Below are 113,224 nucleotides of genomic sequence, written 5' to 3' on the forward strand. Positions count from 1 at the left end.
CAACTAATTTCCACATGCCTTTTATCAGCTAGAGCTAGACTTAGAAATTGTACCAATTTCATTTTATTAAGTTGTGTGTGAGTTGAGGAATAAAAAAGCCCCTAGTAAATAAATACTAGGGGCTTTTAAGTAACTATAAAGTTAATTAAAAAATATTAATTAAGCTTTAACTACTACGTCAACTAATTTCCAGTTCTTAGACTTAGAAATTGGTGCAACTTCAGTAATAGTTACTAAGTCACCTTCGTTACATACGTTAGCTTCATCGTGCGCTTTCAACTTAGTTGAACGCGTGATGTACTTACCATATATAGGGTGCTTAACACGACGTTCGATCATTACAACGATAGACTTATCCATCTTGTTACTGATAACAACGCCTTGTAGTGTGCGGATTTTAGCTTCGCTCATTACTTACCTGCCTTTTCAGTGATGATAGTCTTAACACGTGCAATATTGCGACGTACAGTTCTTAGCAAATGAGTTTGTGCTAATTGACCAGTGCTTGCTTGCATGCGGTAGTTAAACTGCTCACGTAGAAGCTCTAGTAATTCAGCATTAAGCTCTTCAATGCTTTTTGCTTTTAGTTCACTAGCTTTCATTACATTACCGTCCTAGTTACGAAGGTAGTTTTAAACGGAAGTTTAGCAGCAGCTAAAGCAAATGCTTCGCGCGCTACTTCTTCAGGAACACCTTCCATTTCATAAAGAACACGGCCAGGAAGAATTTGGCAAACCCAATATTCTACTGAACCCTTACCTTTACCCATACGAACCTCAAGAGGTTTTTTGGTAATTGGCTTATCAGGGAAAACGCGTATCCAGATTTTACCTTGACGCTTAACATGACGAGTCATGGCACGACGAGCGGCTTCAATTTGGCGTGCAGTCATACGACCGCGCTCAACCGATTTCAAACCGAAAGTACCGAAGCTAACTGAACTACCAACCTGTGCAAGACCACGGTTACGTAATTTAAATTGCTTACGGAATTTAGTACGTTTTGGTTGTAACATTACTTATTCCTCTTACTTCGCTTTGCGGTTGTTCTTTCTTTTAGGTTTAGCCGCTGGTTGTTCTGCCACAAGTGGCATTTTACCAATGATTTCGCCTTTAAAGATCCAAACTTTAATACCAATTACACCATAAGTCGTGTCGCCACGCGCAATTGCGTAGTCGATATCAGCACGTAATGTATGTAAAGGTACACGACCTTCACGATACCATTCAGCACGTGCAATATCAGCGCCGCCTAAACGACCGCTAACTTGAACTTTGATACCCTTAGCACCTAAACGCATAGCGTTTTGCACGGCACGCTTCATAGCGCGACGGAACATAACACGACGTTCTAATTGACTAGCAATACTGTCAGCAACAAGCTGCGCATCCATTTCTGGCTTACGTACTTCAGCAATGTTGATTTGAGCAGGAACGCCGGCAATTTTAGACACAGCTAAACGTAACTTCTCAACATCTTCGCCTTTCTTACCAATAACAACACCTGGACGAGCCGTGTGAATTGTTACGCGGATAGATTTAGCTGGACGTTCAATAACTACTTTAGATAGTGAAGCGCGTTTAAGCTTTTCTTTTAAAAATTCGCGAACCTTATGGTCGCCGTCTAAGTTGCTAGCAAAATCTTTGCTGTTAGCAAACCAAGTAGACGCGAAAGGTTTCGTGATCCCTAGGCGAATACCGGTAGGATTAACTTTTTGACCCATACTAATATACTCCTAAGAATCAGACACAATCACAGTAATGTGACTAGTGCGCTTGATGATGCGATCGGCTCGGCCTTTCGCTCGTGGCATAATACGTTTCATTGTTGGACCATCGTCAATCATAATTGTTTTAACGAATAATTCATCAATATCTGCACCTTCATTGTGCTCTGCATTAGCAATCGCTGAATTAAGAACTTTTTTAACTAAGTCAGCAGCAGATTTGTTGCTAAACGTTAGTATTTCAAGAGCTTTTTCAACGTGTACGCCGCGGATTTGATCCGCAACTAAACGTGCTTTTTGCGCAGAACCACGGGCAAATTTATGTATAGCAATTGCTTCCATCTAACTTCCCCTTACTTCTTCGCTTTCTTATCAGCGACATGACCGCGATAAGTACGAGTTGGTGCAAATTCTCCTAATTTGTGACCGATCATTTCTTCGGTTACAAATACAGGAACGTGTTGACGGCCATTATGGACAGCTATGGTCAATCCGATCATCGTAGGGATGATCATTGAACGACGGGACCAAGTTTTAATTGGCTTTTTATTCCCGCTTTCCACCGCTTTCTCTACCTTCGTCAACAAGTGTAGGTCAATAAAAGGACCTTTCTTGAGGGAACGTGGCATGGTGATTCCTTAATTATCATTACTCTAATTACCGAAATTAATCGATAATTATGAGTATTTAGTTTAATGCACTAATTACTTAGTACGACGACGTACGATAAATTTATCAGTACGCTTATTCGAACGAGTCTTGTAACCCTTAGTTGGTACACCCCAAGGTGATACCGGATGACGACCGCCAGATGTTTTACCTTCACCACCACCGTGTGGATGGTCAACTGGGTTCATGGCAACACCACGAACAGTTGGGCGAACACCGCGCCAGCGTGAAGCACCAGCTTTACCCAGAGAGCGAAGCATGTGTTCAGCATTGCCGATTTCACCTAAAGTAGCACGACAATCTGCTTCGATTTTACGCATTTCGCCAGAGCGAAGACGTAAAGTAACGTAAGCACCATCTTTCGCAACTAATTGTGCGTAAGTACCAGCAGCACGAGCAATTTGCGCGCCCTTACCTGGTTTAAGTTCGATTGCATGCACAACACTACCTAATGGCGTGTTGCGTAAAGGCATAGTATTACCCGCTTTAATAGGAGCATCAACACCAGACTGGATAGAATCACCAGCTTTTAAGCCTTTAGGGGCTAAGATGTAACGACGTTCACCATCTGCATATAATACTAAAGCGATGTTAGCACTACGATTTGGATCGTATTCTAAACGTTCAACTTTCGCAGGGATACCATCTTTATTACGTTTAAAGTCAACGATACGATAATGATGCTTATGACCACCGCCAATATGACGAACGGTAATACGACCATTATTGTTACGACCACCAGACTTAGACTTAGTGTCTAATAATGGTGCGTAAGGCTTACCTTTATGAAGCTCTTTGTTTACCACTTTAACTAGGTGACGACGACCCGGAGAAGTAGGTTTACATTTTACAATAGCCATTTTAACTACTCCTATGATTCAGCGCCAACGAAGTCGATGTCACTACCTTCTGCAAGAGTTACGTAAGCTTTTTTCCAGTCGTTACGACGACCAAAACGAGCTCCAGTACGTTTTACTTTACCCTTAACATTAAGTGTATTAACACCTACAACAGAAACTTCAAAAAGCTTCTCAACGGCCGCTTTAATTTCAGCTTTAGTTGCATCAGTAGTAACTTTGAAAACAACAGTGTTGTTTGCTTCAGCTGCTACAGTTGCTTTTTCAGAAATATTTGGTGCTAAAAGCACTTTCAACAAACGTTCTTCGTTTATCATGCTAGTATCCCCTCGATTTCTTTAACTGCATCAGCAGTAATTAAAACTTTTTCGAAACCAACTAAGCTTACAGGATCAATTGCTGCAACATCACGAACGTCAACTTTATATAAGTTGCGTGCTGATAAGAACAAGTTCTCGTCAACTTCTTTAGTTACAATCAATACATCTTTAAGCTCTAAGCCTTTCAACTTAGCAACTAATTCTTTAGTTTTAGGTGTTTCTACCGAAAAATCGTTTACTACAACTAAACGTTCTTGACGAACTAATTCAGATAAGATGCTAGCAATAGCACCACGATACATTTTACGGTTAACTTTTAAACTGTGATCTTGAGGTTTAGCAGCGAATGTTACGCCACCAGAACGCCAGATTGGACCACGAGTAGTACCGGCACGAGCTCGGCCTGTACCTTTTTGACGCCATGGTTTTGCACCACCGCCGCTAACTTCTGAACGAGTTTTCTGAGCACGAGTACCTTGACGAGCACCAGCTGCATATGCAACTACTACTTGGTGTACTAAAGCTTCATTAAACTCACGTCCAAAAGTTGCTTCAGAAACTTCAAGAGCACCTGATGCGTCTTTTAATGATAATTCCATCACAAAATCTCCTGGACTAAGCTTTAACAGCTGGTTTGATGATTACGTTACCGTTGATAGCACCCGGAACTGCGCCTTTAACAAGCAACAAGTTACGTTCTGCGTCAACGCGAACCAATTCAAGGTTTTGTGTAGTAACGCGCACAGCACCCATGTGACCAGACATTTTTTTGCCTTTGAAAACGCGACCTGGTGTTTGACACTGACCTAACGAACCGTTAGATCTGTGAGAAATCGAGTTACCATGAGTTGCATCTTGCATGCTGAAATTCCAGCGCTTGATACCACCTTGGAAACCTTTACCTTTAGAGGTACCAGTTACATCTACTAATTTAGTTTCATTGAAAATCTCAACAGTGATTTCACTGCCAGCTTCAATATCGCTACCTTCATTTGCATTTAAGCGGAATTCCCACAGGCCACGACCTGCTTCAACGCCTGCTTTAGCGAAATGACCAGCTGCTGGTTTGTTAACACGGCTTGCTTTACGCTTGCCCGTAGTAACTTGAAGCGCTGAATAACCATCGTTGTCTACAGTTTTAACCTGAGAAACACGGTTCGCTTCAACTTCTAGAACTGTAACAGGAGTAGAAACGCCATCTTCTGTGAAGACACGAGTCATACCCACTTTACGTCCAACTAGACCTATAGTCATTGTTAAAACTCCTCTTAGCCCAAGCTGATTTGAACATCAACACCAGCTGCAAGATCTAAACGCATTAATGCGTCTACAGTCTTTTCAGTTGGCTCAACGATATCAATCATGCGTTTGTGAGTACGAATTTCGTACTGGTCACGCGCATCTTTGTTAACGTGTGGAGAAGTTAATATTGTAAAACGTTCTTTGCGAGTTGGAAGTGGAATAGGACCACGAACCTGTGCGCCAGTACGCTTAGCAGTATCAACGATCTCTGCTGTAGATTGATCAATCAAACGATGATCGAACGCTTTCAAACGAATGCGAATTCTTTGATTTGACATTTATCAAATCCCCTTTTAAAAGAACAAAAAAATACATCCCTCTGCTTCCTTATGTACTGGAAGGGGGTGTATTACTAAATAAACATTCAACGCAAAATTAGCGTTGCTGTATAAGGAAATAACTAATACGTTAATACCTTAGTTTGTTTACGTTTGAATGATTATCTTTATAAAACAGACAAAACTGTATAAACAAAACTACACCCAGTTCTCCTGAATGTGGTCGCGTATTATACATAAGATTAGAATATGAGCAAGTATTAATTACTCATTGCTAAGTTTTAAATATTCAGCCTGTTAACCTAATAGCGTTTCAATTGAATATTCATTACACTCGAAATAACTATAAAAAGAATTAACCATAATAATTATCATCATATAAAGAGGGGAAGGACATGAATAAACCTTGGTTTACTAATTATCCTACAAATGTAGCTCATGAGGTCGATTTAACCCGTTACACTTCATTAATAGACTTATTTCATGAAACAACGGCTAAATATCAACAGCAAACAGCTTTTAGTAATTTTGGCGCGGAACTGACCTTCAATCAGGTAAATAGCTTATCACGAGATTTTGCCGCTTTTTTACAAAACAAGTTGAATATTACCAAAGGCGATCGTGTCGCCTTAATGTGTCCAAATACTTTATGCTTCCCAATTGCTATGTGGGGCATTATTCGTGTTGGAGGAGTACAGGTAAATGTAAACCCAATGTATACACCGCGCGAATTAGAGCATCAACTTAATGATGCCCAAGTAGACACTATCATTATATTTTCTTCATCAACTAAAATGCTCGCTGATGTTATTGGCAAAACTAACGTAAAGAATGTGATTACCATTAATTTAGATGATTTAATCAACAAAGGGTTACCGTGTGAACCTATTGATGAGCGTTTAAGTCATACTATTAGCTTTACCGACGCCTTAGCTCAAGGAAAGAATAGTGAATTAGCGGAGCCTAAGCTATGCCAAGACGATTTATTGTATTTACAATATACCGGTGGCACCACCGGATTATCAAAAGGCGCTATGCTTAGTCACGGTAATTTAATTGCGAATATATTGCAGTATGAAGAATTTGCTAAAAATGAAATAGACTACGGTAATGATATTGTTATTACCGCGATTCCTATGTATCACATCTTCGCCTTAATGGCGAACACCCTAGCCTATTTTACCTTCGGCGCTAAAAATGTTTTAGTTACGAATCCTCGTGATATGCCCAGCTTTGTCGAAATATGGAAAAACACACCTGCAACAACGTTCACTGGAGTAAATACCTTATTTAACGGCCTATTGCACACACCAGGTTTTGATCAAGTAGACTTTTCTGCATTAAAGCTATGTATTGGTGGTGGCGCAGCCGTTCAACAAGCTGTGGCAGATAAATGGTTACAAGTCACTGGGACTAGACTTCAAGAAGGTTATGGATTGTCAGAAACGTCCCCCGTTTTATCATTGAATTTTGGTGCCACCATTAATGGTGAAGAAATCTATGTACCTGGTATCGGTATTCCCCTTCCTAATACTGACATATCTATTCGAGATCATAATGGTAATGAAGTGCCACAAGGTGAGGCTGGCGAATTATGTGCTAAAGGCCCACAAGTCATGTCTGGCTACTGGAATAATGATCACGCAACAGAAGATTGCATGACACTCGATGGTTATTTTAAAACAGGCGATGTTGCTATGCTCGATGAAAAGGGATTTTTCCATATCGTAGACCGTATAAAAGATATGATTAATGTCTCAGGTTTTAATGTTTACCCTAATGAAATTGAAGCGGAAATAGCCAACATGCCCGGCATTATAGAGTCAGCTTGTATTGGTGTAACGGATGAAAAAACAGGTGAAGCAGTTAAGCTGTTTGTTGTGAAAAATAAAGATGCCCAATATAGTAATATGACTGAACAAGATGTTATTGACTTTTGTCGCCAAGGATTAACAGCATATAAAGTACCTAAGCATGTCATTTTTATTAATGAAATTCCTAAATCTACGGTAGGAAAATTACTACGTAGAGAACTTAGATAATCTTTTAAAGCAACTTAAAAATAATAGCTAGGCGCATATTTACGATAAACCTAGCTTTTTTATTTGCTATTTCTAGTAATATTACTATATCTTTTTATTAATATTCCTATATATAAACAGAACGAGTGAACATTTACATTTTTTTTCTCAATGTTATATCGATCTTAATTGAGTAATGTTATACTCGCGCGCAAATTTTCAACAATTCTGTATTTTTGTTCTTCCTTTACTTATATAAAGTGTTAAGGAGAAAGAAAGCAGAATAGACCTTAAACTAAATAGAGTAAAACAATGGCAGATTTATCTAAGTACAGAAACATTGGTATATTCGCTCACGTTGATGCTGGTAAAACCACAACAACTGAACGAATCCTTAAATTAACCGGGAAAATCCATAAATCTGGTGAAACTCATGACGGTGAATCAACTACCGATTTCATGGAACAGGAAGCTGAGCGCGGTATTACCATCCAATCTGCAGCGGTTACATGTGAATGGAAAAAACACCGTTTTAACGTAATTGACACTCCTGGTCACGTTGATTTCACTGTTGAAGTTTATCGTTCATTAAAAGTTCTTGATGGTGGTGTTGGTGTATTCTGTGGTAGTGGTGGTGTTGAGCCACAATCAGAAACTAACTGGCGTTATGCTAACGACTCTAAAGTAGCTCGTTTAATCTTCGTTAACAAATTAGACCGTTTAGGTGCTAACTTTTACCGTGTAACAGACCAAGTTAAAAAAGTACTAGGTGCTCAACCGCTTATTATGACTTTACCAATCGGTGAAGAAGATGAATTCGTTGGTGTTGTTGATGTATTAAGCCAAAAAGCTTACATCTGGGACGAAACTGGTCTTCCAGAAAACTACACAATTGAAGATATTCCTGCTGACATGGTTGATGATGCTGCTATCTACCGTGAACAAATGATCGAAACTGCTTTAGAAGCAGACGAAGATTTATTAATGGAATACTTAGAAGGTGAACTTACACCGACTGAAGAGCAAATTAAAGCGTGTATCCGTAAAGGTACTAACGAATTAATGTTCTTCCCTACATACTGTGGTTCTGCATTCAAAAACAAAGGTATGCAACTTCTTCTTGATGCTGTTGTTGATTACTTACCTTGTCCTACAGACGTTAACCCTCAACCGTTAACTGATGAAGCAGGCGAGCCTACTGGTAAATATGCAATTGTTGATACTAAAGAAACATTCAAAGCGTTAGCATTCAAAATAATGGATGACCGTTTTGGTGCTCTTACCTTTATTCGTATCTACTCAGGTACATTGAAGAAAGGTGATACTATTCTTAACTCGTTCACAGGTAAAACTGAGCGTGTTGGTCGTATGGTTGAAATGCAAGCGGATGACCGTACTGAGCTTTCTGAAGCACAAGCCGGTGATATCTTAGCTATCGTTGGTATGAAGAATGTTCAAACAGGTCACACATTATGTGATCCTAAAGACCCTTGTACTCTAGAAGCAATGGTTTTCCCTGCTCCAGTAATTTCTATCTCTGTAACGCCTAAAGATAAAGGTGGTTCTGAGAAGATGGGTGTTGCTATTGGTAAAATGGTTGCAGAAGATCCAACATTCATGGTTGAAACTGATGTTGATTCAGGCGAAACAATCTTACGTGGTATGGGTGAGCTTCACTTAGATATCAAAGTAGATATCCTTAAGCGTACTTACGGTGTTGATTTAGAAGTAGGTAAACCACAGGTTGCTTACCGTGAAACAATCACATCAGAAATTGAAGATTCTTACACACATAAGAAACAATCTGGTGGTTCTGGTCAGTTCGGTAAAATTGATTACCGTATCAAGCCTGGCGAACCTGGTTCTGGTTTCGTATTCAACTCTGTAGTTGTTGGTGGTAATGTACCTAAAGAATTCTTCCCTGCAATCGAGAAAGGCTTCAAAGGCATGATGGAGACTGGTGTTCTTGCTGGCTTCCCTGTATTAGATGTTGAAATTGAATTATACGATGGTGGCTTCCATGCTGTCGATTCATCTGCTGTTGCATTTGAATTAGCTGCTCGTGGTGCTTTCCGTCAATCAATTCCAAAAGCTGGTGCTCAGTTAATTGAACCTATCATGGCTGTTGACGTATTTACTCCTGAAGATCACGTTGGTGATGTTATCGGTGATTTAAACCGTCGTCGTGGTATGATCAAAGACCAAGAAGCTGGTACTACTGGTGTTCGCATCAAAGCTGACGTACCTCTTTCAGAAATGTTCGGTTACATCGGATCTCTACGTACAATGACATCAGGTCGTGGTCAATTCTCTATGGAATTCTCTCACTACATGCCTTGTCCTAACAACGTAGCTGAAGAAGTAATTGCTGAAGTTAAAGCAGCGAAAGCAGCGAAAGACGCAGCGAGAAAATAATTAATTAAGTTTTAATTATTTTGAATAAAGGATGCTTCGGCATCCTTTTTTATTGGTTGTCGTTTATTAACCAATAATGATTAGCTGCTGGAACTAAATCTCATGTAGTATGCAGCATACCTATTGGGATCCTGAATCAAGTTCATGATGATGACATGTTGCGTTGTTGCATCTATCTTTAAGCTTCTGACTCAATGCTCGTCATAGTTAAGCATTCTTACGATAATTCTTTCTAAACTCAGAGGGTAGTTCACCAAAAAAAAGGCGAAATTGTTTGCTGAAATAACTATGATCAGTGAAACCAGTCGCATCACCTACCTCAGCAATTGGCATATTAGTTTCTACTAGGAGCCTGCGGGAGTTCTCTAACCTAATTTCATTAATTAATTGCTTAGGCGTTTTCGCTAAATACTTCTTAAATCTTCGTTCCAATGCACTCACTGACAAATGGGCTACATTGGCTAGTTGTTCAATACTAAAATGAGTTTGATAATTTTTTCTAATATAGTCCACCGGCTCTTTAATGGCATCAACGCCAGAAAAAGCAATGGCTTGTTTTTGTAAATGTCGAGTTATGCCATACGAGCCTACAATATTATTTACACTGTCAAAAATAGGCCTTTTTGATGTAGTGTACCAAGCAATATCACCGTCATGATTCATATTCATTTCTAATCGTTCAGTCACCTGTTCGCCCGCTATAATTTTGTCATCATCACGAAAAAACTGCTTAGCGAGATGAGCAGGTGAAAAATCAAAGTCAGTTTTCCCCAGAATACTGTCTAAACTCTTTGCATTAAGGTGCTCTATTAAAGCCTGATTAGCATGAATAAAAACATGGTTTCTATCTTTAATCCAAAAAAGATCACTAGACAATAAATCAAACATATTAACTAACTGTTTAACACCAATATGTTCAAGAAAAGACGTCGAATGCTGTTCAATAATCATTATTTATATTCTCATTTTATGAAAGGTAAAACTAACACGAAAACTTTCAAAACAAAAATTAAACGCCGAATTTATTGCATTGTCCACCGAATTTTTAATAACACCCTCTTCGTTCGCTCTATATAGTAAATCCTTTGTAGCGATAAGTTAGGTATGAATTGATGAAAAAAGTTCGCATGGGAATGGTTGGCGGTGGTCAAGGTGCATTTATTGGTGCAATTCATCGTATGGCTGCTTCTCTTGATGGCGAGATAGAATTAGTTTGTGGCGCCTTTAGTTCCGACCCACAACGTTCGATCGATTCAGGTGCTGCACTTTATTTACCTGAAGAACGCTGCTATGCCAACTATGAAGATATGTTTATCGCTGAGGCGTTATTACCTGTCAATGAACGTATGGAGTTTGTCGCGATAGTTACCCCAAACCATTTGCACTTTCCAATAGCTAAAGCTGCTATTGAACGTGGTTTTCATGTAATGTCAGACAAACCCGCAACGTTAAACTTATCAGAAGTATTAACCTTACAATCAATACTAGCAAAACATGATGTTCTTTATGGACTAACCCATACCTACAATGGCTACCCTCTAATTAAGCAAGCTAAGCACCTTATCAATCAAGGCGAATTGGGTAATATTGTTAAAGTTGTCGTTGAATACTCGCAAGGTTGGCTTGCCTCAAAAAGCGATGAAAACAGTAAGCAAGCTAGCTGGCGATTAGATCCCAAAAAGTCAGGTGTCAGTTGCTGCATGGGTGATATAGGAGTTCATGCTGCTAATTTAGCTGAATATGTATCAGGTATAAAAATTACGCATTTATGTGCAGATCTCACCTCATCTATCCCCGGTCGAACTTTAGATGATGACGGAACTGTCATATTGAAATTTTCTAATGGCGCAAAAGGTCTACTATTCGCGAGTCAAATAGCAGTAGGTGATGAAAATAATTTAAAGCTACGTATCTATGGCGATAAAAAAAGTATTGAATGGTCGCAGCTAGAGCCAAACTCCTTGCTGCTAAAATCACCTAATGAACCGACTCAATTAATTAGAACGGGGGTTGGCGAAATGTGTGAAGCGGCTCAGCAAGCCACACGTACTCCGGCAGGTCATCCAGAAGGTTATTTAGAAGCTTTTGCCAATATATATCTTAATTTTGTCAAGCAGATCCGCGCACATAAAAATGGTGTAGATTGCTCTAATCAAGAATTTGATGTGCCAAGTATTGAAGATGCAATTAGGGGCATGGCATTTATCGAAAACGTTGTGCAATCCAATCAATCAAATGAGAAGTGGCAAGCGTTATCATTGAACATAACCCCAATGGAAGTGAACTAATATGGAACCTATTTTTAAATCACAAATCAAAGGCCCTGGCATTTTCCTCGCTCAATTTTGCCAAGATACAGCGCCCTTTAATAATCTCGCCGACATTTGTCAGTGGGTAGCAGCAATGGGTTATAAAGCGGTACAAATTCCTACCTGGGATAAGCGACTATTTAATTTAGAATTAGCTTATCAAAGTGAAAGTTATTGCGAAGAGATTAATGGTATTGTGACCGATGCAGGTTTATCAATAAGTGAATTATCAACCCATCTTCAAGGACAATTAGTCGCGGTTCATCCAACCTACAATAAACAGTTTGACAATTTTGCCATTGATGAAGTGAAAAATAACCCGCAAGCTAGAACAGCCTGGGCAATTGAACAAGTAGGCATGGCCGCAAAAGTGAGTGCAAAATTAGGGTTAAAAGCCCATGCCACATTTTCTGGCGCATTATTATGGCAAACCTTTTATCCTTGGCCACAACGCCCTGCTGGCTTAGTAGAAGATGGTTTTAAAGAATTAGCACAACGATGGTTGCCTATTCTAGATAAGTTCGAAGATGCAGGTGTTGATGTCTGCTATGAATTACATCCTGGTGAAGATCTACATGATGGCATTACTTTTGAGCGCTTCCTTGAAGCAACAGGGAATCATCAACGAGCAAATATACTGTACGATCCAAGTCACTTTGTACTTCAACAATTAGATTATTTAGCTTTTATCGATATTTATCATGAAAAAATTAAAGCCTTTCATGTTAAAGATGCTGAATTTAGGCCCAATGGAAGAAGCGGTGTTTATGGCGGTTACCAAGATTGGCAGAATAGACCAGGTCGTTTTCGATCATTAGGGGATGGTCAAATAGACTTTAAACAGATTTTTAGTAAGTTAACACAGTATGGTTATGATGGCTGGGCTGTACTTGAATGGGAATGTTGTTTAAAACACCCTGAAGACGGTGCAAAAGAAGGTGCACCATTTATTGCTCAACACTTAATTAGAACACCTGAACATGCCTTTGATGATTTTGCCGCGAGTGGTGAAGATGCCAACTTGAATCGAGATATTCTAGGATTATAACAACCTACAAATAAGTAATAAAATATGCCAACCAATATTAATAAAAATAAGTTGTTTATTGCCTGTTGTTTAGCACTAACAGTAACAGCCATGACCTTTGCCATCAGAGCCGGTATTTTAGGTCAACTCAGCCAAGATTTCTCCCTTTCTGATACACAATTAGGCTGGATTAACGCCATGGCCTTTTTAGGATTTCCTGTGGCAACCATGCTAGGCGGCCTACTCTATAACTTGCTCGGAGCCAAAAAACTCATCGCAATTGCTTTTATCGGGCACTTACTCGGTTTATTGCTAACAATGAATGCAGGGGGCTTCTGGACATTATTGATTTCCAGCTTTTGTATTGGGTTTGCAAATGGCTCAGTAGAAGCGGCTTGCAACCCACTCATTGCTGATATTTATCACAAAAATAAAACCACTATGTTGAATCGTTTTCACGTATGGTTTCCAGGTGGAGTGGTCATTGGCGCATTAATTTCAAAAAATATGACTGATATGAGTTTTGGCTGGCAAGCACAAATAGCTGTTATGCTTATTCCTACAATAGTTTATGGGTATTTAATTTTTACTCAAAAATTCCCTCAAACAACAAATATCAACACTTCCACAACAGTTAATATTAAAGCATTATTCTCCCCTTTATTTTTATTTATCGCATTTTGCATGACATTAACAACTACAAGTGAATTAGGCACGCAACAATGGATTGAACGCATTCTCGGTTCATCAGGGACATCGCCTATGCTTATTATGGCAATGATCACTGGTGTAATGGCAGTAGGTCGTTATTTTGCCGGTCCACTTATTCATAAATTTAATCCCGCAGGCGTATTACTCTATTCTGCTGTCGTTACCACACTCGGCATATACAGCATGAGTATAGCGACAGGTAATATGGTGTACTTTTCAGCTTTATTGTTTGCTTTAGGCGTAACCTATTTTTGGCCAACTATGGTTGGCTTTGTCGCTGAAAACATTCCCAAATCAGGGGCTTTAGGTATGTCGATACTTGGTGGTATTGGTATGTTTGCCGTAAGTATGTGGAATCCTATTATTGGTAGCTGGATCGATAAAGCACGCCTTGAGGCATTAGCAGCTAACAGCTCACCTGAGCTAGCAGAATTAGCAGCAGGCCAAGCAACATTGGCTAATTTAAGTATTTTTCCTTTTGTGCTTATCTTTGCTTTTACAGCATTGGTAATATTTATGCGCAAATCAACTAAAGCGACTGAGGTAACACGTGAATAATAAACATGAAAGCGCTTATCACAATAGTAAAAGACAATTTTTACGTGGTTTAACCGCAATAATGGGAAGCGTTGCCATTTCCCAATTAACCAGTACTAATGCACTAGCGTCAGCGTTTAAATATGAAGCTCAAGCCAACAGTACTCTGACAAATGGTAAACTGTTTTCTCAAGCAGAAATGCAAATATTACATGATATTTGTGCTGTCGTTTTACCAGCAACAGATACCCCAAGTGCAGCAGAATTAGATGCACATGGTTTTTTAGATCATCAACTAAACGCGTGTCATAGCAAAGCACAACAAGCAGATGCTAAAACTATTGTGAATAAAATTAATAAACAAAGCCAAGTTAATTTTTCACAAGCATTTACCAAGATTACCGCTGATCAACAAACAGCTTTATTAGTCGCATTAGAATCACAAACATTAGGCTTTAATTCACAAGACAAAGAACAATTCAAAGACTTGAAAGCCCTATTAATTTTTGGTTACTTCACTACTGAAGTTGGCGCAACTCAAGCATTAAACTATCAAGCTGTACCTGGCGGATTTAAAGGTTCGGTATCCTATTCATCCTTGAAAAAAGCATGGGGGTCTTTAGCGTATTACTAAAAGAGCCTGAATTCGACTTAAACTAGTAATAAATGCTAAGAAGTATTTTATGGATAAAGATTTGTATATTAACGAAAGTAATGAAGAATATGATGCCTTAGTCATAGGCTCTGGTATTTCTGGTGGCTGGGCAGCGAAAGAATTATGTGAACGCGGCTTAAAAACCTTAATGATAGAACGCGGACGTGTAGTAGAGCATCAAAAAGATTATATTGACGAAGGTAAAGGCCCTTGGGAATTTGCTAACCGTATGAAGGTCGACAACTTATTAGTTGAAGAACAATATAAAATTCAGAAAAAGTGTTACGCATTCCATGATGCTACAAAACAATTTTTTGGTAATGATAAAGATTTACCCTACTCAACAGAAAAAGGTACAGACTTCAGCTGGATTAGGGCTAATCAACTAGGTGGTAAATCGTTAATTTGGCATCGTCAATCTTACCGCTTTAGTGATAATGAATTTAATATCAATAAAGCTGACGGTATTGGTATTGATTGGCCAATTCGCTATAAAGATTTAGAGCATTGGTATAGCCATGTTGAAAAACATGTTGGTATTAGTGGTAATTACGACAACCTACCTCAGTTACCTGATAGTGTTTTTTTACCGCCATTTGAATGGACTAAACCTGAGTTTGATATAAAAAATAAACTAGCGAAGTTATATCCTCAAAGACCTATGATAATGGGACGTGCCGCTCACCTGACTAAACCCTCTGAACTTCACATATCTCAAGGCAGAGTACAATGCCAATCAAGAAATGAATGTCAAAAAGGTTGTTCATTTGGGGCTTATTTCTCAACACAAAGCTCAACATTACCCGCGGCAGCAAAAACGGGTAACTTACATATAGCACCTAACAGCGTTGTTCATAGCTTAATTTATGATGAAAAAACCAACCGCGTAAAAGGCGTTAAAGTTATTGATAATGATAACCTAACTACTCGAGAGTATTTTGCCAAGGTAGTATTCGTGTGTGCATCAACACTTGGCTCTACACAGATCATGCTTAACTCTATTTCCAAAAAATTCCCACAAGGCATTGCCAATAGCTCTGGCGTTTTAGGCCATTACTTAATGGACCATGTCTATAATGCGGGAGCCACAGGAATAGTAGAAGGTTACGAAGACGAATATTATTCTGGCCGTCGTCCGACAGAAGCTTATATGCCTAACTTTCAATTTAAACCTTCACTTTATAAGAAGAACTATAAACGAGGTTATGCATTAGCGGGCGGATTTGGTCGTAAAGATTGGCGAGATGCGCGTTTTGAAACTGGTATTGGAGCTGCATATAAACAACAACTTACACAGGCTAGTAGCTGGCATTTTGGCTTACATGCGCAAGGTGAAATGTTGCCACGTTTTGAAAACCAAGTTTCTCTTCATAAAACTAAAAAAGACAAATGGGGTATTCCCCAATTACACATTAACTGTCAATGGTCTGACAATGAAGTATTAATGATGGAAGATGCTGCGCAAACAGCTAAAGAAATGCTACTTAAAGCAGACTTGAAAGATGTAAAGAGCTATACCTCTATTGATAAAAATGCACCAGGACTCGCTATTCATGAAGTAGGAACGGCAAGAATGGGTAAAGATCCAGCTGAATCGGTTTTGAATGCCTACAACCAAACACATGACATTCCAAATCTATTTGTGACTGATGGCTCGAGCTTTTGTTCATCTGGTGTGGCTAATCCATCATTAACCTTTATGGCGCTTACTGTTCGTGCTGTGGATTATGCCGTAAAAGAAATGAATAATAAGCGGATTTAATAACACTCGGTATTACTGATTAAATTAGTAGCTACAAATCAAAAAAAGAAAACTACATAAGAGAAAATATATGAAATTAATTAATTTACTATTGCTCGCGATGCTAACATTATCAACAAATTGCTTTGCTCATGCGGATCACGATAAAGCAATAACAAAACCGATTCCTAAAATAAGTGTGCAACTATGGTCGGTTAAAGACGAGCTTAAGGAAGACTTTAAAGGCACTATTGAACAACTAGCAAAATTAGGATTTCAAGGAGTTGAATTTGCACGTGATTTTGGTCCATTCGAAAATGACGCCGAAGGATTAAAAAACTACCTTGCTTCTCTTGGCATGGAAGGAAGCGGTGGCCATATTATTTTTGAACAACTTAATGATGAAAATTTTGAAAAAACAACCAGCTATTATAAAGCTGCGGGAATAGATTATTTAATCATTCCTTGGGATGAACGAGCATGGCATCCAGAAGGTATTAAAATCATCGTTGAAAAACTCAATTACTTCGCAAAAAAACTTGCACCGTTAGGTATGAAAATTGGTTTTCATAACCATGACCAAGAATTTAATGAGTTCAATCATTCAACCTATTGGGATTACTTAGCAAAAAACACCACACCTGACGTTATTTTACAGCAAGATGTAGGTTGGACAACTTATGCAGGTAAAGATCCAATCGAATACGTAAAACGTTATCCTGGTCGTACATTAACCACACATTACAAAGTACGCTTACCAGAAGGTACTACAGGTAAACTACCTATTATTGGTCAAGATACTATTGACTGGTTAAACCTAACTAAAACGAATATCGCTGTTGGTGGTACTTTATGGTTAGTGGTAGAGCAAGAAGAGTATCCAAATGGTTTAACTCCACTACAAGCAGTAGCACAATCAAAAATGGGCTTAGATAAAATATTACAAAAACTATAATGTGACGGTTTTTGCTAAATTGTTAAATAATTAACGACGAGACAACATAATAAAAAAGGGCTGATAATTTATTATCAGCCCTTTTATTTATTACAATGTAGCAAATATCAGTTTAAGCGTTTTGTTCACGCGCAATTGCACGATAAGCAATATCTGTTCTAAACTCTACACCTTGCCAAGAGATCTGATGCAGTAATTCATACGCTAATTGTTGAGCTTCAGTAACAGTGTTCCCTAAAGCAGTGGCACATAATACGCGTCCGCCATTAGTTACAACTTCACCTTTATCATTTAACTTAGTACCGGCATGAAATGTTTTTGCAGAGGCATTGGTATTAGTTTCAAGCCCTGAAATCACATCACCTTTAGGGTAACTTGCAGGATAGCCGTTTGCAGCTAATACAACACCAACAGCAGCACGACTATCAAAATCAATCGTTGCTTTATCTAATTCACCGCGTGTAGCAGCTAAACAAAGTTCAACAATATCTGATTGTAAACGCATCATTATTGGTTGCGTTTCAGGATCACCAAAACGACAATTATATTCAATAACGTTAGGAGTACCATCTGCTGCAATCATTAAACCAGCGTATAAGAAACCTGTATAAGGTGCGCCTTCATTTGCCATACCTTCAACAGTTGGCATAATAACTTCAGCCATGATGCGATCATGAATTTCAGGTGTTACTACCGGAGCTGGAGAATAAGCGCCCATACCACCAGTATTCGGACCTAAATCACCATTTAATGCACGTTTATGATCTTGGCTTGTTGCCATTGGTAAAACATTTTTACCATCAACCATAACAATGAAACTTGCTTCTTCACCTTCAAGAAACTCTTCAATAACAACACGATGCCCAGCATCACCAAAAGCATTACCCGCTAACATATCTTTAATAGCATCTTCTGCTTCAGTTAATGTTAGTGCAACAATAACGCCCTTACCTGCCGCTAAACCATCAGCTTTAACAACAATGGGTGCACCTTTCTCACGAACATAAGCAAGCGCAGGTTCAACTTCAGTAAAGTTTTCATAGCTACCCGAAGGGATATTATTACGCGCTAAAAAGTCTTTAGTAAATGATTTTGAGCCTTCTAATTGCGCTGCTTTAGCACTTGGACCAAAAATAGCCAAACCTTGTGCTTGAAATGCATCAACAACACCATCAACTAAAGGTTGCTCTGGGCCAACAATAGTTAATGCCACACCTTCACTTTGTGCAAAAGCAACCAAAGCGGCGTTATCACTAACATCAAGATCAACATTTTCTAATTTTTCTTCAGTTGCAGTTCCAGCATTACCTGGGGCAACAAATACTTTAGTAACTTGATTAGATTGAGCCGCTTTCCATGCCAACGCATGCTCACGACCACCTGATCCTATAACTAAAACTTTCATGTATTTTTCCTATTGTTTATTTTGCTTTTAAAGTTGCTAACACCGTTAAATTAAGGCTTAACAAACTTTAAGGTCATGCGATCGCTTTCGCCAATCGCCAAATATTTTTCTTTATCAGTTTCGCCTAAACGTAATGACGGTGGTAAAGTCCATACACCTTTAGGATGCTGAGCCATATCCTTCGGGTTAGCATTTATTTCACTTGCGCCAGCAAAACGAAAACCTGCTGCTTTAGCTTGCTTAATAGTCGTTGCTTCTGAAACATAACCCGCTGCTTTTTCAGGGGCAACACCTGCTGGTAAACGATGCTCAACAACACCTAGTACACCACCAGACTTAAGTGCCTTGTAAGCGTCTTTAAACACTTGCTCTACACCTTCAGCTTTCCAGTTATGTAAGTTACGAAAAGTTAACACTAGATCAGCCGTCCCTTCAGGGGCTATTTCACTTGCTTTACGCGGAACAAAGTCAGTTAATACAACTTCACTATAAATATCGTTCGAGGCAATTTTTTTCTCTAATGCTTTACGTGATTTAGAATAGTAATTGTCTTCACCTGTATCAGGATAATGAGCACCATAATATTTACCCGACTCTTTTAGAGCAGGCGCTAAAATTTCAGTATACCAACCACCACCTGGAGTAAGTTCTACCACTGTCATTTCTGGTGTAAAACCAAAAAACTTCAATGTTTCAACCGGATGACGATATTCATCACGCGCTTTATTTTCAGCTGAACGATGCTCACCTGACACAGCTTGCTCAAGTGCAGAGCTGTTATGATCATGATTAGCATGGGCATAAAGATTTGAGCTAGCGAGTGCGCTTAAGCCTAATGTTGCAGTGATTACTGTTGAACAAAGTAAAGATTTAAAGCTTTTTAAATGAGTCATAATATTTCCATTAACTATTTTAAGTTACTAAAAGAACACTAGTTATAGCAGATTTTAAATAAACAAGCAGTGGTGATTTTATTTATAGCAATTTTCATTGTAAGTAAATAAATCAACACTGCTTAATTTTCTGGAATTAATAGCTATCTTAATGACGGAAGTGACGCATACCGGTAAACACCATAGCAATATTGTGTTCATCTGCTGCGGCAATCACCTCATCATCACGCATAGAGCCACCAGGCTGAATTACAGCTGTAATGCCTGCTTCTGCTGCGGCATCTAAACCATCGCGGAATGGGAAGAATGCATCTGACGCCATAACCGAGCCTTTAACCTCTAAGTTTTCATCAGCAGCTTTAATACCAGCAACTTTAGCTGAATAAACACGGCTCATTTGGCCGGCACCAACACCGATAGTTTCACTATTTTTAACATAAACAATTGCGTTAGACTTCACAAATTTTGCTACTTTCCAGCAAAACTGTAAATCACGCATTTCGTTTTCTGTCGGTTGACGTTTAGTCACTACTTTAAGATCATCGCGCGATACACGACCTTGATCAGTATCTTGCACTAACAAGCCACCATTGACACGTTTAAAATCAAACCCTGTTGTTTTGGTATCCCACTGGCCACATTCTAATAAACGTAAGTTAGGTTTAGCTGCAACAATTTGTGCTGCCGCATCTGAAACGCTTGGAGCAATGATAACTTCAACAAATTGACGTGACACAATCGCTTCAGCTGTATCTGCATCTAACTCACGGTTAAAAGCAATAATGCCACCAAATGCTGAGGTAGGGTCGGTTTTGTACGCGCCTTCATAAGCCGCTAAAATATCATCACCAATAGCAACACCACATGGGTTAGCATGTTTAACAATAACACAAGCTGGCTCGTCAAATTCTTTAACACATTCTAATGCGGCATCAGTATCAGCAATGTTGTTATAAGATAATGCTTTACCTTGTAACTGAGTGGCTGTAGACACTGAAGCTTCTTCTGGGTTTGCTTCTTTGTAAAAAGCCGCTGCTTGATGTGAGTTTTCACCATAACGTAAATCTTGTGTTTTAATAAACTGACTATTAAAAGTACGTGGGAATTTAACTTTTTCACCAGGTAAAGGCGCTGTAGCTTCTGTATCGCCGTATGCTGGTAACATTTTACCAAAATAGTTTGCGATCATACCGTCGTAACTAGCCGTGTGCTCGTAAGCTGCAATTGCTAAATCAAAACGTGTTTGATACGTTAATGAATCATTGTTGCTGTCTAATTCAGCTAAAACACGATCATAATCACTAGCGTTAACAACAATCGTAACATCTTTATGATTTTTCGCTGCGGCACGTACCATTGTTGGACCACCAATATCGATGTTTTCAATAGCGTTTTCTAATGAACAATTTTCATCACTTACAGCATTGGCAAATGGATACAAGTTAACAACAACCATATCAATAGCATTAATATTGTTCTCAGCCATTACACCTTCATCGATACCACGACGTGCTAAAATACCGCCATGTACTTTAGGATGTAATGTTTTAACACGACCATCCATAATTTCAGGGTGACCGGTGTAATCAGAAACTTCTGTTACTGGAATGCCGTTTTCGGCTAATAATTTTGCCGTACCGCCAGTAGAAAGAAGGTCAACACCCTTCTCATTTAGACGACGTGCAAATTCAACAATACCTGATTTATCTGAAACACTTAATAATGCGCGTTTAATTGGACGTGGAGTATCCATCGATGTATTTACCTTTTTAGTTGTAACTTACTGCTAGTTTATTGCTAACTTGTCAAATTACATGAAAATTTAAATTAGTTTAAAAACAATAAAAGCACCCGAAGGTGCTTTCAATAAAAATATCGGCTTAGTTCATTCCGTATTTTTTTAATTTTTTACGTAAAGTACCACGGTTGATACCTAGTAAATTTGCAGCTCTTGTTTGATTGCCGCGTGTATACATCATTACTTCTTCTAACATTGGTGCTTCAATCTCACTTAGTACAAGGTCGTACATATCGTCAACATCATTACCGTTTAATTGCTTTAAGTAATTGTTAATCGCTATTTTAGCTTGCGTACGTAAAGGAGACGTTTTAGTTTGCGTTTGAATATCACCAGTGATAAACGGAGAAGAAATATTTTGTTCGAACATAATGTACAACTCTTTCTATTAATAAAAATTAACGACCCACTGTTCATCGCTGAACAAGTTGATCAAAACAAAGGTTTAACGTTTCAAGCTGTTCACTTGTAGACGATAAACCATTAAAAGTAGATCTAAAAATTTTGCCTTGATCTCCTGCAAATTTTGCAGAAAAATCATCACCCAATGCATCGCCTAATAAGGCAAATGAATGGATATACCAAGACACGTGCTTACGAGCGATTCTCACACCCATAAAGTCACCGTAAAACTGATGTAACTCTTTAACATGTTCAAGTACGATTGAACTCACCTCATTTACTGAAGGTGCAGCCATCTGAGTTCCAGTTTTCAAAAAATGATTAATTTCTCGAAAAATCCAAGGTCTCCCTTGGGCACCTCGACCGATCATAATTGCATCGGCTCCGGTATAGCTTAATACATGCTCAGCTTTTTCTACTGAGGTTATGTCGCCGTTAGCTACAACGGGAATTGAAACAGCTTGTTTAATTGCTTTTATGGTGTCGTACTCCGCATTACCTTTATAAAAGTCATTACGGGTTCGACCATGCACTGCGAGCGATGCAATACCATTATCTTCAGCAATTTTAGCTATCTCAATGCCATTACGACTGTTTTCACACCAACCAGTGCGAATTTTTAACGTAACCGGAATATTTACCGAATTCACCACAGACTTCACGATTTGTTCGACCTGTGCTGGCTCTCTTAATAAAGCAGAGCCCGCTAATTTTTTGTTTACCTTTTTTGCTGGGCATCCCATATTAATGTCAATGATCTGAGCACCATTTTCAGCATTAATCTGAGCAGCAAAGGCTAATTCATCAGGACAGCTACCAGCAATCTGTACGCTACGAATACCAGCCTCTTTACTATGAACCATTCTTAGTTTAGATTTCTCGGTATTCCATACCTTAGGATTCGACGATATCATTTCTGACACTGCCAAACCTGCACCTAACCGACAACACAATTCTCTAAAAGGTTGGTCCGTAATGCCCGCCATAGGCGCAAGAAAAACATTACTGTCAAATTGATACGAGCCGATTTTCAAACCATTACCACGCTGACTATTTTTTAAGCACCATTACAAAAGGGCGCTAAGTTTACGTGTTTTTTATTGAATTGAAAAGCATATAATTTGAACAAAATTAGCTTTTATTTGCCTTTTTAATATTGACTTTTGCCAAACCATTAAAGTGAGCAGATTCTGTACAATTCAATGTACAATGCACTAACAGGTTTTGCGTTAAAAATCACCTATTCACCTAGTTATTTTTTAAAAAATAAGGGTAAATTTGTAAAGAAAAATAAATAACTAATCGAAACAGGAAAACAAAAATGAAAAGTTTTACTACCAAACGTTTATTAATACGCCCATTAGAAGAAACTGATAAAGCGTTTTACATTAGCCTTTATAGTGATTCGAAAATAATGCGAAATATTGGCACACCATTAACTAGCATTGAAGCCACTGAAGCATTTACTCATACGTTAACCATCATGCAGAAAAAAAAGCCAAAGGTAATGGTATGGGCAATTATTGACTTAAAAAGTAATAACCTTATTGGTTTACAAGCTTTATATAATAAAACACCTAATATAACTGAAATAGGTATTATGCTCGCCACTCAATTCAATGGCATGCTATTTCCCGAAGAAGCAATAGGTTCATTAATAGAATATGGATTTAACCATTTAAACCTGCAACAAATTAACGCCCATTTTGCGAAAGCAAATTTAGCAACAGCAAGAGTAGCTAAAAAAACCGGCTTTGTTTGTGATACAAGCAAACAACCGTTAGATTCCCAACAAAGAATCGATTCAGTTTATAAAGACACATGGCATAGACATTACATAAAAACGATAATAGGATAACTATTCCTAAAAATGTATAAACATATACCGCCATACTATAAAAGGTTTAAATGAATGCAAGGTAGTTTAGTTTGTGTTGGCACGGGCATGATGCTCGGGGGGCATATTAGTCCTATATCTACAAGCTATATTGAGCAGGCCGATGTAGTTTTCTCATTAATGTCGACCGGAATCACCGAACGTTGGATTGATGAAATGCATCATGATGTTCGTAGTTTGCAATGTTATTATCAAGAAGGAAAAAACCGCAATATTACCTATAATGAAATGGTTGAGGCGATAATAGCGGAAGTCAGGCTAGGTAAAAAAGTAGCTTGTGCTTTTTACGGGCACCCTGGTGTATTTGCTTGTGTTGGTCATAGAGCTATTAAGCAAGCGACTAAAGAAAACTACCCTGCACATATGGAAGCAGGTATATCAGCAGAAGATTGCCTTTATGCTGACTTAAATATTGATCCCGGAGAAAGTGGTTGTATAAATTATGAAGCAAGCCAATTTATGTTTTATAAGCGTAACATTGACCCTACAGCTCATCTTATACTATGGCAAGTTGCTTTAGCAGGTGATAAATCGTTAACCAAATATGCGGCAAGTAAAGAGACCTTACAAGTATTGGTCGATTTACTAACAGAAACATACCCAGCTGATCATCAGGTAATTTTGTATCAAGCCAAGGTATTACCTATTGATAACGTTCGCGCTGATACCATTGCGTTACACGATTTAGTTAACATAGAATTATTTATGCACACAACTCTGGTTATTCCTCCAAGTGAAAAACCACAACCAAATAACGATCTATTAACTAGACTAGCTCAGATAGATAATAAAGAGACTAAAAGTAAACATAGACCCAAATTAACGCTAGTGATATAAAGGTAAACACTATCCTTATAATAAAAAAACAGAGTGAAAGTTATGTCAAAAACGATAGAAATATTAGAAAAGATGGGTAATGACTCAAGCTTACAAAATGAAGATGCAATTAAAAATTTATTAGTGACTACAGCGTGTAGTGCCAATATTGCAAAAGCTATTATTGATAAAGACGTATCTTCATTAGAATACCAGCTGCAAGTTCGCGCTAATATTGTTTGTGCGATGTATCCTGCTGAAGATGATGAAGCTGCAGTTGAGGACGACGAACAAAATAGTGAAGAAAATGAAGAAAATAAAACAGCTATAAGCACATAAAGCAAATATACCAAAGATTATGACTGATAAAAAGATACTGCCCATCACTATTCTATATCTATTATTGATTGTAATTTTTGGTGCACATCATAAAGCTAATGCGTCTAATGATGAATCAAGAACTATCGACGAACTACTTAAAGATGCTGACACTATTCGCAGTACTAACCCTAAACAACTAACAATTATCCTTGACAAAATTAAAGAGAAGAACAAGCAGTTATCTAGCAATCAAAAACATTATTTAAATTATTTATTAGCCTATCAACATTCCTTTACGGGTCAGTTTGAAGAATCTATTACGGGTTATAAAGAAATTATAAATTCTAACGCGAGTAAAGAGCTAAAGTTTAGAGCCAACTCTTCTATTGTGAATATTTATGCTATTGCCCAAAACTGGTCAGAAGGACTAGCGCATTTATCCAATAACTTTGACATGCTAGAAGAAATTGAGGATAAAAAAGTACAAGAAGATGGCTTAATTATCGCTGTCATTTTTTACAATCTAATTGGTCAATACGAATTAGGGTTAACATACGCCCAAAGAATTCAATCTGAAACTCAAGAGGCTAGGCCTTTATGTTTTGCTAATCATTTAATGTTAGAAGCAAAATTAAAGCTAAAGCAACTCGACGAGAATAGTGAAGAGATAAATGAAGCGATAAACTCATGTGAAAAAATCAACGAAAAAATCGTTAGTAATGTCATACGAACTTACCTAGCAAGAGTATTATTAGAAAAGAATCAAGCCACAAAAACGATAGATCTATTGCTCCCTAAGCTTGATGAAGTCGAAAAAACTAACTATGCCCCGGTTATGGCTGGGTTTTATGCGTTATTATCACAAGCATATTTTAAACAAAGTAACCTTGTTGAAGCGACTCAGTATGCTCACAAAGCATTATCAAAAACCGATGGCCCTGGCAATATGCAGTCATTCATACTAAGCCATTCAATACTGTATAAAGTTGCCGTAGAAAACAATGATAATCAAGCCGCATTAGCGCACTATATAAAATATGCAGAAGCGAATAAAGCTCACTTAGAAGATGAAAAAAATAAGTACTTAGCTTATCAACTAGCGGTACACAAAGAACTAGAGCAAAAAAATCAAATCGCGTTATTAAATCAACAGAATGATTTATTAATTGCAGAACAAGCCTTAATCAAAGCCAATGCAGAAAACACACGTTTTATTCTCCTGATATTAATCATAGTAATCTCAATACTATTAGTGTGGGGGTCTCGATTATTACAGGCCCATAAACGTATTAAACAATTAGCTGAATATGATTCACTCACCGGTATATATAATCGCGGCCATTTTACTCAAATAGCGAACTCAGCATTAGAATATTGCAAAAGTGCAGATCAAGAATTAAGTATCATTATGTTTGATTTAGATTATTTCAAAAAAGTTAATGATGACTATGGTCATGCATGCGGTGACTGGGCATTAAAAAATGTAATATACGCCTGTAAAGCTATCGGCCGTCAAAACGATATTTTTGCCCGATTAGGCGGTGAAGAATTTTGCATATTATTAACAAGCTGCGATAAACACTCAGCGTCTCAACGAGCGGAAACCTATCGACAAGCCATTGCAAACATTACAACAAAAGAGTCTGGTTTTGATTTTAATATTACCGCAAGTTTTGGTGTAACCGATACTAAAACCAGTGGTTATGATTTAGATGACATTTTAGCTGATGCCGATAGCGCCGCCTATTCATCTAAATATGCGGGAAAAAATCAAGTCACTATTTTTCAATCCAAAAAAGAAAAAGAACAGAATAAGCAAGAGTCGCAAGAAACATTGCAACTCGACTCATCAAGAAATATTTTTTAACGTATTGTAATAATAGTAAACTTATAGACTGAATATAAATAAAGCACTAATACAAAGCTCAGATTACTTACGTTGACCGTTTAAACGAACCCATTCTTCTTGTATCGTCACCGGCTCCATCTTGCACCATTGACCATATATATCTTGTAATGTTTGTGCCTGCTCTTCTAATACACCAGACAATGCTAATAAACCTTTATCACTAACATACTCCATAATAGTAGGCGCTAACTCACGCAATGGTCCTGCTAATATATTTGCAACCACTACATCAGCTTTAAAAGTAGGCTGATCTTTTGGAAGAAAAAGCGTTAACCTATCATCTACATTATTACGTTTCGCATTAGCAAGACTTGCCTGTAATGCCTGTGGGTCAATATCAATACCAATAACTTTCTTTGCCCCCAACTTTAACGCAGCTAATGACAATATACCCGAGCCACAACCAAAATCGACTACGGTTTTACCTTGCAAATCTAAGCCGTCAAGCCAAGTTAAGCAAAGCGCTGTGGTTGGGTGTGTACCTGTGCCAAAAGCTAAGCCGGGGTCAAGCATAACATTGACCGCATCAGGCTCTGGTACATCACGCCAGCTTGGGCAAACCCATAGGCGTTTACCAAACTTCATTGGGTGGAAGTTATCCATCCATTCACGTTCCCAGTCTTTATCTTCTAATTGTTCTAACTTGTATTTCATCTGCTTTTTATCAGGATGAATACCTTGTAAATAACTGATCACTTTATCCATATCATGACTCGCATCAAACAAGCCCATAACAACAGTGTTAGACCAATAGATTACTTCATCACCAGGTAAGGGTTCATAAATAGGTGTATCTTTAGCGTCAATAAAAGTCACTGCTTGTGAGCCACAGGCTACTAACCAATCACTATACTTTTCTGCAGTTTCTTCATTAGCGCTTAATCTAAGTTGTATCCAAGGCATGTTATGTTTTCCGATGAAATTAATTAAATTGATTGTGGTTATTTATGAACATTGTTTATTCTGATCATACATATTCGTAATGATAGTTTATCATTCATTGATGCTAGAGTAGGAACAAATTCATTTAATACGTAAAATATAATGTTAGATTTACTCCCTGATTTATTCGATCTTTACCCTGAACAATTACAACTAGCGGAGCCAATATTTAATGATTACGGCGGTAAGGTTATTTTTTCTGGTGAAATTGTCACTGTATCTTGCTTTAACGATAATTCAAAAGTAAAAGAATTAGTTGCCACCGATGGCACAGGTAAAGTCATGGTAATTGATGGTAAAGCTAGCACTACCAACGCTTTATTAGGTGATATGTTAGCAGAAAAAGCGGTTGAGAATGGTTGGCAAGCTATTGTAATCAATGGCTGCATTCGCGATGCTGGCACTATTGCCACCTTGCCTATTGGTGTAAAAGCGCTAGGCTGTAACCCAATAAAAACAGAAAAGTTAGGCGTTGGCGACATTAATGTTGATATTACCTTTGCCAATTTACACTTTAAGGCTGGCGACTTTATTTACGGCGATTTAAATGGTTTAGCCATTAGTAAAAATCGATTAACCGTAGACTAGTAAAGATTTTCATTACAGGCTTATGATAAAGTTAAGCCAGTTAAGTTAATAATGTCTTTGTACTAAGTTATGTCATGAAATATTTTCCTGTGTTCCTCGATGCCAACAATCTATCCGCTATGATTATAGGGGGTGGCGAGGTAGCTACCCGCAAACTTGAATTGCTCTTAAAAGCGACCACTAATATCACCATAATGAGTGAGAGCGTATGTAGTAGTATCGAACGTTTGATTACATTACATCAATTAACTTGGTTACCCCATAATTACCAAGCTGGGCATTTAACGCATATCAATTTAGTCATCGCCGCTACTGATAACACAGTGGTAAATGAAGCGATTTATCAAGAAGCGACACCATTAAATATACTGACTAACGTTGTCGACCAACCTGAATTATGCACTTACATTACGCCGGCTATCATTGACAGAAGTCCAATGCTTATTGCGCTATCAAGTTCAGGCAGCTCACCTATTCTCGTACGCATGTTAAGGGAGCAAATTGAAAAAACACTTCCTCAAGGCTATGGAAAACTTGCCGATTTTTCATATAAGTTTCGTGATCATGTCAAAGCACGCGTTAAAGGATTACGCAATAGGCGCAGCTTTTGGGAAAGCATTCTTAAAGGGCCAATAGGACAAGCGGTACTCGATGGCGACCAACAAAAAGCAGAGCAACAATTAATTGCCAGTATAAAACAAGAAATCGCGCCACCGAGTGGTGAAATTATCTTTATTCATACAAAAAACGGCAACCCAGATAACTTAACACTAAATGCCCATCGAGCGATGCAATTTGCTGATGCTGTTTTTTATGATGAAGATGTTAATATTGAATTAATTGAATATATACGACGCGATGCTGAAAAGTTTTTACAAAGCATCAGCTCAAGTATATTAATTAACTATCAACATGCTATGGAATTAGCGGCACAAGGCCAAAAAGTTATTTATTTATTAGACGGCAATGAAGTATTACCTAAGAATGCCGCATTAGCGAATAGCGAGATCGCCACCCAAGTAATCATAAGTGGCGAATAATCTACCCCTCCAGTATTAGGTGAACTAAACTCACCTAATACTTTTCTTTACCACGCTCTACAACGACATAACAAAATCGATTAATGATTGACGTTCGGCTTCCGCTAAAGCCATATAAGCATTTTTACTTTGCTCAGCTTCACCACCATGCCACAGAATAGCTTCTTCAACATCTGCAGCCCTACCATCATGTAAAAATCCAGCCGCAGGGTTCACTGTTTTAGTTAAACCGATTCCCCACAAAGGGCGTGTTTTCCACTCTTGACCATTCGCAGTGAAATCACGGCGGTTATCAGCGAGTCCTTCACCTAAATCATGTAATAACATATCGGTAAATGGATAAATATGTTGCCCTTTTAGTACCTCTGGCGCAGCTAAACCACCCACTAAAAGTTCACCTGTAGACGTAATAAAGTCAGGTTGATGACACCCAGTACAATTCACTTGGGTAAATAGTTGCGCACCAGCAATCACTGATTCATCATTAATATTACGCCTAGCTGGAACCGCTAACGTTTCAGCATAAAACACCACTTCATCTGAGAACTGCTGAGTAGCTTCGGTATTTCCTTGCTCATCAGTGCCTGTGTCAACAAACCCAGTACGTGCAAGGTAGCTCTCGTGTAGCGGAGTATTAACAACACTCTCTTCAGGAAATAAAGGATTCGTTATCCCCATATCGCCACGCAAGGCTGCAAGCGACTGTACTCGAACGCTTGGTGTACTGGCTTTCCAACCAAAGCGCCCTAATGACACGGGAATAGGATCATTATTGTTAGCTTTTACCGGATCAAAAACCCAATTAGGGCGACCAGAAATACCATCATTATTAGTATCGTTCTCATCGGCTAATGCTAAAATATCAGCCTCACTAATCAACTCTAGCAACCCTAAACCAAATATAGGCATACCGTTTCTTGGGCTATAACGTACATTCGCTTGCAAAATAGCGCTATTTAGCGAATTTTCAGGTGCTACATCATAAGGTTTTTCAATTGTAAACATCGGCTTTTTAAGCGTTACCATATTACCATCAGCATAAGTTACCGTTGAATACTCATATGAAAGATATACATTAGCTTGGCCAATAAAAGGATTCTCTTGCCAATCATCCCGAGCCTTTAGAACACCTCGATGGAATAATTGCGTACCAAAACCATCAACCCCTACATTTTTACAATAGTTATTTTCTACTGATGGCACCAAACATTCACCATCATCAATACTCATACGTAAGAAAATTCCGGCATTAGAGCCCAATAATACCCGACTTTCTCCTGAGGCTAAGGTAATAGTAGAGGGGCGTCCATCACGTTGATGACATGAATTACAATCTTGGTTATTAAATACTGGCCCCAACCCGTCTAAATCAGGGTGCTCATTATTTGGTGCGGTAGTAAAGGCGGTTTCAAAATGTGTGTCACCAGTTAAATGTTTGTCTAACTCTTCAGCAGTTAAATTTGGCATCGGCGTTGAAAAGCCATGCCCTGAATCGCTAGCATCAATAGCGGTTACCTCACCGCCTAATAAACTTACAAAAGTATAAGCCGCTTGTGGTTGCTCGGTTTCTTTGCTCGTCTCATTTGAACTACTGGAGTTACAGCCAGAGATAATCATTGCACTCGTTATGACTAACACTACATGGCAAAGCTTTACTTGGCGTTGTTTCGTTGAACTATCAGAATTACTTAGTTTATATAAATAATTAAATTTACTTAATTTACTTAAATAACTTAACTTTTTTAACTTACTTAGATTAATCATTGCTAGGATGCCCAGAACAGGTGTAGATTATTGTGCATCCTTGCGCAATAATTGTTGAGAATGACTCAATAAATAGTTAACTAACTTATTGTTGCCAATCTTGTAGCTTAGTTAAGACGTCATTTTCAAAAGAAGTTTGTAACGTTGATAACGTATCAATCGCAGCTTGAATTCTCACTCGCGCATCAGCATCATTAATGGCTTGTCTAAAAGGTAAATCATTATCACCAGCAATTGCTTCAATCGCCGCAATAGCATCCGTTATTTCAGTATCGACTCTTGTGGCAAGATCGGCATCAGCCGCATTCACAAAGTCAATAATACCCGCTTTATCAGCCTGCCCTGAAAACTCACCGCGATACACATTTTGTACGCCACGAATATTGTCAGTAAAATCAGCCAGTGAATTCCAGCTATATTGTGATTCCACTTTAGAAGTATCAATATTATCGATATTACTACCAAACGGTTCCGCTATTTTGCCATTACCTACTTCATCAACAATACCAATCATACCGTTGATTAATTCTTCTACTACACCCAACTGAGATGCATAAATATCATTATTCGTAGTTAATAATAAATCTTTGTATGCTGGCGAATTAGCATCGTTTGGATCATTCGCAACTATCCATGCATCTAACAATGATTGTGTATAAGTTTTAAATACCTCTGCAGCGGCAGATAAATATTCACTTTCAAGCGTAGTCATTTCATCAATGCTTTTCTCATTATCTTCTACACCATCACCAAACAATAGAAACTCCATGGTATGAAAACCTTGAACGTCATCATTAAACGTTTTGAGTTCATCAGCACTAAAACTTGCTTGAGATGCTAATAACGCCTCTAAGTCACTGGTATTTAACGGCCAAGTATCTAAATGAGGATCAATAGAAAGTGCGTCAACTGGGCCAAAAATGTGTGATTCACCTTGCTCCCAAGGTACTCGAACTTCTTTCCAAGCTTGTTGCGCTAATGCTAAATTCTCTTCTGTTGGTGTATTTACTAAATTTTGAGTTGCTAATAAAAAGTCTGTCGCACCATCATTAAGGTTTTGATAACCCGCCACGATGACATCATTAGTTAAATTAGTGATCATTTCAGTGGCTTCAAAACTGAAACTAGTTTCCTCAACCACAGGGGTTTCACTGTCTGACGAACTGCCACCACAAGCTGTTAAAACTAATGCAGAGATGGCAGCTGCCAATAAAGATTTCTTAAATATCATGTTATGTCCCTTATTTAAATTTTGTTATGTTAATTTTGTTATTTTGACCGTGCTATATAGAAAAGAAGTAACCCATAGACAAACTAAAGCTGGTGCTATCATCTAAGTTGTTTTGTGCGTGTTTTGTTTGTGCCGCCTGTGCTTTAAATACAATATTTTTAATTGGGTAATAGTTCATACCTAAAGCGATAGACTGTGTGTTAAATCGATCTGTGGCGATACCTTGTTCAAGCTTTTTGATCGGATTTGCATATTCATAAATGCTATATAAATAGAGTGGTTTGCTAACATTGAACAGCTCTTGACTGTTATACGATAACTCGACAAATGCCGACTCAGCTTCGCTACCTAGTTGTGAAAAATTTCCCGGCTTTAATCCTGGTGTTGTTTTATTCGCATTAGTGATCGCTTCACTATCATCTAACGAGCCAAATAAATATTGGCCACGCACAAGCCAATTCTTATAACTGTAAGCTCCATGAAGACCGAAAATAGTAAGATTACCGTCGCCATCCACCTTAGTATCATTGTTTCTATTACCTGAAGTATCACCAGTATAAAAACTAACACCTACACCTTTACCCGCTTTAATATCGCCGTAATCTAGGCGAAGTGTGAATGCTAAATCATCGGCATTTACTGTTTCAAAACGTCTTTGATGTCCAGTAGCCACCCAGTTATACGTGCGGAAAAATTCAGAGTTAAGGCCAGTGGTAATTAAGGTTTGTGCGGTAAAGTCATTCCATTTACTTATTAAATTTACACCGGTTTCATGCCAAACTTGTGGAATAAGGGTTGCTTCACTCCAATAGCGCTGCGTAGCAACATATTGTGTTGGCTTATGTAAATCAGTACCTAGACCTACAGGAACAAAAATATGTCCCATCTTCATCGTGAAGTATTTATTGGCAATATATTGAGCTTGCATTTTTTCCACAACAATTTCACCACCAGCTTCAACTTCAGTCTCAAACTCGCCAAACTCTTCAAAACCGTCATATTCTAAAGTTGAACCTGTACCACCATGTTCATATTCAAGCTCGATCTCAACTTGCCACTTAGGATCAAAGTCATAAACAAACTCTACCACCACGCGCTCTAAATCAGTTGTCGCTCTTCGCTCTGGGTTTGTATCCTGAATGTTCTGATAAACGTCTTCATTTTTATAAAGGAGACTGCCATAAGAATTAATTTGCCAATTCTTTTTAACATCAAGATCTGCCCCTTCATTCAACTGCTTATTTTCAGACGCTTTAAGCGAGTCGGCTTTTAAAGACGCTAATTTTTTTTCAATTAACGCAAGCTGTTGTTGTTGCTTTACTAGCGCTAGCTCCAACTCTGATTGAGTTGCCGCAACACTGTGATTATTTAAAGAGCAAACCCCATAAACTAAGATAGATACAAATAAACGTTTCATTAACCCAACCAAATACAAATAAGAACTAATACTATTTGCATTTATGATAATCCTTCGTCACCACCATTACAAGTGAAAATCATTCTCATTGCTAATAATGTATTATCGCTAGTCGAAGCCTACCAACTTAATTTATAAAGAATGAATGCAGTTTTTATAAAAATATATAAACCTATCGAACTCTCCATTACTTTCTGCACCAATACAGGGCAATTAAATTATTTCTATGCGCATTGGCCGAATTAAGATCACAAGAACTCTAACAACTAAAAAATATATTCCTTGTTTTACATTGAGTTACAAATAATAGAGAAAATTTATAAAGTGGCATAAAGGTTGATACATAATGATAGTAACTATTTGACTAAGGGGAAATTATGCTTTCGACATTTCTTAAAGAACATAAACTACCAGAAGAATTCAAAGATACAGTAAAGCAATACTATAAGCCGCTAGCGGATAGAATATTTAGCAAGTTTAACGATGCAAAACAGCCTTATTTTGTTGGTATTAACGGCTGCCAAGGCAGTGGAAAGTCAACCTTAACTGATTATATTGCTGAATATTTAATAGACCAATATAAAGTTAATGTTGTGGTTATGTCGTTGGATGACTTTTATTATTCTAGTGAAAAACGCAATGAATTAGCACGAGATATACATCCTTTATTAGCTACTCGAGGTGTACCTGGCACTCACGATGTAGCCGCGCTGACCAAAGTTATTAGTCAATTAAAAGCACAGGAAACAGGTTTCTCTATTCCTAAATTTGATAAAGCAACTGACGAACCTTTTGCAACAGACCTTTGGTACTCAATTGAAAAACCAGTAGATATAATTCTTATAGAAGGCTGGTGCTGGGGCGTTAAATCACAAACAGCTGAGCAATTACAAAAACCCATTAATGAACTTGAATTACAACACGATGCCGATGGTGTCTGGCGAAATTATGTCAATCAACAACTAAAGTCATTATATGAACCTCTATATAAAAATATGGATTTTTGGTTAGCGCTACAAGCTCCTTCTTTCGATTGCGTTTATAAATGGCGTTTAGAGCAAGAACAGAAGCTAGAAGCAAGAAACCAAGGCTTAACTAATTCAAAAATTATGACCCCAGCAGAAGTGTTAAATTTCACACAATACTTTCAAAGGCTCAGTGTACAGGGTTGCAATAGCATCTCTCATTCTGCCGACACAATTTTTCACCTAAGCCCTGATCGCAGCATTACTGAAATGCACATAATAGAATAGGGATGAACATGTTACCAACTGTGATATTTAGTGATCTAGATGGAACCTTGCTTGACCATTACACTTATCAATCAACGCCAGCAAGCACAACACTTGAACAATTAAAAAATTCAAAGATACCGGTTGTGTTAAATACGAGTAAAACGCTAGCTGAATTAGAAATTATTAACCAAAGTCTTAATCTTAATGCGCCATTTATTGTTGAAAATGGTGCCGCTATTTACATACCTATTGGCACTTTCGCAAAACAGCCTGAAGACACTCAAACAATAGAAGGTTTTTGGGTGAAATCATTTTGCCTACCTCGAGAATACTGGTTGACATTATTGTCTGAAAAATCAGGTCAATTTTCGAATCAATACCAAGGATTTTCAACATTAACTGACGCGGAATTAGCAGAAATTACCGGTTTATCTTTAGCGGATGCAAATAGAGCAAAACAAAGACAATTTGGTGAACCAATTCATTGGTTAGGTGATGAAACAACGAAAAAGCAATTTATTGAACACATGCTTGATTTAGGTGCAAATGTTGTTCAAGGAGGTCGATTCATTCATATAGGTGACTATTGCGATAAAGGCCAAGCGTTAATTTGGTTGGCAGAGCAGTACCGCGAACATTACAACAGCTCAATTGTAACCATTGCCTTAGGTGATGGAGAAAATGACAACTCAATGTTAGAAGCTGCTGACTTTGCAGTACAAATTCGTTCACCTGTACATGAATTTCCAACGTTATATCGTCAATACCAAACAACGAAAACAAAATCATATGGGCCCGAAGGTTGGGCAGAAGCAATACAACAACTGCTATCAAATTCAATTAACTCAGAGGTAAATCATGGCTGATTTTTATCAAAACGGAACAGTAACAACGTTACATAATTTAGCACAACGTGAATCCGCAGATATGGCGGCCGAATTATTAGAATTTTCCAAAAAACGCCCTTTAGGGCTTATTCTACCTTCATTATTTTCAGAGCTAGAAGGTAAAGCGTTGCCTGATATTGTTAGTAAGCTTAAAGGTGTAGAATATCTATCTGAAATAGTTATTGGTTTAGACCGTGCTGATTTAGACCAATATAAACATGCACTATCGTTTTTTGGTGAACTACCACAACACCATAAAGTATTGTGGAATGACGGACCTAGATTACAAGCAATCGACGCTAAATTACAAGAGCTTGGGCTAGCACCGAAAGAATTAGGTAAAGGTCGTAATGTTTGGTATTGCATGGGCTATATTCTAGCGTCAGGTAAAGCTGAATCAATTGCTTTACATGATTGTGATATTTTAACTTACGAAAGAGAATTACTCGACAGACTACTCTACCCTGTTGCCAACCCACTGTTTAACTATGAATTTTCTAAAGGTTATTATGCACGTGTTGCCAGTGGCAAAATTAATGGTCGCGTTTCGCGCTTATTAGTAACACCGCTAATTAAAGCATTAAAGAAAACCGTTGGTCACTGTGACTATCTTGAATATATGGACAGCTTTTTATACCCATTAGCAGGTGAATTTTCTTTCCGTCGAGATGTATTAAGTGATATTCGTATTCCAAGTGATTGGGGCTTAGAAATCGGTGTACTTTCTGAAATGTACCGTAATTATGCACCAAATCGTATATGCCAAGTTGATATTGCGGCAACCTATGATCATAAGCATCAAGATTTATCTTTAGATAATGATCAAGGTGGTTTATCGAAAATGTCCGTTGATATTACTAAATCATTTATTCGAAAACTGGCCACACAGGGCGAAACATTTACCTCTGAAAAGTTTAGAACATTAAAAGCTACCTATTATCGTATTGCATTAGATTATGTTGAGACATATCGCAATGACGCTATGATGAATGGACTACAACTCGATATTCATAACGAAGAAAAAGCAGTAGAAATGTTCGCTGAAAATATATTAACTGCAGGTCATACTTTCTTAGAACAACCTATGGATACGCCTTTTATCCCGGCTTGGAACCGAGTAGTCAGCGCTATACCTGATATTTTATCGCAGTTAAAAGAAGCCGTAGAACTAGATAATGAAGAATTTAGTCAATCCTTGAAGTAAAGGTGAAGTATGTCCGCAAAAATTAATCTATTGAAAGAAAAGCTAGTTCAGCAGCTGACTTGTATCTATAAAGATGTTCCGCTTAACACCTCATGTGACGAGATTGCACAAGCACTTATCGATATCATGCGGTTATCAACAACGGTAGAGGTTGCTGAGCCTTTTAAAAATCACTGGTCTGAAGAAGATGTTATCTTGATCACTTATGGTGACAGCGTAATAAGTGAAGAGCAAGCTCCCTTAAAAACGTTGAAAAACTTTTTAGATAGCAAAATTAAAAACACGATTAATAGCGTACATATATTACCTTTCTTTCCATACAGTTCAGATGATGGTTTTGCCGTTATTGACTACTCATCGGTTAATGAATCACTAGGCTCTTGGGATGATATTGAATCCATTAGCAAAGACTACAACTTCATGTCTGACCTAGTTATTAATCATTGTTCAAGCCGCAGTGTTTGGTTTGACAACTTTGTCAAAGGAGAAGGAATTGGTAATGACTTCTTTTTCACGGCATTACCCGACGATGATTTGTCTGATGTTGTTAGGCCTCGCACTTCACCGTTGTTAAAAGAAATTGAAACCAGTAATGGTAAAAAGTTTGTTTGGTGTACCTTTAGTCACGATCAAGTCGATTTTGACTTTCGTAACCCAGAAGTACTAAAGGCCTTCACAACCATTATCAGACAATACCTAGACAGTGGCGTTAAAATATTCCGTTTTGATGCCATTGCCTTTTTATGGAAAATTGCTGGAACCACTAGCATTAATTTACCCCAAACTCATGAAGTTGTTCGGTTATTAAGAACCTTAATTGAGTCTGCCCAATCAGATGCAATTATTATTACCGAAACCAATATCCCTAACACCCAAAACCTCACCTATTTTGGTAACGCTAATGAAGCACATGGTATTTACAACTTTTCATTACCACCGCTATTGTTAAACACCTTACTAACCGGAAGTTGCTTATATTTAAAACGCTGGTTAATGAGTATGCCGCCACCTCAAAATGGCACCATGTACTTTAACTTTATTGCCTCGCATGATGGTATCGGCTTACGCCCTGCTGAAGGCTTGTTAAGTGAAGAAGAACTAGGGCAATTAGTTAATACGGTTGAAGGTTTTGGCGGAAAAATATCATGGCGAACCACAGACGGCGGAGAACAAAAAGCGTATGAAATGAACATCTCGCTTTATGATGCCATGCAAGGAACAGTGAATGGGAAGGATCAATGGAACTTTGAACGCTTCATTTGTGCTCACGCGATCATGTTTGCCTTAGAAGGTATCCCTGGCGTATATATTCATAGCCTTATTGGTACGCAGAACGACTATAAAAAATTAGCAAATACGCATCATAATCGTTCTATTAATCGACACCGTTGGGATGAAAACCTATTAACTGAGGCATTACAAGATGACAGTTTGCACCATGCAAAAGTATTATCAACGTTAACAACGTTACTAAAAACTCGTATTAAGCAACCAGCGTTTCATCCTAATGCAACTCAATTTACTTTACATTTAGGCTTATCACTATTTGGCTTTTGGCGACAAAGCCAAGACAGAAAACAAAGTATTTTTTGTGTTAGTAATATTACGGATAAGCCTTTATCTTTACCATTAAGCGAACTAAATTTAATTGTTACAGAAAGTTGGATTGAATTAATTACTGGTACAGAAGTAACAGACTTAACTGAATCTATTACCTTACTACCTTATCAAACAGTTTGGATTGCTAACATTAAAGCACAATAAATAAAGAAGAGTATCAAGGTCATACATGCTATGGCCTTTACTTGCTCTTTCATATTCCTAGTAAACAGATCATCAAAACACACATTATTATACCAAGGTCCGCAAATTTCAGCTGATGATTGACATTAAAATCATTCCTTAAAATCATTCCTTAAAATGATTCCTTAAAATAAGTAATTAAATTGAATACTTAAGTTCTACTTCTCGGTCAATACTAGTTAACAACCTAATGCTAATACCTAACTACCAACCGAGCATACTATGCATAAAATTTTATCACTAACAATAACACTAACCTTACTACTAATTACCTCAAATGCTGTTAAGGCGAACAACAATAGCAGCAAAGACCTTTATCAAAATCAAATAATGACAAAAGGCTTAAATCATTTAGGCTTAACAGTAAAAAACCTTCAAGCGTCAGCTGACTTCTTTATTAATACCTTGGGCTGGAAGAAAGCAGGTGGCTACCCTGACTATCCATCAATATTTGTTACCGATGGTGAAATTTTTCTAACACTTTGGCAAACAAAAGATTTAGAAAATACCGTTGCCTTTAACAGAAAGAATAACGTTGGTTTACATCACCTTGCTCTAACCGTGGCAAGCGAAGAAATATTATCTGAGTTACACCGCAGATTTAAACAAGTACCAAATTTAATCATTGAGTTTGCCCCAGAATTAAATGGTAAAGGCCCAACAATACACATGATGATTAGAGAACCAAGCGGCAATCGTATTGAATTTTCCTACACTCCCGCAAAATGATAACGAAAATACAACTAAAAAATAACCAATAAAAAACAGCAGGTTAACACACCATTAACAATTGAGTAAAGGCTTCATATAACACTAATATTTTTTACAAAAACAATAACATTATTACTTTATTTAACCTTGTTTTCATACTACAGTTCCGCTATAGTGAAAATCAAATGGTGTTAGAATACACACTCTAATATCTAGTAACATAGAAATATACATAGAAACACAAGAGCACAACAATCTCATAAAAATTAAATAGAGCCCGCAGGGATTAATTTCAATGCATAGAGGATTGTGCTCGTAATAAATATAACAATACAGCTAACAAAAGGACTACTAGTTGCTACATATTAATACCACATCAAATTGTTCACAAATTAGCGTTATGGTTTCTTAGTGGCTATCGATATGCAAAAAAACATACTTTTCTTGCAAGGCCCGTTGGGCAATTTTTTTAAGCTACTATCATCATATATAGATAGTGAAACCACTTCGAGTGCCCATCACATCACATTCAATGGCGGAGATGCCTGGTTTAGTGATAAAAGATATTCTCACGCGTACTCTGGCAAACCAACCGAGTGGCAAGCATATTTAAGTGATTATATCGAAAAACACGGTATTACAGATATTGTTGTTTTTGGTGATTGTCGATTTTATCATCGCATCGCAAAATCTGTTGCAGAAGAGATGAACTTGATTTTTTGGGTGTTTGAGGAAGGCTATTTAAGACCTTCGTTTATTACCTTAGAAGAAGGTGGTGTAAACGGTAATTCTTCACTTTTAGGTTTAGACTTTAGTGTACTTGAAGAGAAACACCTAGAAGAGATATCGAATAACAATACGCGTTTGCGTAGTCCTTTTTGGGATATGTCCATTAACGCCATTCAATATTATTTTTTCAAGCAACTTTATACAAAAAACTTCCCTCATTATATCCATCACCGCCCTTGGTACGCCACGGAAGAGTGTTTGCATTGGATTAAAGCGGGCTTTAGAAAGTTAAAATATAAAGGTCAAGAACGAAAAATTGTTAAGCAGCTAACAACTACGCTATCCAAGAAGTATTTCTTGGTTCCTCTTCAAGTAAGTGTTGATAGCCAAATTTTATACCATTCACCTTATGGCTCAGTTGAAGAGTTCATTAGCGTTGTTATTAAATCGTTTTCTCAAAAAGCATCAAAAGATGATTATCTAGTTTTTAAGCATCATCCAATGGACCGAGGCTTTAACAATTATGCCAGATACATTAAAAAACTTTGCTATGCGTATGACTTAACAGGTAGAGTGTTGTATTGTCATGATGCTCATCTACCTACGCTAATTAAAGAAGCCAAAGGCTTAGTAACTATAAACAGTACCGTTGGTATATCATCATTACATCATTCAACACCTACAAAAGTATTGGGGCGTGCGGTGTATGACTTAGACGGAGTAACAAGTCAAAAACCATTAGATGATTTTTGGAAAACATGTTGTAAACCATGTGAAATCACATTTAAAAAGTTCAATCAATTTTTAAAATCAGAAAACCAAATCCCAGGCAGTTTTTATCAACAACCGGAACTTGTTTTGCAAGCCGTAACTGATAAATTTTTTAACTTAAATAACCAATAAAACGAAAAGGATACGTCATGTTAAATTTTAAATTATCACAGCTTGCAATAGCAACGTCACTAGCATTAACGCTAAGTGCATGTGGTGGCTCATCAAGCTCAGATCCAGTAACAGATCCAGAAACACCAGTAGTTACACCACCAACAGCTGAAACATTCACAGCTACAGGTGCCGCTGTAAAAGGTATTATGATCGGTGCAGATGTTGTAGCATATGATGCAGATGGTAATGAAATAGCGAGCGCTGTAACTGATGAAAACGGAAGTTATTCACTTGATATACCATCAGACTTCGTTGGTGCTATTAAAGTAACGGTAACAACCAATGCAGACAGTATTATGCGTTGTGACTCTAGCGATTGTGGTAATGGTGTTGGTTTTGGTGAAGATATCACTAACACACCAGGCATTGCACTATCTACTGTTGCTTTTATCGATGAAGATACTGATACATCTGCTGTAGAATTCCCTGTGAATGCGTTAACTAACGCTACAGCACAAATAATGGAAGCATCTACAGGTCTAGCTGATTTAAATGCCTCTGGTAAAGCAGGTTTTGATGCGCTAGCTAAATTATCAACTAAAAAAGTGGCTTTAGTTTTTGGTTTAACAGATATAGCTCCTGAGAACTTTTTAACTCAAGACATTACTGACCCTACAACTATTTCAGACTTAAGTGCTGAAGATGCAGCAGCGTTATCTTTGCAAGATACAAAATTATCAATGCTTAATGCTCTTATCTTACAATTAGCGCAAGAAGGTGCTGAAGATGGAGCAGATATCTCTGCTGCTCTTGCTGCCATGACAAGTAAAATCCTTTCTGCTACTGACGAAAATGGTAGTTCAACAGAAAGAGATGAAATCGCTAACAATTTCGAAGCTGCAATAATAGCGCTTTCAAATGACTCGTTATTTCAACAAGAATTTGCACTACTAAATGATACGCTAGGTGGAACAGTTACATTACCAGTTTCAGCTGAAGATTTTAGCTCTGGTGATTTTGCAGAAGAACTTGCTTCTGATATTTCTGATGAAGTTGACGGCGTAAGCTTAAATGCGATTAATGATGCTATCAATAGTGTTGTTACTATTATTGAAACTGCTGAAGGTTCATTAACTGACGAAGATATTGCAGCAATTGAAGATGAAGTAGATACAGTTATTACACCTACTCCAACTGACCCTGTTGACCCAACTGACCCTGTTGACCCAACTGACCCTGTTGACCCAACTGACCCTGTTGACCCAACTGACCCTGTTGTTCCAGTTGATCCAACTGACCCTGAAGGTCCAGCTAACCCAGGTAACCCAAGCAATCCAAGTAACCCTAATACAGCAGATGCAGCTACGGCATCATCTGTTACAAGTAACTTCTTTGCTGCTGACGGATTATCTGTAGATGTAAATAAACAGATAATTAAAACAGCTGGTGATATTCGTTATGTTGTTCAAAAAACATTAGTAGAAGCAAGTTCACACGGTGTAACAGATGGTGACTTCCTAGTTAATATACCTGCAACAAGTGCATCAAGTGAAGTTGCATATGCTGTTATATACAATACAGTAACTGCTAACGATGCGAGTGGTTTAGGTAACTTAGTTAGTGGTAATGGCGCAGGTGCATCAACTTACTTATCAGGTACAATTATAAGCATAAATTCACTACCACCACAGGCAGGACCTTTTAGTGTCTTTGATTGTTCAACGGGTACAGACGGCTTCATTAACGAATGTTTTATGGAAAATGATGTAGATAGCACTATTACAGTTCTAGATACCGATACAACATTAGTTAAATTTAACGTTAGCTATAACTACAACAATGGTGTTAACGACGATGCGAAAGTATTAACTGGTTTAACATTTAAAGGTCAAGTTGCAACAGCTGATGCACTAGTTACATTTGGTGTTAACCCAACAACAAGTGAATATGCAAATGCATCAATTGCTTCTTATAACCCTAACGCAGCGCTTAATAACCTTGCTTTAACAATGGCTGATGCTGAAGTGAAGTTTGATCTTCCACAAGTAGCTGTTTATACAGGCGAAATGAATAAGAAGCTAAGTGGTTCAGCGGAAATGACTTTCCAATATAGCGGTGACTATAAGTCTTTTGCTAGTGCAAACGTACTGAAACAAGGTAATGTTACAATTAACCCTGACTTTATCTCTGGTACTACTGTTTCTGACTACCAAGTTGATGGCGAAGTTATCATCTACAAAGAAGGTATCAAGAAGAAAATCAGTAAAACAGTTAATGTACGTCGCGCAAGTGAAAACTATGTGATGACATTGAAAAACCTTGCTGCAGACGTAAGTGATGAACTTACACAACCTGTATGGTGTGGTAGCTGGACTGGTGATATTTATGTAAACAATACTGACGTTGCTGACTTAATGAACACAACAAGTACTTGTAATTCATATGTATCAACTGGCGACTTCATCTTCAACATTAATGGTACTCCGATTGCTCCTGCAAACGTAGAAAAATTAATGGAAGGTTTAAGTGCATACTTTGACCAAGCTGATTTAGTAGCACAACCTTAATATTGTCATAATATTATCGTAAACTAAAACAAGGTCGCTTTTAAAGCGGCCTTTTTAGGTATAATGGTCTTGGAAATTGAATATACTCAATTTCATGCAATATCAACTGTAATCATTCTAAATAAAGTAGTAATAATCGTGAGAAAAAAAACAGTTAAAACAAGCATTATTGCTCTTACCCTATCTAACGTAACGTTAGCCTCGCTGCCAGTGAATGCCGAAAGTTATACATTATTTGCTAATGGTTATAGTGATAACTATACGCCTTCAGTACCTGTTGTTGACTTTTTTGGCTCATGGAAGGGCGCAAAAGAATATAACGAAGGCAGCAAAGCAATTGCTAATAACTTCTTTCAAATAGGCGTTCAATACGAAGCATTGTCGTTTGCTATCTTTTATCGTTACGATTACTACTTAACCATGCACCCTGATGTAGCAGAATACCGATACACTTTTCATAACGATCGTGACAACCTTCAAGATCGTGACTACATATATGACTTTAAAGAACAAAGATTAACCACACAAGGCATGCGTGTTGGTTATAACTATCAATACAATAATAAATTAACCGTCACTAGCTACTTAAATGTATTGTACTCGTCTAAATTTCAAGATAGAGACATACAAAACGGCTATATTAACGGTAAAACTAGCTTAGGTGATGCTGACGCAGACTATCATTTTTCTGAAGATACACTTTACGGTTTTTTAACGGTAGATGATACTCCACAAGGCTATGGCGCAAGTTTAGACTTTGATATTAGTTACCAAGTTAATAGCACTACCAAAGTAGACGTAAACGTAAAAGATGCTTTTCATTTTGTTACCTGGGACGAATCACCTTACGCCCAAGGTAATTTTCAAGTTGACGACTTCTATTACGACGACCAAGACGTATTACAACAAAATCCATTAACCAATTTATATACACACGAAGGTTCAGAGCAACACTCTTTCACTCAACACTTGCCAGTACGTATTGATCTTGGTGTAGAAAAAATCATCGCTGAAAAGTTTGATTTATCAGTACAGTACCAATACAACGAAGTGATGGATTCAGTGAGTGTAAAAGGTGGCTACTCCCCTTTTGCTGATAGCAATGTTGCTATAAGTTATAACTTTCAAAGAAGCGCGTTAGGCTTACACAGCAAATATCGAACTTTCTATTTAGATATAATGTTCGACGATGTTGATTTTGGTTATGCTAATAGTCTCAGTCTTTTTCTTGGTTTTGAAGTGAGTTTATAACACATGAAAATTTTCATCGCTTTATTTACAGTAATTATTTTATCAAACCTAACGGCGTGTAATTCATCATCAACAGATAACGCCAGCACAGCCGATAATTTACCAGTAACAGAGGCACAAGCAAACCCGTCAAACACGGCAGAATTAACCTTATCAATAATGCCTAATTACTTGATAAGTGATGAAGAAGTCTTTGTTTATGATCTAACAGACAATAATGCGTTAGTTAAACAAACACGTGTATACCCCGACGAACAAGGGCTAACCACCGCCACATTAGCACTTGAACAAAACCACATTTATAAAATAGTGTTTAACCCAAACAATAACCGAAGCGCAATTCGTTGTTCGCTCCCTAACGGTTGTATTGAAACACTCTTTAGCAATAATGAATATGAATCCATTGCCTTTGGCCAACCAATCAATACGCGACTGCAATTAGCCGCAATTGTTGAATTAACGGGTGATCAAGCATTAACGGTCGATGTTACTACAGACCTTGTTGCACAACTTGTACAATCAAACTATGTTGACGAAGTAAACTCAAATACCCTAAAACAAACACAATCGGTATTAGCCAATACCTTAGGTTTTTTAGGATATAACCAAGCAGATCAACAATCAGACAAAAGCAGTTGGAATTATTGGAATATGCAAGCATTTAATGCTGCATTACTGTTTGAGAATAGGCTTATATATAACAATGTAAACGATCATCTAGGCAGCATTTTTAGACGCTTATATTTCACTTTAATCGATGAAGAAAATTTAATTGATGAATTCAATCAGTTTTATATAGCTGATGCAGATTTATTTTTACAAGATATCATTTTAAATAATAGCAACGATAACTGTTTAACGAATACCAATACCTTAGCCGAAGCATTACTCGCAGCGCAAACAAGCACAGCAACCAACTGTGTAGTAGTAACTAAAGAAGAGCAATACCAGATCTCAAGGTTACGCGCTTATCTTTTATCAAAAAATATTTACCCAGAAAAAGGTTACTTACCCTCACCCTATGTTCAAGAAACCGACCTAGTTAAAAGCAAATCATTTTTAAATGATTTTCGTAGCATTTTATATACCTTTGAAAACAATGACGATGCTTATGATCAAGTCAACACCACATTAAGCGATGGCTATGAACTCATTGATGGCTTTACCAATACAATATTAGTAGATGTTTTTCCGTTATTTAATGATGTACTCGATACAGTACCGTTAAACTCTAATGACGGCTCTTACCAATTGAATGACCTTAATATTGTTTATCAAGACAGTGAATTAGAATGGGTACTAACAGGGCAATACCAAGACCTAATACTTGATTTAACCATACGAATGAACACCATTCAGCTAAATGCCACCGAAGGTAACTTGTTTACTATTGCGGCTAACGGCACCATAACGTCAAACGAACTACATTCAACGCTAACCGATGCTGAATTTGAAATAAAACTAGACCCTGCTGATGATATTTTCTCAGGAACGCCTGACGGCAGCGGCTTTATTGCTATCAACGCACAAGATATGGCAATAACGAAACAGACGCAAGAGTTTACAGGGGCGATGACGGCACGAATTGAGCTGCACTTGGTTGAAAATATAGGTGTTATTGAAACACTTGAATCGGCTTCTATTTTTGGAACGCTTTTTGATGACGACACTGAACATCAACTATCAGTAAGTATGGTTCATCCAAATGTAAATCAAGAAACCAGTGAAAACCTAATTCCAAGCGGCATGACCGCGACAGTAACCTACTCTGCTGCTATTTTAGGGTTAGGCGAGCCATTATTAACGGTATATATGGATCTAGACAATGCCCAAGAAGGATTATCAATAGATAACATTGATATGGCAGCCTATTTTGAAGGCCGACTCGCCCATTTTACCTTTGCTGGCAGAACCAATAACTTCACCTATCAAGGCCAAAACCAAGACGGTGTTGAATGGTTCATAACACTTGCAAGCAAAGAAACACAAGGATATGTATCATTAGCGTCAAATGAATACGGTACGCCACGCGTACTAAAAGATTTAGTTGGTATAATGTTTAATGACGGTAACTTTATTTCAATATTTTAACCTCGGTTAAAACATGGATTGATACAAAAAAATAAAAACATTTACTTTAAATCGACTCAATGAGTTAAACGTCTTAAGACAATTTTGATACAATCACACCAAATAAAATAGGTACTCGTCAGCGTCAATCATTTTGCTGTCGATATAATGGAATATTTTCAAGCATGATCAAAGCGCAAAAAAGGACTCCATTACAAATAATGAACGCCACCGTTCATGCGCTGTTAATGCGAGAACTCAAAACCCGGTTTGGCACTAATCGCTTAGGCTACTTTTGGGCTGTAGCATCGCCGGCAGCACAAGCATCGGTAATGGCACTAATCTTTACCTTATTAGGACGTTCGAGTATTTCAGGTATACCTGTCGCATTATTCCTTTTTACCGGTATTTTACCGTTTAAATTTTTTATGAAGTTACTACCTCAGGTTGGCGCAGCTGTCAGTGCAAATAAAGCGTTACTTACTTATCGACAAGTTACTGCTATCGATCCGATAATTACAAGGATTTTAATTGAAACCGTTACTTTTATTGTTGTTTATGTATTAATACTTGGCACCATGGCTTGGCTCGATTTTGAGGTATTGCCTAATGACTTATTAGCACTATTGGCTGCTTGCTTTTTATTATTAATATTGGCTGTGGGGATTGGTTTATTGTTCTGTTGTGCAGTTTCTTACTGGCCTGATACTGCAAAATTATTTGCTATGATTACCACCCCCATGTATCTAATTTCAGGGGTTTTATACTCCGCAACCATGATACCTGAACAATATTGGTATTTATTTAGCTGGAACCCTATTTTTCATTTAATTGAACTAAGCCGAGATGCATTTTTTGTTTCTTATACAACCCCTATTGGTGATTGGTATTTTGTTAGTTTTATTGCCTTAACTAGTATTACACTTGGCTTAATGGCGTTTAGAATTAACCGCCATCGGTTTATTAACTAATGATAGGCTTTGTAAACTAATGATACATTTTGATAATGTCAGTAAATATTATCCAACAAAACAAGGGCGGCATTACGTTCTTAAAAATGTTAATTTAGCATTACCAACTGATCGTAATATTGCCGTACTAGGCCCAAATGGTGTTGGTAAATCAACGTTAATAAGAATGCTAGGTGGTGCCGATTTCCCCAGTAAAGGGCAAATAACATCAGAGCAAAAAATATCCTGGCCATTAGGTTTGCAAGGCGGTTTACAAGGCACGATGAGTGCCCGTGAAAATGTCCGTTTTGTTGCCCGTATACACGGTTATAAAAATACCAAACCAATTGAAAAGTTAATAGCTGACTTTGCCGAAATCGGTAAGTTTTTTGATGAACCAGTCAAAACCTATTCTAATGGCATGAAAGCTCGGGTGGCTTTTGGCTTAACCATGGCCTTTGATTTTAATTTTGACGTATTACTAATTGATGAACTGGGTGCAGTGGGTGATGCTAATTTTCGCCGAAAAAGTGAAGCGCTATTAAAAGAAAAATTTGAAAAAACTAAACTTATTATGGTGAGTCACTCTATGGGTGAGCTACGTAAAAACTGCCAAGCGGGGTTAGTTATTATTAACCAAAACCTGAAATATCATGCAGATATTGAGTCTGCAATAAAAGAATATAATGAACACTATGTCAAAACCAATTAAACAATCAACTCAGCAAGCAGCTAATAAAGACGGTAAACAGGATTTGAGTTCTGTTGCACGTAAAGCACGCAAGCTTAAGCGTGAGCCATTACAATTTATTGCTGACTCTAAAGCTTATATCAAAGCAAAGAAAACCGCCTATTACACCGCGGCAAAGCTCGGCTCGTTTATTATTGTAGTTGCGGCAGTAATCGCCATTATCGCTTATTACACCCTAATTGCGTCACCGCGTTATGTTAGCGAAAGTCAATTTGTGGTAAAAGAAATAGGCTCAAACGACATTCCACTGGCGGGTTTAATGTCTATTGCCAGTAGCTCACCAGGTGTGCGTGACGCTTTAATTTTGCAAAAATATATTCAGTCACGCTCGATGGCGGTCGCCCTTGAAGAAAGTGTCGGTTTAAAACAGCATTATCAAGCCGCTGACTGGGACTGGTTTAGTCGACTGACTGGCAATGGTAGTGTTGAGCAGTATCACGCCTATTATCAAGATCATATTCTGGTCCATTACGATGAAATGTCAGAAGTACTCATGGTTGAAGTACAAACCTTTGATGCTGAATTTTCATTAAAAGTGGCCAATGAAATTATCGCACTAAGTGAAACCTTAATTAACCAGCTTGGGCAAAAAATGGTAACTCAGCAATTAGACTATGCCCAGCAAGATGTTAACCGCGCTTATAACGAGCTAAAAAAATATCAAAATGAACTGATTAATTTTCAAGATAAATTCAAACTATACAACCCTGAAGAACAAGGCAGTGCCATAGTATCAGCGATGAACGCCCTTGAAGCAAAAATAATAGAAGAAGAAACTAAACTTAAATCGTTATCGTCTTTTATGCGTGCCGATTCTGCTGATATAAAAGCCATAAATAGAAATATAGACGCATTAAAGACACAATTAGCGCAAGAAAAAAACCGTTTAACTAATCAAGAACAGCAATCGTTAAATAAAATAAATTTAGATTATCAAGAAATTAAGTTAAATAGCCAGCTAGCCGCAGACCTTTATAAATCGACCTTAGCAAGCTTAGAGCTGATTCGTAGTGATGCTTTTAGAACGCTAAAACATTTACTGGTAATAGAGCAGCCCATTTTAGCGCAAGAAAATAAATACCCACGTCGTTTATACAGTATTTTTACCTGGTTTATCGCCATGCTTCTAGTCTATGGCGTATTAAAAATGGTAGTGGCCGTTATTAAGGAACACAAAGAGTGAAAAATTTGTTTATAAAAAGCATCGCCAGCGCGCTAATGCTAGTGCTAACCAGTAATATTGCTTCCGCTGCAGTAACCATCACCAAAGATGAAAGCAATGAGGTTAAGCAAGCAATATCACTGACTAGTGATAACAGTAATGAAAATAACAATAACAAAAGCGAAAATGCTAACCACAATAGTAACAGTAACAACGCTAACCAAGCTTATGGCCAATGGTTATTTACCGGTGGCTTTAAAGAAAATTCATTTGTTGGCAGTAACCCAAATTATAAAATCACCCAAGGTGATAGTTTGCTTGTGCAATTATGGGGTGGCATCGATTATCAAGCAGAAGTAAAAGTTGACCCTCAAGGTAATATCTTTATTCCTAAAGTTGGCCCAATTAAAGTATTAGGGGTTAGTAACGCAGAAATTAATAACGTGGTATTAAAAGGCATAAAGCGCGTTTATAAATCAAATGTTGAAGCTTATGTTAATTTAATGTCTAGCCAAACAGTAAAGGTGTTCTTATCAGGGTTAGTAAATAAACCTGGCTTATATGAAGGACAAAGTGCTGATAGCATTTTACGTTTTATTGATCTTGCTGGTGGTATAAAAGCTGAACTTGGCAGTATGCGCCATATTGAAGTAAAGCGAAATAACCAAACAAAATATACCATCGACTTATACGACTTTATTCAACATGGCACTATGCCCGCTATTCAATTACAAGAAGGTGACGTAATTTTTGTTGCGGCTAAACATGGCGACGTCACCATTGAAGGCGATGTTGGTTTTAGTGGCACATACCAGCTAAAAGAAGATACCGCTAAATTAAGTAATATTCTAAATGCGGTTATTACCAAGAAAAAAGCCACCCATATTACGGTGATTGCACCAGAAAATAGTGATGGTGAAAATGAATTATCAGTACAACAATATGCCATGGGCGAGGCGCTGAACAATAACACCATTGAAGTCAAAGCCGGCTCACTTATTAAAGTATCTTCACAGCTACGCGCCAAAAAAATTAGTGTTGAACTCATTGGCGAGCATAATTCTCAGTTTGAAATTGTATTACCTTGGGGAGCAAGCTTAGCGGACTTATTGGCCGATGTTAAATATACCAAATTATCTAATAAAGACGCTATTCAGTTATTTAGAGCCTCAGTTGCCACACGCCAAAAAGATATGTTACTGGCTTCTTTATCAGCACTAGAGCAAAGCGTATTAACCGCGCGTTCACAAACCAATGAAGCCGCACAATTACGCTCAGCTGAAGCAAGCACTATATTACAGTGGATTGAAAAGGCAAAATTGGTAGAGCCCAAAGGGCAAGTATTATTATCTGACGGCTACAATGCTTCGCAAATTATTTTACAACAAGGTGACCGCATTGTGGTACCAACGAAACGTAACTTAGTCATGATACATGGCGAAGTGCTCTTCCCTACTGCTATCGCTTACAACAACCAGATGAATATTAATGAGTATATCGCTAAGGCAGGCGGTGCTACTGATGATGTAGACAATATGAATATATTAATCATGAAGCCCAATGGCGACTTTGTTGATGTAAATGAACACTTAAACAGTAAAAAACAGATTAACCCAGGGGATGAAATATTTGTGTTAGCGAAACCTGATGCAAAATCATTCCAATTAACCAAAGATATAACACAAGTGATGTATCAAATAGCAGTTTCAGCTGCTGTGATATTAGCATTGTAATTACTGCTAATAACCATAATCAATAACGAATACTAGTAACGAACTTATGAATGAAATAACACGAAACAAAAAGACCACTAAACTCAAAAAGGAAATCGAAGCATATCTCAAAGATAAAGCTTTACGCATTCTTAATAAAAAAAAGCCTTCAGGTAAAGAGTATACTTACACTGTTCACAATTCAGATAATGTTTTAGGTATTGATTCTGGCTATGATTTACTTTACCTAGTTGGTGATAATTGGTTAAAAAGCAATAATTGTGATATTGCATTAATGGTTGGTTTTAATGATTGGAAATTAGGCTTTACAGCTGATTACCTACCTGAATACAGAACCGCTTTTTTACCTCGCACTAAGATGTCGTTTTTAGATATCCGTAGGTTAAAAAAACTTAAACAAAAACCAAGTGTTATTATTGTCTGGGGCTATACCGAATCACAACATGTTACCCGTTACGCTAAAAAGAATAATTTACCTATATACCGAATGGAAGATGCTTTTATTCGTTCAGCCAAACTTGGCGCCCAACATGCAACACCTTACTCACTTGTTGTAGATAAAACTGGTTTTTACTACAATTGCTATGAAGCATCCGATATAGAAAATATTTTGAATACTTATGATTTTAAAGCTGATACAGCTTTAATGCAAAACGCTCAAGAATGTATTCAATTAATAAAAGAACTAAAATTATCAAAATACAACCCCCCTAGAAAAACTGTTCAAGGTATTAGCCAACGAATTAAATTAAAAAGAAGAGTTGCTATACTAGGCCAAGTAGACAGTGATGCATCGATCAAATTTGGTAATCCCGATAATTGGACCTCTGAAGAGTTAATAAAGCTAGCCGCTTATGAAAACCCTAATTGTGAAATATACTATCGTCCGCATCCAGAAGTATATCAAGGTTTTCAAGATAGTACATTTAAAGCTAGTGAGGTTGAGAAATATGCAACAATAACAACACCCGATGAGAATATTATCGACTTTATTGAAGCCGTTGATCATATTTATACGATTAGCTCTCTATCTGGTTTCGAAGCTGTTATACGCAACAAAAAAGTAACTACTGTAGGTGCCCCTTTCTATTCAGGCTGGGGAGTTACAGACGATAGAGTAACGATTACAAGACGTACAGCAAGACTAACAATCGAAGAAGTTTTTGCTGCAGCATATTTAATTTATCCGAGGTATCTAGGCAACTTAGCTAAAAGTGATATTGGTTTGAAAAGTGCTTGCTACAAAGTTTTAGCAGATGCAGAATTAGCTGAGTTTGAAAACCTGAATATAAAGTCAGTTGATAAAAAAGGTGATAGCAACTCTATAACTAAGCATTATTTGGAGGTTGCAAAAGGCCCCTTTTGGCCAACTCTGTTTTTAGGTAAAAATAGTGCGAGTGCTTTAAAACCTAAAGATTTAGCCAGACTATTAAGAACGATAAGATTACCAGATATACGTAAGGATGATGAGGATAGTTATGCTCAAGAAGTAATTATACTTGCCTTACTTGGATCTATTAATAGTGATGTAGGAAGAAACCAGATCCTCTCCTCTGTCAGAAATTTTCTGTCTGCTGAAGCATTCTACTCTATACTCATATATTTAGAGCAGGCTTGTCCAGCAAACTATATCTCATACCAATTAGCATGGTTACTTTCTCAAAATAATGAACAACATGAAACATTAACCAAGTCAGAAAGCTTACCTTTATTAGAAAGCATAGATACAGACAAAGAGCACGCTCAGGAAACTTCTCATAATATCGATGAACTCCCGTTACTTTTTGATAAATTAAAGTATACATTCGAAAATCGTATGTTTACCGAAAGCAATGATATTGCAATGAAGCTTTTAGTTTTAAACTACAAGCCATTAGAAGTGTTGAAATATTGTCAAAGTACTGCAGAATTAAAGTTCTCATTTAAAGCATCTTTGACTTTAGCGGAATTTAGATTTGCTATTGATCCCTATTATGCAAATAGAGATAGCGCAACTTCAATATTGAAAGCCAATAAATATAGCATCTCTAATGATCCTATAGCTCTCTGTAAATTATATATCAAGATTTTAGTTATGAAACCTGAACTAGTTTCAGCTATTTTATTTGATATTGCCTTACTGCCTGACACAAAAGAAAAGTATACTCTCGAATTAATGATTCAAAGTGTTTTAAATTTAGTTGTTGAGAAATCGAGAAGAACTGCACAAGCTTACTTAATGTTAGAATCGCCAGAAAAAGCAATTAATATATTGGAAAGTATAATCGAAGATGGCGATCATTCTGAAATGACCAAGGTAATTTACTCTCAAGCGCTTTCATATAATGGACAGTTAGAAAGAGCAAAAGAGCTAGTAATGGAATGGATGCAATATCGCATCACAAAAACAAATATAACTGAGATGATGCGTTTATGTGTTTTATCTTCTGACTACAGGAGAAGTTTAGAATATTTAAATTTAGCTAACTCATTAAAAATTCAATTGGGTGATATGCACAAAAGAAAGTCATATTTTGGCAATAGAATGCTGAAAGAAGCTTTTGAAACATTCACTGAAATTGGACTAGCAAAAAAAGTACAACAGTACTTTCCTCAGAATTATTGTAAATTAGAAGATAAATTCAATAATATATCAACATTATTTGTAATAGCTATTTTTGGTCCTGGTGATGAAATTAGATTTGCTTCTATTTATAATCTGATCAAAAAAACGACAATGGTTACTAATGTTACTATAAGTTGCACCCCAAGACTGAAGACTCTTTTTTCTAGATCTTTTCCTGATATAAAATTTATTTCTGTCACACGAGCTAGAAATAGTGACAATCTAGAATTAGATAATTACCAAAAAGTACCTGGCTTCGATATTATAGGAGCAGTGGATGATAACGCTGTTGACGCAATTCAAACAAATGATGGCTTTACTTTTGTAACAGACTTACTCCATGTCTGCTTACCTTCATATGAATCATTTCCCCGTGTAGCATATTTAAAGGCCGACATTAAAAAAGTTGAAAATTATAAAGCACGTATTCCTAACCATCAAAAAATCATTGGTATAAGTTGGAGAAGTAGCTTAACTACACATTCTAGAAATGAACACTATTTGACTATTGAAGAACTAAAACCTCTATTTGAATTACCTAATGTAACATTTATAAATCTACAATATGATGAATGTACAGAAGAAATTCAAAAAGTTAACAGCCAATACCCCGGAAAAATAATTAACTTTGAAGACATTGATCAATACAATGATTTTGATAGCGTAGCAGCTTTAATGATGTGTTGTGATTTAATTATTTCACCAGCAACAACGGTTGTAGAATTAGCTGGTGCACTAGGTTGTAACGCATGGTTGTTTTCAAATTCTTCAGAATTAGATTGGCGTAAAACTAATGAAGTAGGACAAGATGTTTGGCATAGTAATGTAAAGATAATTGATGTAGAAGAAAAAGGTAATAAAGAAGCTTTAGTTGAAAAACTACGTAAAAATTTAATGGAATATATTAATTTTTAGAAAGTAATTGTATGGAATCTAGTAAGACTAGTTTTCGAATTAAAATTTAATCTGGTAAAAAAACATGTTAAACAAAAAATCAGTTCTGATCACCGGCGGCACAGGCTCGTTTGGTAAAAAATTCATTGAAACAATTTTAGCGCGATACCCAGACGTTAAAAAAATTGTTATTTATTCACGCGATGAATTAAAACAGTCAATGATCAAACTAAAATATCCACATAATTCATTTCCTCAACTTCGTTTTTTTATTGGCGATGTACGAGATAGAGATCGTTTAACACAAGCATGTGAAGGAATTGATGTAATTATTCATGCTGCAGCTATCAAGCAAGTAGACACGGCAGAATATAATCCAACAGAATGTATTCGTACTAATATTGACGGTGCTGAAAATGTTATCCATGCGGCACTAGCCTGTGGTGTTCATGACGTTGTAGCATTATCAACAGATAAAGCTTGCGCTCCTATTAATCTTTATGGGGCAACTAAATTAGCATCAGATAAATTATTTGCTGCTGCAAATAACATAAGAGGCTCTAAAGATATTAAATTTAGTGTAGTACGTTACGGCAATGTAATGGGGTCTCGTGGCTCTGTAATTCCTTTCTTTATTGAAAAGAAAAAGGAAGGATTATTACCTATCACCCATAGAGAAATGACCCGTTTTAACATTTCATTACAAGATGGTGTAAATATGGTGATGTATGCAATAGAAAACCATATTGGTGGTGAAATATTTGTACCTAAAATACCATCGTATAAGATTACTGATATTGCTGAAGCTATCGCGCCTGACTGTGAAACAAAAGATGTAGGTATTCGCCCTGGTGAAAAGCTACATGAAGAAATGATTACGGATACTGACTCTTTGAATACAATTGATTTAGGAAAGTATTATGCCATTTTACCTTCTGTTTCATATACATATACAGAAGAAGAATACATGCAACATCATAAAGCAGTTAAAGTACCATTTGGCTTCAAGTATAACTCAGGAACGAATACTGAATGGGAAACTATTGACTCATTAAGAGCGCTTATTATTGAACATGTAGATGCAAGTTTTAAGGTGTAGTTAGAATTATGATTCCATACGGTAAGCAAGAAATCACACAAGCTGACATTGACTCTGTAGTTGAAGTATTGAAGTCTGATTTTTTAACACAAGGTCCTCAAGTACCAGCATTTGAAAACGCATTAACCACTCATACTGGTGCTAAATATGCATTTGCTATGAACAGTGCTACCTCAGCATTACATGTTGCCTGTATGGCATTAGATTTGGGGAGCAATGATTGGTTATGGACAACACCAATTACATTCGTTGCTTCTGCCAATTGTGGACGCTATTGTGATGCTAATATTGACTTTGTGGATATTGACGAAGCAACTTATAATTTATGCCCTAAAAAATTAAAGCAAAAGCTTGAACAAGCTAAAATTAAAAATTGCTTACCTAAAGTGTTAGTTGCCGTTCATCTTTGTGGGCAACCTTGTGATATGAAAGCAATAAAAGCACTCGCTGATGAATATGGTTTTGCTATTATTGAAGATGCCTCGCATGCTATTGGTGGCAAATACTTTGATAAGCCTATCGGTAATTGCCATTATTCAGACATTACTATTTTTAGCTTTCATCCTGTTAAAATTGTTACCACTGCAGAAGGCGGCGCAGCGCTCACTAATAATAAAGCACTTGCTGACAAAATGGCATTGTACCGAAGCCACGGAATTACTCGCGACGAAAACTTAATGACAGAGCCGTCGCATGGTGGCTGGTACTATCAACAAGTTGCATTAGGTTATAATTACCGTATGACAGAACTGCAGGCTGCACTTGGCGTAAGTCAAATGAAGCGTTTAGACAAATTCGTGGCCGCACGTCACAAATTAGCAGAGCGATACAATCAGCTACTTGCGCCGTTGCCAGTTACTACCCCGTTTCAAATTGATAATAGTTATTCAGGCTTACACCTTTATGTTATTAGACTTAATTTAGAGAATATTTCTTTAACGCATAAAGAAGTATTTGAACAATTACGTGAGAATGGGATAGGTGTTAACTTACATTATATACCCGTTCATTTGCAGCCTTATTATTGCCAGTTTGGTTTTAAAGAAGGCGACTTTCCATTAGCTGAACAATACTATAAAGAAGCTATTTCTTTGCCAATGTTTCATACTATGTCTACTGAACAACAAGATGAAGTGGTACAAGTTTTACATAAAATTATTGGTGGTTAACAAATGAATATTGCAATAATTCCAGCAAGGGGTGGCAGTAAACGCATCCCACGAAAAAACATTAAAGAGTTTTTTGGAAAACCGATGATTGCTTATTCTATTGAAGCAGCAAAAGCATCTGGATGTTTTGATAAAATAATCGTTTCAACAGATGATCAAGAAATTGCAAATGTTGCATTAGAATATGGTGCAGAAGTACCATTTATAAGACCTTCTGATATTTCAGATGATTATGCAACAACGATTGATGTTATTCAGCATGCCATTCTTTGGCTTGAAAATCATAATGTTACTATGAACTATATCTGCTGTATTTATGCAACTGCTCCTTTTATTACCCCCCAGTACATACAACAAGGATTGAAAGCTATAACAGAAAACTCTATTAATTATGCGTTTAGTGCAACATCTTATGCTTTTCCTATACAACGGGCTTTTTATAATGATCCTATGAACGGTATTAATATGTTTTACCCTGAGCATATTAATACTCGCTCACAAGATCTTAAAGAAGCATACCATGACGCAGGCCAATTTTACTGGGGAACATTAGCTGCTTTCTCAGAAGGAAAAGCTATTTTTTCCGAACAATCTAAAGCAATTATTCTACCTCGAAAGTTAGTTCAAGATATTGATACAGTAGAAGATTGGGAATTTGCAGAAGCCCTTTTTAGCGCGTTAAATTAGTTGATGATTCAATGACAATGAATGTTTATTTTAGAACCGATGCTTCTACCTATATTGGTAGTGGGCATGTTATGAGGTGTTTAGTATTAGCGCAAGCTATGAAAGAAAAAGGTCATCAAGTTACTTTTGTTTCTCGACGCCAAAAAGGTGACTTAATTGATCTAATTTATGAGCGTAATTTTAATGTATTAGAGCTATCACCAGTAAATGATCCTATTGAGCCAGTGAATAATGCTGACTACAAATCGTGGTTACAAGTCACATGGCAGCAAGATGCTGAAGAATTTACAAGTATGGTTCGTGATGTAGATATTGTAATTGTAGATCACTATGCTTTAAATGCTGAGTGGGAAAAACAAATTATACAGCACTTAAATTGCAGCTTATTTGCTATAGATGATCTTGTAAGAGAGCATTATGCTGACTTTATACTTGATCAAACATTAGGGCGATGTAGCTCCGAATACATTAATTCAAAAAGCAACTCACTAGCACTTACAGGCTGTGAATACGCACTATTAGCCCCTGCGTTTAATAAAAAAAGAGAATGTGTTTTAGATAAATCAATTATTCCGAATAAATTAAACTTACTTATTAGCCTTGGCGGAATCGACTTACCTAATGTTACTTCAATCGTATTACAAACGATAAAAGCAACAATAGATTTTCCACTGAGTGTAACTGTGGTGTTAAGTGCGCGAGCACCTCATTATAACGAGGTGGTCACATTTTGTCAGGAGAATAAAGATTGGATTAAACACATATCTTTCACGAATGATATGGCTACACTAATGGAGTCACATGATTTAGCGATAGGAGCTCCAGGGACTACATCATGGGAGCGAGCTTGCCTTGGGCTACCAAGTATAATTATCCCGATTGCTGATAACCAAAAGTATATTACCCAAGAGTTAACCGCAGCTAACGCTGCAATCTGTTTAAAAATAGGTGACATTAAGGCTAAACTGTTCAATTCTCTAAAAGAATTACTTTCTGACTATAAAGGCTTTAAAGAACGAAACCTTTCCTTATGTGACGGCTTAGGTGTTTACCGTATTAATGAAATAATAGAGCAATCAATTAATACTCAAAAATTAGATAAACCAAAAATAAAACTCCGATTTGCAAACACTAAAGATATTAAGCAGGTTTATAAATGGCAATGCTTACCCGAAACAAGAAAATATGCATTAAATCCGAAGGTTCCTTCTTGGGAAGAACATTCTAACTGGATGAGTAATAAATTAAAAAGTACCGTAGACTATTTTTATATTATTCAATTATATAATCCTAACGAGGGTCAATGGAACAACGTTGGTGTTGTTAGGCTAGATCGAATGACAAAGAAAAACTATCTTATAACTATTTCATTAGCGCCAAATAGTCATGGTAAAGGTATAGGTTTTCTATGTTTAACTTATCTTAATTCTATCCACAAATATATTAATATTCACGCCACTGTGGTTCCTGAAAACAAAGCTTCCCAACGAATATTTATAAAAGCTAATTATGAAAAGATATCACCTCAGGAGTTTATACATAAATCACTAGATTAATGTCTTCTATATATAATAAAAAAGTTTGAAAAATGAATCATTGAATAAATATGAATTTATCAGAGTCTATTTTATTCTATATAATAAAAACAAGATAAATATAAGATAAATATATGAATAACTATGTTGTAGCAACAATTAAAGAATGGAATATTAACGAATATAAATCCAGAGTATCATCATACCCTGGGAATTGGTTTTTAATTGATGATAAAATTGATTTAACTATTGAATATTTAAGAAAATTAAAACCAAAATATATTTTTTTTCCACATTGGAGCTGGATTGTTCCTGAAAATATTTTAAATGAATTCACTTGTGTTTGTTTTCATATGACCGATGTACCCTATGGTAGAGGAGGTAGCCCTTTACAGAACTTAATTATTAGGGGTCATGAAGATACAAAACTTACTGCTCTTCAAATGGTCAAAGAACTAGATGCAGGACCTGTTTTTTTAAAAGAAAAACTATCCTTAAAAGGAAATGCCACCAACATATTTAAAAGAAGTTCATTATTAACTTTTGATATGATTGAATATATTGTGGAACATGAACCTATAGCCGTACCACAAACAGGAACTGTAACTGAGTTCCCGAGAAGAAAACCCGAACAAAGTAAATTAACCGAAGATATCAGTTTAGAAGATTTTTATAACACTATTCGTATGTTGGATGCTGAATCGTATCCTAAAGCATATATAAAATTTGGTAATATCAAATTAGAATTTTCCAGTGTTTCAAAAAGCAATGATGGACTTCAAGCAACAGTAAATATATTTAAAGAAGAAAATAATGACTAAAAAATACATAGAAATAGATGGTAAACGTATTGGCAAAGATTATAAGCCATATATAATCGCAGAACTTTCAGCAAACCATAATGGTGATATTAATAACGCATTAAAAACGATTGAGGAGGCAGCTAAGTGTGGTGCCGATGCAATTAAAATTCAATCATATACTCCAGATACTATGACGATTGATTGCGATCACGAAGATTTTCAAGTGAAAGGTGGATTATGGGATGGATATAGTTTATATAAATTATATGAATGGGCGCACACTCCTTTTGAATGGCATGAACGATTATTTGAGAAAGCAAAAGAAGTTGGTATTACATTATTTTCAACTCCTTTCGATGAAAGTGCATTAGAATTATTAGAAGAGCTAAACGCACCAGCGTATAAAATTGCTTCATTTGAGTTAACGGATTTACCCTTAATAAAGCGAGTTGCCCAAACGGGAAAACCAATGATTATGTCGACCGGTATGGCTAATCTAAATGAAATTGAAGAAGCAATCATTACCGCCAGAGAAAATGGTTGTAATGATCTTGTTGTTCTTCATTGTATTAGTGCTTATCCTGCGCCATATGAGCAAGCTAATTTAGCCACCATACCTGACTTAGCAAAACGCTTTAATGTTATATCAGGCTTATCCGACCATACTTTAGGTACTGTGGTCTCGGTATCATCAGTTGTCCTTGGCGCATGTCTAATAGAAAAGCATTTCATTATTGATCGAAATGATAAAGGAGCTGATTCTGAATTTTCAATAGAGCCACATGAGTTAAAAAGACTTGTTGAAGAAACAGATGCAGCCCATAAAGCATTAGGTGTTGCTGGGTATGAAAGAAAACCAATTGAGAATGCGAGTATAAGATTTAGACGCTCATTATATTTCGTTGAAGATATAAAGTCAGGTGAGCTAATAACAGATAAACATATTAGACGCATTAGACCTGGTTTTGGTCTTGCTCCTAAACATTTTGATGAGTTAATTGGTAAGCGAGTTAATCAAGATATTGAAAGGGGCACTGCAACTAGTTGGGAGCATATTAGTAATGAGTAATACTATTCTAGTTGTTGCTGCTCATTCAGATGATGAAGCTCTGGGTTGTGGTGGTACTATCGCTAAACATATTGCGCAAGGTGATCAAGTGACCGTCGCCTTTATGACAAACGGCGTCGCCTCCAGACTAGATACTCCTGAGCATAATACTAATGCTACTAAAAGAGAAAGTGCAGCTCAACTGGCCTTGAAAGCTTTAGGAGTGTCTAACTTTCACCAATTTGATTTCCCTGATAATAAAATGGATACCGTAGCTTTATTGGAAGTAACCCAAGCGATAGAATCGGTCATTTCAGCATGTAAACCAGATACAATTTATACTCACTTTGGGCATGACTTAAACATAGATCATAGAATTACACACAAGGCCGTTATGACTGCTTGTCGTCCACAATCCTGGTCTTCAGTAAAAAAAATATTATCTTTTGAAGTGTTATCGAGTACCGAGTGGAACTCACCATCAATTAATGCTTTTCAACCTCATTATATTGTTGATATATCTAATTACTGGAATAAAAAGCTTGCTGCATTAAAATGTTACGAAGATGAAATGAGAGATTTCCCACACAGTCGCAGTTATCAATGCGTGGAAGCTTTGGCTATATTAAGAGGGGCAACTCATGGTTTTGAAAAAGCAGAAGCCTTTTTTGTTGAGCGTATCTTAGACGTTTAAACCCCATAATTGATAAAATAGCATTTAAGGCAAAGCTTTTTATAGCTACTAACAACCAAGAAATAAAGGTGATTTATTATTTTCATATGCATTAGGAATCTTGTTTAATTAATGGCTATTTTGGTTAAGTCAAAAGGAATACTTGCTCGCAAAAAGCAAATTGAGAGCTGCCTTCCACACTCTTTAGCCTTACTTAAAAAAAGAAAGGTTGTTGCAAGTCATGATAGCTTTGCTGGCTGGGGACTTAAAGCTAGTACCAATAAAATCAAACAACAGGCTAGTGATTTTGGCGTGCCTTATTTACACCTAGAAGATGGTTTTATTGGTTATATTGGCCACCCTGCAAAGCAAGGTCATGCTGTTTCATTGATTTCAGACTCGCAAGGTATTTATTATGATGCCCGCCAGCCCTGTAATTTAGAATCACTAATAAAAGAACCGTTAAGTGAAGCACAGTTAGCCCGTACAAATGCCTTAATAAAGCTAATCACTAACAAAGGCATCACTAAATATAATGTTTATGATGCAGCTGAGTTGCCTGAATTGTTAAAGGTAAAATTGTCGAACCTTAAGCAACAAAAAATATTAATTGTTGACCAAGTTTCAGGGGATTTATCTATCACCGGTGCGATGGCTGATGAAAGTAGTTTTGTTGCCATGATCGCGCAAGCGAAAGCAAATCACCCTAATGCTACCTTGTTAATTCGTACGCACCCAGATACTCGCCTTGGCAAGAAGAAAGGGGTATTAGCTAAACTTATTGCTAATGGGGAATTAACCAATGTTGAAATTATTAATGAACATTGTCATCCTCATGCATTAATCAACGCTGTTGATGCGGTATATACGGTGTCGTCGCAAATGGGGTTTGAAGCATTATTACTTAATAAGCCAGTTTATTGTTTTGGGTTGCCATTTTATGCGGGTTGGGGATTAACGCACGACCAACTTCATTGTGACCGACGTGAAAAAATCTCGCTGCAGCAGCTTACCTATGCTGCTTTGGTTAAATACTGCCATTATTACAACCCAGTACTGCAAATCAAGTGTGAAGTTGAAGACGTTATTAACCTTATTCGTTTGCAACAAAAAGGCAAACCGCCATACCGTCGCCTTTATTTAATTGGTTTTTCGTTATGGAAGCGCGCCTTTATGAAACATTTTTGTCGACATTTAGCCGATGAACTTGTCTTTACCAAGCAACCACCAGTAAAAATTGCTGATAATGACATGTTGCTTGTTTGGGGCGCTAAGTATCCAGAGTTAAGCAATTGTTTTCGTGTTGAAGATGGTTTTATTCGCTCCAATGGTTTGGGCGCTAATTTGTGCCGCCCTTCTTCATTGTCTATTGATCAAGCAGGCATCTATTTTGATAATCGCACGCCAAGTGACCTTGAACACGCCTTAAATGAAAATGTATTAACGGTAAATGAGTTAAAACGAGGCCAAGCATTAATTAAGAAGATTAACGACACTGGTGTTAGTAAATATAATGTCGGCGAGCACAACACGATTACGATTAATAATCAGCATAAAAAAATATTGCTGGTTATTGGCCAAGTTGATGGTGATGCATCAATTGTGACCGGTAGTTTGAATATAAAAAGTAATGAAGCGTTACTTTATGCGGTAAAAGAAAAGCATCCAGATTGTTATATTATTTATAAACCTCATCCTGATGTAGTGTCGGGTAATCGTGAAGGAAATGTATCGTTAGAATGCATATCACAGTGCGTTGATGAACAAATTACTCACCAGTCTTTAACGAGTTTGTATGCACATATTGATGAATTACATACCATGACGTCGTTAAGCGGTTTTGAAGCGTTATTAAACAATGTTGTAGTGCATACTTGGGGGCAACCGTTTTATGCTGGCTGGGGATTAACCACTGATTACTATCCGCCTAAACGACGATTTAAAACCATAACCTTACCCGAGCTAGTATTCACTACCTTGGTGCAATATCCGCTTTATATTGATTGGGACACGGGTTTATGGGTAACACCCGAGTTGTTAATTGATAAAATTGCTGATGGTAAAAATCAAGACATTAAAAAACAGTCGTTTTGGAATAGAAAATTATTAAAGCTGCAGTATATTTTTGAAATATTTCGTTCAGCGCATTAATACTTGATTTGTAAATTATTAATAATTTACAAATCAAAATACTCCTAATTTTTTTAATGTGCCCAAATCTCGCTAAAATATGTTTTTAGTAACTCAGCCACTATCACTACTCTTTCAACGTGTTGGTAGCGTTTATGGATAACGATATGTAACTCACCCGCAGTCAATTTACTTAGGTCAATATTTAACGCTGTAAGCCCTTTAATTAATGGACTTTCTAAAAAAATATTAGGTAAAGCTAATGCACCTAATCCGGCACAACAAGCTGCGATTTGCACGTTATAATCATTCGCGCTAAATACGGGCTTAAAATTCGGTATTTCTCTCTTTAAAATTTGATTAGTCAGTAAATGGTTATGATCTTCAGACCAACAGATCCAATTTAAGTCTTGCAGAGTCACCTCATCACTGAGCGTGTTAGCGACATCTTCCGCGACATACACGTTTATGCCACAATAAAAAGACGCCAAACAAATTAAATCGTTATCTTTTGGTTTTTCTGTACGAAGTGATATATCTGCCTCACCGCGCGTTAAATTAAACGTATTTGTGCCACTTAACACTTCAAGCTGAATACCGGGATAGCTTTCTTTTAGTTTTTGTCCCACTTGTGGGAGAAAAGCAAAACAAACGCCAGGAGGCGCAGTGATCCGGACTCTCCCTTCAACTTTATTGGGTGCTTGCGCTAACGTCATGGTTTCAACCGACCAAATAGCCATTTGTTTTGCAGCGGGTAACAGTTTTTGACCTAATGCAGTCAGTTGACAGCCCTGACTAAAGCGAGAAAATAAAGGCTGACCAAGCGCTTGCTCTAGCTCTGCAATACGCCGGCTTAAGGTTGGTTGACCAAGCTTTAAATTTCGTGCGGCTGCACTAAAACTGCCAGTTTCTGCTACGGCTAAAAAGAGTCTAATATCTTGCCAATTCAATTCATCGCTATTCATTTTTGGATATGCCAATGGTTATTTAGTAGATTTACATCTTTTATGGAATAGCTAAACTATGCCACATCTTCTTTTACTACTAAAGGAGAATACTTACATCACCCAATAACGAGGTAAATAACATGCATAAAGGTAAGCGAACTATAAAGATAGTCATTGGCGTTCTTAGCTTATTATTCGTATTTTTCATTATATGGATTAACCAAGCAACGCCAACTAATCACCCCGTTATTACCTCAGTATTAGGGCAAAAAAGTAATTACCAGTCTCTCGTTAATAGCCTGAGCACAGGTAAAAAAATATCGGTGAAAAAAATTAAATCTGCCAATTGGAAAGTGCCTCTTAGTGGCTTACTTAACCTTGATGCAGAAGCAGCACAACATGCAGGGTTGGAAGACCATGATGAAAACATTCAAATTTATACTTTCCATTTAACACATCCTATACATGGCGATTTTTTGATTGATACCGGTATTAGCAGTCAGTTTTATAATGATCCGCAGTCGTTAGGAATTCCTAGTTGGTTGGGATCGTTATATGGATTAGAAAAAATGACAGCACTTACTACAACGGAAGATTATATCAACGAACAAAACGTGGCTTTAAAAGGTGTTTTTTTAACTCATTTACACCTTGATCATATCAGTGGTATGTCAGCAATAAATAAACAGGTGCCTTTGTATGTAGGGCAAGGTGAAACTCAAGAAAGGTATTTCTTATATGCGGCAACGCAAGGCATAACCGATATAATGCTTGAAGGTAGACCCGCATTACAAGAGTGGGCTGCAGACTATATTGATGTATTTGGTGACGGTAGTGTATTTGCCATTCATTCACCAGGCCACACCGCGGGTTCTACCGCCTATTTAGTCAATAGCATTGAAGGCCCGGTGCTTTTTACTGGTGATGCAAGTCATACGTCGTGGGGCTGGAATCATAGTGTTGAACCGGGCAGTTTTTCAACTGACCAAATTCGTAGTAGAGCAAGTTTAAATAAACTCATTAAGTTAGTTAAAAGTTATCCTGAAATTAGCGTACAGCCTGGACATCAGAGTTTGTAAATGATGTGCATTATTACGAATGAGAGATGCTATTACGTCGGCTTTTTGAGTGAGTGTCTTACTTATCTTTCTCAATTATCTTTCCCAAGTACCTTTCCTAAGTACCTTTCCCAATAATCTTATCTCGTCAGACAATACTATGGGTGATAGTTTCAGGGCTAATTCACCGTGATCAACGAATATTATAAACGCTATATGTACGTCATAAATGAACCAAGATAGATGCCTGATCTTTCTTGGTCATTTTACTCACCACAAGGTTAAATGAATTATCGATCATGCGCTCAATTTCTCCTTGCGGTATTGAGCCATCAAGAATAATGGTATTCCAAAGTCTTTTATTCATATGATAACCGGGGATTACTGCAGGAAATATATCACGCAACATAATAGCTTCATCAGGATCACATTTTAAATTAATGCAAAAACTCCCCTTCATTTTATCATTCGTGTTTTTTTCATTACCCTTGCCTAAAGAAAGTGTGGCAAACATTTTATCTTTCACACGAAATACTTTTATATCATCACCAAAAGGGTAATACACAGAGGTGTCAGGCTTTGAAAGCAAGTAAGCTTCTACCTGTTGAGCAATTAAGTTAGCTGTCATAATATTTTCCTGTTGTTAACGTGACTCGTACCATTTCTATTAATTTTATGATATTTTAAAGATATTAAATTGTTAACATGAAGTGTATGTTCTTTTAAATAAACCGCATACTGGTCAGACCACAAACATGAGGTAATTGTGTATAATTACCTTTAACAACTAACCCTACTTTCACGCGCAGCATTGAGTCTCCTGAATATAGGGAGAAAAAGCCGACCTTAGAGTCGGTTTTTTTATAACTGAAATAAGGACATTTACTTGAAGACTCGTGTATATATAGATGGCTACAACTTTTATTACGGCTGTCTAAAGCGAACTCCTTACAAGTGACTTGATTTAACCTCACTTTTTATAAAACATATCCTACCTAGTTCTTCTAACCAATCACACTCATACGATGATTTAAGTATTAAATTTTTTACTGCTGACATTGTTGGTAAAGCTGCGATGTCTGAAGATTCGTTAAAAGACCAACAAACATATCACCGAGCATTAACTTTTCATTCAGATGAAAACAACTTAGAAATAATTAAAGGCTACTATGCCATCAACCAAACACGCGCCTTTAAAGTTGATGAATGCAACCCTAAAAAACCACCAAATCAATGTAAATATGTTGATATATGGAAACTAGAAGAAAAACAAACAGACGTAAATATAGCTGTTGAATCGCTTTATGATGTTATGACTGATAACACTATAGAACAAGTTGTATTTGTTACTAATGACACCGATTTAGCCAGTGTCCTAGAAAAATAAAATCATTGAATACAGTTAAAGTTGGCCTTGTCATACCAACTACCGATAGCATGCGTATTCCAAATGAAAATTAGATAAGCTGGCTGATTGGACTAGGAAGAATATCTTAGAATATGAATTGAAAGCATCTCAATTACCACGCTCTGTTGAAGGTGAACGTAAAGCAGCCATCAAACCTATTGGTTGGTTTGGACAACCTGATATTATTGAAAATATATTTGAAACACTACTCCAAGTTGAAAAGAATCGAACAAAGTGCTGGCGTTGGTTAGAACAAAAACCTCCAGTTTTTGACGACTTACCTCCGTTATCCACCCAACCAATAAACTTATTAGATGATGAAGATTCAGCTAAGACTGTATTACTTTATGCTCAAAAATACGTGGAATTTAAACAGAACAAATAAAATATTTTCCTGTTGTTAAAACTACCTATACCAAGTTCAATAAGGTATCTAAAAAAATAGCATAAAAAAGCCCTGACATCTCAGCGCTTCTATTGGCTTTTTTAAATACTAGCTAACCTGAACTACATTACTATTAAAAAGCTATTAAAAAGCTATTAAAAACTATAGGTCGCTTCAGCCCATGCACTAACACCTTCTTGTGGTAGTCTCGACATTACAGCAACATCAGTGCCTTTTACGCGATTATAACCACCTAAATGCTTTTGATAGCTTTTATCTAACAAATTATCCACACCAAAACGTAAAGTAAGGTCGTTATTGACATAATATTGAGCATCAACATTAAGTACGCCATAACCTGCCGTTTCTTGCTCATCGTTAGTTGATGAGACTTTCGTTTGTTTTGCTGCCATCACTAAGCTTGTTTTTACCATCCAGTTTTGCCCAGTGTAGCTTAATTGAATTTGCCCATTAAGTGGTGCAATACGATATAAGTTATCATTAATGTCACGACGTTCACCTTGTACATAGTTAATAATGGTGAATAGCTGTACTTCGTTGGTAATGTTGTAATAACCGTTCAGATCAAAGCCGTAAAGCTTGGCATCAACATTAGAGAATTTCAGCGGGTTGGTGTCGCCAGCCATCATAGTCGCCATTTGTTTAGCGGCCATATCATCCATGCCTATTGAGGTACCTTGAATATAGTCATCAATTGATTGATAGAAAATATGAGGCGCGATCATCAACGTATCATCTTGATAATTTAAACCTAAATCAAGTTGATACGCCGTTTCTGACTTCAAGTTAATGTCGCCAATATAAGTATGGCCATCAGCTAAGCCGCCGGTTGATTCCATTGGCGTCCATAGGTACAGCTCTTGGTATGATGGCGCACGATTTTTTACACCAATGCCTGCAGAAATCGATAAATTATTAGAAAGGATTGTTTGTGTATTTAACGCAATATCAAGGTTGTTGTCGGATACTTGACGATTAGTCTCATTAAAACCATTTTGTAGCTCGCTTGCTAAACTTGCCATACTTGGCATTTCCATGTCTGAATCCATGCCATCGCTCATATCCATATCGTCACTCATGTCCATATCTGAGTCCATGTCCATCATTGCCATTGAAGTACTTACGTTTCCGGCATTAGACTCAGCTCGTTTTAACCTAGCACCCAACTGCACTGTGGTTTGGTAAAACTGCTTTTGCCATTCTACGAATAAGCCATAACGATTGTCTTCAACGTTATTAAAATTAACAATTTCAAACATCATATTATTTGGATTAGTGATCACTGAATCATGGGTTGCAAAATAACCATCTATACCAAAAGATAGCTCACCAAAATCAAATTCTTTCGCTAATTCAAAGGTAAAGTCTGACGTTTCTGCTGTCGCGTTATTACGGCGGTAGGCGGAAGGATCATCGTTTGTACGCATTAAAAAGTTTGTCATGCCATGATCAGCATCGGTATAGCCTAGCTGCCATTCGCCTTGCCATTCATGTAAACTAAAAACACCATCTAACGTCACTCGGTGACTTTCAATATATTCAATGTCCATCGGTAACGCTGGCGTACCTGAGTCATTAGTGTCGGTGTAATGGTAGCTTAGCCCGACTTCGTTAGCGTTTTTGCTATAACGAATGTCACCACCGACTTGTACTTTGTCAAAATCGGTAGGTTGAATAACAACGTCGTTGCTGCTTTCCATACTATCGCCTACTTGGCTATTACCGTAGAGTAAAACGGCAATATTATCTTTAGCAATATTGGTCACCGCTGATAAAGTTTTAGCGCTGTTGTTATTACGGTAGCCAACTTGAATATCGCCATTTACGTTTGTGATTGTGTTATTCATTGTTTCAGCTTTACGCATTTTCACTTCAATCGCACCACCAAGGGTATTAATGCCTGCTGATACCGGTGCAATGCCACGATATACGGTCATTGAATCAACAATTAATGGTGTTGAATAACTCAGTGGCGTATCCATAGCATTAGGCCCGGCACCAATAACAGGATGTCCATCAAGTGAGGTGGCTAACCTGTCACCATACAAGCCCCGATATTGTGCAATACCGGTAATTGGGCCATTGCTATTAATGTTTGCACCTGGAACTGAAATGAGCCAGTCAGCTAGATCAGGAACACTGGTTTTTCCTTGTGCATATCCCATACTACTTTCTAAACTGTGATGGCGTTGGTTAGTAATAGTAATGACTTCTAAATTGTCACTAATACCCTTTGCTTCATCGGCTAAAGCTGTATTTGACATGATAAGAGGCGAAGAAGTTATTGCTGATAGTAAAACAAGTTTTACGGCAAGAGATAAACGCGTAATAGAAGTGCGCATAAAATTTCACTCAATGTTAAAAGGTTGGTTAAATTGGTTTTTAACTTTTATTCAATGGTGTGTATTCTTACGGGATAGTTAAGAGAGAACAAAGGGAAATAGCCAATGTGCGACAAAATGTCACAGGCAACAACCTGTTTACTTGTACTAGATCAATAAAGCGACCTTTTCGTGCTAGTTTCAAGCGATATATTTACTTATACCAATCTCACTAACTATGTAATTATTTCTACTTGTTAAAATTACCAACTACATCGTTACTTAGTTAATGAATCTGGTATTAGGTACTAGGGTGTTTTGTCAAAAAAAAACAAGTAGAATAATAATATAGAAAATACTAAGTGACTAATGCGCTGACAATGGCACAATGGTACGACAATTTTTTAACAGGAATCTGAATGAAAGTTTTTTTTAGCTTAGCGCTTTTTTTACTCGGTACAGTACTAAGCAAGACTAGTTTTGCCGAAGAGCAAGCAGAACAATTATTTAACCAACTTAAACCTTCGCTTTTTCAAATAAAATTAATAGACAAAGCCAGTGGTGAGAAATCGTCTATTGGCTCTGGTTTTCAAATAAGTAACGACGGTATTATTGCTACTAACTATCATGTTATTTCCAGCTATGCTTTGCATCCTCAAAAATACCGAATAGAGTACCTTGATGGTCAGGGAAATACCGGTGACTTAATATTAAAAAGCGTAGATGTGATCAATGACCTAGCATTAGTTAGACGTGATGTTGTGCAAGAAACGCCTTATTTTCAATTATCGAAAGCATCGCCACATAAAGGCGAGCAACTATTCTCGTTAGGCAACCCTCATGACTTAGGTATGATTGTTGTGCCCGGTACTTATAATGGCCTGAAAAGAGAGTCGTTTAATGATCGCATTCATTTTACGGGTTCAATTAATTCAGGGATGAGCGGTGGCCCTGTGGTAAATAAGGAAGCGGAAGTTGTTGGTATTAATGTCGCAACGTCGGGTAACTCTATCGGTTTTCTTGTACCTCATGACAAGTTAGTCGCATTATATGATAGCTTTTTAAAGGCTCCACCTAATAGCATTGAACAACAGATGACAGCACAATTAATGGCGAGTCAAAATAAATTAATAGAGACTATTTTAAACAGTACATGGCAAGAAAAACAGCTTGGTGAAGCCGCGATTATTCCTATTATTGACGTACCTTTTATTCGTTGCTGGGGCAATTCAAATGCAGATAAAGCAGATGCGTTGATTTTAACCGCTGTCGCTAATTGTTCTTTGGATGAAAATACTTATATTTCATCTAACTTCTTTACCGGCACCATGGAAATTGAATTTAGAACAATGCAAGCGAAAGATATTAGCACTAATAAGTTTTATCACTTATATCAGCAACAAATTGCTCATGCCAATGCAGGCAATAGAGCTGATAAAGAAAATGTAACTGAATTCCAATGTCACGATGATTTAGTAATGCCTGATAATCAAGCGATTAACAATAAAACAGTCTTTTGTACTCGTGCTTATAAAAAATTCCCTGATTTATACGATGTACTTTATTTAGCTGCTTCGGTAGATAAAGATCAGCAAGCTATTGTTAGCCACTTTACCATAGCAGGGGTTAGTCAGCCGAATGCGTTAGCCTTTACTCGTCAATTTATGGAGGCGGTATTATGGAAGTAACCACAACAGATATGCCTGAATCACTAATAGACAATGATGAAATAGCAGAAAATCAATCGCTGATAGAGAAAATAGCAGCAAGTGAAATCATCATTGAAGAAATTAGTCGCAATCATAAATTACTACACAGACATAGGTTATCAAAACCGCAAATACATATTGGCCGTGATTATCATAACGACATTATTTTAGATGATCCGCATATTTGCCCTAGCCATATCAGTATTGATGAAATAGATGGTCAATGGAAAATTACCGATAATCAAACATTGAATGGCTCTTATATTGAAAATAAAGCGCAAAAAAAGCGTCCAGCAAATGAGCACATAATCAATGACGGCGATATTATTACCTTAGGGAAAAGTCAGTTAAGAATATTATTTAATCATCACCCTGTTGAACCAACCTTGCCTTTTAGCCCTTTTGAAAGCTTTATTAATTTAATGCGCCACCCTGTTGTGCTGCTATCAAGTTTGATTTTATTTACCTTGATTGCTGGTAACGTGTTTTATCTTAATACCTCAAAAGAAGTTAATTTTAGCCAGCTGTTAGTGCCAACCATTGGTATGACTCTCGGTTTTGCTTTATGGCCTGCTGGAGTCGCTTTAGTTTCTTACTTAAGTAAAAATGAAACGCGAATAATGGCGCAAATAGGGATAAGTTTCGCTTTTTTCAATCTTATGTGGTTTAGCGATTTCTTAGAAGGGGTTGTTAAATTTAACAGTACCAGTGATTCACTAGCCGCTTTACTGATTGTTCTTATTTCTATTGCCTTAGCGTTTAGTTTATTTTGGCTTAATAGCTATATTGGCTTCCATATGTCAGCAAGACGACGCCTAGTTGTTGCGGCAAGCATGACCTTATTATTGTTTGGTGGTAGTTATTTAGTGCAATACAGCAATAAGCCTGATTTTGATCCAAGACCGCAATATAATGCGACGATTATGATGCCAAGCTTTCTCATTTCATCAAGCGCTAGTGTCGATGATTTTATTGGAGATAGCAGTAAGCTATTTGATAAAACGAAGCAGGAAGCAGTTAAAGAGTAGTGCTGTTAAGATTTTTCAGTTAACTCTACAAAGTACAAGCCTAAAATTATGAGCCTACAATTACAGGCTTAAGCAGTACAAGCTTTAGAATAGACTAGCCACTTTTGATATGACTAAAAGTGGCTAGTAAAAGTGGCTAGCGTTAACAATTAACGCCATATTATATCCCCCATTATGGGCGAGGAATAAAACCTACCGCATCATACACTGACGTTAATATTTTATCAGCGCGAAGCGATGCTTTTTCAGCGCCACTTTTCATTACTTGATCTAGAAAAGCTTGGTCTGCACGATATTGATGAAATTTAGTTTGAATTGGCTCTAACATAGCAACAACAGCATCAGCCACATCACCTTTTAAATGGCCATACATTTTATCTTCATAGTCAGGTACTAAGCTATCAATCGACTTACCTGTAGCACATGAAAGTAAAGATAATAAGTTTGAAACACCTGGTTTCTCTTCTAAATTGTAGTAAATATTGGCTTGCTCGTCAGAGTCTGTTACCGCACGTTTAATTTTCTTAGCAATTTTTTTCGGGTCTTCTAATAAACCAATAAAGTTGCCTGGGTTGTCATCAGACTTAGACATTTTCTTAGTTGGTTCAAGCAAACTCATCACGCGTGCACCATGTTGAGGAATGAACGGATCGGGTACAGTGAATATATCACCATAAATATTGTTAAAACGTGTCGCAATATCACGCGCTAATTCTAAATGTTGTTTTTGATCATCACCAACAGGTACGCTATCAGCGCCATATAATAAAATGTCTGCTGCCATTAATACCGGATAAGTAAATAAACCTGAGTTCATATTTGCTTCAGATTTTTGTGACTTATCTTTGTATTGCGTCATACGGTTTAATTCACCCATTTGGGTATAACAATTTAACACCCAGCTTAATTGCGCATGTGCAGGTACATGTGACTGGATAAAAATAGTGCTTTGCTCTGGGTCTACTCCACAAGCTAAGTACAACGCTAGGCCGTCTAAGGTCGCTTTACGTAAGTCTTCCGCCTTAGGTCGAACAGTAATTGCGTGTTGGTTGACCAACATATAATAACATTCGTTGCTAGATTGCATATCGACCCATTGTTTTAATGCGCCTAAATAATTACCAATAGTTAATTCGCCAGATGGCTGACAGCCACTTAGTACAATAGGTTTACTCATGATGTTCCTTAAATAAAGCCAGAGTTGCGCCCCTAGCCATTTTGTTATGTATGATTTTTTGTTTTCGATCTACACTTTTGCTAGTTCAGCACGCATAGCATCAATAGCTACTTTGTAATCGGGTTGTGAGAATATGGCACTACCCGCAACAAACATATCTGCACCAGCTTTAGCAATATCAGCGATATTATCAGCTTTCACGCCACCGTCGACTTGTAAACGAATATCTCTACCGCTTGCGTTAATTTTTTCTTTCACTAAACGTAATTTGTCTAATGTTGTTGGGATAAAAGATTGTCCACCAAACCCTGGATTAACTGACATCAATAAAATTACATCAAGTTTATCCATAACAAAATCTAAACATTGTAAAGGCGTTGCCGGATTCAACACTAAACCCGCTTTACAACCGTTATCTTTTATCAGCTGTAAGGTACGATCAATATGATCACTTCCTTCAGGGTGGAAAGTAATGATATCAGCACCCGCTTTGGCAAACTGAGGAACTAATGCATCAACTGGCTTTACCATTAAATGTACATCAATTGGCGCGGTGATACCGTAATCACGCAATGACTGACAAATCATTGGCCCGAACGTTAAATTAGGCACAAAGTGATTATCCATAACATCAAAGTGCACTACATCAGCACCCGCAGATAAAACTTTAGCAACATCATCACCCAAACGAGCAAAATCAGCAGATAAAATAGAAGGTGCAATTAGAAAAGAAGACATAATATATGCTCAATCAGAAAAATTATCAGTATTATACCCAAGCCACTTAAAAATACGAGTCTCAACCATAACGTGAGCCAAATGAAATGATGCACATCATTAGTACAAACGAACTTATAGCGCACCATTATAGTGCAATTATTGAAAGTTAATATCGAGAGTAAAATAAAAGACTAAAATGTAACCAACGGATAAATAAGAATTTTAATAATAAAAACGTACTATTTTTCATACGGGCATCATCTTTGCAAAATCATTAGCAGTTTAAACTTAATAATAATATAAAATATAAAGGGATAAATATGAAAAAATCAATTTTAAATATCGCACTCACAACAATTTTAGCTACATCAGCTATGGTTTCTACTTCAGCTTCAGCGGTTGAAGGCTTAAGCGCTAATGTTGCTGCAACCTCGAATTATTTATGGCGTGGTTTAGAGCAAACAAATGGTGACTCAGCTATTTCAGGTGGTATTGATTATGCTGCTGATTCAGGTTTCTATGTTGGTACATGGGCTTCAAATGCTAGCTGGGCTGAAGGCATGACTTATGAACTAGATTTCTACGCTGGTTTTGGCGGCGCAATTTCTGAAGATGTTTCATACGATGTTGGCTTTATCTATTACGCTTACCCTGATGAAACTTCTGGTGATGCTGATTTTTCTGAAGTATACGGTAGCATTTCATTTCAAGCATTAACCCTTGGTGTATCTGTATTAACGTCTGGTGAAGGTGCTGATGCTGGCGATACTATTTATGCTAGTGCCGATTATGCAATTGCACTACAAAATGACGCTGAAGTTAATTTACACATTGGTTCATATAGCGGTGATTGGTTAGCTGAAGATTCAATTGACTATGGTGTAAGTATCTCAAAATCAGGTTTCACTTTTGGTGCATCTGCAACTGATTTAGACGGTGCTGCAGGCGATGTAAAAGTATACGTTGCTTACGCGATTGATATTGATTTATAAGCCTAAAGCTTAAAAAACATTAATAAAAACAAAAAACACTAAGAAACAAGAAAGCGCTAATTGCCGATATAAGCAATTAGCGCTTTTTAGTTATAGCATTGTTAGTTATCAAGCTGAGCATTGTCGCATTTACGGAATTTGCTAGATTTTGTTGATTTATTGCACTATAGTTTTCATTACTCATTCATTTAACTTCGAGTAATCGATGTCAGATAAAACATCATCAATGAAAAACACCTTTAAAAGTGTAGCGGCTGCGTTCTTTGGGGTGCAAAGTAATAAAAATAGAGAAAATGATTTTTCTCAGGGAAAAATAAGCCATTTTATTATTGTCGGTATTATTAGTGTTGCTATTTTCATTACCGCTTTACTGATAATTGTAAATTTGGTTATGCCTGCTAACTAACTTTTCTGATCTAATACCATTATAATTAACCTTGTATCTTGATGTGATGCTTAGCTTTGTTAGCAATAGATCACCACACTCAGTTATTTATATAACGCTAAAATCTCTTGTACCTTAACTCTACTTTTACCCTTTTGACTTATTGAACGCTGTACTTGAAACAACTTCTTTTTGGTTGCTCCTTTATAAAGTTCACGAGTAAAGTCAACATAATGATTTGATATCAATGTAGGGATATTTCTTTTCTTGGCTATTTCAGCATAGTCTACTAATCGCTTTTGATCTTCATCGGTAAACGAATTACCAGCATAGGCAGTAAAGTTCGACGTTGGGTTAATTGGTGAATAAGGTGGATCACAATACACCACGTCACTCACATTTAACTGAGTGAATGCCGTTTCAAAGTCGCCTTGAATAAATGTTGCTCTTTGGGCTTTTTCAGAAAAGTACTCTAGCTCGGCATTTGGAAAATATGGATGCTTATATCTACCAAAAGGAACATTATAGCCGCCGCTTTTATTATAACGACATAGTCCGTTATACCCGTGTCTATTTAGGTATAAGAACAAGAGTGAACGTTCGTATGGATCAGTCGATTGATTAAACTGGGTTCGTAATTGGTAATATTTTTCTGAATCATTATTACCGCCTGTAAAGAAGCGCTGTGCATCAGCGATAAATGCTGTTGGCTGATTTTTAATGATATTAAACAGGTTTATCAGATCTTTATTCATATCTATTAAAAGATATTCATCAAAATCTAAATTAAGGAATACAGAACCACCGCCCACGAAAGGTTCAACTAGTCTTGTTTTACCTCTTTTAGGTAATAAGCTAGCAATTTCATGTACAACTTTTTTTTTCCCACCAGCCCATTTTAAGGCAGATCGCATTCCAGCTAGTGATTGAGCTTTAGTCACAAAAGAGACCTATAAGTTAATAGTAGCTAGAGCTAACATAGATATTTACCGAGAAGTAGATTGTATATCAGTTTTCAAAGTTTTTTTAAAATAGAACTATCGAGGCTACTTTAAAAATGCACAATGTTTGTTGCTCATGCTCGCCTGAATCATATTATTTTGAATAGGCAACCAATAAAAATGAAAGGTAATTGTATCTTGATTTACCCTTTAGCGATATTCATTTTTATTTATAATATTGTGATTAAAGTAAAGCCTAACGATTATTAATTTCTGCTTTAACAAGTGCGAGATCTTTAATCCATACCCCTCTATCAATAATTTCTTTAGGTAAAGCACTGATAGCCTCATTAGCTTGGGCTTTATTTTCGAATATCTTTGTTGTTAATACAATAAACGTTTGATCATTTAATTTTTTCTGATAACTAAAGTATTGCAAATTAGCATTGGCTTTCATAAACCTTTTTAACAAGGTTAAGTCGGTGAATCCTACAATTTGGACAACATAACCTTTAGGCGCATTTAAATAGTAATTCGGCGTTAATGCCAAAGGCAGAGTAACTTCTGTAGGCTTACTTACAGCTTCTTTTGTTGCTAATTCGGGTTTTGCTTTAGCCGCAGCCTTTGGTGCGGTAACCGGTATCAATTTTTCTGTGGTTACGGCTGGCTCTTTAACTTCAGCTAAGTCTAACGCTTGTAAAATGTCCTCAGTTTGAGCTGAACGATTCTCAGTGCTAGCAACCGTTTGTTGCTCGCCCATTAAAGCTGCCTGAATATCTACTGTGGTCGCGAATTCATCGGCTTCAGGTAGCGCAATAGCATTATTACCTTGTGCTAATGGCTGTTCATTTGACTGCTGCGCGTTTGCAATTATAACGCTGTCGTTAATATTCGATTCTGGTAATTGAGATAAACTAAAGTTGTTGTAATTAATAAGTACAAACCAAGATAGGCCAATAAGTCCAAAAATTACTAATGCGGCCGTTGCTACCTTCAACCACAGTTTATTGCTAAACATTACATTATCACTAGTAAACTTGGCGTGATCTAGCGGGAATAATTGTCCTGATTTTGCATCAATTATCGCCAATTTATTTTTAAAAATACTTTTATTCTTTGCAACATTTTGTGCCGCTTGCTCGTTACCAAATAATGCAACGTTGATTTTACTTTGGGTTTTATTTGCTACGTCAACTAACTGACAAAGTTCGTATTTCATTTGTAATGATAAAGCGTGTGCATGCTCAACAACAATGGTGATACTTTCTTTGCTTTTTTTACTTAGGGTTAAAAGGCTAACGGCGAGTGATTTTTCTGGATCAAATAAGGTATTAGCAAAAAGCTGCTCAATAAAACGACAGCGCATTTGAATATCATTTAATTTTGATGAAGCAGAAACAAAAGCGACATTGGTTTCTTGTGCTGAATTGTTTGCTTTTGATGGTTTATCTTTGGCAAGGCTAATTAAAAATTGACGCGCAGCTTGCGTGTAAACACCGCTATCGTTATCAACAATCAAAACAGCTTGTTTCGAAAAACGTTGAATATATTCAATACGTGCACTAACACTTATTGATGTGACTGCTGGCTCAGTATTTAATGGCATGGAGGCTATACTAGCTTCATCTATGTTAGTGTGTGCTGCTGCCGACATATTCAACCCTTGCTACAATTACTATGCCTAAAACTATACGGCTTTAGGCATAACTAAAATTATAGAATTTGTTGAAGTGTCTCTTGCGTTATGTCATCACGAATTTCTGACTTTCCTATCGCAGTAGGAACAATAAAACGTAATTTACCGCCAATATTTTTTTTATCTCGGCGCATATGACGAGTAAAGTCATCACAGCCCATTGTTTCTGGCGCTTGTAACGGTAAATCAAACGCTTCAATAAGCGATTCGATTCGACAAAGTTCTGACACTTCAAGCAAATTCATTGCTACTGCTAACTTACCAGCAAGTACCATGCCAGTAGCAACTGCTTCACCGTGAAGCCAGTTACCATAACCTTGCTCTGCTTCTATAGCATGACCAAAAGTATGACCTAAGTTGAGTAAAGCACGAACACCTGCTTCCGTTTCATCATTAGCGACAATGTCTGCTTTACACTGACAACATCTTTCGATCATTTCAGCTAACAATGTTTTATCACCAGCCTTTATTGACGAAATATTGTTTTCTAGCCAAACAAAGAAATCATAATCACCTAATATACCGTATTTAATCACTTCGGCCATGCCAGCATTAAACTCGCGCACAGGTAAGGTAACTAAACTGTCGATATCAATAATAACGGCTTTAGGTTGATAAAAAGCGCCAATCATATTTTTACCCAACGGGTGATTAACCGCGGTTTTGCCACCAACAGATGAATCTACTTGAGATAATACCGTTGTTGGTACTTGGATAAAATCGACACCACGTTGATAAGATGCTGCTGCAAACCCGGTAATATCACCGATAACACCTCCACCTAAAGCGATCAAGGTAGTATCACGACCATGTTCATTTTTTAATAGGTGAGACATGATACGTTCGAAATTTGCTAAACTTTTTTCAGCTTCACCATCAGGTAAAATAATTTCGTCAACATCAAAGTTAGTCAGTTTACTTTTGATTTTTTCAAGATATAAAGGGGCAACAATCGTATTGGTAACAATACAAACTCGTTTTCCTCTAATATGATCTGAAAATAACTTTTCATTTTCAAATAAACCAGAGTCAATATAGATAGGATAGCTTCGAGCACCTAGATCAAGATTAAGAGTGGGCATATTAGAGTTACCTGGTGTTTGGCTGGGATAAAGCCACTTATGTATTAGTGGCTTTGAAACAAAAAAGTAGTATTAACTAAAAGTCTAAACGCTCAATAATTTTATGAGCAACAACTTTAGCACTTTGATCATCGGTTTTAATGACAACATCAGCTATTTCTTCATATAACGGATTACGCTCAATAGCTAAGTTTTCTAGCACTGTACGTGGCTCTTCCGATGTTTGTAATAAAGGACGACGACGATCTCTTTGTGTTCGAGCAACTTGTTTATCAATAGTAGTCTCTAGATATACAACAATACCACGAGCCGAAAGACGGTTTCGTACTTGCATACTGATAACTGAACCACCACCTGTCGCTAAAACAATACCTTGTTTTTCGCTTAAGTCCTCAATAACACCTTCTTCTCTTTTGCGAAACCCTTCTTCGCCTTCGAGATCAAAGACCCAAGCAATATCTGCCCCGGTACGACGTTCAATCTCTTGATCAGAGTCGAAAAATTCAAGATGTAGCCTGTCTGCAAGCTCTCTTCCTATAGTGCTTTTACCTGCACCCATAGGGCCAATAAGGAAAATGTTACGTTTTTCTGCCATTAGATTTACTTAATACTCGTTTGTTACAGGTATACCAAAAGGACAATATAGCAACAGCTATATACCTTTCGATGTCATAGAGGTCTCCCTCGGAAATTTCAAGGGCGTAATTATCGCAATTGTTCGGGTAGGATTGCAAGTAACATTATTAGTAAGTCAGACAAAAAGTCTAACTTACTAATATTAATATACCTAAAAGTGTTCTGTCACAATGCGTGGCGTCACAAAAATGAGTAATTCTTTTTTCTCATTAAATTGACTAGTATTTCGAAATAACCAGCCAAAATAAGGAATATCACCTAATACAGGTACCTTAGAGACTGAACTTATAATCGATTGTTGGTATATTCCGCCTAATACAATAGTTTCACCGTTATTAACTAATACTTGCGTACCAATACGCTGTGTATCAATTGCAGGTGCGGTACCACTTTGTACCGTAGAGATTGTGTCTTGCGTAACAACTAAATCTAGAATAATTTTATTGTCTGGTGTGATATGTGGCGTAACGGTTAAACTTAACACCGCTTTTTTAAATTGTGTTGATGTAGCACCACTTGAGGCCGCTTCTTGGTAAGGTATTTCAACACCTTGTTCAATATACGCTTCTTTTTGATTAGCCGTTGTTATACGTGGACTAGCAATAATTTCACCTTTGCTTTCTTGCTCCATAGCACTAAGCTCAAGATCGAGTATTGTGCCGTCAGCTAAACGCGCTACTTGAAACGCTAAAGCACCTGCTGGGCTCGCTACAGGTAGGTTTACATTTAACCTATCGGTTAAATTAGGTACATTGCCAACCCCTGTATTAGTGGCGATATTATTAGAGACTGATGTGCCTTCTAATGAGCCTGATGTACCAAACTCACCATCGGTATTCGTTACACCCCAACGTATGCCTAGCTCTTCATTGATATTATCTTTAACGGTAACCATACGTGCTTCGATAATAACTTGACGTACTGGTATATCTAAAATGTTTACCATACGTTTAATATCTTCAATGCTTTTAGTGGTATCTCGAATAAGTAAGGTATTCGTTCGTTCATCAACTGACACACTACCTCGTTCTGATAATATGCTGGTATCTTCATTTTTAATTAGCTCTGCAAACTCTACTGCTTTTGCATAATTAATTTGTACATACTCAGAATACAGTGGTGCCAACTCTTCTACTTGTTGCTGCGCGAGTAGGTTTTTAGCTTCTCGTTCTGCTAATTCATCATTAGGCGCTACCATTAAGATATTACCTTGCATACGTTTGTCTAAGCCTTTCACTTTTAAGATGATATCTAAAGCTTGATCCCAAGGTACTCCATCTAAACGTAGGGTAATATTTCCTGCGACTGTATCACTGGTAATCAAGTTGAAATCATTATAATCAGCAATAATTTGTAATACGGTTCTTACCGGAATATCTTGAAAGTTAAGGGAAATAGAGCGTCCGGTAAATTCATCTTCATCAGATAAATAACCTAATGGCTTCTTTTCTTTTTCTTTAATCGATAAAACAAACAAGTTACCTTGTTGTTTATGGGTAAAGGTAAAGTGCGTGTCTACATCGATAACTAAACGGGCATTACGACCGTCTTTAAAGGTTTCTATATTGGAAACAATTGTGCCAAAGTCGGTCACGTCCAACTTGTAAAGTAAGTCTTCAATGATGCGAGTATTATGGAACTCTACATGTACTTTGCCTAACTTATCATGAACATCAACAGCGACAATGCTGTCTTTTAGGTAAATTAATACTTCAGCGGTTTTGTCTTCACCTAAACGAAAATCAAGTGATTCAATTTGATTAATAAATTGTTCACCAGCAGGGTTAAGGGTTTCAACAATATTTGCTGACTGACCGTAATTAAGTGTTATAGAAAACTCGTTACCATTTAAAGCAACATCAAATACTGCGAGTTTTTCAAGGTTGATAGTTGCAACAATATTTTCAGCGGTTTTATCTAGGGTAATATTTGTTACACCAGCATGATTAACCAGTGTTTCTTGCAAGCTAGGGTCAAAATTATCAGCCGAGAATTTAACTTTTACAAAAGCCGGTGTCATTGATGTGTCAACAACAGGTAGTGCCGATATTGCGGTTGTAAATTCAAAAACTAACTCAATTTGATCACTTTGAATAGTATTGTAAGAAATACCTTTTAATTGACTGCTCTTAGTTTCTTCAGCACTGGTATTGAAGGAGATAATGACCAATGTTACTAAGGTTAACAAGGACAACCAGCTACGACTTAAGTTAACTAATTCTGAGAAGATTTTATAATTTTTCATTTTATTCGATAGCATTATTATTCCCTACTATTTCGATTCAGGTTGAGCAATCTTAATTATTGTTTCGCGCTCGACCCAACAACCAGCACCGTCTGGTGTTAATTCTAATAATTTTACACTGTGCGGAGTCACTTCTGTAATACGGCCGTCATACAAGCCTAAATAATTACCTACAGAGACTCTATGTAAAGTAAGGTCGGAAGCTTCCATCAAGGCCCAAGTTACCCCGTTATCACCCAAGGTACCGCGCATTTTAAGTACACCTAGTGCAAAATTTTCTAACGGCTGTTTACGACGTCTAGGATCAGGACTTAAACAACCTGTCATTTGTTGAACTTTCTGTTGAAGTGCTTCAGGTTCAGGTAATGAAAATGGGCTTCTTAACTCATATGCCGAATAGTCATAATGATTAAATGGCTTAACTTCTGGCATTGGTTCTATATGACTGGTTGTCGCCGCCCTAACCTCTGCCATGTGAGCACTAAGATCACTCGTGTCATCATAACAACCGCCAAGAATAACTAAAACAATTAAAATTAATATTCTCATTGTTAGTTAACCTCTTGTTCTTGATAACGATAGGTTTTAGCTTCCATGGTTAAATTCAGCATATCCGCATTCTTACTATCTTTAATAATTTCAATTTTAAAATTATGTAGAGTCACAATTCTAGGTAATCCTGCTATCTTACTAACAAAGCTTCCCAGTGAGTGGTACGGACCATTAACTTCTATATCAATTGGCAATTCGATATAAATCTCTTTACTGATTTCTGGTTGCCATTCTAATTTAACAAATTCTAAACCGCTGGTTGTTCCTATAAAGGTAATATCGTCCAATAGCCCTGGTATTTCATAACTATTAGGCAAGCTTCTTAATTGATTAGCAAAAATACCTTCTGCTTCAATCATTTGTGCTCTGAATAATTCTAAGTTTGCGGCAACATGATATTTAGCTTGATATGACTCTTTTAACGTCATTTCTTCGGCTTCAACCCGTTTAAGTTGATCTATTTTACCACTTACTAAACCAATATAGCCTAAAAAAATCACCATGGCGGCTAAAAATATAACCAACACAAGTTTTGGTGCAAAAGGCCATTGACCAATATTTTCTAGATCAAGGTTTTCAAATTGTTCTCTATCAAAATTCACTGATTACCTCCCGCCTGATTAGCAAGAGTAGCATCATTAACTAAACCTTGAATTTTTACCCTCATTTTAAAACTACTTAAGAGTTTTGATGAGTCATCATCTGAGGTAATAGATTCTGGTGTTGCATCCGTAAATAAATCCGATAATTCGATCGCTCTAATCATATTGGCCAAGTGATTATTCGACTCACTTTTCCCTATAATTTCTATACTATTACCTTGCTTGTCTAACTGAGTAATATAAATACCATTAGGGATTATTTTAGCTATTTCATCAAGAATTTGCGTACCGACATTTCTGCTGCGCTGTAACTGTTCAATCACTTCAATACGTTTTTTTAATGCAGCTTTTTTATCGTTTAGTGTTCTAATTTCGGCAATTTGTATATCAAGTTGTTGGATCTCATTCTTTAAAAACTGATTACGCGTTAATTGTCCATCAACACGGGCTTGAAAATATAAATTAACGACAAAAATTAATGCGAATGCCAATAAAGCGACGGCAATTAACAAGGTGAAGAATTCTTTTTGTTTTACTTTAAGTGCTTCCTCTCGCCAAGGAAGGAGGTTTATATATGCCATGGTGTAAAACTCCTTAGCGCTAAGCCAGTAGCTACCGTTAATTGTGGTGCTACTTTAGCAAGTTTTTCTTTATCTATCGATTGCCCTAATGCCATTTCATGGAAAGGATTTGCGATGATAGTATGCACCCCAAGCTCTTCAGTTAGCAGGCTTTCTATGCCCTCAATAGATGCTGTTCCACCAGAAACAAGTAGATAATCCACTTTTTTGATGCCACTAGACGTTAAAAACATTTGAATTGCCCGACGTATTTGTTGCATAAGTATAGTCTGAAAAGGCGCTAGTACTTCAAAAGTGTAACTTGTAGGTAAATTATTGGTTATTTTTGCTTCTTCGGCTTCTTCAAAGGTTTTGTTGTAATAAGAAACAATTGAACGAGTGTATTGTTCACCGCCAAATTTTTGATCGCGACTGTATAAATGCTTGCCCGCTTTAGTCACTGAAAATAGCGTCATGGTAGCGCCTATATCAACGATGGCAACTGTTTTTTCCATGGCATCTTCTGGTAACTGTGATAAACATAAGTCTTGAGAGCGGCTTATTGCGTATGACTCTACATCAATCACTTTAGCAGTAAAGCCGCCAGCTTCTAATGCTTCGACTCTTGCTTCAATAGACTCAGTACGTGCAGCACTAAGTAGTACATTTACTTTACTTGGATCGGATTCATTTACTTCTAACGTTTCAAAATCTAAACTAACTTCATCTAAAGGATAAGGGATCAAGCTATCTGCTTCTATTTCAATTTGGCTAGCAAGCTCTTCTTCATTAAGTGATACGTCCATATAAATAATTTTAGTAATCACTGTTTGACCTGAAACAGCAGCAGCGGCTTCTTTGGCTTTCATTGGTATGTTTTGTCGTATTTTCGCAATAACATTACCAACGGCTTCAATATCTTGTATTTCACGATCAACTACTGAGCCACGCGACATTGGCTCTATCGCAAAATCTTCTAAAACGTAACCGTCACTAGCTTGGCTGAGTAAAACAGCTTTAACAGCATGAGATCCAATATCGATCCCTACCAGCATCGTTGTTTTCTTTTTCCACAAATTATCTAGCATAACAACCCGTTAAATTGTTTATTGAAATTATTTTAGACATATTTTCACATAAATACATTTATTACATGGTTTTACAAGATATACTAGTATTATCTGACAATTTTTCCCATAAATAGAGTGATTGTAGTGTTTTCAATATCTAAAATTATTAAATCAGTTCTAGCTTTGTTATTTATCGGTATTTTAAGTATCGTTATATTGTATTTAACTTTACGCAGTGAGTTGCCTGAAATCAATTCTTTAGAAGATGTGCAATGGCAAACTCCAATGCAGATTTATAGTAGTGAGGGATTATTGATTTCACAATTTGGTGAAAAGAAACGCATACCTTTAACATTCGATGAAATTCCTCAACAACTAATAGATGCACTACTCGCCACCGAAGATGATAGATTTTACTTTCATTTTGGTGTTGATCCCATTGGTATGGGCCGTGCGGTATTAGGAAAGCTAACTGGTAATGATAAAGGCGGCGCGAGCACAATAACAATGCAAGTAGCTCGTAACTTTTTCCTTACCAGAGAAGTCACTTACACACGTAAAATTAGAGAAATATTTTTATCTTTCCATATTGAACACCTGTTAACCAAAAATGAGATATTAACCTTATACGTTAACAAGATACCTTTAGGTCATCGTTCTTTTGGCTTTGGTGCCGCTGCTCAGGTCTATTATGGTAAAGCGTTAAATCAACTTACCTTAGCACAAATAGCTGTGCTAGCTGGTTTACCTAAAGCTCCTTCGACATATAACCCTATCAGCCGACCAGATCGTGCCAAAATTCGTCGTACAACAGTTTTACAGCGGATGTTAGTAAGTGGCTATATAACAGATGAGGAATATCAACAAGCCAAGTCTGCGCCAATAACAGGTAAACCTCATGGTGCAGAAATAGAACTAAATGCGCCTTATATTGCTGAAATGGCACATCAAGAAATGATAGAGCGTTATGGTAAAGAACAAGCATATACCAGTGGCTTTAAAGTTTTCACTACAGTAACTAATAAATTACAAACAGCCGCTCATAAGGCAGTAACAGGTAATTTATTACGTTATGACCAACGTCATGGTTACCGTGGTGCTATTAGCTCACTTAGACCTGAGCTAGCTAACAATAAAGCGAATGATAAGTTTGACGCAACGCCAACACTAAACCCACTAACTGATGAAGAAATTTCAACAGCACTTGCCAGTGTCCATTCTTATCAAGCACTTGTTCCTGCTGTGGTCACCAAGGTGGATGAACTAGAGGTTAGTATTACTTTACGTAATAACAAGAAAGCGACTATTCCTTGGCGTGGTATGGCTTGGGCACGTCCGTTTATTAATGATCAAAAACAAGGCATTCCTCCTAAAAATGCCCATGAAATATTTCACTATGGTGATGTGATCTTAGTAAGTGCGCTTGCAGACAACGAATACAGATTAAGTCAATTACCTGTCGCAAGTGCTGCTATGATTTCAATATCTCCAGATGACGGGGCAATAAAAGCAGCAGTAGGTGGTTTCAGTTATAAACAAAGCCAATTCAACCGTGTAACTCAAGCGAAACGCCAAGTTGGTTCGAATATTAAACCTTTTATATATTCTGCCGCTTTAGAACAAGGTTTTACCCTTGCTTCACTTATTAACGATGCCCCAATTAATCAGTGGGATAGAAGCACAGGTGTTGTTTGGCGTCCGAAAAACTCACCTGAAACTTATGTTGGTCCAATAAGAATGCGTTTGGCTTTAGCGCAATCTAAAAACGTGATTGCGGTAAGGTTATTAAAAAGTATTGGCTTAGATGATGCGATCAATCATCTGTCTTCTTTCGGTTTTGCCCCTGATGATTTACCTCGCAATGAGTCATTAGCGTTAGGCTCGGCTTCATTAACTCCGATAGAAGTGGTTACTGGTTTTGCGGCCTTTGCCAATGGCGGCTATTTAGTTGAACCTTATTTAATTGACCGTATTGAAACCGCTGAAGGCGAAGTTATTTTTCAAGCTAACCCTGCTTTAGCCTGTGCCCCTTGCGAGTTAGACAATCCCCTTGCTGAATTGAATCAGAATAATTTAGAAAATGCTGAGCTAGTAGAGGAAACCATCGAGAATACTGCTGAGTTGATGTCTTTAAATTCAAGCGATACTTTTGCAGAAGATGCTATAGAGAACAGTACGATAGCACCACAATTAATATCAGCACCTCGCGCTATTTCAGAACAAAATGCCTTTTTGATTACTGAAGCACTTAATAGCGGGATTTGGGGAGCAGATTGGTCAGCAGAGAATCCTTGGCAAGGAACTGGTTGGCGCGCAAGAGCACTGAAACGTAAAGATATTGCCGGTAAAACGGGTACCACTAACGAAGGCAAAGATGCTTGGTTTTCTGGTTTTTCTCGACGCTTAGTAACAACCTCTTGGATAGGTTTTGATGATCCAAGCCGTAATTTAGGTAAATCAGTATACAATAGCAACTTAGGGAAGAATCAAATAACCGGTACTGAAGCAGGTGCTAAATCAGCACAACCGGCATGGATAGACTTTATGAAAGTAGCGTTAGAAGATATTGAGTTTGAACCTTTTGAACCACCTGCTGGTATTGTTTCTGTACGCATAGATAAAGCGACAGGTAAGCTGAGTACTAAAACGAATAAAAGCAGTTTATTTGAATACTTTCAGGTAGGTACTGTACCAACTGAATATGTTAGTGAAGACAATAGTATTGATATTTTTCAGCATAACGACGTCATAAAACAAGAAGAAGCTGAAGAATTATTTTAAATAGTGATTAACAACAAGGTAAAGCTTGTTGTTAATCTATTGCAGCTGAACTAAGCCGCTGGCCAATAGCCTCTGCGGCTTAGCTTAGAAATAGTACTTATCTTCGCTTACCAGTATTTTTAGTATTAATTAACGTTCGTGCAATACTCAATAACTCAGGTGAAATATCGTCAGCTCCCTCTTTTATCAGCTTGGTTACATCCCCAGATGAAAACAAAGAGCCTCGCTCTGATTTTACTCCTAACGATCGAACAAAATCTTTTGTTTTACCAGTACTTCCCGTTTCAATATATTTAAAAATCACTTGTTCATTAAAGTTTTCAGGCTCTTTTTTTAGGGTCGCTACTTGTTCCGTTAATGATGCTATTTCCATCTCTAAGGTATTTATTAATTCAGATAGGTTTGAATGAGGTGTCATTGGTTATTTAACTCTTATAAGGGTTAGCTGAGTAACCTGAGGTCAGGTTCAGTAGATAGCAGTATTGTACAATGAATAGAAGTAGGTATATAGCTTATACCTACTTTTCAGGACGAGGTGAAATTAAATTTCTTTAATGAAGACTTTAGACTTACGCTGAAAGTTATACAATTTTTGTTTACCTTCAGGTAGTTTATCCATAGGTTGCTCAATAAAACCTTGTTCTTGAAACCAATGACCACTTACCGTTGTTAACACAAAAATTGCAGAAAGTTCCTGTTGTTTAGCTTCTTCTTCTAAAGCCGAGATTAAACGCCCGCCACGATTACCCTTGCGATAATCTGGATGTATCGCAACACAAGCCACCTCACCCATTTTTGCATCAGGGTATGGGTATAGTGCTGCACAAGCAATAATCATGTCTTCTTTTTTAAGTACAATAAATTGGTCTATTTCAACTTCAAGTAATTCACGAGAGCGTTTAACCAAAACGCCTTCAGCTTCAAGTGGAGCCAATAAATCTAAAATTCCAGCAACATCATCAATAGTCGCTGTAGATAATTCTTCTTTGTGATCTTTCGCAATAAGGGTTCCGGCACCATCACGCGTAAATAACTCTTGTAATAATGCGGTATCGCTTTGGTAACTTACGCAATGACAACGTTCAACGCCATTTTCTCCACTTTGAATAATGGCACGAAGTAATAACTGACGTACATGGCAGTCTTTGTCATCAAGTAAGGTTTTAACACGACGTACACTACAACTTTTGATCAAACTACCAAATTCATCGAGCAAGCCTTCATCTTCGGTTAATGTGATCAGTTTATCAGCATTTAAGTTAATTGCCGTTTGTGCAGCGACATCTTCTAAGGCTAAATTAAAGACTTCACCTGTGGGTGAATAACCGATAGGAGATAACAGTACAATAGACCCATAATTTAACTGCATATTTATGCCGTCAGAATCTATTCTACGAACAGAACCAGTGTATTTATAGTCAACACCATCACGAACACCCATAGGCTTAGCAATAACAAAATTACCAGTACTTACTCTAATTTGTGAGCCATGCATTGGTGAATTCGCAAGCCCTGTGGTGAGTAAGGCTTCAATATGTAAACGTAACGAGCCTGTAGCATCTTTTACTGCGCTAAGTGTATCAGCATCAGTAACACGAATATTATTTTCCATAATTCGTTCGATATTACGTTGAGCCATACGCTCTTCAATTTGTGGCCGCGCTCCATGCACAACAACAAGTTTGACACCTAAGCTTCTTAATAGTGAAATATCATGAATAATATTTGCGAAGTTAGGATGTAAAACAGCTTCACCACCAAACATTAATACAACAGTTTTACCACGATGAGCATTTATATAAGGTGCCGCATTTCTAAACCATTTAACGTAATTTTGATCGCTATTATTCATGTTTTCATTCTTTAAGTTTATATGTAATACCAATTCCAATAAGTTTCTTCTCACTCAGTGAGAGTTAAAAGGTTTAGAGGCACAAGTTATACGTTCCAAACATAACTTAAGTACCGACATCCATGTCGGTAAGGCATTGATTGAAGAGAATCAGCTATTTTCCCTGACCAACAATATATTCCATAGCGATCTCATCAGCAGGATCTTTATCTGGTGTTGGTTCACTATCTTCAATAATATTCTCAGCTAACGAGCTTTTATCAATGGCACTAAAACCTAATTTCGCAAAATAGTCAGGAATATAAGTTAAAACAATAATTTGTTTTAACTCCATTTGATAAGCAAACTCAAGTAAGTATTGAACTAATGCGCCACCTTGTCCTTGATTTTTAGCTGATTCATCAACCACAACAGAGCGAATTTCAGCAAGCCCTGTTTGATAGATATAAAGAGAAGCACAGCCAACAACAACGCCATCAAGCTCTGCTACGACAAAGTTTTGAACATCATGAATGATATTATCAAGCGTTCGTGGCAATATTTCACCTTTATCCGCTTGTACATTCACTAATTGATGTATTTTATCTACATCTGACATTCGTGCTCTACGCACAGACATAGCAGCAGCTCGTTGAGCATTTAAACGCTGTTTTACTTGTTTAAGTGCTACTTTAATTTGCTGTTTACCTGGCGCGCCAACCACTTGCTCATTCAAGATTTTTTCGTTACCTGTCGCTAACGCTTTTTCCACTTGTGAGCGTGAGGTACCACCAAGGGCTTCACGTTTATCTAATGTTGATTCTATTGATAAGTGTTGATAAACATCTTGTTCAATTTTATCACTGAATTCTTGTAATCGTGAGATAGTTAAGTCTTCTAGTGGACAACCTTGTTCAATTGCAGCTAAGACAACTTCACCAACAATATGATGCGCTTCACGGAATGGAATGTCTTTACCCACTAAATAATCAGCAAGTTCAGTGGCATTAGCGTAACCTTGTTGAGCAGCAGCTAACGTACGACTTCTATTTACTTTTAAGCCATCAGCAACTAATACAGCCATTTCCATACATTCTTGCCAAGTATCAAGTGCGTCAAAAAGACCTTCTTTGTCTTCTTGCATATCTTTATTGTATGCAAGAGCCAAAGCTTTCATGGTCGTTAACATACCTGTTAATGAACCAAACACACGTCCGGCTTTACCACGAATTAATTCACATGCATCAGGGTTTTTCTTTTGCGGCATTAATGATGAGCCAGAGCTAACTAAATCGCTCATTTCTACAAAGCCCGCTTCGCCTGAGTTATAGAAAACTAAATCTTCAGCAAAACGCGATAAGTGCATCATTGAAATACTAGCAGTAGCTAACAGCTCAATAACATGATCACGATCTGAAACAGCATCTAAGCTATTCATGGTTGCTGTTCTAAAGCCTAAACGGCTAGCCAATGCATTACGATCAATTGGATAAGCAGTGCCCGCTAATGCGCCTGAGCCCAGTGGTGAAACATCTAAACGATATAACGCGTCTTTTAAACGGCCAATATCACGATTAAACATTTCAACGTAAGCTAAACACCAATGACCAAAAGTTACCGGCTGAGCGCGCTGTAAGTGGGTATAACCAGGTAATACCGTATCTTTTTCACGTTCAGCTAAATTCATCATTGCTTGTTGTAAATTAACGAGTGCAAATAATAATTCGCCGCCAGTTTCTTTACACCACAGTTTTAAATCGGTAGCAACTTGGTCATTACGACTACGACCTGTATGGAGCTTTTTACCTAAATCACCTGTTTTTTCAATTAACTGAATTTCAACCCAGCTATGAATATCTTCAGCATCTGAAAGTAGAATCTGCTTCGGATTTTCTTCCACAGATTCTTTTAGTTCATTTAACGCCGCCACTAAACGGGTTAACTCACCATCATTTAACACGCCTACTTCATGAATAGCCTGTGCCCAAGCAATTGAACCGACAATATCTTGTATTGCCATACGGTAATCAACAGGTAACGAGTCATTAAACTTTTTAAATTGTACACTCGCTTTTTCTTTAAAGCGTCCACCCCATAAGGCCATTACTACTTCTCCTGATTTTTTTTGCTTAACGCAGTAATTCTGCTTGATAAACTAAATAAACGAATGAAACCTTCTGCATGTTTTTGGTCATAAACGTCATCAGCACCAAATGTTGCAAATTCTTCAGAATATAAAGAGTTAGGAGAACGACGTTGCGTAACTTGCGCCATCCCTTTATACATTTTAACAACAACATCACCTGTTACTTGCTCAGCAAAAGAAGCTGCTGACGCTAATTGCGCTTTAGCAAGTGGTGTAAACCAACGGCCATCATAAATTACATGAGAGAATTCAAGACCAACCGATTCACGATATTTTAGAGATTCTTTATCTAAAATAAGTGTTTCTAAGCCTTTGTAAGCTGCCATTAATACTGTACCGCCCGGAGTTTCATAACAACCACGAGACTTCATACCCACTAAACGGTTTTCTACGATATCAATACGACCAACACCATGTGCCGCTGCTTTCTCATTTAAGTAAACTAATGCTTCATAAGCACCAGCGCCTGTTGGCGAGAAATCTTTACCGTCTACAGCAACTAATTCACCTTTATCAAAACTTAAGGTTACACGGCCTGGTTCATCTGGTGCATCCATAGGATCAACAGTCATGGTCCAAACTTCTTTTGATGGCTCACACCACGGGTCTTCTAATTCTCCACCTTCGTGAGAAATGTGCCATGCGTTGGCATCTCGACTATAAATTTTAGTTAATGATGCAGCACAAGGAATATTACGTTCTGCTAAGTAATCAAGTAAATCTTCACGAGAAACCATGTCCCACTCACGCCATGGCGCAATAACAGTAAGCTCTGGTGCTAAGGCAGCAAAACAAGCTTCAAAACGTACTTGGTCATTACCTTTACCAGTACAACCGTGACATACCGCATCAGCACCTACTTTTAAAGCAACTTCAATATGCGCTTTAGCAATAATAGGACGTGCCATTGACGTTCCTAATAGGTATTGACCTTCGTATACCGCACCTGTTTTAAGAATTGGGTAGATATAGTCTTTAACATATTCTTCTTTAAGATCGGCGACATAACATTCTGAAGCACCTGAAGCGATTGCTTTTTCTTTAATCCCTTCTAATTCTTCTGCACCTTGGCCAACATCAGCACAAAAAGCAACAACTTCACAGTTATCATAGTTTTCTTTTAACCATGGAATGATTGCTGATGTGTCTAAGCCGCCTGAATAAGCTAATACTACTTTTTTGATTTTTTTCTTTTGAATACTCATTTAATTTTCTCTAAATTTGGTTAAATAGTTCATAAATTATTGTTAAGCGTAATATCTCACACTTAAATTATCGGGTTTCAGCCCAACACAAACAGTGTTACTAATTACTTAGTAAATAGGTTTACTAAAACAGCATTTTGCGCCCACATTCTATTTTCAGCTTGCTGAAAAACTACCGACATTTCGCTATCGAATAACGCTGTCGTAATCTCTTCTTCTAAATGTGCTGGCTGGCAATGCATCACAATGTTTGCATCGCTATTTTTCATTAACGCATGATTGACTTGATAAGGAGCAAAATGCGCTAATAATTGCGCTTTTTTACTGTCATCTTCATCGCCCATAGAAATCCATGTATCGGTATAAATAACGTCTTGTGGACCCACTTTAGTAATGTCTGTCGTGATAGTAAGTTTCGCGCCAGATTCATTTGCTAGCACTCGCGTTTTTTCAATCATATCCGCTTCGGCTTCATAGCCAACAGGCGTAACTAAAGTAAAATCTACACCTAATATAGCAGCCATAATCATTAATGAATTAGAAACATTATTACCATCACCCACATAGGCTAATTTAACCTTGCTCAAATCAGCAGCGTTCCCTTCGGTAAAAAGCTCTGTTAGGGTAACAAAATCAGCTAACGCTTGGCATGGATGATATAAATCACACAACGCATTAATAACAGGCACAGTTGCATGTTCAGCCAAGCCTTGAATAGAGTCATGACTAAAAACTCGCGCCACAATGGCATCGGCAAAACAAGATAAGTTTTTCGCGTAATCACTTACTCGCTCACGTTCACCTAATTTACCATTTTGTTGACCTAAATAAAGGGCATGACCACCTAATTTGTTAATGCCCATATCAAAACTTACATGGGTTCTTAATGACGGTTTTTCAAAAATCATCGCAACAGATTTACCCGCCAATACTTGACTATAATCAGCAGGGTTATTTTTGATATGAATTGCTAGCTCAATTAAGGCTAACAATTGCTTCTTATTTAGCTGATCGTCAGCTAAAAAATTAGAAATTTGTAGTGACTTGCTTTGTTGTAACATAAGTTTTTCTCGATTCAATTAATCTAACACTTTCTCTAATAAAGAGTTAATACGACTGCACTAATCTGACAATATTTGTGTACCCATACCTTGCCCATTTAGCAGGCTAGGAATTTTCTCTGGCGATTGCCAGCTAGCAACCGTAATACTTCGTCGTAATTGATTAGCGGCTTGTAGTGCGGCATTCACTTTTGCTGTCATACCACCAGCAATAACACCTTGTTCAATAAGATCTTTGGCTTGCGTACTATTAAGTGATGATAAATATTCACCATCAGCACCTTTTACGCCATTTACATCTGTTAATAACAGCAGTTCAGCATTAAGTAGCTGACAAATAGCAACAGCAGCATCATCGGCATTTACGTTGACTAGATCACCATTAGCTAAACACCCAATTGATGATACAACAGGTAAAAAATGACTATTAAGCAGCGCATCTAGTAATAAACTAGATTTAGGCAGTGGTAAACCAACCTCGCCTAGATCTAATTCAGATTTTGTACAAGCAATCATATCGCCATCTGCTAACGATAACCCTACTGCCGATAAGTTCATGCTACTTGCTGTGGCAACAATTGATTTATTTACCGTACCCGCTAAAGCACCGCTAATTAATCCAATTTGCTCTTTCGGAGTAACACGTAAGCCATGTTTTTTAACTGTGGTAAAACCTGCTTGCGCTAACATGTCATCAACGACACAACCACCACCGTGAACTAATACCACTTTAGCCTCAGTTTTAAGGTTAACAATCACCGCTAACAATGCATCTAACGCACCGGATTTCTCCAGAATAGCTCCGCCAATTTTTATAACTAAAGGGTTGTGGTTGCTCATTTATCTTTTCTCTTATCTTTTTACTTATTGGATGCTAGATTCAATACTAAAACATTCAAAATCAACAATTTCAATATGTTGGCTAGGTTATTATTAACAAGTGATTATGACCTAGCAATTACGAGCTAGCAAACTATATTCGCTTGGTAATCCAAGCTGAATATTAAAGCATTGAACAGCCTGTGAAGAAGCACCTTTAAGTAGGTTATCAATAGCACAACTCACCACAACTACGTGCTTTTCTTGATCAACTTGCCAATGAATATCTGCAAAAGGAGTGTGCGCTACATTATCTATTTGAGGCCAAGCATCAACGATTCTAACCAATGGCTTGTCGTTATAAGCTTGCTTAAATGCTATATCAACTTGTTCTGCGGTAACATCCGCTTTTAGCTGCATAGTCACAGTAGCTAGCAAGCCTCTTTTATAAGGCGCTAAATGTGGATTAAAAATAACATCAGCATGTGCTTCTTGAGAGATTTCTGGCTGATGTCTATGCTGTAAAATATTATAAGGTTTTAAACTGACTTCATTAAAGTTGGTCGCTAATGACGCATTTCTTCCTGCCCCACTCACACCACTGATACCATTGACGACAATTAATGAATTTTCTACATGAAAATTATTACTCGTAATAGGTTTTAAAGAAAGTAAACTTGCCGTTGGATAACAGCCCGGTACAGCAACTAAGTCGGTATTAACAATAGCTTCATGTTCCCATTCAGCTAAACCGTATTTGGCTTGTGCTAATGCATCAATATTAGCATGCTCAAAGCCGTAGAATTTTGGATAGTCTTCAGCATTTTTTAATCTAAAGCCACCAGAAAGATCAAACACCTTAACACCTGCATCAACAAATGCTTGGGCCCAATCGGCACTAAACTCATGTGGAGTGGCAAAGAAAACCGCATCTAAATCTGTAGCAGCATTTACGATATTATCGTCAAACCATTGCTGAGAAAAAGATTCCAGGGGTACATCACATATCCCCTGCCAGCGACCATGTAATTCGCTGAAAAGTTTTCCACAGGAAGAAGAGTTTTCTGATACAACAAGATGTTGTATTGAAACTTTATCGTGTTGGCCTAATAAACCAACTAATTCAGCACCGGCATAACCACTAGCGCCAATTACAGCAACCTTTTGAACTTCTGACACAATCTAAACCTTTTTATTCAGAAAACTATTAACGATACGGATTTAATAAAATAACCATTCTCTTATAACTAAAGTATCCAAGAGATATTAAAAAAATTCTCTATCGTCGTCGTATTTCTTGAACAATTAGCATTTTAAGTGGCCTTATTACAGCAGGTTATTTACACTATAAAAAGCAATTTAACAGCTCATGGGTAGTTATGCAACTATTAAGCATAACTATTTGGGCTTTTATTCAAATTATTCTTTTATAGTGCGGATCTTTTTATATGTCACAATTACCTAACTTCACCCAATCTTTGACTCAATTGATTGCTTGCTCTTCAATTAGTTCAACTCAACCAAGTTGGGACCAAGGAAATATAGAGGTAATTCAATTACTTGCGACATGGTTCGAACAGTTAGGTTTTGATATAAATATTCAAAAAGTTCCTAACACAACAAATAAATATAATTTACTGGCTAAACTTGGCAACGGTGAAGGTGGCTTATTATTAGCAGGTCACAGTGATACAGTTCCGTTTGATGAAAGTCGTTGGCAGAGCGATCCTATGAATGTTATAGACAAAGATGAAAAGTTCTATGGTTTAGGCACCTGTGACATGAAAGGTTTCTTTGCTTTTATTTTACAAGTTTGTAAAAGCATTGATGTTAAAAAATTAAAAAAACCACTATACGTGTTAGCAACTGCAGATGAAGAAACTACCATGGCCGGTGCGCGTTTTTTTGGACAAACCCAAGACATAAAACCTGATGTTGCCATTATAGGTGAGCCGACTAATTTAGTGCCTGTAATTATGCACAAAGGTCATATGTCACATCGTATTAGTGTTCAAGGCCAGTCAGGTCATTCAAGTAAACCAGCACTTGGGGTTAACGCCATTGAGATCATGTATGAAGTGATCGGCGCATTAATTGATTTAAAAGAAAAGTTTAACCTTAACTTTAAAAATGAAGCATTTGATGTACCAGCCCCAACGTTAAACATGGGAGCAATTAGAGGAGGTGATAATTCAAACCGTATTTGTGGGCACTGTGATTTAGATATTGATTTACGCTCTTTACCGGGTATGAGTGATGATGAATTACTGCAATGGTTAAGCGACGCGTTAAAACCGTTAGCTGAAAAATACCCTGCGCGTATCACTTTTGATGAATTACATCCTAGCTCACCAAGCTTTGAACAGAATAAATCACCAACTGATGACAATTGTATTGTATCTATTGCTGAGGAAATCAGTGGTCACACGTGCTGTGCGGTAAATTACGCTACTGAAGCGCCTTATATACAACAACTTGGCTGTCAAACCATTGTCTTAGGCCCAGGCTCGATAAATCAAGCACATCAACCTAATGAGTTTTTAGCCCATAGTGAAATAGACAAAACAGATAAATTATTAATGTCAATGATCCAGCATTACTGCCTGCGTTAGACTTTTATTTAACGATAATTTCCGTTCAAAAATAACAACCGGTATACCACTATTGATGATTAAGCGTTAACAATAAGCTTAATCATCACCTTGTATTCATTAGCTTACTTATTTTTCACAGCACTTAATCACGGCTTAACACTCAAGATATTAAGGTATAAATAAGCTCACGCCTAAATAGCTCTGTTCTTACTATCCCTATTTCATTTTACCAGCCTGCTAGCTAGTGAAATAGTTATACCAATCTCACTAACTAGGTGATCATTTCTACTTGCTAAAATCACCAACCACACCGTTATTTATTTAGTAATTAGAACAACTCGTTATTAAAATAAATGCTTTGTATTTGGCTATTTTTTCTATGTATAAAATTGTTCTCTTAATTAATAAAACTTGCAAACACAAACGAGAATGATTATTATTTGATTAATTCAATTTTACTATTACCCATATGTTCAGAGGAGTAGCTATGCCTCAATGGCAAGACCTATTACACCAAGGTAACGATAACTTTCATAATAAACAATGGAAGCAAGCTGAGTACTGTTATAAAGAAGCAGCTTTCCATCTAGACTCTTTATGGTCTGCTAATCCAAAAAATGTTGAATTATTAATGGCATGGATTTGTGCTATTCATAATTTATCGAGTTTATTTGAAGTACAAGATAAAGCTGAATTATCACTGCAATATTTAAAAATTCCTCACGAGAGGATGCTATCTATTTATCAGTGTAATGAATATTGTGAAGACACTAAACTTATCGCACAAAACGCCCTTAAAATAACGTTTATGCCTATTTTAATGTTTTCTAAAAGACACCCTGTTTGCGATACCTGCACCCAATCGTTAGCGGCATTCCAATCAGAAATAGCATTAAATCAGCAAATTATTCATTAACTAGCTGATCACAATTAAATTTAACAATAACGTAAAGGACCATTGAATGACAGCACACGCTTTAGGGATATTTTGTATTAGCTTATTCATATCTGTTCCTGTTTTTGCTCATGTGGGTCATGATCATTCATCCATATTTGCCAATATTATTCATTTACTATGGTTAGCACCAATTTTTGTGACGTTAGCGATTTTATACACTAAATTTTTAACCAAAAATTACCAAATGAAGCCATCGAAGAAACAATTAAAGGAGGAATAAAAATATGTATTACCAACTACTTAATAAGCTAGACAAAAGATTTAATTTTGCCAGAGTTTCAGCCCTATGCGCTATTCCTTTGAAAAATGATGCACCTATCAACGGTAAGCAAATGTCGCATTTAAAAGTGAACCATGTGCCGCTAACAGCTGAAGTGAACAGTTATGTGCTTAGTGCTAAGTAGATGACTTTCTTTGGCTTAAAATTTTGGAAAGTAACGGGGCACAGTATGTTCCCTCGTATCCCACAAAACAGTTATGTGCTTGTCGGTGAATGGCGTATTTTTAAAAGAATAAAGCACAATCAAGCTATTCTTATTAACCATCCTAAATATGGCTTAATAATAAAAACTGTCGCAGTTATTGATAAAAACAATTTAATTTGGTGTAAAGGCGAGAATGCCACTAGTATGACAATTGAAAAGCTAGGTCCTGTCAGTCAACAACAGATAATTGGTCGAGTTATTAAGGTTTTTACTAAGCCGCATACTGATATGAACTAGTATGTCACGCTAACAAACAAATGATGTACCAAAGCAGAATTAAGACAAACTGAACGATCGACTATCTTCTTTATTCCATAGTTTTTGATTGGTTTTAACAGAAAAATATTCATTCGCATGCCAGCATCGTGGTAATAAATCGAGCTGTTGTCTTTCATGGTAATTTGAAGCTAATAATTCAAGGATTTCATTAAGGCGTTCTTTGCTCAACGTCGCTATTTTTTTAGCTATCTGTGGAAAATATAAATTATTACTTTTTTTAACCGTTATATTGTGCCCATAACCAATAAACGTTAAATGTCGTGTTGCAATACGGCATAGAGGATTTTCGGGGGTTTCAGGATAAAGTCGATTAACAATAGCATACTCATAGCAATCTCCTAAATGACCCATTTCATCTTCTGGCATATAAACAATACCATAGCCTTGAGGGAACATACCGGTGATTTTATAAAGCGCATCAACCGCTTTTTGGGAGCAACTACCTAATTCAGCATTTTTATTTAATACCTGAAAAACTTGAGGTAATACCTTATAGTTGTAGGCTTCTTTCGTGGATAAAACAATAGAGACATAAATTTGAGGTACTTTTAGTAAGTTGCCAATCCCCTGCTCAGGCTTAAAACTGCTTTTAATTAACTTTTTGATAAATTGATGCTTAAGTTGTTCCTCAATCACAAATTGATCGCGTAGTTCTTTCGAATTTCCCGTATATTTCAAAACACCAATAGCATTAGATATATAAGAAAGTGTTTCTTTGTAGTTAATTTTTAGCAGCTTTTTTCTATCAGTAATATCTAAAATACGAAAACGATCTTTTTTACCATCTTCTCCACTAAAAATGACGCGCGCCTCAGGATGATGATGACCAATATTTTGTAATAACGCGGCCATCAAAAGAGGTATTCTAACAAGCTCAGTAAAACGCTCCCGCTCAGCTTCATCCAACTCAACAAAAGACTTTCCGTTAAATTCAGTTAAAACTTTCACAATATAAGGATCGTTTAATTCATTATCGAGTAGTAATCTATCAAGTAATCGTAGAGATAAAATTGCTTTATAAAGCACTTTATTTTGTTCGTTACAAACAGCAACTTTACTGCCTTCTGTTGGGCTAATCAATTGAATAGTCCCCAATAGTCGTGCTGTTTTTCGGTTACTTTCTTGTAGCGTATCACCTTCTGCCAACTCAATAATTTCACAACAAATGGATTGCAAATGATTATGACGTTCTATTTTTTCTAGCTTATGTAACGTGTCACTTTCAGTGCTAGTTGTCGAATGTGATTCTACAAATTCATTGTTATCAAAGTAATGTATTGCTCGTTCAAGCAAAGAATCATTTAATATACTGCGCCCATAAATCTTCCCAACTAAGAGCTGCACTTGATTAGTATAATGTGTTTGATTATTAGGAGCTTTAGGCATTACTTTATTATTTAATTATTGAATCAATAAATGATAGTTAATAATGCTAGAAAATACATAACTAAGCAACCAGAACAAAAGCAAAGAAACAAGTTCAAAGACTAACTCTTATAACGATTATTACATACCACTTAGCTTGTTTTTTTAAGCAATATTTAACATATAACTTAAACAGTATAGCATAGTTAATTTTACTTGATTTAGAGGGTAAACCTGTCTTAGCGCACGATAAGCTATTAGTTTAGCCCTTTTATTTTTACTTGATGTTGCTTATGCGCTAATTGCTGACAAATATTCACAAGATCTGAATGTAAACCACCTGCAGTAACATCTCGCCCTGCACCTGGCCCACGGATAATTAATGGATTTTCTTGATACCAATGACTACTAATTTGAAAAATATTGTCGCACGGTGTCAAATTAGCAAAAGCATCTGTTTGTGGTAATACTTCTAAGCTTACTTTCGCTTGAATATTGCCAGACTCATCTACATTTAAGCGCGCCACATAACGAATACAGCTTGCTTTTTTGTTAGCATCAGCTAACGCATCAGCAAAATAATCATCTAACTCATTCGCCCTTGCTAAAAATTCTTCTCGACCGATACGTTGTAAATTTTCAGGGACTAGGTTGGTACAATCAATATCATCAAGTGACAGCTCAAAACCAGCCATACGAGCTAGAATTAATAACTTACGTTGTACATCACGGCCTGATAAATCTTCACGTGGGTCGGGCTCTGTTATCCCTTGCTCAAGTGCATTAATAAGTAACGTTGAAAATGCGGTAGAACCGTCATAGGTTTCAAACAACCATGAAAGTGTACCCGAGAAAATCCCCGCAATGGCCGTAATGGTATCGCCACTATTATTCAAATCAGCAATAGCATAATTAATGGGTAATCCAGCACCAACGGTAGTATTACCTAACCATAAACTGTTGTTTCTATCTGCGGTATTAACCAAGTTATTGTAGTGCGCAGTATCTGATGAAGCAGCCCACTTGTTCGCACCAATAACGTGAATACCGCGCGTTAAAAAGTCTTGATAAAGTAAACTAAAATCTTCACTTGGCGTAATATCTACCACAATTAATTCATCATAAGGATGATTACTTAACCAAGATAATAATTCGTCGTTGTTATACGGTTTAGCTGCTTGCTTGAATAATGACAGTGCTTGATTCACGTCAATGCCATCGTTATTGATCAAGGCTTTTTTCGACGATAATAATCCAACAAGGTGAGTATTTTCTAAAGCATATATTCTATTTAGCTGTGCGGGTAATAACTCAAGGAAACGTTCACCAATATTACCTAACCCTGCAATAAGCAAACCTATGTGGCGAGAGTCTTTAGTCATATCATGATGAACTTTATTCAATAACTCTGTACTACATGGCTCAGCTAGTACAGCAATAACACTATGATTATTTTTACTGTTTACTAAAAATAGAGGTTGAGCACTCTTTAAAGATCGCTTAAAGCGCGCTTTAATATCGCCGCGTTGTGCAACGTTATGTCCAACCGTTGCAATAATAGCCGTTGGGATAAAAGTGACTTCAATATCGTGACTAGCTAACCATTGACTTAACGCTTTTTGCTGAGATTGATTGATAACAATAAAGCCTTGTTTAGCATCAGCACAAATAGGCGTAAATTCAACTAACGCTTTTCTGAATAAATTAGCGCCTAAGTTCTCTGTTAAGTCTTCAACCGAATCCCCAATAAAACTTGTTGATTTCGCTAAGATAAGATCATTTAAATAAGTTACTGAGAGTTCTTGTTTTGCAATATGGCCAAAAGTGCCGATTTCTGTACCGGCAACTTGTGAATCAAAGCTACTTGCTACGTGTAAGTGACAATGATGCGATAAGTTTTCATTAACCAATGGCATTAACGTTTTGGCATGCAAGACAGGATTACCTAAACGTCCTAGCTCTTTTGCTACACCATTTGGTAAGCGATGTAATTTTCTCGCATTAGGAACAACGCGCGGATCAGCGCTATAAATACCGTCAACATCGGTCCATAAAGTGACATTATGAGCACCCACTAACGACGCGATAATAGTTGCCGAATAATCACTACCATTACGGCCTAGCGTACAAGTTTTACCGCGACTATCACGACTAATATACCCTGTAATTACGGCTAACTTGCCAAACTGTAGTCGCGTTTTAAATTGTGCACTACTCAAGGCATGATCAACTGCACAATTTTGTTCGTTGTCTATCACGAGAAAATCACGGGCATCAACCGAGTTACTTGGGCAAATTTTTTCATTTAATAACGCTGATAATAAACGTGCAGACCACAATTCACCGTAAGCTAAAATATCATTTCTGTGCTGAATGATATCATTCGACAGCCAAGTTCTTAACTGAACTATATCGGTAGATAATAGTTGGGTAAGCTGCTTGGAACTTTTTTCATTTAATAAGGCATTGATAAGTAACAGTTGTTGTTGCTCTAACTCGCTCAACGCTGCTGTCAGGTCAGCACTGTCTGTGTGCGCTAATATGGCAAACAAACTATCGGTGGTTTTACCGTTAGCAGACACAACAACGATGTCATTGAGTTGGCAATTTTGTCGGATAATATCAACAACGCGCTCTATGCACTGCGCATTAGCTAAAGAGCTACCACCAAACTTATGAACGTTAACAGCATGTTTAGCTAATTTATTTTGAGGTCTTTGTGATTCTGTCATTTATTCTTCTACAAAATTATTATTTATTAACGCGTTTGGCTTTGTGCTAAGCCATGCGCTAAATCGCCCAAAATGTCATTAATATCTTCGATACCAACGGAAATTCTTACTAAAGAGTCGGTAATGCCAGCAGCTAGTCTTGCGCTTTCGGCCATACCGGCATGAGTCATTGTTGGCGGATGACAAATTAAACTTTCAACACCACCTAATGATTGCGCTAAAGTGAACAATTTGAGATTAGCGAATAATTTTTTCACCGACTCAACACCACCTTTAACATCAAAACTTAGCATAGCGCCAAAGCCTGCTTGCTGTTTCTTAGCAATTTCGTGTCCTGGATGATCTGTAAAGCCTGGATAATAAACTGACTCTATCGCAGGATGATTTTTTAGAAATTCAGCAACTTGCTCAGCATTTTCTTGATGCTGCTTTATGCGAATTGGTAAAGTTTTTAGGCCGCGTACAGCAAGAAAACTATCAAATGCACTGCCAGTAATACCAATACAATTTGCCCACCAAGCTAACTCATCACCTAAAGCCTGTTCTTTAGCCACTAAAACACCACCAACAACATCACTGTGCCCGTTGATATACTTAGTAGTAGAGTGAAAAACAATATCTGCACCCAATGTTAATGGTTGTTGTAAAGCAGGAGATAAAAAAGTGTTGTCGACAGCAACTAAAGCACCTACTTCGTGACTAGCCTTAGCTACTTCTTCAATATCAACTAAACGTAATAGTGGATTACTTGGGCTTTCAATTAGTACTAATTTAGGTTTTTGTGCTAATGCTTCTGTTAACGCCTGTTGGTTATTTTGATCAACAACAATTAACTTAAATTGACCACGTTTTGCTAAATGGGTAAATAGTCGAAAGCTTCCTCCGTAACAGTCATGAGGAATAACAACAAGATCATCAACAGATAGCAGCTGACAAATTAATAATACTGACGACATGCCAGTACTTGTCGCAATACCCACTTTACCTTGCTCTAATGTAGCGATAGCTCGAGCGAAGGTTGCTCGGGTTGGGTTACCAGTGCGAGAATAATCAAATTCACGTTTTTCATTAAAGCTTTTTAATGAATAAGTGCTAGATAAGTGAATAGGGGCAACAACAGCACCATGTTGTTTATCGGTATTAATACCCGCCTGCACTGCCGAAGTAGTAATGTTTTTAATTTTAGTATTCGACATTTTTATTCCTTATTTTCATTAACTAACACCATAAACTTATATACTCAATGTTTTGGATGTTTGGACGTCTATAACTCTAAACGTTTTGACTATTTAGGTCAAGAATTTTTAGACATCTAAACTTCTACTTGACTGGATTTCTGCAACCAGTAGAATTGCATGATTAAGAAGAAATAAGTATATGCTTCTATCTTTCAATTAAGCTTAATCAAGTTTTCATTAAGTGTTAATTAAATAATACCGTTAAATGCGTTTTTATAGTCATATAAAAATAATAATTAACCATTTACATTAATAGCTACAGAGGAATTTACATGGCTGAGTGGAATGACGAATATATTAATCCCTATGCCGAACATGGTAAAAAGAGTGAGCAAGTAAAAAAAATTACAGTCTCAATTCCTTTGCGTGTCTTAAAAGTATTAACTGATGAGCGAACTAGACGCCAAGTAAATAATTTACGCCATGCGACTAATAGCGAATTATTGTGCGAAGCATTCTTACATGCTTTTACTGGGCAGCCTCTACCTGATGATGAAGATCTCGCTAAAGATAATGAGGAAAAGTTACCCGCTAGTGTTCGTCGTATTTTAGAAGAAAAAGGAATTACCGACTTTAGTGCTTACGAAATAGATGATGACGAATCAATCTAAGTTCGATTGAGTAAATAACTAATCTAAAATAAAAAAAGTAGCAACCTCGATAGAGTTTGCTACTTTTTTTTGTGCTTCATTTTTTGTGCTTCATATAAGAGTAGCCAATATAGCTACAAAATTCGCAACAAGATAAGTTATCCGTGGTATGGCTTACTTAAACGATGCACCGACTCAATAAAGTGTCCTGCATGATCTGGATTCACATCAGGGTGAATACCATGGCCTAAGTTAAATACATGACCGGTACCGCCTTCACCAAAGCCTGCTAATATTTTAGATACTTCCTGTTCAATACGCGGTAATGGTGCATACAACATAGAAGGGTCCATATTGCCTTGTAAAGCAACTTTATCACCAACACGTGCTTTTGCTTTTTCTATATCAATAGTCCAATCAAGTCCTACCGCATCACAACCTGTCGCAGCGATATCTTCTAACCACATACCACCATTTTTAGTAAACAAAGTTACCGGCACTTGACGGCCATCATTATAACGCGTTAAACCGTCAACGATTTTATGCATATATTGTAATGAAAATTCTTTGTAATCACGTGGTGACAATACGCCACCCCATGTATCAAACACCATTACTGATTGTGCGCCAGCAGCAATTTGTGCATTCAAATATGAAATAACAGAGTCGGCTAACTTATCAAGCAATAAATGCAGTGTTTGTGGTTCAGAAAACATCATTTTTTTGATTTTAGTAAAAGCTTTTGAGCTACCACCTTCAATCATGTAAGTTGCCAACGTCCAAGGGCTGCCAGAAAAACCAATTAACGGCACGCTACCATTTAGTTCTTTTTTAATAGTACGAACGGCATTCATTACGTATTGTAATTCACCTTCAGGATCAGGTACGCCGATTTTTTCAACATCAGCTTTACAAGTAATAGGACGTTCAAACTTAGGTCCTTCGCCTGTTTCGAAATATAGGCCCAAACCCATGGCGTCAGGAATTGTTAATATGTCGCTGAATAAAATAGCTGCATCAAGTGGAAAGCGACGCAACGGCTGAATAGTAACTTCACAAGCTAAGTCAGCATCGCGACAAACTGACATAAAATCGCCAGCATCTTTACGTACTGCTCGGTATTCAGGTAAATAACGTCCTGCTTGTCTCATCATCCAAACAGGTGTGTAATCTACTGGCTGCTTTAAAAGCGCACGTAAATAATTATCATTTTTTAATTCAGTCACCAATAAACCCTCTAATTTATTCATTGTTTACTTACTTGAACTCCCCAAAATAGGAATAACAAGTAAATTATGCGCGTATTCTAGCACTCGTGGTATTTTGAATCTATGCGACAAATCAATTCATTTACGCTTAACATTCATCCCATGAAAAATATTTCAATTTAGTTACATTTCGCTAGACATTATTAATATGAATAACAATCAATCACTTAATCACTAAAAAGCATTAGTTATGCTTTATACGAAATTTATCGTCGAGTTTATGCTCTATTAAAGTTGTTGCAGTGATGAAAATGCTTTGCTATAAAATACCTGCGCAAACAAAGAAGCACTGATTAATAATAAAAATACTTCTGAGCATAATTAATAAGAAGCTTGATTAACAAGACCATAATGCGAGCATTTCAAGCCTTTCTCTTCGAGAAAGGCTTTTTTATTTGTGCTATAAAATGTATAGCTGAAAATTTATAGTTCAAATAATTATTCATTATTCCTTTCAATAGTATAAAATCGCCTTCATAGCACTTTCCTTTAATTTACGAAACTAGAGAAGAATAATGAATAGCCCACAACGTGATATAACTTTAAGATTTTTAGCTGAACCACAAGATGTAAATTTTGGTGGTAAAGTCCATGGTGGTGCGGTAATGAAGTGGATAGATTTAGCGGCTTATGCTTGTGCAGCAGGTTGGAGTGGTCGTTATTGTGTTACTGCTTATGCCGGTGGCATCCGTTTTATTTCACCAATTCATGTGGGTAGCTTGGTAGAAGTAGAAGCTAAAGTTATATACACAGGTAATTCATCTATGCATATTGCCTTAGAGGTAAATGCCTGTGATCCTAAATCGTTAAACCGACACTTAACGACCAATTGTATTGTTATTATGGTTGCCGTTGATCAAAATGGACAATCTGAAACTGTACCACAGTGGATTCCGAAAACAGAAGAAGATAAAAAACAGCATAGTACTGCAATAAAATTAATGGATATGCGCAAACAGATTGGCAGTGAAATGCAAATTTTCGCTCAGTAACTAGCTCAGTAATAAGCAAATTTAATGATGGCCAAATATATTGCGTTCACTATAGTTATTCTCGCTATTTTATTTAGCAAGCCAAGCTTTGCTTTAGGTAAACTTGGCCATCAACTTGTTTGCCAATTAGCATTTGAACATTTGCCAAAAACACAACAAAACAAAATAGCCGGCTTACTCAAGACTATTCCTGCTAAACATAAAAAACTTATTAATAATTTTAATCAGCAAAAAGCGAATAGCGCCATAACTTTTGCTAATGCTTGTACTTGGGCTGATACAATTAGACATTTAAAAAAGTTTAAAGCTTATAGTTCCTGGCATTATATGAATGTCCCTCGTTCACAAAATAAAGTTAATACAGATGAATGTCAGCAAAATTGCTTGCCTCAAGCAATTTTACAACACCAACAAGCCTTAGCACATACTCAAAGCCCTTATACATGGCAGCAAGCACAAACTTTATTGTTTTTAGGGCATTGGTTAGGTGATATACATCAACCTTTACATATTAGTTTCAAGGATGATTTAGGCGGTAACAAAATCGCCTTTGCTGATACTGATGCTAAATGCAATAACCTGCATAGTTATTGGGATCATTGTATTTTATATAAAGGAAAAGAAACTAGAACAAAGTGGCTGTCCTCATTAAGGAGCCAATGGAACAAAAGCCCTCAACCAAATTGGCAAAAGGAACAAGTTTGGCAATGGGCTAACGAATCTTTTCAAATAACGACAAAGTCGACTTTTAACTATTGCCACAAAGATAACCAGAGCGTATGTCGAAAGCCTCAAGGTAAAATAACCTTATCGCCTGATTACCTAAGCCAATATCAGCCAATTATGGAGCAAAGAATACTACAAGCCGCACAGCGCTTAACAAACGTATTGGCGGCTTCATTATAGTTGCTCTTTTCTTTGTTTATTGAGGCTTGTTCTTTTCTTCAATCCATTGAGACATATACTTAGTGCTTTTATGATGGTGATGGTTAAGCATACTACCAATAAAATTACGTTGTCGGTGTTGTTCTAAATTCTGTAGCAAGTTTGTTAAGCAAGCTGAAAGTGTTGAGAAATGCTGTTCTTGGTCAAATAACAATTGTGCATTCTGTTTGCCTAATTCACTCGCGCATTGCCAAGTGTCTGCTTCTTGATAAAGCTTTACTGCTGCATCAGCAATACTTTGTGCATCGTTTGCAACCGCTCCTGCCCAAGGTAACTGAGTTTCCATCCCTTCAATACCAATATTGGTGGTAACTGAAGGCGTTGAACACAACATTGCTTCTGCTAACTTACCTTTTATACCTGCACCAAAACGCAAAGGCGCTAAACAGACCTTCGCTGATTGCATGGATTTTATCGCGTCATCAACCCAACCTTTAACCAAAAAACCTGTTTTTACATCATGTAAATCGGTCGCTTTAGGAGGTGGGTAAGCGCCACATATATGAAGCTCCGCCTTAGGTAGCTGTTTGCGAATTAATGGCCATATTTGTTGTTTTAACCAAAGTACTGAGTCCCAATTCGGTGGATGACGAAAGTTTCCAATAGAAATAAAAGCTTGTCGTTGTTCGTAACTTGGGTTGTTCAGCATAAATTGCTCATCACTAAAAACAAAAGGTACGTAGTGCAATAAACTCTTATCTACCTTGAATAAATCCCCTAACAATTCAATTTCTTTCGGTGAAATCATTAAGGTAACATCGCAACGAAAAATAGCCGCAACTTCTCGCTTAGCTAAATCAGATGTTAATAAGTCAGTGTCTGTCATCTCACTATTTTTTTTATGCGCATCGTGTCTTGCATGGCGTAAACAAAAAAGATCTTCTGTGTCTAAAACTCTTAAGGCCTGCGGACATTGTTCGATAACACGCCAACCAAACTGCTCTTCCATCATAAAGCGGTCGAACATCACAACGTCAGGCGCAAGTGAGCCAATGAAATCATCAAAACTCGCACAGTTAAGCTTAATATCAACACACTCAACATTAAGCGCCATGAGATCAACCATATGATCGGTACGTTGCGCAGGGCTAGCAAATACGACTTGATAGCCTTGCTGCTGAAAAAAGAAGATAAGTTGCAGCATACGACTACCTGCCGCAGAAGAATTTGGCTCAGGCCAAACATAACCAATAATAAGAAGTGTGTTCATGTAAATCTAGGCGCTTTAAATAAAAAGGAGTATACACGCAGTTTAACATTGATGGCAGCTTGATATTATCTTCCTTCGAACATAAAAAAAGCCACTGATCGTTAATTAATGATCGGTGGCTTTTCATTCAATAGTAGTTATGCTGGTTACTGCTAACTTAAGCTAAGCCTGTAACCATGAAACTAACATTTATTTTCTATTTATCAGCAGGAGCTGTGCCTACTTGTGGTGCTGGCTCACTTTTTTGAATTTCTAATAACTCAATTTCAAACTCTAATACTGAGTTACCAGGAATGCGTGGTGGATTACCGTTAGGCCCGTAAGCTAAATCAGAAGGAATTGTAAATTTGAATTTAGAACCAACTGACATTAATTGTACGCCTTCAGTCCAACCTCTAATAACACGATTCAGTGGGAATACAGCAGGTTCGCCACGGTCATAAGAACTATCAAATGTTTCACCATTTAAGAAAGTACCTTTGTAATGTACTTTAACAGTATCAGTAGCAGCAGGCTTATCACCTTCACCTTCAACTAATACAACATATTGAATACCTGACTCAGTTACCATAACGCCTTCTTTTTTAGCGTTATCTTCTAAGAATTTTTGGCCAGTCGCTAAACTTGCCTCAGCTTCTTGAACAGCTATTTCTTGCTGCTTAGCTTTCATTGTTTCATCTAGCTTAGTCAATAATGTTGTAATTTCTTCTTGTTCCATTACTGATTTATCATTAATGCTATCAACAAAACCTCTAACGATTAAGTCTTTTTCTAAAGCTAAACCTAGTCTCTCATGCTCTTCTAGATTGCGTTGCATATACATGCCGATTGACGCACCTAAACCGTAGGCTTGTTTTTGAACTTCTGCTTCTAATACAGGTGCTTTAGCTTCTTCTTTAGCGCCTTCTTGACAACCAGCTACAGCTAATAATGCAACAGCAACTAAAGTGGGTTTAAAAAATTTCATTTATTTCTCCGTAAAAACATCACAATTGGAGAATCCCCCAATCCATCTATTGTCTTTTGTTTACACCATCTATTGAAGAATTAAATCCAAGATAAGGTTAAACAATTTTAAAAAACGCCTTATACTAACGAGAAATGCGCCAATAAAAAAGTATTAATATGTTGCTTAACTTTTCAAAAAATATAAAACATCGCTTAACGACGATAAAAGTACTGGCTGCATGCTCACTTTCTCTTCTATTTATGCAGGGCTGTACACCTTCTGTGGATAAGCCGATAGCTCGATACCTACATGCTGTTGAGGGAAGTTATGCGGCAGATATTTCTAATGACGGCAAATGGAGTGTAACCTCTTCAATTTATCATGGAATTAGTGTTTGGGATTTAGAAAAAAATGCCCTCACCTACCAATGGGCTCAACAACAGGACAGTAGTGACAATTTAGTCCTGACCATTGATATTAGTGATAATAATAGCCATGCATTAACTGCAAGCAGAGAAAATTTTGCTCTGTGGAATATCAAAACAGGCAAGTCTGAAGGGTATTGGAAAGTAAGAGAATCTACTATTCGTGATATCAGCATTAGTAATAATGGTGATTATTTACTTATAGGTAAAGGCAATGGCACGGTTCTTCATGTTACTGTTGATACTGGCAGACGATTAGAATTTTTAGGCCATAAAGAAAAAATAAATTCTGTAGATATGACACCTAACGGAAGAATAGCCATGTCTGGCGGTAATGATTTTACGGCTTACATTTGGGATACTGTATCAGGACAAGTTATTTATCAATTTAACCATACATCGCGAGTATCGAAAGTAGCATTAGATCCACAAGGTCGTTTTGCTTTTTCTGCCGACAGTATGAAGTCAGCCCATATTTGGGATTTAAAAACAGGTAAATTGATATCAACACTCAAAGGCACTAAACGCCAAGAAGTATTTAGCTCTATACAATTTTCTCCTGACGGAAAAACCTTAGTAACGGGCGCAGCCAGCAGTAAGGTGAGCGTTTGGAATGTTGACACCGGAGAACGCACTGCTTCGTGGCACGTTACGCCAAAAGAAGCAAAAATACCGACAGGAGCAGTTGTTTATAGCCTGGCATTTAGCGATAATAACACCTTATTAACCGAAAGCTCTTCAGGCTATGCTGAGCTTTGGCAACTCCCTAAAGAAAGCAATTAAATGACAGCTAACAAATCAGAAGAAAATGCTATCCAAATTCTTGAAGAACGTATCAATGCGCTTGAAACTCGAAACCTTTTTCAAGACGATGTTATTGAACAACTAAGCGCCGAATTAACCGTTCATCAAACACAAATTTCTGAGCTAAGAGAGCAAATTCAATTAGTTGCTAATAGACTAAAAGATTCAGGTGCACTAAATTCAGGTAAAGAAGAAATAGAGCCACCTCCTCCGCATTATTAAAAAATAATGCTAATGCACTGCATAATATCTGATAAGAGACTAAGATAGAGTAGGTAAGATAGAGTAGGACACCCATACTTTATACTTTCTTGAATAAATAAGAATTCCGGATAGAGTAGGACACCCATACTTTATACTTTCTTGAATAAATAAGAATTCCTGACTATGTTTATAGTAGGATAGAGTAGATAGAGTAGGACACCCATACTTTATACTTTCTTGAATAAATAAGAATTCCGGATAGAGTAGGACACCCATACTTT

102 protein-coding genes are annotated in these 113,224 nt (G+C 37.0%); 54 read left to right on the forward strand and 48 right to left on the reverse strand.

The window, feature by feature from the left end:
• Positions 1–159: 159 nt before the first annotated feature.
• From rpsQ to rpsJ, 11 genes are all read right to left on the reverse strand, one after another.
• On the reverse strand, positions 160–411 hold the full coding sequence (rpsQ, locus tag Q4503_RS10230) for a 30S ribosomal protein S17 (RefSeq protein ID WP_215972074.1): 252 nt from the start codon (positions 409–411) through the stop codon (positions 160–162).
• Positions 411–602 (reverse strand): 50S ribosomal protein L29, encoded by a 192-nt coding sequence (gene rpmC, locus Q4503_RS10235; RefSeq protein ID WP_159821672.1) that lies wholly within the window; start codon positions 600–602, stop codon positions 411–413. The genes rpsQ and rpmC overlap by 1 nt, the downstream gene beginning before the upstream one ends.
• Positions 602–1,015 (reverse strand): 50S ribosomal protein L16, encoded by a 414-nt coding sequence (gene rplP / locus Q4503_RS10240; protein WP_159821673.1) that lies wholly within the window; start codon positions 1,013–1,015, stop codon positions 602–604. Before rplP ends, rpmC begins: the two co-directional genes overlap by 1 nt.
• Positions 1,016–1,027: 12 nt before the next feature.
• Complete coding sequence (gene rpsC / locus Q4503_RS10245; RefSeq protein ID WP_159821674.1) at positions 1,028–1,723, reverse strand: 30S ribosomal protein S3; 696 nt, start codon at positions 1,721–1,723, stop codon at positions 1,028–1,030.
• Between the two features lie 12 nt (positions 1,724–1,735).
• The gene (gene rplV / locus Q4503_RS10250; protein WP_215972073.1) at positions 1,736–2,068 is read right to left on the reverse strand and encodes a 50S ribosomal protein L22; all 333 of its coding nucleotides are present in this window, start codon (positions 2,066–2,068) and stop codon (positions 1,736–1,738) included.
• Positions 2,069–2,079: 11 nt separating this feature from the next.
• Positions 2,080–2,355 carry a 30S ribosomal protein S19 gene (gene rpsS / locus Q4503_RS10255; protein WP_011041718.1) on the reverse strand — a complete coding sequence of 92 codons (276 nt, stop codon included), beginning with the start codon at positions 2,353–2,355 and terminating at the stop codon, positions 2,080–2,082.
• 75 nt (positions 2,356–2,430) lie between these two features.
• Positions 2,431–3,255 carry a 50S ribosomal protein L2 gene (rplB, locus tag Q4503_RS10260; protein ID WP_215972072.1) on the reverse strand — a complete coding sequence of 275 codons (825 nt, stop codon included), beginning with the start codon at positions 3,253–3,255 and terminating at the stop codon, positions 2,431–2,433.
• A gap of 11 nt (positions 3,256–3,266) precedes the next feature.
• Positions 3,267–3,569, reverse strand: a complete 303-nt coding sequence (rplW, locus tag Q4503_RS10265) for a 50S ribosomal protein L23 (protein ID WP_159821677.1) — start codon at positions 3,567–3,569, stop codon at positions 3,267–3,269.
• On the reverse strand, positions 3,566–4,171 hold the full coding sequence (rplD, locus tag Q4503_RS10270) for a 50S ribosomal protein L4 (RefSeq protein ID WP_159822967.1): 606 nt from the start codon (positions 4,169–4,171) through the stop codon (positions 3,566–3,568). The genes rplW and rplD overlap by 4 nt, the downstream gene beginning before the upstream one ends.
• A 16-nt stretch (positions 4,172–4,187) precedes the next feature.
• The gene (gene rplC, locus Q4503_RS10275; protein WP_215972071.1) at positions 4,188–4,826 is read right to left on the reverse strand and encodes a 50S ribosomal protein L3; all 639 of its coding nucleotides are present in this window, start codon (positions 4,824–4,826) and stop codon (positions 4,188–4,190) included.
• Positions 4,827–4,840: 14 nt separating this feature from the next.
• Positions 4,841–5,152 (reverse strand): 30S ribosomal protein S10, encoded by a 312-nt coding sequence (gene rpsJ / locus Q4503_RS10280; RefSeq protein WP_070375080.1) that lies wholly within the window; start codon positions 5,150–5,152, stop codon positions 4,841–4,843.
• Between the two features lie 395 nt (positions 5,153–5,547).
• Between rpsJ and Q4503_RS10285 the strand changes: the two genes are divergently transcribed.
• Positions 5,548–7,194 carry an AMP-binding protein gene (locus Q4503_RS10285; RefSeq protein WP_303602199.1) on the forward strand — a complete coding sequence of 549 codons (1,647 nt, stop codon included), beginning with the start codon at positions 5,548–5,550 and terminating at the stop codon, positions 7,192–7,194.
• Between the two features lie 291 nt (positions 7,195–7,485).
• Complete coding sequence (gene fusA / locus Q4503_RS10290) at positions 7,486–9,588, forward strand: elongation factor G (RefSeq protein ID WP_215972069.1); 2,103 nt, start codon at positions 7,486–7,488, stop codon at positions 9,586–9,588.
• 207 nt (positions 9,589–9,795) lie between these two features.
• Here the strand turns inward: fusA and Q4503_RS10295 are convergent, their stop codons facing one another.
• Positions 9,796–10,539, reverse strand: coding sequence for an AraC family transcriptional regulator (locus Q4503_RS10295; protein WP_215972068.1), 744 nt, complete (start codon positions 10,537–10,539; stop codon positions 9,796–9,798).
• Positions 10,540–10,700: 161 nt separating this feature from the next.
• Between Q4503_RS10295 and Q4503_RS10300 the strand changes: the two genes are divergently transcribed.
• From Q4503_RS10300 to Q4503_RS10325, 6 genes are all read left to right on the forward strand, one after another.
• Complete coding sequence (locus tag Q4503_RS10300; RefSeq protein ID WP_252727381.1) at positions 10,701–11,876, forward strand: Gfo/Idh/MocA family protein; 1,176 nt, start codon at positions 10,701–10,703, stop codon at positions 11,874–11,876.
• 1 nt (position 11,877) lies between these two features.
• Complete coding sequence (locus Q4503_RS10305; protein WP_303602200.1) at positions 11,878–12,945, forward strand: sugar phosphate isomerase/epimerase; 1,068 nt, start codon at positions 11,878–11,880, stop codon at positions 12,943–12,945.
• A gap of 24 nt (positions 12,946–12,969) precedes the next feature.
• Entirely contained in the window at positions 12,970–14,193 is a 1,224-nt protein-coding gene (locus Q4503_RS10310) for a sugar MFS transporter (protein ID WP_303602201.1), read from the forward strand.
• A complete protein-coding gene (locus Q4503_RS10315; RefSeq protein ID WP_303602202.1) occupies positions 14,186–14,806 on the forward strand; it encodes a gluconate 2-dehydrogenase subunit 3 family protein in 621 nt (206 codons plus the stop codon). The genes Q4503_RS10310 and Q4503_RS10315 overlap by 8 nt, the downstream gene beginning before the upstream one ends.
• A gap of 49 nt (positions 14,807–14,855) precedes the next feature.
• A complete protein-coding gene (locus Q4503_RS10320) occupies positions 14,856–16,589 on the forward strand; it encodes a GMC oxidoreductase (protein ID WP_303602203.1) in 1,734 nt (577 codons plus the stop codon).
• 70 nt (positions 16,590–16,659) lie between these two features.
• Positions 16,660–17,523, forward strand: a complete 864-nt coding sequence (locus tag Q4503_RS10325; protein ID WP_303602204.1) for a sugar phosphate isomerase/epimerase — start codon at positions 16,660–16,662, stop codon at positions 17,521–17,523.
• A 112-nt stretch (positions 17,524–17,635) separates the two neighbouring features.
• Here Q4503_RS10325 and purD read toward each other — a convergent pair whose 3' ends face one another.
• The 5 genes from purD to dusB all read right to left on the reverse strand — a co-directional run bounded on the left by purD (position 17,636) and on the right by dusB (position 23,055).
• Positions 17,636–18,928 carry a phosphoribosylamine--glycine ligase gene (gene purD / locus Q4503_RS10330; RefSeq protein WP_215972062.1) on the reverse strand — a complete coding sequence of 431 codons (1,293 nt, stop codon included), beginning with the start codon at positions 18,926–18,928 and terminating at the stop codon, positions 17,636–17,638.
• Positions 18,929–18,978: 50 nt separating this feature from the next.
• Entirely contained in the window at positions 18,979–19,821 is an 843-nt protein-coding gene (locus tag Q4503_RS10335; RefSeq protein WP_303602205.1) for a class I SAM-dependent methyltransferase, read from the reverse strand.
• 148 nt (positions 19,822–19,969) lie between these two features.
• On the reverse strand, positions 19,970–21,574 hold the full coding sequence (gene purH, locus Q4503_RS10340) for a bifunctional phosphoribosylaminoimidazolecarboxamide formyltransferase/IMP cyclohydrolase (protein WP_215972060.1): 1,605 nt from the start codon (positions 21,572–21,574) through the stop codon (positions 19,970–19,972).
• A 127-nt stretch (positions 21,575–21,701) separates the two neighbouring features.
• A complete protein-coding gene (gene fis, locus Q4503_RS10345) occupies positions 21,702–21,989 on the reverse strand; it encodes a DNA-binding transcriptional regulator Fis (protein ID WP_114325692.1) in 288 nt (95 codons plus the stop codon).
• Positions 21,990–22,032: 43 nt separating this feature from the next.
• On the reverse strand, positions 22,033–23,055 hold the full coding sequence (gene dusB / locus Q4503_RS10350; protein ID WP_215972059.1) for a tRNA dihydrouridine synthase DusB: 1,023 nt from the start codon (positions 23,053–23,055) through the stop codon (positions 22,033–22,035).
• 287 nt (positions 23,056–23,342) lie between these two features.
• Here dusB and Q4503_RS10355 point away from each other — a divergent pair, with 287 nt between their 5' ends.
• From Q4503_RS10355 to Q4503_RS10370, 4 genes are read left to right on the forward strand one after another with little or no spacing between them, the layout of a single operon-like run.
• The gene (locus Q4503_RS10355) at positions 23,343–23,879 is read left to right on the forward strand and encodes a GNAT family N-acetyltransferase (protein ID WP_303602206.1); all 537 of its coding nucleotides are present in this window, start codon (positions 23,343–23,345) and stop codon (positions 23,877–23,879) included.
• Between the two features lie 54 nt (positions 23,880–23,933).
• The gene (locus Q4503_RS10360; RefSeq protein ID WP_303602207.1) at positions 23,934–24,755 is read left to right on the forward strand and encodes an SAM-dependent methyltransferase; all 822 of its coding nucleotides are present in this window, start codon (positions 23,934–23,936) and stop codon (positions 24,753–24,755) included.
• Positions 24,756–24,797: 42 nt separating this feature from the next.
• Positions 24,798–25,073 carry a hypothetical protein gene (locus tag Q4503_RS10365; protein ID WP_303602208.1) on the forward strand — a complete coding sequence of 92 codons (276 nt, stop codon included), beginning with the start codon at positions 24,798–24,800 and terminating at the stop codon, positions 25,071–25,073.
• A 19-nt stretch (positions 25,074–25,092) separates the two neighbouring features.
• Positions 25,093–26,922, forward strand: a complete 1,830-nt coding sequence (locus tag Q4503_RS10370) for a GGDEF domain-containing protein (protein WP_303602209.1) — start codon at positions 25,093–25,095, stop codon at positions 26,920–26,922.
• A 63-nt stretch (positions 26,923–26,985) separates the two neighbouring features.
• Here the strand turns inward: Q4503_RS10370 and prmA are convergent, their stop codons facing one another.
• Positions 26,986–27,867, reverse strand: a complete 882-nt coding sequence (gene prmA, locus Q4503_RS10375) for a 50S ribosomal protein L11 methyltransferase (RefSeq protein ID WP_303602210.1) — start codon at positions 27,865–27,867, stop codon at positions 26,986–26,988.
• 141 nt (positions 27,868–28,008) lie between these two features.
• On the opposite strand from prmA, the gene Q4503_RS10380 reads away from it, so the two are divergent.
• Together Q4503_RS10380 and Q4503_RS10385 are read left to right on the forward strand one after the other, a co-directional pair.
• Positions 28,009–28,494, forward strand: a complete 486-nt coding sequence (locus Q4503_RS10380; protein WP_303602211.1) for a putative 4-hydroxy-4-methyl-2-oxoglutarate aldolase — start codon at positions 28,009–28,011, stop codon at positions 28,492–28,494.
• A gap of 74 nt (positions 28,495–28,568) precedes the next feature.
• Complete coding sequence (locus Q4503_RS10385) at positions 28,569–29,534, forward strand: NAD(P)-dependent oxidoreductase (RefSeq protein WP_215972052.1); 966 nt, start codon at positions 28,569–28,571, stop codon at positions 29,532–29,534.
• Positions 29,535–29,591: 57 nt separating this feature from the next.
• Here Q4503_RS10385 and Q4503_RS10390 read toward each other — a convergent pair whose 3' ends face one another.
• The 3 genes from Q4503_RS10390 to Q4503_RS10400 form a co-directional block, all read right to left on the reverse strand.
• Entirely contained in the window at positions 29,592–31,298 is a 1,707-nt protein-coding gene (locus Q4503_RS10390) for a di-heme oxidoredictase family protein (protein WP_303602212.1), read from the reverse strand.
• A gap of 85 nt (positions 31,299–31,383) precedes the next feature.
• Positions 31,384–32,529, reverse strand: a complete 1,146-nt coding sequence (locus tag Q4503_RS10395) for an imelysin family protein (protein ID WP_303602213.1) — start codon at positions 32,527–32,529, stop codon at positions 31,384–31,386.
• Positions 32,530–32,581: 52 nt separating this feature from the next.
• Positions 32,582–33,946: a hypothetical protein gene (locus Q4503_RS10400; protein WP_303602214.1), complete on the reverse strand. Its 1,365-nt coding sequence runs from the start codon at positions 33,944–33,946 to the stop codon at positions 32,582–32,584.
• Between the two features lie 377 nt (positions 33,947–34,323).
• Between Q4503_RS10400 and Q4503_RS10405 the strand changes: the two genes are divergently transcribed.
• From Q4503_RS10405 to Q4503_RS10510, 22 genes are all read left to right on the forward strand, one after another.
• Positions 34,324–35,199 (forward strand): kinase, encoded by an 876-nt coding sequence (locus Q4503_RS10405; protein ID WP_215972049.1) that lies wholly within the window; start codon positions 34,324–34,326, stop codon positions 35,197–35,199.
• A gap of 8 nt (positions 35,200–35,207) precedes the next feature.
• Positions 35,208–36,047 carry a mannosyl-3-phosphoglycerate phosphatase gene (locus tag Q4503_RS10410; protein WP_303602215.1) on the forward strand — a complete coding sequence of 280 codons (840 nt, stop codon included), beginning with the start codon at positions 35,208–35,210 and terminating at the stop codon, positions 36,045–36,047.
• Positions 36,040–37,272, forward strand: a complete 1,233-nt coding sequence (locus Q4503_RS10415) for a glycosyl transferase (protein WP_215972047.1) — start codon at positions 36,040–36,042, stop codon at positions 37,270–37,272. Before Q4503_RS10410 ends, Q4503_RS10415 begins: the two co-directional genes overlap by 8 nt.
• Before the next feature lie 9 nt (positions 37,273–37,281).
• Positions 37,282–39,036, forward strand: a complete 1,755-nt coding sequence (locus Q4503_RS10420; RefSeq protein ID WP_303602216.1) for a sugar phosphorylase — start codon at positions 37,282–37,284, stop codon at positions 39,034–39,036.
• A gap of 261 nt (positions 39,037–39,297) precedes the next feature.
• Entirely contained in the window at positions 39,298–39,804 is a 507-nt protein-coding gene (locus Q4503_RS10425; protein ID WP_303602217.1) for a VOC family protein, read from the forward strand.
• Positions 39,805–40,209: 405 nt separating this feature from the next.
• A complete protein-coding gene (locus Q4503_RS10430; protein WP_215972044.1) occupies positions 40,210–41,418 on the forward strand; it encodes a capsule biosynthesis protein in 1,209 nt (402 codons plus the stop codon).
• 17 nt (positions 41,419–41,435) lie between these two features.
• On the forward strand, positions 41,436–43,967 hold the full coding sequence (locus Q4503_RS10435; protein ID WP_303602218.1) for a hypothetical protein: 2,532 nt from the start codon (positions 41,436–41,438) through the stop codon (positions 43,965–43,967).
• A 138-nt stretch (positions 43,968–44,105) separates the two neighbouring features.
• On the forward strand, positions 44,106–45,218 hold the full coding sequence (locus Q4503_RS10440; protein WP_303602219.1) for a hypothetical protein: 1,113 nt from the start codon (positions 44,106–44,108) through the stop codon (positions 45,216–45,218).
• Positions 45,219–45,221: 3 nt separating this feature from the next.
• On the forward strand, positions 45,222–47,309 hold the full coding sequence (locus Q4503_RS10445) for a hypothetical protein (protein ID WP_303602220.1): 2,088 nt from the start codon (positions 45,222–45,224) through the stop codon (positions 47,307–47,309).
• A 200-nt stretch (positions 47,310–47,509) separates the two neighbouring features.
• Positions 47,510–48,259 (forward strand): ABC transporter permease, encoded by a 750-nt coding sequence (locus tag Q4503_RS10450; protein WP_303602221.1) that lies wholly within the window; start codon positions 47,510–47,512, stop codon positions 48,257–48,259.
• 19 nt (positions 48,260–48,278) lie between these two features.
• Entirely contained in the window at positions 48,279–48,950 is a 672-nt protein-coding gene (locus tag Q4503_RS10455; protein WP_303602222.1) for an ABC transporter ATP-binding protein, read from the forward strand.
• The gene (locus tag Q4503_RS10460) at positions 48,934–50,172 is read left to right on the forward strand and encodes a lipopolysaccharide biosynthesis protein (RefSeq protein WP_303602223.1); all 1,239 of its coding nucleotides are present in this window, start codon (positions 48,934–48,936) and stop codon (positions 50,170–50,172) included. The genes Q4503_RS10455 and Q4503_RS10460 overlap by 17 nt, the downstream gene beginning before the upstream one ends.
• Entirely contained in the window at positions 50,169–51,884 is a 1,716-nt protein-coding gene (locus Q4503_RS10465; protein ID WP_303602224.1) for a polysaccharide biosynthesis/export family protein, read from the forward strand. Before Q4503_RS10460 ends, Q4503_RS10465 begins: the two co-directional genes overlap by 4 nt.
• Positions 51,885–51,930: 46 nt before the next feature.
• Positions 51,931–55,404, forward strand: coding sequence for a hypothetical protein (locus tag Q4503_RS10470; protein ID WP_303602225.1), 3,474 nt, complete (start codon positions 51,931–51,933; stop codon positions 55,402–55,404).
• Positions 55,405–55,468: 64 nt separating this feature from the next.
• Positions 55,469–56,482: a UDP-N-acetylglucosamine 4,6-dehydratase (inverting) gene (gene pseB / locus Q4503_RS10475; RefSeq protein WP_303602226.1), complete on the forward strand. Its 1,014-nt coding sequence runs from the start codon at positions 55,469–55,471 to the stop codon at positions 56,480–56,482.
• Between the two features lie 8 nt (positions 56,483–56,490).
• Positions 56,491–57,651, forward strand: coding sequence for a UDP-4-amino-4,6-dideoxy-N-acetyl-beta-L-altrosamine transaminase (gene pseC, locus Q4503_RS10480; protein ID WP_303602227.1), 1,161 nt, complete (start codon positions 56,491–56,493; stop codon positions 57,649–57,651).
• Between the two features lie 3 nt (positions 57,652–57,654).
• Positions 57,655–58,338: a pseudaminic acid cytidylyltransferase gene (gene pseF / locus Q4503_RS10485; protein ID WP_303602228.1), complete on the forward strand. Its 684-nt coding sequence runs from the start codon at positions 57,655–57,657 to the stop codon at positions 58,336–58,338.
• An 11-nt stretch (positions 58,339–58,349) separates the two neighbouring features.
• Entirely contained in the window at positions 58,350–59,894 is a 1,545-nt protein-coding gene (pseG, locus tag Q4503_RS10490; protein ID WP_303602229.1) for a UDP-2,4-diacetamido-2,4,6-trideoxy-beta-L-altropyranose hydrolase, read from the forward strand.
• A 113-nt stretch (positions 59,895–60,007) separates the two neighbouring features.
• Positions 60,008–60,694, forward strand: a complete 687-nt coding sequence (locus Q4503_RS10495) for a methionyl-tRNA formyltransferase (RefSeq protein WP_303602230.1) — start codon at positions 60,008–60,010, stop codon at positions 60,692–60,694.
• Positions 60,687–61,745, forward strand: coding sequence for a pseudaminic acid synthase (gene pseI, locus Q4503_RS10500; RefSeq protein ID WP_303602231.1), 1,059 nt, complete (start codon positions 60,687–60,689; stop codon positions 61,743–61,745). The genes Q4503_RS10495 and pseI overlap by 8 nt, the downstream gene beginning before the upstream one ends.
• Positions 61,738–62,418 carry a PIG-L deacetylase family protein gene (locus Q4503_RS10505; protein WP_303602232.1) on the forward strand — a complete coding sequence of 227 codons (681 nt, stop codon included), beginning with the start codon at positions 61,738–61,740 and terminating at the stop codon, positions 62,416–62,418. The genes pseI and Q4503_RS10505 overlap by 8 nt, the downstream gene beginning before the upstream one ends.
• A gap of 111 nt (positions 62,419–62,529) precedes the next feature.
• Positions 62,530–64,548 (forward strand): capsular polysaccharide biosynthesis protein, encoded by a 2,019-nt coding sequence (locus tag Q4503_RS10510; RefSeq protein WP_303602233.1) that lies wholly within the window; start codon positions 62,530–62,532, stop codon positions 64,546–64,548.
• Between the two features lie 53 nt (positions 64,549–64,601).
• Here the strand turns inward: Q4503_RS10510 and Q4503_RS10515 are convergent, their stop codons facing one another.
• Complete coding sequence (locus Q4503_RS10515; RefSeq protein WP_215973185.1) at positions 64,602–65,492, reverse strand: LysR family transcriptional regulator; 891 nt, start codon at positions 65,490–65,492, stop codon at positions 64,602–64,604.
• A gap of 122 nt (positions 65,493–65,614) precedes the next feature.
• Here Q4503_RS10515 and Q4503_RS10520 point away from each other — a divergent pair, with 122 nt between their 5' ends.
• Positions 65,615–66,553, forward strand: a complete 939-nt coding sequence (locus Q4503_RS10520; RefSeq protein ID WP_303602234.1) for an MBL fold metallo-hydrolase — start codon at positions 65,615–65,617, stop codon at positions 66,551–66,553.
• Positions 66,554–66,755: 202 nt separating this feature from the next.
• Here the strand turns inward: Q4503_RS10520 and Q4503_RS10525 are convergent, their stop codons facing one another.
• Positions 66,756–67,160, reverse strand: coding sequence for an MmcQ/YjbR family DNA-binding protein (locus tag Q4503_RS10525; RefSeq protein ID WP_303602235.1), 405 nt, complete (start codon positions 67,158–67,160; stop codon positions 66,756–66,758).
• Positions 67,161–67,607: 447 nt separating this feature from the next.
• Here Q4503_RS10525 and Q4503_RS10530 point away from each other — a divergent pair, with 447 nt between their 5' ends.
• Positions 67,608–67,919 (forward strand): hypothetical protein, encoded by a 312-nt coding sequence (locus Q4503_RS10530; protein WP_303602236.1) that lies wholly within the window; start codon positions 67,608–67,610, stop codon positions 67,917–67,919.
• A 118-nt stretch (positions 67,920–68,037) separates the two neighbouring features.
• Positions 68,038–68,325, forward strand: a complete 288-nt coding sequence (locus Q4503_RS10535) for a hypothetical protein (RefSeq protein ID WP_303602237.1) — start codon at positions 68,038–68,040, stop codon at positions 68,323–68,325.
• 155 nt (positions 68,326–68,480) lie between these two features.
• Here Q4503_RS10535 and Q4503_RS10540 read toward each other — a convergent pair whose 3' ends face one another.
• Positions 68,481–70,688: a TonB-dependent receptor gene (locus Q4503_RS10540; protein ID WP_303602238.1), complete on the reverse strand. Its 2,208-nt coding sequence runs from the start codon at positions 70,686–70,688 to the stop codon at positions 68,481–68,483.
• Positions 70,689–71,086: 398 nt separating this feature from the next.
• On the opposite strand from Q4503_RS10540, the gene Q4503_RS10545 reads away from it, so the two are divergent.
• Together Q4503_RS10545 and Q4503_RS10550 are read left to right on the forward strand one after the other, a co-directional pair.
• Entirely contained in the window at positions 71,087–72,355 is a 1,269-nt protein-coding gene (locus Q4503_RS10545) for a serine protease (protein WP_215973189.1), read from the forward strand.
• Entirely contained in the window at positions 72,346–73,404 is a 1,059-nt protein-coding gene (locus Q4503_RS10550; RefSeq protein ID WP_303602239.1) for an FHA domain-containing protein, read from the forward strand. The genes Q4503_RS10545 and Q4503_RS10550 overlap by 10 nt, the downstream gene beginning before the upstream one ends.
• Positions 73,405–73,576: 172 nt before the next feature.
• Here the strand turns inward: Q4503_RS10550 and trpS are convergent, their stop codons facing one another.
• Positions 73,577–74,581, reverse strand: coding sequence for a tryptophan--tRNA ligase (gene trpS, locus Q4503_RS10555; RefSeq protein ID WP_215973191.1), 1,005 nt, complete (start codon positions 74,579–74,581; stop codon positions 73,577–73,579).
• A 69-nt stretch (positions 74,582–74,650) separates the two neighbouring features.
• Complete coding sequence (gene rpe / locus Q4503_RS10560; protein WP_215973192.1) at positions 74,651–75,319, reverse strand: ribulose-phosphate 3-epimerase; 669 nt, start codon at positions 75,317–75,319, stop codon at positions 74,651–74,653.
• 302 nt (positions 75,320–75,621) lie between these two features.
• Here rpe and Q4503_RS10565 point away from each other — a divergent pair, with 302 nt between their 5' ends.
• The gene (locus Q4503_RS10565; RefSeq protein WP_215973193.1) at positions 75,622–76,293 is read left to right on the forward strand and encodes a TorF family putative porin; all 672 of its coding nucleotides are present in this window, start codon (positions 75,622–75,624) and stop codon (positions 76,291–76,293) included.
• Between the two features lie 205 nt (positions 76,294–76,498).
• Complete coding sequence (locus tag Q4503_RS10570; protein WP_252727495.1) at positions 76,499–76,699, forward strand: DUF2970 domain-containing protein; 201 nt, start codon at positions 76,499–76,501, stop codon at positions 76,697–76,699.
• Between the two features lie 83 nt (positions 76,700–76,782).
• Here Q4503_RS10570 and Q4503_RS10575 read toward each other — a convergent pair whose 3' ends face one another.
• The 9 genes from Q4503_RS10575 to Q4503_RS10615 all read right to left on the reverse strand — a co-directional run bounded on the left by Q4503_RS10575 (position 76,783) and on the right by Q4503_RS10615 (position 86,080).
• Positions 76,783–77,592: a Dam family site-specific DNA-(adenine-N6)-methyltransferase gene (locus tag Q4503_RS10575; protein ID WP_215973226.1), complete on the reverse strand. Its 810-nt coding sequence runs from the start codon at positions 77,590–77,592 to the stop codon at positions 76,783–76,785.
• 283 nt (positions 77,593–77,875) lie between these two features.
• Positions 77,876–79,273, reverse strand: coding sequence for an SPOR domain-containing protein (locus Q4503_RS10580; RefSeq protein ID WP_303602240.1), 1,398 nt, complete (start codon positions 79,271–79,273; stop codon positions 77,876–77,878).
• A 59-nt stretch (positions 79,274–79,332) separates the two neighbouring features.
• Complete coding sequence (aroB, locus tag Q4503_RS10585) at positions 79,333–80,397, reverse strand: 3-dehydroquinate synthase (protein ID WP_215973195.1); 1,065 nt, start codon at positions 80,395–80,397, stop codon at positions 79,333–79,335.
• A gap of 76 nt (positions 80,398–80,473) precedes the next feature.
• Positions 80,474–80,992, reverse strand: a complete 519-nt coding sequence (aroK, locus tag Q4503_RS10590; RefSeq protein ID WP_215973196.1) for a shikimate kinase AroK — start codon at positions 80,990–80,992, stop codon at positions 80,474–80,476.
• Between the two features lie 192 nt (positions 80,993–81,184).
• Positions 81,185–83,293 (reverse strand): type IV pilus secretin PilQ, encoded by a 2,109-nt coding sequence (locus Q4503_RS10595; protein WP_215973197.1) that lies wholly within the window; start codon positions 83,291–83,293, stop codon positions 81,185–81,187.
• Between the two features lie 12 nt (positions 83,294–83,305).
• Positions 83,306–83,827 (reverse strand): pilus assembly protein PilP, encoded by a 522-nt coding sequence (locus Q4503_RS10600; protein WP_303602241.1) that lies wholly within the window; start codon positions 83,825–83,827, stop codon positions 83,306–83,308.
• A gap of 2 nt (positions 83,828–83,829) precedes the next feature.
• On the reverse strand, positions 83,830–84,432 hold the full coding sequence (locus Q4503_RS10605) for a type 4a pilus biogenesis protein PilO (protein ID WP_303602242.1): 603 nt from the start codon (positions 84,430–84,432) through the stop codon (positions 83,830–83,832).
• On the reverse strand, positions 84,429–85,013 hold the full coding sequence (locus tag Q4503_RS10610; protein ID WP_303602243.1) for a PilN domain-containing protein: 585 nt from the start codon (positions 85,011–85,013) through the stop codon (positions 84,429–84,431). The genes Q4503_RS10605 and Q4503_RS10610 overlap by 4 nt, the downstream gene beginning before the upstream one ends.
• Complete coding sequence (locus Q4503_RS10615) at positions 85,001–86,080, reverse strand: pilus assembly protein PilM (RefSeq protein WP_215973201.1); 1,080 nt, start codon at positions 86,078–86,080, stop codon at positions 85,001–85,003. The genes Q4503_RS10610 and Q4503_RS10615 overlap by 13 nt, the downstream gene beginning before the upstream one ends.
• Before the next feature lie 126 nt (positions 86,081–86,206).
• On the opposite strand from Q4503_RS10615, the gene Q4503_RS10620 reads away from it, so the two are divergent.
• Positions 86,207–88,843 (forward strand): penicillin-binding protein 1A, encoded by a 2,637-nt coding sequence (locus tag Q4503_RS10620; protein WP_303602244.1) that lies wholly within the window; start codon positions 86,207–86,209, stop codon positions 88,841–88,843.
• 97 nt (positions 88,844–88,940) lie between these two features.
• Here Q4503_RS10620 and Q4503_RS10625 read toward each other — a convergent pair whose 3' ends face one another.
• The 7 genes from Q4503_RS10625 to argC form a co-directional block, all read right to left on the reverse strand.
• Positions 88,941–89,261, reverse strand: coding sequence for a hypothetical protein (locus Q4503_RS10625; RefSeq protein WP_215973203.1), 321 nt, complete (start codon positions 89,259–89,261; stop codon positions 88,941–88,943).
• A gap of 123 nt (positions 89,262–89,384) precedes the next feature.
• Complete coding sequence (argA, locus tag Q4503_RS10630) at positions 89,385–90,695, reverse strand: amino-acid N-acetyltransferase (RefSeq protein WP_215973204.1); 1,311 nt, start codon at positions 90,693–90,695, stop codon at positions 89,385–89,387.
• Positions 90,696–90,849: 154 nt separating this feature from the next.
• Positions 90,850–92,778: an argininosuccinate lyase gene (gene argH, locus Q4503_RS10635; protein ID WP_215973205.1), complete on the reverse strand. Its 1,929-nt coding sequence runs from the start codon at positions 92,776–92,778 to the stop codon at positions 90,850–90,852.
• A gap of 2 nt (positions 92,779–92,780) precedes the next feature.
• Positions 92,781–94,025, reverse strand: a complete 1,245-nt coding sequence (locus Q4503_RS10640; RefSeq protein ID WP_215973206.1) for an argininosuccinate synthase — start codon at positions 94,023–94,025, stop codon at positions 92,781–92,783.
• 104 nt (positions 94,026–94,129) lie between these two features.
• A complete protein-coding gene (locus tag Q4503_RS10645) occupies positions 94,130–95,059 on the reverse strand; it encodes an ornithine carbamoyltransferase (protein WP_303602252.1) in 930 nt (309 codons plus the stop codon).
• Positions 95,060–95,146: 87 nt separating this feature from the next.
• Positions 95,147–95,926 carry an acetylglutamate kinase gene (gene argB, locus Q4503_RS10650; RefSeq protein WP_215973207.1) on the reverse strand — a complete coding sequence of 260 codons (780 nt, stop codon included), beginning with the start codon at positions 95,924–95,926 and terminating at the stop codon, positions 95,147–95,149.
• A gap of 111 nt (positions 95,927–96,037) precedes the next feature.
• Positions 96,038–97,084 (reverse strand): N-acetyl-gamma-glutamyl-phosphate reductase, encoded by a 1,047-nt coding sequence (gene argC / locus Q4503_RS10655; RefSeq protein ID WP_215973208.1) that lies wholly within the window; start codon positions 97,082–97,084, stop codon positions 96,038–96,040.
• Positions 97,085–97,353: 269 nt separating this feature from the next.
• Here argC and argE point away from each other — a divergent pair, with 269 nt between their 5' ends.
• The 5 genes from argE to sodX all read left to right on the forward strand — a co-directional run bounded on the left by argE (position 97,354) and on the right by sodX (position 100,179).
• Entirely contained in the window at positions 97,354–98,517 is a 1,164-nt protein-coding gene (argE, locus tag Q4503_RS10660; protein ID WP_303602245.1) for an acetylornithine deacetylase, read from the forward strand.
• A 469-nt stretch (positions 98,518–98,986) separates the two neighbouring features.
• Positions 98,987–99,415, forward strand: a complete 429-nt coding sequence (locus Q4503_RS10665; protein WP_303602246.1) for a hypothetical protein — start codon at positions 98,987–98,989, stop codon at positions 99,413–99,415.
• 46 nt (positions 99,416–99,461) lie between these two features.
• On the forward strand, positions 99,462–99,677 hold the full coding sequence (locus tag Q4503_RS10670; RefSeq protein ID WP_215973211.1) for a hypothetical protein: 216 nt from the start codon (positions 99,462–99,464) through the stop codon (positions 99,675–99,677).
• Between the two features lie 4 nt (positions 99,678–99,681).
• Positions 99,682–99,861, forward strand: coding sequence for a hypothetical protein (locus tag Q4503_RS10675; RefSeq protein ID WP_303602247.1), 180 nt, complete (start codon positions 99,682–99,684; stop codon positions 99,859–99,861).
• On the forward strand, positions 99,862–100,179 hold the full coding sequence (gene sodX, locus Q4503_RS10680) for a nickel-type superoxide dismutase maturation protease (protein WP_289847542.1): 318 nt from the start codon (positions 99,862–99,864) through the stop codon (positions 100,177–100,179). It begins immediately after the preceding gene.
• A gap of 39 nt (positions 100,180–100,218) precedes the next feature.
• On the opposite strand, the gene Q4503_RS10685 is transcribed toward sodX, so the two are convergent.
• The 3 genes from Q4503_RS10685 to metB all read right to left on the reverse strand — a co-directional run bounded on the left by Q4503_RS10685 (position 100,219) and on the right by metB (position 105,514).
• Complete coding sequence (locus Q4503_RS10685; RefSeq protein ID WP_215973213.1) at positions 100,219–101,607, reverse strand: hypothetical protein; 1,389 nt, start codon at positions 101,605–101,607, stop codon at positions 100,219–100,221.
• 236 nt (positions 101,608–101,843) lie between these two features.
• Positions 101,844–104,318: a bifunctional aspartate kinase/homoserine dehydrogenase II gene (gene metL, locus Q4503_RS10690; protein WP_303602248.1), complete on the reverse strand. Its 2,475-nt coding sequence runs from the start codon at positions 104,316–104,318 to the stop codon at positions 101,844–101,846.
• A gap of 26 nt (positions 104,319–104,344) precedes the next feature.
• Entirely contained in the window at positions 104,345–105,514 is a 1,170-nt protein-coding gene (gene metB, locus Q4503_RS10695; RefSeq protein WP_303602249.1) for a cystathionine gamma-synthase, read from the reverse strand.
• Positions 105,515–105,828: 314 nt separating this feature from the next.
• Here metB and metJ point away from each other — a divergent pair, with 314 nt between their 5' ends.
• Positions 105,829–106,167 carry a met regulon transcriptional regulator MetJ gene (metJ, locus tag Q4503_RS10700; RefSeq protein WP_215973216.1) on the forward strand — a complete coding sequence of 113 codons (339 nt, stop codon included), beginning with the start codon at positions 105,829–105,831 and terminating at the stop codon, positions 106,165–106,167.
• A 137-nt stretch (positions 106,168–106,304) separates the two neighbouring features.
• Here metJ and hemE read toward each other — a convergent pair whose 3' ends face one another.
• Complete coding sequence (gene hemE / locus Q4503_RS10705; protein ID WP_215973228.1) at positions 106,305–107,372, reverse strand: uroporphyrinogen decarboxylase; 1,068 nt, start codon at positions 107,370–107,372, stop codon at positions 106,305–106,307.
• A gap of 557 nt (positions 107,373–107,929) precedes the next feature.
• Between hemE and Q4503_RS10710 the strand changes: the two genes are divergently transcribed.
• Positions 107,930–108,406, forward strand: coding sequence for an acyl-CoA thioesterase (locus Q4503_RS10710; protein ID WP_215973217.1), 477 nt, complete (start codon positions 107,930–107,932; stop codon positions 108,404–108,406).
• 24 nt (positions 108,407–108,430) lie between these two features.
• Positions 108,431–109,312 (forward strand): S1/P1 nuclease, encoded by an 882-nt coding sequence (locus tag Q4503_RS10715; protein ID WP_215973218.1) that lies wholly within the window; start codon positions 108,431–108,433, stop codon positions 109,310–109,312.
• A gap of 16 nt (positions 109,313–109,328) precedes the next feature.
• On the opposite strand, the gene Q4503_RS10720 is transcribed toward Q4503_RS10715, so the two are convergent.
• Both Q4503_RS10720 and Q4503_RS10725 read right to left on the reverse strand, forming a co-directional pair.
• Positions 109,329–110,561, reverse strand: coding sequence for a glycosyltransferase (locus tag Q4503_RS10720; protein ID WP_303602250.1), 1,233 nt, complete (start codon positions 110,559–110,561; stop codon positions 109,329–109,331).
• A 196-nt stretch (positions 110,562–110,757) separates the two neighbouring features.
• Positions 110,758–111,528 (reverse strand): FKBP-type peptidyl-prolyl cis-trans isomerase, encoded by a 771-nt coding sequence (locus Q4503_RS10725; RefSeq protein ID WP_303602251.1) that lies wholly within the window; start codon positions 111,526–111,528, stop codon positions 110,758–110,760.
• 158 nt (positions 111,529–111,686) lie between these two features.
• Between Q4503_RS10725 and Q4503_RS10730 the strand changes: the two genes are divergently transcribed.
• Both Q4503_RS10730 and Q4503_RS10735 read left to right on the forward strand, forming a co-directional pair.
• Entirely contained in the window at positions 111,687–112,718 is a 1,032-nt protein-coding gene (locus Q4503_RS10730; RefSeq protein WP_252727500.1) for a WD40 repeat domain-containing protein, read from the forward strand.
• A complete protein-coding gene (locus tag Q4503_RS10735; RefSeq protein WP_215973221.1) occupies positions 112,719–112,961 on the forward strand; it encodes a SlyX family protein in 243 nt (80 codons plus the stop codon).
• Positions 112,962–113,224 lie beyond the last annotated feature (263 nt).

The organism is Colwellia sp. 6_MG-2023, from assembly GCF_030547765.1.
GTDB lineage: Bacteria > Pseudomonadota > Gammaproteobacteria > Enterobacterales > Alteromonadaceae > Colwellia.

What these genes read in the sequence shown, in the direction of transcription:
- rpsQ (WP_215972074.1), bottom strand. Translation starts at nt 411, where the DNA reads ATGAGCGAAGCTAAAATCCGCACACTACAAGGCGTTGTTATCAGTAAC.
- rpmC (WP_159821672.1), bottom strand. Translation starts at nt 602, where the DNA reads ATGAAAGCTAGTGAACTAAAAGCAAAAAGCATTGAAGAGCTTAATGCT.
- rplP (WP_159821673.1), bottom strand. Translation starts at nt 1,015, where the DNA reads ATGTTACAACCAAAACGTACTAAATTCCGTAAGCAATTTAAATTACGT.
- rpsC (WP_159821674.1), bottom strand. Translation starts at nt 1,723, where the DNA reads ATGGGTCAAAAAGTTAATCCTACCGGTATTCGCCTAGGGATCACGAAA.
- rplV (WP_215972073.1), bottom strand. Translation starts at nt 2,068, where the DNA reads ATGGAAGCAATTGCTATACATAAATTTGCCCGTGGTTCTGCGCAAAAA.
- rpsS (WP_011041718.1), bottom strand. Translation starts at nt 2,355, where the DNA reads ATGCCACGTTCCCTCAAGAAAGGTCCTTTTATTGACCTACACTTGTTG.
- rplB (WP_215972072.1), bottom strand. Translation starts at nt 3,255, where the DNA reads ATGGCTATTGTAAAATGTAAACCTACTTCTCCGGGTCGTCGTCACCTA.
- rplW (WP_159821677.1), bottom strand. Translation starts at nt 3,569, where the DNA reads ATGATAAACGAAGAACGTTTGTTGAAAGTGCTTTTAGCACCAAATATT.
- rplD (WP_159822967.1), bottom strand. Translation starts at nt 4,171, where the DNA reads ATGGAATTATCATTAAAAGACGCATCAGGTGCTCTTGAAGTTTCTGAA.
- rplC (WP_215972071.1), bottom strand. Translation starts at nt 4,826, where the DNA reads ATGACTATAGGTCTAGTTGGACGTAAAGTGGGTATGACTCGTGTCTTC.
- rpsJ (WP_070375080.1), bottom strand. Translation starts at nt 5,152, where the DNA reads ATGTCAAATCAAAGAATTCGCATTCGTTTGAAAGCGTTCGATCATCGT.
- Q4503_RS10285 (WP_303602199.1), top strand. Translation starts at nt 5,548, where the DNA reads ATGAATAAACCTTGGTTTACTAATTATCCTACAAATGTAGCTCATGAG.
- fusA (WP_215972069.1), top strand. Translation starts at nt 7,486, where the DNA reads ATGGCAGATTTATCTAAGTACAGAAACATTGGTATATTCGCTCACGTT.
- Q4503_RS10295 (WP_215972068.1), bottom strand. Translation starts at nt 10,539, where the DNA reads ATGATTATTGAACAGCATTCGACGTCTTTTCTTGAACATATTGGTGTT.
- Q4503_RS10300 (WP_252727381.1), top strand. Translation starts at nt 10,701, where the DNA reads ATGAAAAAAGTTCGCATGGGAATGGTTGGCGGTGGTCAAGGTGCATTT.
- Q4503_RS10305 (WP_303602200.1), top strand. Translation starts at nt 11,878, where the DNA reads ATGGAACCTATTTTTAAATCACAAATCAAAGGCCCTGGCATTTTCCTC.
- Q4503_RS10310 (WP_303602201.1), top strand. Translation starts at nt 12,970, where the DNA reads ATGCCAACCAATATTAATAAAAATAAGTTGTTTATTGCCTGTTGTTTA.
- Q4503_RS10320 (WP_303602203.1), top strand. Translation starts at nt 14,856, where the DNA reads ATGGATAAAGATTTGTATATTAACGAAAGTAATGAAGAATATGATGCC.
- Q4503_RS10325 (WP_303602204.1), top strand. Translation starts at nt 16,660, where the DNA reads ATGAAATTAATTAATTTACTATTGCTCGCGATGCTAACATTATCAACA.
- purD (WP_215972062.1), bottom strand. Translation starts at nt 18,928, where the DNA reads ATGAAAGTTTTAGTTATAGGATCAGGTGGTCGTGAGCATGCGTTGGCA.
- Q4503_RS10335 (WP_303602205.1), bottom strand. Translation starts at nt 19,821, where the DNA reads ATGACTCATTTAAAAAGCTTTAAATCTTTACTTTGTTCAACAGTAATC.
- purH (WP_215972060.1), bottom strand. Translation starts at nt 21,574, where the DNA reads ATGGATACTCCACGTCCAATTAAACGCGCATTATTAAGTGTTTCAGAT.
- fis (WP_114325692.1), bottom strand. Translation starts at nt 21,989, where the DNA reads ATGTTCGAACAAAATATTTCTTCTCCGTTTATCACTGGTGATATTCAA.
- Q4503_RS10355 (WP_303602206.1), top strand. Translation starts at nt 23,343, where the DNA reads ATGAAAAGTTTTACTACCAAACGTTTATTAATACGCCCATTAGAAGAA.
- Q4503_RS10360 (WP_303602207.1), top strand. Translation starts at nt 23,934, where the DNA reads ATGCAAGGTAGTTTAGTTTGTGTTGGCACGGGCATGATGCTCGGGGGG.
- Q4503_RS10365 (WP_303602208.1), top strand. Translation starts at nt 24,798, where the DNA reads ATGTCAAAAACGATAGAAATATTAGAAAAGATGGGTAATGACTCAAGC.
- Q4503_RS10370 (WP_303602209.1), top strand. Translation starts at nt 25,093, where the DNA reads ATGACTGATAAAAAGATACTGCCCATCACTATTCTATATCTATTATTG.
- prmA (WP_303602210.1), bottom strand. Translation starts at nt 27,867, where the DNA reads ATGCCTTGGATACAACTTAGATTAAGCGCTAATGAAGAAACTGCAGAA.
- Q4503_RS10380 (WP_303602211.1), top strand. Translation starts at nt 28,009, where the DNA reads ATGTTAGATTTACTCCCTGATTTATTCGATCTTTACCCTGAACAATTA.
- Q4503_RS10385 (WP_215972052.1), top strand. Translation starts at nt 28,569, where the DNA reads ATGAAATATTTTCCTGTGTTCCTCGATGCCAACAATCTATCCGCTATG.
- Q4503_RS10390 (WP_303602212.1), bottom strand. Translation starts at nt 31,298, where the DNA reads ATGATTAATCTAAGTAAGTTAAAAAAGTTAAGTTATTTAAGTAAATTA.
- Q4503_RS10395 (WP_303602213.1), bottom strand. Translation starts at nt 32,529, where the DNA reads ATGATATTTAAGAAATCTTTATTGGCAGCTGCCATCTCTGCATTAGTT.
- Q4503_RS10400 (WP_303602214.1), bottom strand. Translation starts at nt 33,946, where the DNA reads ATGAAACGTTTATTTGTATCTATCTTAGTTTATGGGGTTTGCTCTTTA.
- Q4503_RS10405 (WP_215972049.1), top strand. Translation starts at nt 34,324, where the DNA reads ATGCTTTCGACATTTCTTAAAGAACATAAACTACCAGAAGAATTCAAA.
- Q4503_RS10410 (WP_303602215.1), top strand. Translation starts at nt 35,208, where the DNA reads ATGTTACCAACTGTGATATTTAGTGATCTAGATGGAACCTTGCTTGAC.
- Q4503_RS10415 (WP_215972047.1), top strand. Translation starts at nt 36,040, where the DNA reads ATGGCTGATTTTTATCAAAACGGAACAGTAACAACGTTACATAATTTA.
- Q4503_RS10420 (WP_303602216.1), top strand. Translation starts at nt 37,282, where the DNA reads ATGTCCGCAAAAATTAATCTATTGAAAGAAAAGCTAGTTCAGCAGCTG.
- Q4503_RS10425 (WP_303602217.1), top strand. Translation starts at nt 39,298, where the DNA reads ATGCATAAAATTTTATCACTAACAATAACACTAACCTTACTACTAATT.
- Q4503_RS10430 (WP_215972044.1), top strand. Translation starts at nt 40,210, where the DNA reads ATGCAAAAAAACATACTTTTCTTGCAAGGCCCGTTGGGCAATTTTTTT.
- Q4503_RS10435 (WP_303602218.1), top strand. Translation starts at nt 41,436, where the DNA reads ATGTTAAATTTTAAATTATCACAGCTTGCAATAGCAACGTCACTAGCA.
- Q4503_RS10445 (WP_303602220.1), top strand. Translation starts at nt 45,222, where the DNA reads ATGAAAATTTTCATCGCTTTATTTACAGTAATTATTTTATCAAACCTA.
- Q4503_RS10450 (WP_303602221.1), top strand. Translation starts at nt 47,510, where the DNA reads ATGAACGCCACCGTTCATGCGCTGTTAATGCGAGAACTCAAAACCCGG.
- Q4503_RS10455 (WP_303602222.1), top strand. Translation starts at nt 48,279, where the DNA reads ATGATACATTTTGATAATGTCAGTAAATATTATCCAACAAAACAAGGG.
- Q4503_RS10460 (WP_303602223.1), top strand. Translation starts at nt 48,934, where the DNA reads ATGTCAAAACCAATTAAACAATCAACTCAGCAAGCAGCTAATAAAGAC.
- Q4503_RS10470 (WP_303602225.1), top strand. Translation starts at nt 51,931, where the DNA reads ATGAATGAAATAACACGAAACAAAAAGACCACTAAACTCAAAAAGGAA.
- pseB (WP_303602226.1), top strand. Translation starts at nt 55,469, where the DNA reads ATGTTAAACAAAAAATCAGTTCTGATCACCGGCGGCACAGGCTCGTTT.
- pseC (WP_303602227.1), top strand. Translation starts at nt 56,491, where the DNA reads ATGATTCCATACGGTAAGCAAGAAATCACACAAGCTGACATTGACTCT.
- pseF (WP_303602228.1), top strand. Translation starts at nt 57,655, where the DNA reads ATGAATATTGCAATAATTCCAGCAAGGGGTGGCAGTAAACGCATCCCA.
- pseG (WP_303602229.1), top strand. Translation starts at nt 58,350, where the DNA reads ATGACAATGAATGTTTATTTTAGAACCGATGCTTCTACCTATATTGGT.
- Q4503_RS10495 (WP_303602230.1), top strand. Translation starts at nt 60,008, where the DNA reads ATGAATAACTATGTTGTAGCAACAATTAAAGAATGGAATATTAACGAA.
- pseI (WP_303602231.1), top strand. Translation starts at nt 60,687, where the DNA reads ATGACTAAAAAATACATAGAAATAGATGGTAAACGTATTGGCAAAGAT.
- Q4503_RS10505 (WP_303602232.1), top strand. Translation starts at nt 61,738, where the DNA reads ATGAGTAATACTATTCTAGTTGTTGCTGCTCATTCAGATGATGAAGCT.
- Q4503_RS10510 (WP_303602233.1), top strand. Translation starts at nt 62,530, where the DNA reads ATGGCTATTTTGGTTAAGTCAAAAGGAATACTTGCTCGCAAAAAGCAA.
- Q4503_RS10515 (WP_215973185.1), bottom strand. Translation starts at nt 65,492, where the DNA reads ATGAATAGCGATGAATTGAATTGGCAAGATATTAGACTCTTTTTAGCC.
- Q4503_RS10520 (WP_303602234.1), top strand. Translation starts at nt 65,615, where the DNA reads ATGCATAAAGGTAAGCGAACTATAAAGATAGTCATTGGCGTTCTTAGC.
- Q4503_RS10525 (WP_303602235.1), bottom strand. Translation starts at nt 67,160, where the DNA reads ATGACAGCTAACTTAATTGCTCAACAGGTAGAAGCTTACTTGCTTTCA.
- Q4503_RS10530 (WP_303602236.1), top strand. Translation starts at nt 67,608, where the DNA reads ATGTCTGAAGATTCGTTAAAAGACCAACAAACATATCACCGAGCATTA.
- Q4503_RS10540 (WP_303602238.1), bottom strand. Translation starts at nt 70,688, where the DNA reads ATGCGCACTTCTATTACGCGTTTATCTCTTGCCGTAAAACTTGTTTTA.
- Q4503_RS10545 (WP_215973189.1), top strand. Translation starts at nt 71,087, where the DNA reads ATGAAAGTTTTTTTTAGCTTAGCGCTTTTTTTACTCGGTACAGTACTA.
- Q4503_RS10550 (WP_303602239.1), top strand. Translation starts at nt 72,346, where the DNA reads ATGGAAGTAACCACAACAGATATGCCTGAATCACTAATAGACAATGAT.
- trpS (WP_215973191.1), bottom strand. Translation starts at nt 74,581, where the DNA reads ATGAGTAAACCTATTGTACTAAGTGGCTGTCAGCCATCTGGCGAATTA.
- rpe (WP_215973192.1), bottom strand. Translation starts at nt 75,319, where the DNA reads ATGTCTTCTTTTCTAATTGCACCTTCTATTTTATCTGCTGATTTTGCT.
- Q4503_RS10565 (WP_215973193.1), top strand. Translation starts at nt 75,622, where the DNA reads ATGAAAAAATCAATTTTAAATATCGCACTCACAACAATTTTAGCTACA.
- Q4503_RS10570 (WP_252727495.1), top strand. Translation starts at nt 76,499, where the DNA reads ATGTCAGATAAAACATCATCAATGAAAAACACCTTTAAAAGTGTAGCG.
- Q4503_RS10575 (WP_215973226.1), bottom strand. Translation starts at nt 77,592, where the DNA reads ATGCGATCTGCCTTAAAATGGGCTGGTGGGAAAAAAAAAGTTGTACAT.
- Q4503_RS10580 (WP_303602240.1), bottom strand. Translation starts at nt 79,273, where the DNA reads ATGTCGGCAGCAGCACACACTAACATAGATGAAGCTAGTATAGCCTCC.
- aroB (WP_215973195.1), bottom strand. Translation starts at nt 80,397, where the DNA reads ATGCCCACTCTTAATCTTGATCTAGGTGCTCGAAGCTATCCTATCTAT.
- aroK (WP_215973196.1), bottom strand. Translation starts at nt 80,992, where the DNA reads ATGGCAGAAAAACGTAACATTTTCCTTATTGGCCCTATGGGTGCAGGT.
- Q4503_RS10595 (WP_215973197.1), bottom strand. Translation starts at nt 83,293, where the DNA reads ATGCTATCGAATAAAATGAAAAATTATAAAATCTTCTCAGAATTAGTT.
- Q4503_RS10600 (WP_303602241.1), bottom strand. Translation starts at nt 83,827, where the DNA reads ATGAGAATATTAATTTTAATTGTTTTAGTTATTCTTGGCGGTTGTTAT.
- Q4503_RS10610 (WP_303602243.1), bottom strand. Translation starts at nt 85,013, where the DNA reads ATGGCATATATAAACCTCCTTCCTTGGCGAGAGGAAGCACTTAAAGTA.
- Q4503_RS10615 (WP_215973201.1), bottom strand. Translation starts at nt 86,080, where the DNA reads ATGCTAGATAATTTGTGGAAAAAGAAAACAACGATGCTGGTAGGGATC.
- Q4503_RS10625 (WP_215973203.1), bottom strand. Translation starts at nt 89,261, where the DNA reads ATGACACCTCATTCAAACCTATCTGAATTAATAAATACCTTAGAGATG.
- argA (WP_215973204.1), bottom strand. Translation starts at nt 90,695, where the DNA reads ATGAATAATAGCGATCAAAATTACGTTAAATGGTTTAGAAATGCGGCA.
- argH (WP_215973205.1), bottom strand. Translation starts at nt 92,778, where the DNA reads ATGGCCTTATGGGGTGGACGCTTTAAAGAAAAAGCGAGTGTACAATTT.
- Q4503_RS10640 (WP_215973206.1), bottom strand. Translation starts at nt 94,025, where the DNA reads ATGAGTATTCAAAAGAAAAAAATCAAAAAAGTAGTATTAGCTTATTCA.
- argB (WP_215973207.1), bottom strand. Translation starts at nt 95,926, where the DNA reads ATGAGCAACCACAACCCTTTAGTTATAAAAATTGGCGGAGCTATTCTG.
- argE (WP_303602245.1), top strand. Translation starts at nt 97,354, where the DNA reads ATGTCACAATTACCTAACTTCACCCAATCTTTGACTCAATTGATTGCT.
- Q4503_RS10665 (WP_303602246.1), top strand. Translation starts at nt 98,987, where the DNA reads ATGCCTCAATGGCAAGACCTATTACACCAAGGTAACGATAACTTTCAT.
- Q4503_RS10670 (WP_215973211.1), top strand. Translation starts at nt 99,462, where the DNA reads ATGACAGCACACGCTTTAGGGATATTTTGTATTAGCTTATTCATATCT.
- Q4503_RS10675 (WP_303602247.1), top strand. Translation starts at nt 99,682, where the DNA reads ATGTATTACCAACTACTTAATAAGCTAGACAAAAGATTTAATTTTGCC.
- sodX (WP_289847542.1), top strand. Translation starts at nt 99,862, where the DNA reads ATGACTTTCTTTGGCTTAAAATTTTGGAAAGTAACGGGGCACAGTATG.
- Q4503_RS10685 (WP_215973213.1), bottom strand. Translation starts at nt 101,607, where the DNA reads ATGCCTAAAGCTCCTAATAATCAAACACATTATACTAATCAAGTGCAG.
- metL (WP_303602248.1), bottom strand. Translation starts at nt 104,318, where the DNA reads ATGACAGAATCACAAAGACCTCAAAATAAATTAGCTAAACATGCTGTT.
- metB (WP_303602249.1), bottom strand. Translation starts at nt 105,514, where the DNA reads ATGTCGAATACTAAAATTAAAAACATTACTACTTCGGCAGTGCAGGCG.
- metJ (WP_215973216.1), top strand. Translation starts at nt 105,829, where the DNA reads ATGGCTGAGTGGAATGACGAATATATTAATCCCTATGCCGAACATGGT.
- Q4503_RS10710 (WP_215973217.1), top strand. Translation starts at nt 107,930, where the DNA reads ATGAATAGCCCACAACGTGATATAACTTTAAGATTTTTAGCTGAACCA.
- Q4503_RS10715 (WP_215973218.1), top strand. Translation starts at nt 108,431, where the DNA reads ATGATGGCCAAATATATTGCGTTCACTATAGTTATTCTCGCTATTTTA.
- Q4503_RS10720 (WP_303602250.1), bottom strand. Translation starts at nt 110,561, where the DNA reads ATGAACACACTTCTTATTATTGGTTATGTTTGGCCTGAGCCAAATTCT.
- Q4503_RS10725 (WP_303602251.1), bottom strand. Translation starts at nt 111,528, where the DNA reads ATGAAATTTTTTAAACCCACTTTAGTTGCTGTTGCATTATTAGCTGTA.
- Q4503_RS10730 (WP_252727500.1), top strand. Translation starts at nt 111,687, where the DNA reads ATGTTGCTTAACTTTTCAAAAAATATAAAACATCGCTTAACGACGATA.
- Q4503_RS10735 (WP_215973221.1), top strand. Translation starts at nt 112,719, where the DNA reads ATGACAGCTAACAAATCAGAAGAAAATGCTATCCAAATTCTTGAAGAA.